At 62.2% G+C, this 112,774-nt stretch carries 107 protein-coding genes, 1 tRNA gene and 3 pseudogenes (1 of these 111 cut by a window edge); 74 read left to right on the top strand and 37 right to left on the bottom strand.

Going from position 1 to position 112,774, the window contains the following annotated elements; genetic code table 11:
* Window positions 1–58: 58 nt before the first annotated feature.
* From FFS13_RS13325 to yjeH, 4 genes and pseudogenes are all read right to left on the bottom strand, one after another.
* On the bottom strand, window positions 59–1,597 hold the full coding sequence (locus FFS13_RS13325; RefSeq protein ID WP_137819570.1) for a sensor domain-containing diguanylate cyclase: 1,539 nt from the start codon (window positions 1,595–1,597) through the stop codon (window positions 59–61).
* Window positions 1,598–1,619: 22 nt separating this feature from the next.
* Window positions 1,620–2,627, bottom strand: coding sequence for a nucleoid-associated protein YejK (gene yejK / locus FFS13_RS13320; protein ID WP_137819569.1), 1,008 nt, complete (start codon window positions 2,625–2,627; stop codon window positions 1,620–1,622).
* Between the two features lie 41 nt (window positions 2,628–2,668).
* Window positions 2,669–2,919 (bottom strand): annotated as a pseudogene (locus FFS13_RS13315) (C4-dicarboxylate ABC transporter substrate-binding protein); the annotation flags it as partial.
* 16 nt (window positions 2,920–2,935) lie between these two features.
* A complete protein-coding gene (gene yjeH, locus FFS13_RS13310) occupies window positions 2,936–4,213 on the bottom strand; it encodes an L-methionine/branched-chain amino acid transporter (RefSeq protein ID WP_137819568.1) in 1,278 nt (425 codons plus the stop codon).
* A gap of 131 nt (window positions 4,214–4,344) precedes the next feature.
* Here yjeH and FFS13_RS13305 point away from each other — a divergent pair, with 131 nt between their 5' ends.
* From FFS13_RS13305 to FFS13_RS13295, 3 genes are read left to right on the top strand one after another with little or no spacing between them, the layout of a single operon-like run.
* A complete protein-coding gene (locus FFS13_RS13305; protein WP_137819567.1) occupies window positions 4,345–4,764 on the top strand; it encodes an Lrp/AsnC family transcriptional regulator in 420 nt (139 codons plus the stop codon).
* Window positions 4,765–4,772: 8 nt separating this feature from the next.
* Window positions 4,773–5,993 (top strand): exonuclease subunit SbcD, encoded by a 1,221-nt coding sequence (gene sbcD, locus FFS13_RS13300; RefSeq protein ID WP_137819585.1) that lies wholly within the window; start codon window positions 4,773–4,775, stop codon window positions 5,991–5,993.
* Window positions 5,990–9,430, top strand: a complete 3,441-nt coding sequence (locus tag FFS13_RS13295; protein ID WP_137819566.1) for an SbcC/MukB-like Walker B domain-containing protein — start codon at window positions 5,990–5,992, stop codon at window positions 9,428–9,430. The genes sbcD and FFS13_RS13295 overlap by 4 nt, the downstream gene beginning before the upstream one ends.
* An 82-nt stretch (window positions 9,431–9,512) precedes the next feature.
* Here the strand turns inward: FFS13_RS13295 and FFS13_RS13290 are convergent, their stop codons facing one another.
* A complete protein-coding gene (locus FFS13_RS13290; protein ID WP_137819565.1) occupies window positions 9,513–10,409 on the bottom strand; it encodes a LysR family transcriptional regulator in 897 nt (298 codons plus the stop codon).
* Between the two features lie 89 nt (window positions 10,410–10,498).
* Between FFS13_RS13290 and FFS13_RS13285 the strand changes: the two genes are divergently transcribed.
* From FFS13_RS13285 to FFS13_RS13275, 3 genes are all read left to right on the top strand, one after another.
* A complete protein-coding gene (locus FFS13_RS13285) occupies window positions 10,499–10,954 on the top strand; it encodes a PACE efflux transporter (protein WP_137819564.1) in 456 nt (151 codons plus the stop codon).
* 192 nt (window positions 10,955–11,146) lie between these two features.
* Entirely contained in the window at window positions 11,147–11,791 is a 645-nt protein-coding gene (locus FFS13_RS13280) for a glutathione S-transferase (protein WP_137819563.1), read from the top strand.
* A 407-nt stretch (window positions 11,792–12,198) separates the two neighbouring features.
* Window positions 12,199–12,702, top strand: coding sequence for a hypothetical protein (locus tag FFS13_RS13275; protein ID WP_137819562.1), 504 nt, complete (start codon window positions 12,199–12,201; stop codon window positions 12,700–12,702).
* A 129-nt stretch (window positions 12,703–12,831) separates the two neighbouring features.
* Here FFS13_RS13275 and rlmF read toward each other — a convergent pair whose 3' ends face one another.
* The 7 genes from rlmF to FFS13_RS13240 all read right to left on the bottom strand — a co-directional run bounded on the left by rlmF (window position 12,832) and on the right by FFS13_RS13240 (window position 20,371).
* Entirely contained in the window at window positions 12,832–13,845 is a 1,014-nt protein-coding gene (gene rlmF, locus FFS13_RS13270) for a 23S rRNA (adenine(1618)-N(6))-methyltransferase RlmF (RefSeq protein WP_137819561.1), read from the bottom strand.
* Window positions 13,846–13,879: 34 nt separating this feature from the next.
* A complete protein-coding gene (locus FFS13_RS13265) occupies window positions 13,880–14,440 on the bottom strand; it encodes a VTT domain-containing protein (protein ID WP_218568618.1) in 561 nt (186 codons plus the stop codon).
* A gap of 101 nt (window positions 14,441–14,541) precedes the next feature.
* Window positions 14,542–14,835 (bottom strand): helix-turn-helix domain-containing protein, encoded by a 294-nt coding sequence (locus FFS13_RS13260; RefSeq protein ID WP_137819560.1) that lies wholly within the window; start codon window positions 14,833–14,835, stop codon window positions 14,542–14,544.
* 182 nt (window positions 14,836–15,017) lie between these two features.
* A complete protein-coding gene (locus FFS13_RS13255) occupies window positions 15,018–17,867 on the bottom strand; it encodes a valine--tRNA ligase (protein WP_137819559.1) in 2,850 nt (949 codons plus the stop codon).
* Window positions 17,868–18,003: 136 nt separating this feature from the next.
* On the bottom strand, window positions 18,004–18,399 hold the full coding sequence (locus FFS13_RS13250; RefSeq protein ID WP_137819558.1) for a DNA polymerase III subunit chi: 396 nt from the start codon (window positions 18,397–18,399) through the stop codon (window positions 18,004–18,006).
* Window positions 18,400–18,408: 9 nt separating this feature from the next.
* Window positions 18,409–18,828, bottom strand: coding sequence for a DNA polymerase III subunit chi (locus FFS13_RS13245; RefSeq protein ID WP_137819557.1), 420 nt, complete (start codon window positions 18,826–18,828; stop codon window positions 18,409–18,411).
* Between the two features lie 55 nt (window positions 18,829–18,883).
* Entirely contained in the window at window positions 18,884–20,371 is a 1,488-nt protein-coding gene (locus tag FFS13_RS13240; protein ID WP_137819556.1) for a leucyl aminopeptidase, read from the bottom strand.
* Between the two features lie 140 nt (window positions 20,372–20,511).
* On the opposite strand from FFS13_RS13240, the gene lptF reads away from it, so the two are divergent.
* The 3 genes and pseudogenes from lptF to FFS13_RS13225 all read left to right on the top strand — a co-directional run.
* Window positions 20,512–21,633 carry an LPS export ABC transporter permease LptF gene (gene lptF / locus FFS13_RS13235; RefSeq protein ID WP_137819555.1) on the top strand — a complete coding sequence of 374 codons (1,122 nt, stop codon included), beginning with the start codon at window positions 20,512–20,514 and terminating at the stop codon, window positions 21,631–21,633.
* Entirely contained in the window at window positions 21,626–22,687 is a 1,062-nt protein-coding gene (lptG, locus tag FFS13_RS13230) for an LPS export ABC transporter permease LptG (RefSeq protein ID WP_137819554.1), read from the top strand. Before lptF ends, lptG begins: the two co-directional genes overlap by 8 nt.
* Window positions 22,688–22,901: 214 nt before the next feature.
* Window positions 22,902–23,090 (top strand): annotated as a pseudogene (locus FFS13_RS13225) (Arm DNA-binding domain-containing protein); the annotation flags it as partial.
* Here FFS13_RS13225 and FFS13_RS13220 read toward each other — a convergent pair.
* From FFS13_RS13220 to FFS13_RS13200, 5 genes are all read right to left on the bottom strand, one after another.
* The gene (locus FFS13_RS13220) at window positions 23,021–23,491 is read right to left on the bottom strand and encodes a hypothetical protein (protein WP_256657891.1); all 471 of its coding nucleotides are present in this window, start codon (window positions 23,489–23,491) and stop codon (window positions 23,021–23,023) included. The pseudogene FFS13_RS13225 and the gene FFS13_RS13220 sit on opposite strands and share 70 nt — an antisense overlap.
* Window positions 23,492–23,533: 42 nt before the next feature.
* Window positions 23,534–23,683 (bottom strand): DUF4391 domain-containing protein, encoded by a 150-nt coding sequence (locus tag FFS13_RS13215; RefSeq protein ID WP_137819553.1) that lies wholly within the window; start codon window positions 23,681–23,683, stop codon window positions 23,534–23,536.
* A 408-nt stretch (window positions 23,684–24,091) separates the two neighbouring features.
* Window positions 24,092–24,589 (bottom strand): RDD family protein, encoded by a 498-nt coding sequence (locus FFS13_RS13210; protein ID WP_137819552.1) that lies wholly within the window; start codon window positions 24,587–24,589, stop codon window positions 24,092–24,094.
* A gap of 116 nt (window positions 24,590–24,705) precedes the next feature.
* Entirely contained in the window at window positions 24,706–24,918 is a 213-nt protein-coding gene (locus FFS13_RS13205) for a cold-shock protein (RefSeq protein ID WP_119955978.1), read from the bottom strand.
* 328 nt (window positions 24,919–25,246) lie between these two features.
* A tRNA-Leu gene (locus FFS13_RS13200) sits at window positions 25,247–25,331 on the bottom strand.
* A 109-nt stretch (window positions 25,332–25,440) separates the two neighbouring features.
* On the opposite strand from FFS13_RS13200, the gene queA reads away from it, so the two are divergent.
* The 6 genes from queA to FFS13_RS13170 all read left to right on the top strand — a co-directional run bounded on the left by queA (window position 25,441) and on the right by FFS13_RS13170 (window position 31,527).
* Window positions 25,441–26,490, top strand: coding sequence for a tRNA preQ1(34) S-adenosylmethionine ribosyltransferase-isomerase QueA (gene queA / locus FFS13_RS13195; protein ID WP_137819551.1), 1,050 nt, complete (start codon window positions 25,441–25,443; stop codon window positions 26,488–26,490).
* Between the two features lie 14 nt (window positions 26,491–26,504).
* Entirely contained in the window at window positions 26,505–27,620 is a 1,116-nt protein-coding gene (gene tgt, locus FFS13_RS13190; RefSeq protein WP_171006482.1) for a tRNA guanosine(34) transglycosylase Tgt, read from the top strand.
* A gap of 39 nt (window positions 27,621–27,659) precedes the next feature.
* The gene (gene yajC, locus FFS13_RS13185; protein WP_137819549.1) at window positions 27,660–28,004 is read left to right on the top strand and encodes a preprotein translocase subunit YajC; all 345 of its coding nucleotides are present in this window, start codon (window positions 27,660–27,662) and stop codon (window positions 28,002–28,004) included.
* Window positions 28,005–28,066: 62 nt separating this feature from the next.
* The gene (gene secD, locus FFS13_RS13180; protein ID WP_137819548.1) at window positions 28,067–29,935 is read left to right on the top strand and encodes a protein translocase subunit SecD; all 1,869 of its coding nucleotides are present in this window, start codon (window positions 28,067–28,069) and stop codon (window positions 29,933–29,935) included.
* 9 nt (window positions 29,936–29,944) lie between these two features.
* Complete coding sequence (gene secF, locus FFS13_RS13175; protein ID WP_137819547.1) at window positions 29,945–30,856, top strand: protein translocase subunit SecF; 912 nt, start codon at window positions 29,945–29,947, stop codon at window positions 30,854–30,856.
* A 128-nt stretch (window positions 30,857–30,984) separates the two neighbouring features.
* The gene (locus FFS13_RS13170) at window positions 30,985–31,527 is read left to right on the top strand and encodes a glycine zipper 2TM domain-containing protein (RefSeq protein WP_137819546.1); all 543 of its coding nucleotides are present in this window, start codon (window positions 30,985–30,987) and stop codon (window positions 31,525–31,527) included.
* 92 nt (window positions 31,528–31,619) lie between these two features.
* On the opposite strand, the gene suhB is transcribed toward FFS13_RS13170, so the two are convergent.
* The gene (gene suhB / locus FFS13_RS13165) at window positions 31,620–32,435 is read right to left on the bottom strand and encodes an inositol-phosphate phosphatase (protein ID WP_137819545.1); all 816 of its coding nucleotides are present in this window, start codon (window positions 32,433–32,435) and stop codon (window positions 31,620–31,622) included.
* A gap of 145 nt (window positions 32,436–32,580) precedes the next feature.
* Here suhB and trmJ point away from each other — a divergent pair, with 145 nt between their 5' ends.
* The 21 genes from trmJ to FFS13_RS13060 all read left to right on the top strand — a co-directional run bounded on the left by trmJ (window position 32,581) and on the right by FFS13_RS13060 (window position 51,182).
* Window positions 32,581–33,360: a tRNA (cytosine(32)/uridine(32)-2'-O)-methyltransferase TrmJ gene (gene trmJ / locus FFS13_RS13160; RefSeq protein WP_137819544.1), complete on the top strand. Its 780-nt coding sequence runs from the start codon at window positions 32,581–32,583 to the stop codon at window positions 33,358–33,360.
* Window positions 33,353–34,129, top strand: coding sequence for a serine O-acetyltransferase (cysE, locus tag FFS13_RS13155; RefSeq protein ID WP_137819543.1), 777 nt, complete (start codon window positions 33,353–33,355; stop codon window positions 34,127–34,129). The genes trmJ and cysE overlap by 8 nt, the downstream gene beginning before the upstream one ends.
* Before the next feature lie 137 nt (window positions 34,130–34,266).
* The gene (gene iscR, locus FFS13_RS13150) at window positions 34,267–34,758 is read left to right on the top strand and encodes a Fe-S cluster assembly transcriptional regulator IscR (RefSeq protein ID WP_137819542.1); all 492 of its coding nucleotides are present in this window, start codon (window positions 34,267–34,269) and stop codon (window positions 34,756–34,758) included.
* Between the two features lie 45 nt (window positions 34,759–34,803).
* Window positions 34,804–36,018, top strand: coding sequence for an IscS subfamily cysteine desulfurase (locus FFS13_RS13145; RefSeq protein ID WP_137819541.1), 1,215 nt, complete (start codon window positions 34,804–34,806; stop codon window positions 36,016–36,018).
* A 41-nt stretch (window positions 36,019–36,059) separates the two neighbouring features.
* Entirely contained in the window at window positions 36,060–36,446 is a 387-nt protein-coding gene (gene iscU, locus FFS13_RS13140) for a Fe-S cluster assembly scaffold IscU (protein WP_137819540.1), read from the top strand.
* A gap of 44 nt (window positions 36,447–36,490) precedes the next feature.
* Window positions 36,491–36,814 carry an iron-sulfur cluster assembly protein IscA gene (gene iscA, locus FFS13_RS13135; protein WP_119955965.1) on the top strand — a complete coding sequence of 108 codons (324 nt, stop codon included), beginning with the start codon at window positions 36,491–36,493 and terminating at the stop codon, window positions 36,812–36,814.
* Window positions 36,815–36,821: 7 nt separating this feature from the next.
* On the top strand, window positions 36,822–37,343 hold the full coding sequence (hscB, locus tag FFS13_RS13130) for a co-chaperone HscB (protein ID WP_137819539.1): 522 nt from the start codon (window positions 36,822–36,824) through the stop codon (window positions 37,341–37,343).
* A gap of 42 nt (window positions 37,344–37,385) precedes the next feature.
* Entirely contained in the window at window positions 37,386–39,251 is a 1,866-nt protein-coding gene (gene hscA, locus FFS13_RS13125) for a Fe-S protein assembly chaperone HscA (RefSeq protein ID WP_137819538.1), read from the top strand.
* A gap of 3 nt (window positions 39,252–39,254) precedes the next feature.
* On the top strand, window positions 39,255–39,593 hold the full coding sequence (gene fdx, locus FFS13_RS13120) for an ISC system 2Fe-2S type ferredoxin (RefSeq protein ID WP_137819537.1): 339 nt from the start codon (window positions 39,255–39,257) through the stop codon (window positions 39,591–39,593).
* A gap of 10 nt (window positions 39,594–39,603) precedes the next feature.
* Window positions 39,604–39,804 carry a Fe-S cluster assembly protein IscX gene (iscX, locus tag FFS13_RS13115; protein WP_137819536.1) on the top strand — a complete coding sequence of 67 codons (201 nt, stop codon included), beginning with the start codon at window positions 39,604–39,606 and terminating at the stop codon, window positions 39,802–39,804.
* Window positions 39,805–39,906: 102 nt separating this feature from the next.
* Window positions 39,907–40,338 (top strand): nucleoside-diphosphate kinase, encoded by a 432-nt coding sequence (ndk, locus tag FFS13_RS13110; RefSeq protein ID WP_137819535.1) that lies wholly within the window; start codon window positions 39,907–39,909, stop codon window positions 40,336–40,338.
* Between the two features lie 23 nt (window positions 40,339–40,361).
* On the top strand, window positions 40,362–41,510 hold the full coding sequence (gene rlmN, locus FFS13_RS13105) for a 23S rRNA (adenine(2503)-C(2))-methyltransferase RlmN (RefSeq protein ID WP_137819534.1): 1,149 nt from the start codon (window positions 40,362–40,364) through the stop codon (window positions 41,508–41,510).
* A 13-nt stretch (window positions 41,511–41,523) separates the two neighbouring features.
* A complete protein-coding gene (pilW, locus tag FFS13_RS13100; protein ID WP_137819533.1) occupies window positions 41,524–42,282 on the top strand; it encodes a type IV pilus biogenesis/stability protein PilW in 759 nt (252 codons plus the stop codon).
* The gene (locus FFS13_RS13095) at window positions 42,282–43,280 is read left to right on the top strand and encodes a RodZ domain-containing protein (protein ID WP_137819532.1); all 999 of its coding nucleotides are present in this window, start codon (window positions 42,282–42,284) and stop codon (window positions 43,278–43,280) included. Before pilW ends, FFS13_RS13095 begins: the two co-directional genes overlap by 1 nt.
* Before the next feature lie 3 nt (window positions 43,281–43,283).
* Complete coding sequence (ispG, locus tag FFS13_RS13090; protein WP_137819531.1) at window positions 43,284–44,396, top strand: flavodoxin-dependent (E)-4-hydroxy-3-methylbut-2-enyl-diphosphate synthase; 1,113 nt, start codon at window positions 43,284–43,286, stop codon at window positions 44,394–44,396.
* 24 nt (window positions 44,397–44,420) lie between these two features.
* The gene (hisS, locus tag FFS13_RS13085; protein ID WP_137819530.1) at window positions 44,421–45,710 is read left to right on the top strand and encodes a histidine--tRNA ligase; all 1,290 of its coding nucleotides are present in this window, start codon (window positions 44,421–44,423) and stop codon (window positions 45,708–45,710) included.
* A gap of 27 nt (window positions 45,711–45,737) precedes the next feature.
* Window positions 45,738–46,382: a tetratricopeptide repeat protein gene (locus FFS13_RS13080; protein WP_137819529.1), complete on the top strand. Its 645-nt coding sequence runs from the start codon at window positions 45,738–45,740 to the stop codon at window positions 46,380–46,382.
* A complete protein-coding gene (gene bamB / locus FFS13_RS13075; protein ID WP_137819528.1) occupies window positions 46,375–47,526 on the top strand; it encodes an outer membrane protein assembly factor BamB in 1,152 nt (383 codons plus the stop codon). Before FFS13_RS13080 ends, bamB begins: the two co-directional genes overlap by 8 nt.
* A 77-nt stretch (window positions 47,527–47,603) precedes the next feature.
* Window positions 47,604–49,073, top strand: a complete 1,470-nt coding sequence (gene der, locus FFS13_RS13070) for a ribosome biogenesis GTPase Der (RefSeq protein ID WP_137819527.1) — start codon at window positions 47,604–47,606, stop codon at window positions 49,071–49,073.
* A gap of 178 nt (window positions 49,074–49,251) precedes the next feature.
* Complete coding sequence (locus tag FFS13_RS13065) at window positions 49,252–50,418, top strand: pyridoxal phosphate-dependent aminotransferase (protein ID WP_137819526.1); 1,167 nt, start codon at window positions 49,252–49,254, stop codon at window positions 50,416–50,418.
* Window positions 50,388–51,182: an amidohydrolase gene (locus FFS13_RS13060; RefSeq protein WP_137819525.1), complete on the top strand. Its 795-nt coding sequence runs from the start codon at window positions 50,388–50,390 to the stop codon at window positions 51,180–51,182. The genes FFS13_RS13065 and FFS13_RS13060 overlap by 31 nt, the downstream gene beginning before the upstream one ends.
* Before the next feature lie 62 nt (window positions 51,183–51,244).
* On the opposite strand, the gene leuA is transcribed toward FFS13_RS13060, so the two are convergent.
* From leuA to xseA, 3 genes are all read right to left on the bottom strand, one after another.
* Complete coding sequence (leuA, locus tag FFS13_RS13055; protein WP_137819524.1) at window positions 51,245–52,915, bottom strand: 2-isopropylmalate synthase; 1,671 nt, start codon at window positions 52,913–52,915, stop codon at window positions 51,245–51,247.
* A gap of 272 nt (window positions 52,916–53,187) precedes the next feature.
* Window positions 53,188–54,018 carry a peptidoglycan DD-metalloendopeptidase family protein gene (locus FFS13_RS13050; RefSeq protein ID WP_137819523.1) on the bottom strand — a complete coding sequence of 277 codons (831 nt, stop codon included), beginning with the start codon at window positions 54,016–54,018 and terminating at the stop codon, window positions 53,188–53,190.
* A gap of 65 nt (window positions 54,019–54,083) precedes the next feature.
* Complete coding sequence (gene xseA, locus FFS13_RS13045; protein ID WP_171006481.1) at window positions 54,084–55,463, bottom strand: exodeoxyribonuclease VII large subunit; 1,380 nt, start codon at window positions 55,461–55,463, stop codon at window positions 54,084–54,086.
* 125 nt (window positions 55,464–55,588) lie between these two features.
* Here xseA and FFS13_RS13040 point away from each other — a divergent pair, with 125 nt between their 5' ends.
* The 5 genes from FFS13_RS13040 to tadA all read left to right on the top strand — a co-directional run bounded on the left by FFS13_RS13040 (window position 55,589) and on the right by tadA (window position 61,473).
* The gene (locus FFS13_RS13040; protein ID WP_137819583.1) at window positions 55,589–56,158 is read left to right on the top strand and encodes a sugar ABC transporter ATPase; all 570 of its coding nucleotides are present in this window, start codon (window positions 55,589–55,591) and stop codon (window positions 56,156–56,158) included.
* Between the two features lie 137 nt (window positions 56,159–56,295).
* The gene (gene guaB / locus FFS13_RS13035; RefSeq protein ID WP_137819521.1) at window positions 56,296–57,765 is read left to right on the top strand and encodes an IMP dehydrogenase; all 1,470 of its coding nucleotides are present in this window, start codon (window positions 56,296–56,298) and stop codon (window positions 57,763–57,765) included.
* 90 nt (window positions 57,766–57,855) lie between these two features.
* Window positions 57,856–59,433 carry a glutamine-hydrolyzing GMP synthase gene (gene guaA / locus FFS13_RS13030; RefSeq protein ID WP_137819520.1) on the top strand — a complete coding sequence of 526 codons (1,578 nt, stop codon included), beginning with the start codon at window positions 57,856–57,858 and terminating at the stop codon, window positions 59,431–59,433.
* 146 nt (window positions 59,434–59,579) lie between these two features.
* On the top strand, window positions 59,580–60,953 hold the full coding sequence (locus FFS13_RS13025; RefSeq protein WP_137819519.1) for a multicopper oxidase family protein: 1,374 nt from the start codon (window positions 59,580–59,582) through the stop codon (window positions 60,951–60,953).
* Window positions 60,954–60,996: 43 nt separating this feature from the next.
* Window positions 60,997–61,473 (top strand): tRNA adenosine(34) deaminase TadA, encoded by a 477-nt coding sequence (gene tadA, locus FFS13_RS13020; protein ID WP_137819518.1) that lies wholly within the window; start codon window positions 60,997–60,999, stop codon window positions 61,471–61,473.
* 142 nt (window positions 61,474–61,615) lie between these two features.
* On the opposite strand, the gene mltF is transcribed toward tadA, so the two are convergent.
* On the bottom strand, window positions 61,616–63,079 hold the full coding sequence (gene mltF / locus FFS13_RS13015; RefSeq protein ID WP_137819517.1) for a membrane-bound lytic murein transglycosylase MltF: 1,464 nt from the start codon (window positions 63,077–63,079) through the stop codon (window positions 61,616–61,618).
* Window positions 63,080–63,245: 166 nt separating this feature from the next.
* Here mltF and purL point away from each other — a divergent pair, with 166 nt between their 5' ends.
* The 3 genes from purL (at window position 63,246) to FFS13_RS13000 (ending at window position 67,903) form a co-directional block, all read left to right on the top strand.
* Window positions 63,246–67,142: a phosphoribosylformylglycinamidine synthase gene (gene purL / locus FFS13_RS13010; protein ID WP_137819516.1), complete on the top strand. Its 3,897-nt coding sequence runs from the start codon at window positions 63,246–63,248 to the stop codon at window positions 67,140–67,142.
* A gap of 69 nt (window positions 67,143–67,211) precedes the next feature.
* Window positions 67,212–67,412, top strand: coding sequence for a CDGSH iron-sulfur domain-containing protein (locus FFS13_RS20365; RefSeq protein WP_371922957.1), 201 nt, complete (start codon window positions 67,212–67,214; stop codon window positions 67,410–67,412).
* A 173-nt stretch (window positions 67,413–67,585) separates the two neighbouring features.
* The gene (locus FFS13_RS13000; RefSeq protein WP_137819515.1) at window positions 67,586–67,903 is read left to right on the top strand and encodes a YqfO family protein; all 318 of its coding nucleotides are present in this window, start codon (window positions 67,586–67,588) and stop codon (window positions 67,901–67,903) included.
* Between the two features lie 100 nt (window positions 67,904–68,003).
* Here FFS13_RS13000 and FFS13_RS12995 read toward each other — a convergent pair whose 3' ends face one another.
* Both FFS13_RS12995 and FFS13_RS12990 read right to left on the bottom strand, forming a co-directional pair.
* The gene (locus FFS13_RS12995; protein ID WP_137819514.1) at window positions 68,004–68,507 is read right to left on the bottom strand and encodes a murein L,D-transpeptidase family protein; all 504 of its coding nucleotides are present in this window, start codon (window positions 68,505–68,507) and stop codon (window positions 68,004–68,006) included.
* Between the two features lie 38 nt (window positions 68,508–68,545).
* Window positions 68,546–69,100 (bottom strand): NUDIX hydrolase, encoded by a 555-nt coding sequence (locus FFS13_RS12990; protein ID WP_137819513.1) that lies wholly within the window; start codon window positions 69,098–69,100, stop codon window positions 68,546–68,548.
* A gap of 170 nt (window positions 69,101–69,270) precedes the next feature.
* Between FFS13_RS12990 and FFS13_RS12985 the strand changes: the two genes are divergently transcribed.
* Genes FFS13_RS12985 through purT form a run of 4 tightly spaced genes read left to right on the top strand, consistent with a single transcriptional unit; the run spans window position 69,271 to window position 71,848 of the window.
* Window positions 69,271–69,873: a CoA pyrophosphatase gene (locus FFS13_RS12985; protein WP_137819581.1), complete on the top strand. Its 603-nt coding sequence runs from the start codon at window positions 69,271–69,273 to the stop codon at window positions 69,871–69,873.
* Between the two features lie 26 nt (window positions 69,874–69,899).
* Window positions 69,900–70,424, top strand: coding sequence for a gamma carbonic anhydrase family protein (locus tag FFS13_RS12980; protein ID WP_137819512.1), 525 nt, complete (start codon window positions 69,900–69,902; stop codon window positions 70,422–70,424).
* Entirely contained in the window at window positions 70,421–70,633 is a 213-nt protein-coding gene (locus tag FFS13_RS12975) for a DUF1289 domain-containing protein (RefSeq protein ID WP_137819511.1), read from the top strand. The genes FFS13_RS12980 and FFS13_RS12975 overlap by 4 nt, the downstream gene beginning before the upstream one ends.
* Window positions 70,634–70,666: 33 nt before the next feature.
* Window positions 70,667–71,848, top strand: coding sequence for a formate-dependent phosphoribosylglycinamide formyltransferase (purT, locus tag FFS13_RS12970; protein ID WP_137819510.1), 1,182 nt, complete (start codon window positions 70,667–70,669; stop codon window positions 71,846–71,848).
* A gap of 211 nt (window positions 71,849–72,059) precedes the next feature.
* On the opposite strand, the gene FFS13_RS12965 is transcribed toward purT, so the two are convergent.
* A complete protein-coding gene (locus FFS13_RS12965; protein ID WP_137819509.1) occupies window positions 72,060–73,352 on the bottom strand; it encodes an HlyC/CorC family transporter in 1,293 nt (430 codons plus the stop codon).
* Window positions 73,353–73,362: 10 nt separating this feature from the next.
* Window positions 73,363–74,163: an inner membrane protein YpjD gene (locus FFS13_RS12960; RefSeq protein WP_137819508.1), complete on the bottom strand. Its 801-nt coding sequence runs from the start codon at window positions 74,161–74,163 to the stop codon at window positions 73,363–73,365.
* 157 nt (window positions 74,164–74,320) lie between these two features.
* Here FFS13_RS12960 and ffh point away from each other — a divergent pair, with 157 nt between their 5' ends.
* The 7 genes and pseudogenes from ffh to FFS13_RS12925 all read left to right on the top strand — a co-directional run.
* A complete protein-coding gene (gene ffh, locus FFS13_RS12955) occupies window positions 74,321–75,694 on the top strand; it encodes a signal recognition particle protein (RefSeq protein ID WP_137819507.1) in 1,374 nt (457 codons plus the stop codon).
* A gap of 133 nt (window positions 75,695–75,827) precedes the next feature.
* Window positions 75,828–76,079, top strand: a complete 252-nt coding sequence (rpsP, locus tag FFS13_RS12950) for a 30S ribosomal protein S16 (RefSeq protein WP_119955922.1) — start codon at window positions 75,828–75,830, stop codon at window positions 76,077–76,079.
* A 5-nt stretch (window positions 76,080–76,084) separates the two neighbouring features.
* Window positions 76,085–76,621: a ribosome maturation factor RimM gene (rimM, locus tag FFS13_RS12945; protein WP_137819506.1), complete on the top strand. Its 537-nt coding sequence runs from the start codon at window positions 76,085–76,087 to the stop codon at window positions 76,619–76,621.
* Between the two features lie 20 nt (window positions 76,622–76,641).
* Complete coding sequence (gene trmD / locus FFS13_RS12940; RefSeq protein ID WP_137819505.1) at window positions 76,642–77,394, top strand: tRNA (guanosine(37)-N1)-methyltransferase TrmD; 753 nt, start codon at window positions 76,642–76,644, stop codon at window positions 77,392–77,394.
* Window positions 77,395–77,436: 42 nt separating this feature from the next.
* Window positions 77,437–77,787, top strand: coding sequence for a 50S ribosomal protein L19 (gene rplS, locus FFS13_RS12935; RefSeq protein ID WP_137819504.1), 351 nt, complete (start codon window positions 77,437–77,439; stop codon window positions 77,785–77,787).
* A gap of 207 nt (window positions 77,788–77,994) precedes the next feature.
* Window positions 77,995–78,432 carry a hypothetical protein gene (locus FFS13_RS12930; RefSeq protein WP_137819503.1) on the top strand — a complete coding sequence of 146 codons (438 nt, stop codon included), beginning with the start codon at window positions 77,995–77,997 and terminating at the stop codon, window positions 78,430–78,432.
* Window positions 78,433–78,461: 29 nt separating this feature from the next.
* Window positions 78,462–78,719, top strand: a pseudogene (locus tag FFS13_RS12925) (acyl-CoA thioesterase); the annotation flags it as partial.
* Between the two features lie 43 nt (window positions 78,720–78,762).
* Here the strand turns inward: FFS13_RS12925 and FFS13_RS12920 are convergent.
* On the bottom strand, window positions 78,763–79,440 hold the full coding sequence (locus FFS13_RS12920; protein WP_137819501.1) for a hypothetical protein: 678 nt from the start codon (window positions 79,438–79,440) through the stop codon (window positions 78,763–78,765).
* Between the two features lie 200 nt (window positions 79,441–79,640).
* On the opposite strand from FFS13_RS12920, the gene xerD reads away from it, so the two are divergent.
* The 4 genes from xerD (at window position 79,641) to thrC (ending at window position 84,206) form a co-directional block, all read left to right on the top strand.
* Complete coding sequence (xerD, locus tag FFS13_RS12915) at window positions 79,641–80,537, top strand: site-specific tyrosine recombinase XerD (RefSeq protein WP_137819500.1); 897 nt, start codon at window positions 79,641–79,643, stop codon at window positions 80,535–80,537.
* Between the two features lie 93 nt (window positions 80,538–80,630).
* Window positions 80,631–81,356 (top strand): DsbC family protein, encoded by a 726-nt coding sequence (locus tag FFS13_RS12910; RefSeq protein WP_137819499.1) that lies wholly within the window; start codon window positions 80,631–80,633, stop codon window positions 81,354–81,356.
* Between the two features lie 112 nt (window positions 81,357–81,468).
* Window positions 81,469–82,773: a homoserine dehydrogenase gene (locus tag FFS13_RS12905; RefSeq protein WP_137819498.1), complete on the top strand. Its 1,305-nt coding sequence runs from the start codon at window positions 81,469–81,471 to the stop codon at window positions 82,771–82,773.
* Window positions 82,774–82,784: 11 nt separating this feature from the next.
* Window positions 82,785–84,206 (top strand): threonine synthase, encoded by a 1,422-nt coding sequence (gene thrC, locus FFS13_RS12900; RefSeq protein ID WP_137819497.1) that lies wholly within the window; start codon window positions 82,785–82,787, stop codon window positions 84,204–84,206.
* A 112-nt stretch (window positions 84,207–84,318) separates the two neighbouring features.
* Here thrC and FFS13_RS12895 read toward each other — a convergent pair whose 3' ends face one another.
* Complete coding sequence (locus FFS13_RS12895) at window positions 84,319–85,518, bottom strand: CaiB/BaiF CoA-transferase family protein (protein WP_137819496.1); 1,200 nt, start codon at window positions 85,516–85,518, stop codon at window positions 84,319–84,321.
* Window positions 85,519–85,614: 96 nt separating this feature from the next.
* On the opposite strand from FFS13_RS12895, the gene FFS13_RS12890 reads away from it, so the two are divergent.
* A complete protein-coding gene (locus FFS13_RS12890; protein ID WP_137819495.1) occupies window positions 85,615–86,157 on the top strand; it encodes a YaeQ family protein in 543 nt (180 codons plus the stop codon).
* Between the two features lie 126 nt (window positions 86,158–86,283).
* The gene (recJ, locus tag FFS13_RS12885) at window positions 86,284–87,999 is read left to right on the top strand and encodes a single-stranded-DNA-specific exonuclease RecJ (RefSeq protein ID WP_137819494.1); all 1,716 of its coding nucleotides are present in this window, start codon (window positions 86,284–86,286) and stop codon (window positions 87,997–87,999) included.
* A 54-nt stretch (window positions 88,000–88,053) separates the two neighbouring features.
* Here recJ and FFS13_RS12880 read toward each other — a convergent pair whose 3' ends face one another.
* The 9 genes from FFS13_RS12880 to FFS13_RS12840 form a co-directional block, all read right to left on the bottom strand.
* On the bottom strand, window positions 88,054–88,761 hold the full coding sequence (locus FFS13_RS12880; RefSeq protein ID WP_137819493.1) for a transglutaminase-like cysteine peptidase: 708 nt from the start codon (window positions 88,759–88,761) through the stop codon (window positions 88,054–88,056).
* Window positions 88,762–88,970: 209 nt separating this feature from the next.
* Entirely contained in the window at window positions 88,971–89,447 is a 477-nt protein-coding gene (locus FFS13_RS12875) for an ester cyclase (protein WP_137819492.1), read from the bottom strand.
* 167 nt (window positions 89,448–89,614) lie between these two features.
* On the bottom strand, window positions 89,615–91,039 hold the full coding sequence (locus FFS13_RS12870) for a gamma-aminobutyraldehyde dehydrogenase (RefSeq protein WP_137819491.1): 1,425 nt from the start codon (window positions 91,037–91,039) through the stop codon (window positions 89,615–89,617).
* Window positions 91,040–91,115: 76 nt separating this feature from the next.
* The gene (locus FFS13_RS12865) at window positions 91,116–91,925 is read right to left on the bottom strand and encodes an ABC transporter permease (RefSeq protein WP_137819490.1); all 810 of its coding nucleotides are present in this window, start codon (window positions 91,923–91,925) and stop codon (window positions 91,116–91,118) included.
* Entirely contained in the window at window positions 91,915–92,865 is a 951-nt protein-coding gene (locus FFS13_RS12860) for an ABC transporter permease (protein WP_137819489.1), read from the bottom strand. Before FFS13_RS12860 ends, FFS13_RS12865 begins: the two co-directional genes overlap by 11 nt.
* 1 nt (window position 92,866) lies before the next feature.
* A complete protein-coding gene (locus FFS13_RS12855; RefSeq protein ID WP_137819488.1) occupies window positions 92,867–93,910 on the bottom strand; it encodes an ABC transporter ATP-binding protein in 1,044 nt (347 codons plus the stop codon).
* 210 nt (window positions 93,911–94,120) lie between these two features.
* Window positions 94,121–95,281, bottom strand: coding sequence for a putative ABC transporter substrate-binding protein YdcS (ydcS, locus tag FFS13_RS12850; RefSeq protein ID WP_137819487.1), 1,161 nt, complete (start codon window positions 95,279–95,281; stop codon window positions 94,121–94,123).
* 82 nt (window positions 95,282–95,363) lie between these two features.
* Window positions 95,364–96,860 carry a gamma-aminobutyraldehyde dehydrogenase gene (locus tag FFS13_RS12845; RefSeq protein WP_137819486.1) on the bottom strand — a complete coding sequence of 499 codons (1,497 nt, stop codon included), beginning with the start codon at window positions 96,858–96,860 and terminating at the stop codon, window positions 95,364–95,366.
* Between the two features lie 110 nt (window positions 96,861–96,970).
* Window positions 96,971–97,882 (bottom strand): LysR family transcriptional regulator, encoded by a 912-nt coding sequence (locus FFS13_RS12840; RefSeq protein WP_137819485.1) that lies wholly within the window; start codon window positions 97,880–97,882, stop codon window positions 96,971–96,973.
* A 326-nt stretch (window positions 97,883–98,208) separates the two neighbouring features.
* Between FFS13_RS12840 and FFS13_RS12835 the strand changes: the two genes are divergently transcribed.
* The 13 genes from FFS13_RS12835 to FFS13_RS12775 all read left to right on the top strand — a co-directional run.
* Window positions 98,209–99,831: a methyl-accepting chemotaxis protein gene (locus FFS13_RS12835; protein WP_137819484.1), complete on the top strand. Its 1,623-nt coding sequence runs from the start codon at window positions 98,209–98,211 to the stop codon at window positions 99,829–99,831.
* A 16-nt stretch (window positions 99,832–99,847) separates the two neighbouring features.
* The gene (locus FFS13_RS12830; RefSeq protein WP_256657890.1) at window positions 99,848–100,375 is read left to right on the top strand and encodes a chemotaxis protein CheW; all 528 of its coding nucleotides are present in this window, start codon (window positions 99,848–99,850) and stop codon (window positions 100,373–100,375) included.
* Window positions 100,372–101,592 (top strand): protein-glutamate O-methyltransferase CheR, encoded by a 1,221-nt coding sequence (locus tag FFS13_RS12825; RefSeq protein ID WP_137819482.1) that lies wholly within the window; start codon window positions 100,372–100,374, stop codon window positions 101,590–101,592. Before FFS13_RS12830 ends, FFS13_RS12825 begins: the two co-directional genes overlap by 4 nt.
* A complete protein-coding gene (locus FFS13_RS12820; protein ID WP_137819580.1) occupies window positions 101,585–102,268 on the top strand; it encodes a chemotaxis protein CheW in 684 nt (227 codons plus the stop codon). The genes FFS13_RS12825 and FFS13_RS12820 overlap by 8 nt, the downstream gene beginning before the upstream one ends.
* Window positions 102,265–104,511: a hybrid sensor histidine kinase/response regulator gene (locus tag FFS13_RS12815; RefSeq protein WP_137819481.1), complete on the top strand. Its 2,247-nt coding sequence runs from the start codon at window positions 102,265–102,267 to the stop codon at window positions 104,509–104,511. The genes FFS13_RS12820 and FFS13_RS12815 overlap by 4 nt, the downstream gene beginning before the upstream one ends.
* A complete protein-coding gene (locus FFS13_RS12810) occupies window positions 104,508–105,515 on the top strand; it encodes a chemotaxis response regulator protein-glutamate methylesterase (protein ID WP_137819480.1) in 1,008 nt (335 codons plus the stop codon). Before FFS13_RS12815 ends, FFS13_RS12810 begins: the two co-directional genes overlap by 4 nt.
* Window positions 105,516–105,572: 57 nt before the next feature.
* Window positions 105,573–106,580 (top strand): PleD family two-component system response regulator, encoded by a 1,008-nt coding sequence (locus FFS13_RS12805; RefSeq protein WP_171006480.1) that lies wholly within the window; start codon window positions 105,573–105,575, stop codon window positions 106,578–106,580.
* Between the two features lie 192 nt (window positions 106,581–106,772).
* A protein-coding gene (prfB, locus tag FFS13_RS12800; protein WP_137819478.1) for a peptide chain release factor 2 occupies window positions 106,773–107,868 on the top strand; the annotation gives its coding sequence in 2 pieces (ribosomal slippage) (window positions 106,773–106,844 and window positions 106,846–107,868; 1,095 coding nt in all).
* A 71-nt stretch (window positions 107,869–107,939) separates the two neighbouring features.
* On the top strand, window positions 107,940–109,442 hold the full coding sequence (gene lysS, locus FFS13_RS12795; RefSeq protein ID WP_137819477.1) for a lysine--tRNA ligase: 1,503 nt from the start codon (window positions 107,940–107,942) through the stop codon (window positions 109,440–109,442).
* Window positions 109,443–109,560: 118 nt separating this feature from the next.
* Entirely contained in the window at window positions 109,561–110,271 is a 711-nt protein-coding gene (locus FFS13_RS12790) for a TetR/AcrR family transcriptional regulator (protein ID WP_137819476.1), read from the top strand.
* Between the two features lie 202 nt (window positions 110,272–110,473).
* A complete protein-coding gene (locus FFS13_RS12785; RefSeq protein WP_137819475.1) occupies window positions 110,474–111,025 on the top strand; it encodes a hypothetical protein in 552 nt (183 codons plus the stop codon).
* A gap of 195 nt (window positions 111,026–111,220) precedes the next feature.
* On the top strand, window positions 111,221–112,516 hold the full coding sequence (locus tag FFS13_RS12780; protein WP_137819474.1) for a flavohemoglobin expression-modulating QEGLA motif protein: 1,296 nt from the start codon (window positions 111,221–111,223) through the stop codon (window positions 112,514–112,516).
* A gap of 203 nt (window positions 112,517–112,719) precedes the next feature.
* A protein-coding gene (locus FFS13_RS12775; RefSeq protein ID WP_137819473.1) for an alpha/beta hydrolase crosses the window boundary here: on the top strand, window positions 112,720–112,774 show its 5' portion. Its footprint extends 824 nt past the window's final position; 55 of the gene's 879 nt are visible here — the first part of the coding sequence; its start codon is at window positions 112,720–112,722; its stop codon lies off the right edge, out of view.

Here is a 112,774-nt window from a genome sequence, read left to right as displayed (position 1 = left end):
AGGGTTCGTAGTGATTAATGTTTGATCTTGAGCCTTGCTCAGCCCGAGCGTGGCTTCCTCACGGCAGCATTTCCACCCGGTTGCGGCCGTTCTGCTTGGCGCGGTACAGCGCGCTGTCGGCGGCTTCCTGCAGCAGGTGCAGGGTGCTGTCTTCCTGGTACTGCGCCAGGCCGATGCTGACGCTGATCTGCAGGCTGCCCTGGGGCGTTTTCAGGGGCAGGTTCTGCAGGGCCTCGCGCAGCCGTTCGAGGAACTGGCGAGCGGCCTGCAGTTCGGTATCCGGCAGCAGGAAGATGAATTCCTCGCCACCGAAGCGGGCGAACAGGTCGGTGCTGCGGGCCATCTTCCGGCACAGCTGGCTGAACTGGCGTAGCACCTGATCGCCCATGGCATGCCCGTGCTGGTCGTTGACCTGCTTGAAGTGGTCGAGGTCGAGCAGGGCCAGGCACAGCGGATGGGTGTGCCGTTTGGCACGTTTCAACTCGTGTTCGGCGCGCGCATAGAAGGCGCGGCGGTTGAGCGCGTCGGTCAGCGGATCGGTGGTGGCTAGGTGTAGCAGCTTGTCTTCCAGCACCTTGCGGTGGGTGACATTGCGGATTTCCGCCACTTGTTGCCGGGTGCTGTCCAGAGCCGCCACCGAAAGCTCGGCAGGAAAGCCGCGGCCATTGGCCCGCAGCGCTTCGACGTCGTGTGGCCGGCCGTCGGCCTGCAGCAGCAAGTCAGCAATATTGGCCTGGCTGGCGGGGCTGAACAGGCTGCCCAGCGGCTGGTCGATCAGCTCGGCACGGCGTCGGCCGAACATCTGTTCCAGCCGCGGATTGGTGTCGACGATGCGGCCCTGTTGCAGCACCAGCATGCCGGCATTGGCTACCTGCATCAGCCGTTCGAAGCGCTCGGCGCTGCTTTGCGCCTGCTCGGCATGCCGCTGGCTGTCGGCCAGTATGCGGCGCATGGTCATCAGGGCCAGGCCGACCAGGGCGATGACCCATAGTGGAATGCCGAAGTTGTAAGGCAGCAGGTAGCTGAAGGAGCGGGTGACATCGCTGTGCACGATTCCCTGCAGGCCGTCCTGCAGGCCGATGCCGGCGCGCAGCAGGGTGACGCAGGCGTAGCCGAGCAACGCCAGCGCGACAAAGTTGCGGACGCCGCGCAACTCCCGTTCGGCCGGCGCCTGCCAGAGCGCCCAGCAGGCCTGGAAGGGCAGCAGGCCACCGATCACGGCATAGATGGCGACCAGCCATTCCGAGTTGATCGGGGCCACCCACCAATGCCAACTGCAGACCAGGGCCATCGAGCTGGCGCTGAGCGGAACCGTCCAGTAGGGCGGTGGCAGGCCGAGGAAGCGGAAGATGCCCAGCAGCAGAATGGCTTCGCCGGCCAACTGGGTGGCATTGCCCAGCACGTTGAGCAGCGCGTTGCCGCTGGCCATGAAGCCCATAAATAGCAGGATGCCGAGGATCAGGGTCCAGGCGCCGAGCATCCACAAGCCCGGGCCCCGGTAGGGGCGGGAGAAGTACCAGAGCGCGCTGCAGGCCACGGCGCTGGCCAGCAGCAGGTTGAGCCCGAGCAGCATGGGGGAGAAATACAGGCTATCCAAACAGAGCGCCTCCGCGCCGGCATCAGTCCTTGCGGCGCTTGAGCTGATCGGTCAGCTGTGTCGGTAGGCCCTTGATGATCAGGGTGCCGGCCTCTTCGTCGTATTCGATCTTCGAGCCCAGCAGGTGCGCCTCGAAGCTGATCGACAGGCCCTCGGCGCGCCCGGTGAAGCGGCGGAACTGGCTCAGCGTGCGCTTATCCGCCGGAATCTCCGGCGACAGGCCGTAGTCCTTGTTGCGGATATGCTCGTAGAAGGCCCGTGGGCGTTCCTCATCGAGCAGCCCGGAAAGTTCCTGCAGGGTCATGGGTTCGCCGATCTTGGCCTGGCTGGTGGCGTAGTCGACCAGGGTGTCGGTTTTCGCCCGGGCCTGCTCTTCCGGCAGGTCTTCGCTTTCGACGAAGTCGCTGAAGGCTTTCAGCAGGGTGCGGGTCTCGCTTGGCGAGTCGACGCCTTCCTGGCAGCCGATGAAGTCGCGGAAGTATTCCGAGACCTTCTTGCCGTTCTTGCCCTTGATAAAGGAGATGTACTGCTTGGACTGCTGGTTGTTCTGCCACTCGGAGATATTGATCCGCGCCGCCAGGTGCAACTGGCCGAGGTCCAGGTGTTTGGCCGGAGTCACGTCCAGCGCGGCGTTCACCGCCACCCCTTCGCTGTGGTGCAACAGGGCGATCGCCAGGTAGTCGGTCATGCCTTGCTGATAGTGAGCAAACAGCACGTGGCCGCCGGTGGAGAGGTTGGACTCCTCCATCAGCTTTTGCAGGTGCTCCACCGCCAAACGACTGAAGGCGGTGAAGTCCTGGCCACCCTCGTGGTAGTCCTTCAGCCAGCCGCTGAACGGGTAGGCGCCGGACTCCGCCTGGAAGAAGCCCCAGGCCTTGCCCTGCTTGGCGTTGTAGCTCTCATTGAGATCGGCCAGCATGTTCTCGATGGCCTGCGATTCGGCCAGCTCGGTGCTGCGGGCGTGCAGCACGGCGGGCGTGCCGTCGGGTTTTTTCTCGATCAGGTGGACGATGCAGTGGCGGATCGGCATGGCGTTCTCGTAGCGGGGCGGACGGGGCGAGGCGCGCCAGTTTACCCGACCTGCTCGCCCTTGGTCGCCCGTCTGCGCTGCAAGGCCTGCAAACGGTCGATCACATAGCGCAGGTGCACATGCAGTTCGTACCGCTCGTTGGAGTAGGGGAGCGGCACCTCGACCTTGGCCAGCTTGTCCTCCAACTGTTCCAGCGTTCTATTTCGGCATCCAGCTGTTCTGGTAGCGTGCCGGCGTCGATCTGCCGGTCGACTTCGCGCAGGTACTTGTATCAGCGATAGATCCGCGCGCGGGCTTGGGCCTCAGCTTCAGCTCAGGGCTGGCGGCTCGCTCGCCAGCCGCCGCGAGCGCAGCGTGCGTCCGTAGTCGAGCAGGGCGAGAACGCCCAGCAAGCCCAGGGCATACCAGGCATCGGTACCCAGCAGGATCAACACCAGTCCGCAGAGCAGGGCGCTGAAGCCGGCCAGCCAGCGCCACAGCCCTTTGAGCAGTACCCAGCCGGCGGCCATGCTGAACAGATAGATGAGCACGAAGTTGCCATTGGCATAGCGGATCAGCTGGTCGACCGACAGCGACAAGCCCGCGGCCAGGCTGGCGCACAGGGCGCAGCAGAGCACCACCAGCAACAGCGCGCGAGCCGGCACGCCGTGCCGATTGCGCCGGGCTAGGGCGGTCGGCAGTTTGCCTTCGTCGGCCAGGCTCCAGATCAGCCGGGCGAAGCCCTGGATATAGACATTCATCGAGGCGAAGCAGGCCAGGTAGCCGATCAGCGCGCTCAGCCAGCGGGCCTTGGCCCCGAGCAATTGGTCGAGCATGCGCGGCAGCGACGCGGCATCGGTGTGCACATCGCCATAGGCATGGAAACTCAGTACGGCGACCGAACAGGCCCAATACACCAGGCCGGCGAGCAACACGCCGAGCAGCAGGGCCAGGGGAAAGTCGCGCTCGGGGCGTTTGAACTCTTCGCCCAGGTGGGTGAAGGCTTCGATGCCGACGAAACACCAGAACATCACCCCCAGCGCGGCGGGCAGCAGGTGCCAGGAACCCTGCAAGGGCGGCAGCAACGGCTGGTTGGCATGGGGCAGATCACCGAGCCACCAGATCAGGCCGACGGTGCCGATAATGGCCAGGGCGATGGCGCCCTGCACCAGACCCGAAGCCTTCGCCGGGCGTTGCCCGAGCAGCAGCATGGCGGCCAAGGTGGCGAGCTGGATGGCCAGCGCCTGGCCACGGCCGAGATCGAATAGCGCCTGCCAGAAGCCGGTGGCGATGTTCAGCGCAGCCGGTAGGCCGACCGGCAACACGGCGAGGAACAACAAGGCGCTGACCCGCTCCATGCGTGGGCCGAAGGCGCGGCCGATCAGGTGTGGCGCCCCGCCGGCATGGGGAAAATGCCGGCCAAGCTGGGCGAACGTGAAGGCCACCGGCAGCACCAGCAAAATCAGCCACAACCAGGCCCACAGCGAAGCGCCGCCAGCGACCGTGGCGGCGAGGGCGGGTACGACGAAAATGCCGGTGCCGAGCAGCGACGTGCTCAGCAGGCCGATGCCCTGCAGCAGGCTCAGTTCTTGGTTCAGGCGACTCATGATGTATGCTCGTGCGATCCTTCGTAGCCCATGTTAAGCCGCCCGCCGGCCGAGCGTTCCCGGCGAATTGCCGGCATTACCCGGCAAAGCGGCGGAATTACCCGTCAATCTGTTTTGCGTGAGATCCCCGAGTGGACAAGTTCGATCAACAGATCATCGCCCTGTTGCGCGCCGACGCCCGAGTGGCCGTCAGCCAGATCGCCCGTGAAGTGAATCTGTCGCGTTCCGCGGTCAGCGAGCGCATCCGCCAACTGGAGCAGAGCGGCATCATCCAGGGCTACCATGCCTGCGTCGTCGAGCCCGCCGGCAGTGCGGTCAAGGCCTACCTGGAGTTGTTCTATCAAGGTGGGCGGTGCGAGAACTACGTCGAGCGCATGCGCGCTTTCGTCGAGGTCCGCCGGTGCAGCGGCATCAGCGGCGAGACCGACATGCTGGTGTATATCGAGGCGCCCTCCATGGCCCGCCTCAGCGAGGTTCGCGGGGCGATCGAAAACTTCCCCGGCATGCAGAAGGTCAAGACCCACATGCTGGTCAAAGATTGGTTGATGTGAGCCAGAGCATGCGCATTCTGCACACCTCCGACTGGCACCTGGGCCAGCACTTCATGGGCAAAACCCGCCAGGCCGAGCACCAGGCGTTTAGCGCCTGGCTGATCGAACAATGTGCAGTTCATTGCGTGGATGCCTTGATCATCGCCGGCGATATCTTCGATACCGGCGCGCCGCCCAGCTATGCCCGCGAGTTGTACAACGAGTTCATCGTCGCCCTGCGCGCCAGCGGCACCGAGCTGGTGGTGCTCGGCGGCAACCATGACTCGGTGGCCATGCTCGGCGAGAGCAAAAGCCTCTTGGCCCACCTCAATACCCGGGTGATCCCCGGCGTCAGTGCGCAGCTGGAGGAGCAACTGCTGGTGCTGCACAGGCGTGATGGCCGGCCCGGCGCGATCCTCTGCGGCATCCCCTTCATCCGCCCGCGCGACGTGCTGCACAGCCAGGCCGGGCAGAGCGCGCAGGACAAGCAGCTGTCGCTGCAGCAGGCGATCCAGCAGCATTACCTCGATCTCTATGCCCTGGCCGAGGCCAAGCGTGACGAGCTGGGCGGCGACTTGCCCATCATCGCCAGCGGCCATCTGACCACGGTCGGCGCCAGTGCCAACGAGTCGGTGCGGGAGATCTACGTCGGTGCGCTGGAAGCCTTCCCCACCAGTGCCTTTCCACCGGCGGCCTATATCGCCCTCGGGCATATCCACCGGCCGCAAAAGGTCGGCGGCCTGGAACACATCCGTTACTGCGGCTCGCCGATTCCGCTGAGCTTCGATGAGGCCAAGCAGAGCAAGGAAGTGCTGTTGGTGGCGTTCACCGGCCGCGAGCTAGAGAGCATCGAGGCCTTAACGGTGCCACGCTTTCAGCCGCTGGTGTCGCTGCGCGGCTCCTTGAGCGAACTGCCAAGTGCCATCGCCGAAGCGGCGCAACAGGGCAGCACGGAGCAACCGGCCTGGCTGGAAGTGCTGGTCAGTGCCGACGATTACCTGAGTGACTTGCAGGCACGCATTCAGACGCTTACCGAAGGTCTGCCGGTCGAAGTGCTGCGTATCCGCCGCGAGCGTGGCAATGCCCAGGCCAGTTTGCAGACCAGCGCCAAAGAAACCCTGGATGAACTGAGCACCGATGACGTGTTCGCTCAGCGCTTGCTCAGCGAGGAATTGGACGAGGCCTTGCAAACCCGCTTGCGGGGTTTGTACCGCCAGGTGGTCGGCGAGTTGCAGGAGGGCAAGGCATGAAAATCCTCAGCCTGCGCTTGAAGAACCTCAACTCCCTGAAGGGCGAATGGAGGATCGACTTCAACGCCGAACCCTTCAAGGACAACGGCCTGTTCGCGATCACCGGGCCGACCGGTGCCGGCAAAACCACGCTGCTCGATGCCATCTGCCTGGCGCTGTACCACCGCACGCCGCGAATGAGCACGCTGTCGGCCAGCAGCAACGAGCTGATGACCCGACACTGCGCCGATTGCCTGGCGGAGGTCGAATTCGAGGTTAAGGGCCAGCGCTACCGCGCGTTCTGGAGCCAGCGCCGGGCCCGCGACAAGAGTGATGGCGCCCTGCAAGCGCCGAAGGTCGAACTGGCCCGCATCGATGCTGCGAACGGCGAGGGCCGCATCCTCACCGACAAGATCAACGAAAAATACCGCCTGACCGAAAGCCTCACCGGGCTGGATTTCGAGCGTTTCACCAAATCCATGTTGCTGGCCCAGGGCGGTTTCGCCGCCTTCCTCGAAGCCAACGCCAACCAGCGCGCCGAGCTGCTGGAGGAGCTGACCGGCACCGACATCTACGGGCAGATTTCCCAGCGGGTGTTCGAGCAAACCCGTGAGGTCAAGGCCGGGCTGGATCAACTACGCGCCAAGGCCGAAGGCGTGGAACTGCTGAGCGACGAACAACGTGCCAGCCTGGAAGCCGAAGCGTCGACACTGACCGGCGAGGAAGCGGCGCTCAACAGCCAGCAAGCGGCCGTGCAGGCGCAGCGCCAATGGCGCGCCGAGCTCGGCAAGGCGCAAAGCCGGCAGCAGGCGGCCGTGCAGCAGGAGCAGCAGGCCCGGCAGGCGCTGGCCGAGGCCGGGCCGCAGCTGGAGCGGCTGGCCGCCAGCGAGCCGGCCGGCAAATTGCAGCCCGTCCATCAGGCTTGGCAGCAGGCGCAACAGGCGCTCAGCCACACTGAACGCAGCCTGGCGCAGGCGCAAGGCGAGCAGCGGCAGGCCGGGCAACGGGTCAGCCACTGCCTGTGGCAGGCCAGTCAGCTTAGCCAACAGATCGCCGAGGCCCAGCAGGCGCAGCTGGAACAACTCGATCGGCAGCGCCGGCAACTCGACGCGCAACTGGCCGAACACCCGCAGCGCAGTCAGCTGGGCGGGCAAATCGAGGTCTGGCGCAGCCAGCTCGACGCGCGCCAACGGCTCGGCCAGGAGATCGCCGTGCTGATCGCCAAGCAGCAACAGGACGACCAGGCCGCCCACGGCCTCGCCGCCCAACTGGCCGAGCAAGAAGCCAAGCTCAACGCTGAGCGAGCCCGCTTGAGCAACGCGCAGCAGCAGGAAGGCGCGCAGCAGGCGCAACTGGAGGCGCTGCTGGGCGGCCAGGCCGAAGCCGAGCTACGCGCCCACTGGCAGCGCCTGCACGGCCAGGGCAGCGAATTGGCGCAACTGCAGCAGCTCGCCCAGTCACGCCAGCAGCTCGGCCAGCAGTTGGCTCAGATCGACACCCAGCTGGCCGATAAACGCCGCCAGCACGCCGGCAAAGAGCTCGAGCTGAGCGCCCTGCGCGTGCAGTACAAGGACCTGCAACAGCAGATCCGCGACAAGGACAAATTGCTGGAGCAGGAGCGGCGCATTCAGGCGCTGGAGGCCTATCGCGCGGCCTTGCAGCCCGGCGAAGCCTGCCCGCTGTGCGGCTCCCCCGAGCATCCGGCGATCAGCGCCTATCAGGTGTTGGATAGTTCAGCCACGCAACAAGCGCTCGACGGCAAAAAGGTCGAGCTGGAGGCGCTGGCCGGCCAGGGGCAAAAACTCGGCGCCGAGCTCGCCGCCCTGGCCGCGCAAATCGAGCAGCACCAGCAACAGTGGGAACAAGACCAGCGCGAGCAAGGCCTACAGGCCGAGCAGTGGCAGCAGCGCTGCCGCAGCCTCGGCCTCAACCTGGCCGACGACAGCGCCCTGGCCGCCCAGCAACAGCTGCACGGCGCCCAGCTCGCCGCCAGCGAGCGATGCCTGAGCGCGCTGGATACGTTCAAAGCCGCCCTGGAAGAAGCCCGCGCGGCGCGGCAGACAATCGAAAAAACCAGCATTGAGGCCGCCCAGCAGCTCGAGCTGATGCAGCAGAATCTGCTCAACCGCCAGCAGCAACAGGTCGATAGCGGCCAGCGTCTGAACGAGCTGCAGGCGCAACAGCATCGGCGCGACAGCGAGCTGGCCGCCGCGCTCGCGGCCCTGGACTACAGCCTGCCGGCGGACGGGCCGAGCTGGCTGCGCGAGCGCGAAGCGGAATGGCACAACTGGCAACAGGCGCAGCTGCAACGCCAGCAACTGGAGCGCGCGCAATTGCAACTGCAGCCCGCATTGACCGCCGCGCAGAAAGAGGCGGCCTCGTGGCAACAACGCTGGGCGGCCCTGGAGCAGAGCGCTCCGTCTGTCCTAGGCCCGGAGGCCGACCCGGAAGGCGCCTTGCAGCAGGCGCAAAGCCAACTGGCCGCCGCGCAAAAACGCGCGGACGAACTGACCGGCACCCAACACAACCTCAGCCAGCGTCTACAGCAGGAACAGGCCCATCTCGGCGACAAAGCCAGCGCCTGGGCCGACGCCCTGGCGCAGAGCCCCTTCGCCGACGAGGCCGCCTTCCACGCGGCCTTGCTCGGCGACGAACAGCGCAGCGCCCTGCACCACCATAAAACCCAGCTGGAGCAAGCCCTCACCGCCGCCCAGGCGCTGAAGGCCGCCGCCGAACAGGCATTGACCGCCCTCCAGGCCGCGCCGCAAAGCGATCTCGGCCTGGAGCAACTGGATGAACAGCTGGAAGAGCTGAGAACCCAGCTGCGCCAACTCGGCCAGCGCCAGGGCGAACTGCGCGCCCAACTGCAAGGCGATCAGGCGCGCCGGCAGAACCAGCAAGCGCTGTTCGCCGAGATCGCCGCCAAGGAGGGGGAATACGACCTCTGGCAGCACCTCAATAGCCTGATCGGCTCAGCCGACGGCGCCAAGTACCGCAAATTCGCCCAGGGCCTGACCCTCGATCACCTGGTCTACCTGGCCAACCAACAGCTCGAGCGCCTGCACGGGCGCTACCAGCTGGGCCGGCGCAGCTCCGGCGAGCTGGAGCTGGAGGTCATCGACACCTGGCAGGGCGACGTCGCCCGCGACTGCAAGACCCTCTCCGGCGGCGAGAGCTTCCTGGTCAGCCTGGCCCTGGCCTTGGCCCTGTCCGATCTGGTCAGCCATAAAACCTCCATCGACTCGCTGTTTCTCGACGAAGGCTTCGGCACCCTCGACGGCGAAACCCTGGAAGTCGCCCTCGACGCCCTGGATGCCTTGAACGCCAGCGGCAAGATGATCGGCGTGATCAGCCATGTCGAGGCGCTGAAAGAGCGCATTCCGGTGCAACTCAAGGTGCACAAGGCAGTGGGAATGGGCTATAGCTCGCTGGACCGACGGTTTGCGGTCGCCGGCTAGTGCCGGCGATTGTTGGGTATCGCTGGCGCTGAACGAAATGATGCCCAAGGTAACGGCCTAGAGGCGAGTGCATTTGCCCCGACTAAGCGTTTTCTACCTTCTGTTTCTCACGAATCAGCTTGATAAAGTGCTGCGCTCCCTGGCCGAGTGGTTTGCTGTTGGACCAGACCACGTCGACCCAGAGCACGGAAAAGTTGGAGATGTTGTCTAGCGTCATCTCCACCAGTGTTCCGGCATTCAATTGCGGCTTGACTAGCGATTCCGGGAGGAAGCCCCAGCCGAGGCCGGCTTGCATCATGCTCAGTGCTGCAGTGTGGTTATCTGTGCGCCAATGGTGGTGGGCCTGCAGAAAGCGTGGTTTATATGCTTCGAGGTCGCGGCTGGCGACCACGATTTGTCGATGTTCAGCCAGCTCTTCAGTGCGGAGCCTACGCCCGCCAGCGATAGCCGGGTGAGTTGGAGCGATCACAGCCAGCAATGTCTCTTTGGTCATCTCCTGGCAGCATTCGCGGCTATCGAAGTGCGGGTTTTCGAAGACCAGGGCCAGTTGCACCCGCCCCTCATGCAGCAGGCGAATGGCGTCGGCCTCGGGAGCGGCGAGCACTTCCACTTCCAGGGAAGGGAAGCGTTGCGCCAATTTGGCCAGCGGGCTTGCCCAGTCCGAAGCCAGCAGCTCCGGGGCGATGGCCAAGCTCAGACGACTTTCCAGGCCTTTGGAAAGCGCCAGGGCCTGCGCCTCCCAGAGTTCGAACTGTTGCAACATGAAGCGCGCCTTGGCTTCCAGTGCCGAGGCTGCTGGCGTAGGCAGTGGCTCACGACCGCTGCGATCGAACAGCTCCAGGTTCAGGTCGGCTTCGAGGTTGGCAATGGTCATGCTCACTGCCGAGGGCACCCGGCCGATGCTGCGGGCGGCGGCGGAGAAGGAGCCCCTGTCGAGCACCGCCAGGAATACCTGTATGGCGTCTTTGGTTAAGCTCATCTATCAGAATTCCTGAAATAAGCTGACTAATTATTTCAGCATATTAGAAATACAGTGCCCTCACATTGGCAATATGTGAGGTGTGCAGCATGCAAGGCAAGAAGCGCAAGGTGGTGCAAGCCATAAGTTATGAATTGGTGGCGCTGCTGTTTATCACTCCGGTTGTCGCTTGGGTGTTCGAACGTGGTTTGGCCGGCTCGGGGCTGGTCACCCTGGCCCTTTCATTACTGGCGATGGGCTGGAATATGCTCTTCAACACTCTGTTCGAAGCCTGGGAAGCGCGTCAGGCCAACCCACAGCGAACTTTTAGGCGCAGGGTGCTGCACGCCATGGGCTTCGAGCTGGGGCTGATGTCGCTCTCGGTTCCGCTGATTGCTTTCGGGCTGGGCATTCACTGGTGGGAGGCGCTACTGGCTGACTTTTCGCTGGTAATCTTCTTTCTGTTCTACGCGCTGTTTTTTCAGTGGTGTTTTGACCTGATTTTTGGCCTGCCAGCGTCGACACTAAGGGCCGCGCACGATTCTTTAGCAAAGAGCGTGGCGTAAACTGCACCGCTGCAAACTGCCATGGCCAGTGCCGGCGATTGTTGGGCTTGGCGGGTGCTCAACGAAGCGATGCCCGGCATTGAGGCCTACAGGCCCCCCGGAACTACAGCCATCTTGACCAGAGACGGTCACTCGCACTGACCTGGCTCAGCACTTTCGATTTTGCAACTTGCACACCGAGCGAAGCGAAACATGCCACTGCCGATTCTCTACTCATTTCGCCGCTGCCCCTATGCCATGCGCGCCAGGATGGCCTTGCTCCATACCGGCTGCCGGGTCGAGTTGCGTGAGGTCAGTTTAAAAAGCAAGCCGGCAGAGATGCTGGCCTGCTCAGCCAAAGGCACGGTGCCGGTGTTGATCACCAGCGCGGGCGCGGTGCTCGAAGAGAGTCTGGAGATCATGCTCTGGGCGCTGGCCAACAATGACCCGGATAACTGGCTGCTATCGGATGTGCCTGCGGGCTATGAACAGGCTGTTGAGCTGATTCGGGAAAATGATCAGGTCTTCAAAAAGCATCTGGATCGCTACAAGTACGCGGTACGCCATCCAGAGCAGTCGCTCGAGCATTACCGTGCGCAGGGCGAAGAGTTTCTCGCGCAATTGGAGGGCCGGCTAACCGCTCAACCTTACTTGTTGGGCAAGCAGCTGAGCGTGGCGGATATCGCCATCGCGCCCTTTATCCGGCAGTTCTCCCAAGTGGATAGTGCCTGGTTCGAGCAAAGCCCCTATCCGCAGCTGCGGCGCTGGCTGGATGTGTTTCTGCAGTCGGCTCTATTGGCCTCGGCCATGCGCAAGTACCGGCTTTGGCAGCCCGGTGAGGCGCCTACCCTGATGTGAGTGGCTCTGGCCAGAGGCTATGGCTGGGATTCCTGATTGTTCCCACGTCGAGGCGTCGAACCGTCCGCGTGGGAATGCAGCCAAAGATGCTCCGCATCTGCTTTAACACCGCAATTGGCGGATGGAACCATCGATGCGGCGCAATGCGCTGCGCTTATTGGCGCCCTACGACACGCTGCAGCCCTGCATAGCCATGTGGGACGAGTGAAAATCCCGCGCGGCAGGTTTCTGATGGCCTTGGGGCTCGCGGTCAGCTTCCAGGCGTACGCGAACCAATTTCTTCAGCCGGCAGGTTGTCGTGATGTCGTGTTGATATTGAATCTATGGCGCGCGCCTCTTATTATCGGCGCGCCCCGCCTGAAGTGGGGCTTGGAAGAATTCAGAATTGAGACAAGGAAGCGTTATCCATGCGTACTCTTAAACTCGGCAAAACCCTCTTGGCCAGCATCGCGGCCTTCACTCTGGGTGGTTGTGCCACCATCGTCAGTGACTCGGAATACCCGGTCAACTTCAGCAGTGCCCCGGAAGGCGCCAGCTTCACGGTGCAAAACCGTGCCGGCCAGACCATCCATTCCGGCACTACTCCCTCTACCGTGACGCTGAAGTCGGGCGCGGGCTATTTCAAAGGGGAAACCTACTCTGTCGTCTTTCACAAAGATGGCTTCGCCGACCAAAAAGTGGAACTCAACACCAGTCTGAACGGCTGGTACTGGGGCAACATCATCTTTGGTGGTTTGATCGGCATGCTGGCTGTCGACCCGGCCACGGGGGCGATGTACCGACTGCCGGAGAACGCCCAGGCGACCCTGCCGCCGGTCGCCGCCGCTGCCGGTACGGCATCTGGTCTGCAAATAGTCGCGTTCGACCAAGTGCCAGAGGCTATTCGTAAACAGCTGGTGCGCATTAACTAAGCGACCGAGTTGCGAGAAGAAAGACCCGCGCCGAAACGCGCGGGTTTTCTTTATCTGATGCTTGTGCGGCGCAATGCGCTGCGCTTATTGGCGCCCCACGACAAGCTTCAACCCTGCGTAGCGCCTGCCCTACTGACTAACCGCAGTCCAACGTGCTTTGCGCCAGGCGCGGCGCTGATTCTTGTCGAGGAAGGTCCAGGCGATGAAGCGGCTCTGCTTCTGTCCCTGAGCCATGTCGACTACGCGAATATCGCTGGCGCCCAGGGTCTTCAAGGCGGCCTGCATGGCTGGCAGGTTGCTGGCCTTGGAGACCAAGGTGCTGAACCAGAACACCTGTTGGGCGAAACCTGCGCTTTCTTCGGCCATCCGCGCGATAAAGGCCGCTTCGCCCCCTGCGCAATGCAGTTCAGCACCCTGACCGCCGAAGTTCAGCTCTGGCAGCTTGCGGCTCGGGTCGAGCTTGCCGAGGTTCTTCCATTTGCGTTGGCTGCCGCGCCGGGCTTCGTCCAGCGAGGCATGGAAGGGTGGGTTGCAGAGGGTGACATCGAAGCGTTCATCGGCCCCGATCAGACCCTGGAAGATATGCCCCGCGTCGGTCTGGCGGCGCAGTTCGATGGCGTCTGTCAGCGGCGGATTGGCTTTCAGGATGGCCGCGGCCGAGGCCAGCGAGACGGCGTCGATATCCGCGCCGACGAAGCGCCAGCCGTAATCGTGATGGCCGATCAGCGGGTAGATGCAGTTGGCGCCCACGCCGATATCCAGCGCGAGCAGGGCTGGGCCGCGAGGTATCACGCCATCATGGCTGATACCCAGCAGGTCGGCTAGGTAGTGCAGGTAATCGGCGCGGCCGGGGATAGGCGGGCACAGGTAGGCATCGGGAATATCCCAGCCACGAATGCCGTAGAACTGTTGCAGCAAGGCGCGGTTGAAGACCTTCACCGCGGCCGGGTTGGCGAAGTCGATGCTCTCCTTGCCGTACGGGTTGATGATCACGAAGGCGGCCAGCTCCGGGCTGCTCTTGATCAGTTGCGGGAAGTCGTAACGGCCCTGGTGCCGATTGCGCGGGTGCAGGCTGGTTTTTTCGGCCGGCGCAACGGCGGCGGTGTTCTTCGCGGGGTGTTTCCCTTGGTGCTTGGTTCGCATAACAACCTGAGGCGTTCGTTGAGCTTGAGTTTGGCTAAAGCAGATGCAGTGCCTTGGCCAGATAATCGAAAAACAGGCAGTACAGGAAGATCGGTAAGGGTAACCCGAGCAGGGTGCCGAGCAGGTACTGGTGAAATTTTACCCCGGAGAGGGCGAGGGCGTAATTCAGCGCTGGCACCGTCTGAAACAGCACGCGCAGCAAGGCGATGCTGGTGATCGGGTGAGCGTCGAGCTGGCTGAGGATTCTATTCGCGAAGCGGTTGTTCAGCTCGCGCAACGCATCGCCGCCCATCCAGCGGATGGTGAAGAAGGTCACGGTGCAGGAGAACGTAGCCGCCACGTAGGTCGCCAACCCGCCCCAGGTGCGGCCGAAGGCCAGCACTGCCGCGGCGAGGAAGATCCAGCCGGGCAGCTGGATCAGATTACCCAGGGCGAACAGCAGGATGAAGATGAGTAGCCCGCTGAGTTTATTTTCCAGCAACTGCTCGCGCAGGAACTGCAGGCTGAAATGTTCGCGCAGGCCGGAAAGCTGGAACACGGCGAGCAGCACCACGAGAAACAGCAGCACCATGAGCAGTCGCTTGTATTTGTGCACGGTCTCGCTCTCGCCAGTGGGTTCTCGGAGGTGAACTAAGGGCTGAACAAGCCACCTGCATGATCCCTTCCAGCGCGGGGGACGCAGTGCTTTGATGCTCGTCAGGGGTATTCGAGGACCGCTTTGATCTGTTTCAGGTTAGCTTCGATCCAGCGCTTATCGATGGCGCCCCAGTCGCGGATCACATAGCGCCCGGCATGATTGCGCGCGCCGTCCTGCTGTTCGAACACGCAGTCGATATCCAGCTCGGCCAGTGCGCCGATGGTGTCCTGGGCGGTGCGCCGGGGCATGCCGGTGGCGTCCATCAGCGCGGGTACGCTGGCCACGTCGGTGTCGATCAGATAGGCCACGTAGAGGCGGCGATAGAAGCTGGTTTTGGTTTTGCTGACGTCCATCTAGGCTCCTCAAGTGCGCCTGGCCAGCCGGGTAGGGTGGATGACGCTTCATCCATCCACCAAGCTGCGCGATCGGTGAGCGGATGATGACCCGGAATCGGTGGACAGGTGAAGCGTTGTCCAACCTACATGTCGTGCAGTCAATAAAGCACGAGGCCCACATATGCGGGCCTCGTGGCGGGTTACAGGCTGGCGATACGTTCGCGTTGCTCGTTGAACTTGCCGACGGCTTGTTCGGCTTCGGCGAGTTTGGCGCGCTCCTTGGCGATCACTTCCGGCGGCGCCTTGTCGACGAAGCTGGCGTTGCCCAGCTTGCCACCGATGCGCTGGACTTCCTGGCTCAGACGCTGGATTTCCTTGTCCAGTCGAGCCAGCTCGGCGTCTTTGTCGATCAGCCCGGCCATCGGCACCAGTACGTGCATCTCGCCAACCAGGGCGGTGGCGGACATGGGGGCTTCGTCGCCTTGGGCCAGTACGCTGACGGATTCCAGCTTGGCCAGCTTGTTCAGCAGTGGCTCGTTTTCGCTCAGGCGGCGCTGGTCGGAGGCCGAGACATTGCTCAACACCACGTCGATGCGCTTGGCCATGGAGATATTCATCTCGCCACGGATCTGCCGCAGGCCGAGCATCAGCGCCTTCACCCACTCGATATCGCCTTCGGCGGCGGCATCGATGCGGCTTTCGTTCGCCACCGGCCAGGCTTGCAGCATGATGGTTTCGCCGCTGACGCCAGCTTGCGCCTTGATGCGCTGCCAGATTTCTTCCGTAATAAACGGCATAAACGGGTGGGCCAGGCGCAGTATGACTTCCAGCACGCGGATCAGCGTGCGGCGGGTGCCGCGCTGGCGCTCGATAGGCGCGCTTTCGTCCCATAGCACCGGCTTGACCAGCTCCAGATACCAGGCGCAGTACTCGTTCCAGATGAACTCATAGAGTGCCTGGGCGGCCAGGTCGAAGCGGAACTGGTCGAGTTGGCGGGTCACTTCGGCTTCGGTGCGTTGCAGCTGGGAGATGATCCAACGGTCGACCGAGGACAGTTCGACGGCTTCGCCATTCACCCCGCAGTCCTGATTGTCGGTGTTCTCCAGCACGAAGTTGGCGGCGTTCCACAACTTGTTGCAGAAGTTGCGGTAGCCCTCGACGCGGCCCATGTCGAACTTGATGTCGCGGCCGGTGGAGGCCAGCGAGCAGAACGTGAAGCGCAGGGCGTCGGTGCCGTAGCTGGCGATGCCTTCCGGGAATTCCTGGCGAGTCTGCTTGGCGATTTTCTCGGCCAGCTTGGGCTGCATCATGCCGCTGGTGCGTTTCTGCACCAGGGTTTCCAGCTCGATGCCGTCGACGAGGTCCAGCGGGTCGAGGACGTTGCCCTTTGACTTGGACATCTTCTGGCCCTGGCCGTCGCGCACCAGACCGTGCACATAGACGGTCTTGAACGGCACCTGCGGGGTGCCGTCGTCGTTCTTCACCAGGTGCATCGTCAGCATGATCATCCGGGCGACCCAGAAGAAGATGATGTCGAAGCCGGTGACCAGCACGTCGGTCGGGTGGAAGGTCTTGAGGAGTTCGGTCTGTTCCGGCCAGCCGAGGGTGGAGAAGGTCCACAGGCCCGAGCTGAACCAGGTGTCCAGTACGTCATCGTCCTGGCGCAGCGGGATGTCGCCGAGGTTGTGCTTGGCACGCACCTCCGCTTCATCGCGGCCGACGTAGACATTGCCGGCTTCGTCGTACCAGGCCGGAATGCGGTGGCCCCACCAGAGCTGGCGGCTGATGCACCAGTCCTGGATGTCGCGCATCCAGGAGAAGTACATGTTCTCGTACTGCTTGGGCACGAACTGGATGCGGCCATCTTCCACGGCGGCAATCGCCGGCTCGGCCAGCGGCTTGGTGGAGACGTACCACTGGTCGGTCAGCCACGGCTCGATCACGGTGCCGGAGCGGTCGCCTTTCGGCACTTTCAATGCGTGGTCGTCGACCTTTTCCAGCAGGCCGAGGGCGTCGAGCGCCGCAACGATCTGCTTACGCGCGACAAAGCGATCCAGCCCGGCGTATTCCGCCGGCAAGCGGGCATCGAAGGCGCCATTGACGCTGCCATCCAGGTGGAACACCTGGGCGGTGGCGAGAAGGGCGGCGTCTTTATCCAGCACGTTGATCAACGGCAGGTTGTGCCGTTTGCCGACTTCATAGTCGTTGAAGTCGTGGGCCGGGGTGATCTTCACGCAGCCGGTGCCGAACTCGGGGTCGCAATAGTCGTCGGCGATGATCGGGATGCGCCGGCCCACCAGGGGGAGCTCGATGAACTTGCCGATCAGCGCCTGGTAGCGCTCGTCCTCCGGATGCACGGCGACGGCGGCATCGCCGAGCATGGTTTCCGGACGGGTGGTGGCGACGATCAGGTAATCCTGGCCATCGGCGGTCGTGGCGCCATCGGCCAGCGGGTAACGCAGGTTCCACAGGTGGCCCGCCACGTCGTGGTTTTCCACTTCGAGATCGGAAATCGCCGTGTGCAGCTGGGTGTCCCAGTTGACCAGGCGCTTGCCGCGGTAGATCAGACCGTCTTCGTGCAGCCGGACGAAGGCTTCCTTGACCGCCTCGGAGAGGCCGTCGTCCATGGTGAAGCGCTCGCGCGACCAGTCGACGGAGGAACCGAGGCGACGAATCTGCCGGGTGATGGTGCCGCCGGATTCTTCCTTCCATTCCCAGACCTTGTCGAGGAACTTCTCGCGGCCGAGGTCGTGACGGCTGATGCCTTCGGCGCCCAGTTGGCGCTCCACCACCATCTGCGTGGCGATACCGGCGTGGTCGGTGCCCGGCTGCCACAGGGTGTTGCGACCCTGCATGCGGCGGAAGCGGATCAGCGCGTCCATGATGGCGTTGTTGAAGCCATGGCCCATGTGCAGGCTGCCGGTGACGTTCGGCGGCGGAATCATGATGGTGTAAGAGTCGCCGGCGCCTTGCGGGGCGAAATAGTTCTTCGCCTCCCAGGTTTCATACCAGGAGGTTTCAATGGCGTGCGGCTGGTAGGTCTTGTCCATGCGGGGCGGGACCCTATTGGCGGCTAATCGGAAAGCCGACAAGTATAACGGGGATGGTGTTCGGGGCGTAAGACGGATAACGCCTGGCGTTATCCGTCGCGACGGCTGGCCTGGCAGGCAAGCCTGGGGGCGTGGTTCAGGACTTGCGCGGGGGCAGCAGACGCTCCAGGCGGCGCTGGAGTTCGGCCTCGATCTGCGGCACGAAATCGTCGATCACATCCTGCAGGATCAACTGCGCCGCGGCGCGCAGTTCGTTATCTAGGCGCGACAGTTCGCTGGAGCTGTCGCTAAGCACCGCCTGTTGCACGCTCGAAGCGAGCGTTGCCGGCAGAGGTGTGGGGATGGCTGCTGCGCTGGGCGGTGGCGTTTCACCTGGCGAGACGATATCGGACAACAGGGGGATTTCGCCTAGCTCGATGGCGTCGGTGAGCAGCGGTGGTTCCAGGCTTTCGTCGCCGGCCAGAAACTCGCGGATCGACTCGAGGTCATCCAGCAAGTGGGTGGGCTTGTGCGGTGGTTTTGGCGTGTCCATGGGGTAAGGCTACAGTTCGACTCGCTGCGGGTCATAGCCCCGCTGACGATAGGTACGAAAATTCTCGCGCGAGCTGTGCAGTTGCTCGGGCTCTTGATTGACGATCTCGATCACCCGGCTGAAACGCTCGATGAACGGCGAAAGGCTCGGGTCGAGGTTGATCAGCAGGCCCTGCTGCGCCGCCGGCTCATCGTTAAGCCCCAGCACGACGGGCGCCAGTGGGTCATCCCGATACAGGCCATGCGGCACAAAGGTCTCGGCCTTGAAGCGCCAGAGCAGTTCGTCGACCTCGGCGCATTGAGCCTGGTCGGCGCAACGCAGGAAGACCGGCAGGCCATGGCGCCAGGCCTTGCTCGCCAGCTGGCAGGCCGCGCGCAGGCGATCCACCGGGTTGGCCGAGGAGAGGACGTAGAACTCGACGCGGGTCATTTTGGGCCCTCAAAGCTACTGCGCTTGCTTATGCTGCGTTGAAGGCCAAAAAGCATTATTTGATCCGGTCCAGCAGGTACTGGGTCAGTAGCGGAACCGGGCGGCCAGTCGCGCCTTTTTCCTTGCCGCCACTGACCCAGGCGGTGCCGGCGATATCCAGATGCGCCCAGTGGTACTTCTTGGCGAAGCGCGAGAGGAAGCAGCCGGCGGTGATGGTGCCGGCTTTCGGCCCGCCGATGTTGGCGATGTCGGCGAAGGGGCTGTCCAGTTGCTCCTGATAGTCGTCGAACAACGGCAGTTGCCAGGCGCGGTCGTCGGCGCTCTGGCCAGCCTTGAGCAGCTGCTGGATCAAGGCATCGTCATTGCCCATCAGGCCCGAGGTGTTGCTGCCCAAGGCGACTATGCAGGCACCGGTGAGGGTGGCGATGTCGATCACCGCTTGGGGCTTGAAGCGCTCGGCGTAGGTCAGGGTGTCGCACAGCACCAGGCGGCCTTCGGCGTCGGTGTTGAGGATTTCCACGGTCTGCCCGCTCATGGTGGTGACTATGTCGCCGGGGCGGGTGGCGCCGCCGCTCGGCATGTTCTCGGCACAGGCCAGCAGGCCGACGACGTTGATCGGCAACTGCAGTTCGAGCACGGCCTTGAAGGTGCCGAGTACGCTGGCGGCGCCGCACATGTCGTACTTCATCTCGTCCATGCTGGCAGCCGGCTTGATGCTGATGCCGCCGGTGTCGAAGGTGATGCCTTTGCCGACCAGGGCGAAGGGCTTGTCGTCCTTCTTGCCGCCCTGGTAGTTGAGCACGATCAGCCGTGGCGGCTGTTCGCTGCCCTGGGCCACCGCGAGAAATGCCCCCATGCCCAGCTCTTTGAGCTTCTTCTCGTCGAGCACTTCGACCTTGAGGTTCTTGTGCGCCTTGGCCAGAGCCTTGGCTTCATCGGCGATGAAGCTCGGGTGGCAGAGGTTGGGCGGCAGGTTGCCGAGGTCGCGGGTGAAGGCCATGCCGGCGGCGATCGCCTGGGCCTGGGCTGCGCCGCGCTCGACGTCAGCCTGAGTGACTTTTTCGGTCAGCAGGGTCAGCTTCTTCAGGGCGCAGGCTTCGCTTTTCTGGCTCTTAAAGCGTTCGAAGGCGTATTCGCCGTCGGCCAGGGTTTCCACCAGCAAGCGGGTTTTCGCGTAAGCGTCGCGGCCTTTGACTTGCAGTTCATCGAGGGCGAGTACCGCGTCATTACCGCCTAAGCTTTTCAGCACGCCTTGTACGGCGGTGATCAATTTGCGCAATTGGCGGTCAGAGAGTTCGCTCTCCTTGCCGGTGCCAACCAGCAGTACGCGCTCCGCCTTGAGATTGGGCAGGCTGTGCAGGAGTAACGTTTGGCCAAGCTTGCCGGCCAGGTCGCCGCGCTTGAGCAGGGTCGTGAGGGCGCCGCCGCTGGCGCTGTCCACGGCCTTGGCGGCGTCACCGAGTTTACGGCCCTCGCCGATGGCGACAACCAGGGTGGCGGTTTTCAGAGATTCTGGGCGGGCGCTTTTGACAACAAATTCCATGGCGAGGTGTCCCCAAGACAACAGGTCGGTATTGCAGGATAATGCCGCGTATTTTTTCGGTGGCCCGCCTCAGGCGGGCCGGCAACAGGCGGCTAGTTTGAGCTTAGCCGCCTGAGCCTGACAACCCTGGAGTGTCTGGTTTGATCGTCTTCCGTTATCTGTCTCGCGAGGTGCTGGTGACCTTGAGCGCGGTGAGTGCCGTGCTCTTAGTGATCATCATGAGCGGGCGCTTCATTAAATATCTGGCCCAGGCCGCGCAAGGGGCTCTCGATCCGGGCGTGTTGTTCCTGATCATGGGCTTCCGACTGCCAGGCTTCCTGCAGTTGATCCTGCCGCTGGGCTTGTTTCTCGGTATTTTGTTGGCTTACGGCCGGCTCTATCTCGACAGCGAAATGACCGTGCTGTCGGCAACCGGCATGAGCCGGCAGCGCCTGCTGGCCTACAGCTTGGTGCCGGCGACGCTGGTTGCGCTGTTGGTGGCCTGGTTGAGCCTGGGCTTGGCGCCGCAAGGGGTGACTCAGGTGGCGCGGATCCTCAATGAGCAGGATGCCCTGACCGAGTTCGACACGCTGGTGCCTGGGCGCTTCCAGGCCATGAAGAGTGGTTCGCGGGTCACCTATACCCAGGACATGTCGAACGATCGCAGTGAGTTGGGCGGTATCTTTATCTCGGAAAAGCGCCTTTCCAAGGCCGGTGACAAGGAGCGCGGCATCACGGTGTTGGTCGCGCAGAAGGGCCGTCAGGAGATCCAGGCGGATGGCAGTCGTTACCTGATTCTGGAAAACGGCTACCGCTACGATGGCAATCCTGGTCAGGCCGACTACCGGGCGATTCAGTACGACACCTACGGCGTCTTGTTGCTCAAGCCGGAGGTCAGTAGCGAGATCAGTGAGCGCGAGGCGATTCCGACGGCTGAGCTGATCGGCAGCGATAACCCGAAGTACCAGGCAGAGTTGCAGTGGCGTCTCTCACTTCCGTTGCTGGTCTTTGTCGTCACCTTGCTGGCGGTGCCGTTGTCCCGGGTCAATCCGCGTCAAGGGCGCTTCCTCAAGCTGCTGCCGGCGATTCTTCTTTATATGGCTTACCTGTCTCTGTTGATCGCCGCGCGCGGGGCGCTGGATAAGGGCAAGATTCCTTTGGATCTAGGGCTCTGGTGGGTGCATGGGGTGTTCTTGTTGATTGGTCTTACGCTGCTGTATTGGGAGCCATTGCGTCTGAAGTGGGCGGGTCGTCGCGCTGCGCGGGAGCTGGCTCATGGTTAGGTTGGATCGCTACATCGGCACCAGTGTGTTCTTCGCGATTCTCACGGTGCTGGGCATCATCGTCGGCTTGGCCATGCTGTTTGCCTTTATCGATGAGTTGGGTGATGTCGAGGGTGGTTATGGCTTGTCAGATGCGGCCTGGTATGTGCTGCTGACGGCGCCGCGTAAGGTCTACGACATGCTGCCGATGGCGGCCTTGATCGGCTGCTTGATTGGTCTTGGCAATCTGGCGAGCAGTAGCGAGCTGACCATCATGCGGGCGGCGGGTGTCTCGGTCGGGCGAATCGTCTGGGCGGTGATGAAGCCGATGCTGGTGTTGATGCTGGTGGGCATCCTGATCGGCGAATACTTGGCGCCCTGGAGTGAGAATCTGGGTCAGGCCAGTCGCTCCATGGCGCAGGGCGGCGGGGCGGCGCAGACGGCTAAACGCGGCCTTTGGCATCGCCAAGGTGATGAGTTCGTGCATATCAACGCGGTGCAGCCCAATGGCGTGCTCTACGGGGTGACCCGCTACCGGTTTGATGATCAGCGGCATTTGCTCTCTTCCAGCTTCTCGAAGCGCGCGCTGTATCAGGGTGATCATTGGCAGTTGGAGGATGTGGCGACCACGCATTTCCATGAGCGCACTACCGAGGTGGTCGAGTCGCCTAGTGAGCGCTGGGATGTCGAGTTGAGCCCGCAACTGCTCGGCACCGTGGTGCTGGAGCCAGAGGCGTTATCGGTGACTGGGCTGTGGCGTTACATCCAATATCTGGCCGAGCAAGGGCTGAATAATGGCCGTTACTGGTTGGCCTTCTGGACCAAGGTGCTGCAACCCGTGGTGACCGCGGCGCTGGTGTTGATGGCGATTTCCTTCATCTTTGGCCCGCTGCGCTCGGTAACCCTCGGGCAGCGGGTGTTCACCGGTGTGCTGGTCGGCTTCGTGTTTCGGATCGCCCAGGATCTGTTGGGGCCTTCGAGCTTGGTATTTGGCTTCCCGCCGTTGCTGGCGGTGCTGATCCCGAGTGCGATCTGCGGCTTGGCGGGGATTTGGATGCTGCGCCGCGCGGGTTGATTGGTGCTGATATGAGAAAGCCGGCATTGCGCCGGCTTTTTTATTGCCCAATATAATCTCCACCCTTCCGACACGCCTCCTGATAACCTAGACAAATCAAGGGTTACAGCCAATCATCGATCCAGCCAAGTCCAAGACTGTTTGACCTCATCCGAAGTGCGAGTGGGGGGACAAGTGGGGGGACAAGTGAATATGGCAATGCAGCGAGGACTATATGGGCAAGCTAAATCCTAAGCAGGTCGAGAACCTCACCGAGCCCGGCACCTATGAAGACGGCGATGGACTGCGCCTGATCGTCAAGCCCACTGGCCGCAAGTCCTGGCTGCTACGTTTTCAGCTTGCAGGTCGACGCAGGGAGATGGGATTAGGCGCCTTCCCGGAGGTCAGCCTTAAGAGCGCACGATTACCTGTGTTGTAAGGCGGGTCGATATAGATCATCTTGACCTTCCCGAGATATGCTTCCTGCAGCAGCTTGAGCGCATCGAGGTTATCTCCCTCGATGAAAAGATTCTTAGTGATATCGAAGTTCGTACTTTCTTCGCGACAAGGTCGCAACGTCTTGGCAATTGGCGCATTCGCCGTCAACAGCGACTCGCGCTTTCCCGGCCAGTTCAACTGATAGCGCTCTTGCGTTCCCTCAACGATCTGCTCAGAGAGCTCCTGACGCAGCATATCGAAATCGATGGCTTGTTTTAGCTCGCCGTTGGCACCGAGCGCTTCGGAAACGCAATTGGGGAACAGCTCAGCCAGCTTGGCAATATTGGCATCGGTCAGGTTGGGGGAGTGCATTTTCAGCTTGTCCATTGGACTTCCTGTATCTCTTAAGTGCTAAGCACGAACTGAGGTTTAGGCACTCAGTTCGGCAATTTCATTCTGGATTACCCGCAGCTGGGCGTTGAGCACCACCTTGCGGTTGAACTGTTTTTCTTTGTGCAGGCGCGCATCCAGCTTGAGGTTTTCACCAAGCAGGGTGTTGATGTTGTCGATCAGTTCCATGTAACGGCTTCCCTATATGCGAGCTGTGCCGATTATTGCGGAGCTTGCGACGAATATCACGGTTTACTGGCGACGACATCGTCCATGCGTGCATGGGTTCTGCATTCACGGACTAAACCCTCATTGAACCCTGACGCTGACAAAGCCAAAATATGAGTTTGGGCTCCACCATTCGTGACGCATTCCTAGGCTTCACTGCCCAGCTTGCATCGATAACTACGCTGCTACCATTTTGGAAGAGCTCGCTCAAATGAATGCGAGCGGTTAGACCGGCTAATCTCACGCAATCTCATCATGGGGGGACAAATGGGGGGACAAAAAAATAAAAAAAATACTACATCTATACAAATCAGATAGTTACGCCATCAAAAAGCCGGCATTGCGCCGGCTTTCTCATGGGTGCTGTGTTTATTTCTTCTGCGAGTTCTTCGGTAGCTGTACGAGGCGCGAGTCGGAATAAATGTCGTGCCAGCTACGGTTTTGCTTGTCCCAGAGCATCCAGAAGAAGCCCAGGCCCAGGCACAGCCAGGAGGCGATGGCAACGATGAAGCGTAGTAGCGCCTGCCACAGGGATATCGCAGTGCCGTCGGCGTTTTGCACGCGAACCCCCCAGACCTGCATGCCTAGTGTCTGGCCGGAGTGAGTCCAGAACTTGCTGAAAAAGCCGAACAGGCTGAAAACCAGCAGGGTGGAAAGAATCGGGTCGCCGTTCAAGGCGCCGCTGTCGGCCATTTCTCTTAGGCGTTCTGCGCCGAGGAGCATTCTCAAGACAATCTGCTGGTAGGCCAGGGTCACGACCATTAACAGCGCCACGCAGAGCAGCGAGTCGTAAAACATTGCCGCCAGGCGGCGAGGTAGGCCGGCAATGGGGAAGTCGCCTTGTGGGCGTAGCTGATGGTTCGGCATGGCGGGCTCGCTGCGCAAGGAGGTGCGCGATTCTACTGGCTCAGATGGACAAAAAGCCGAGGCACAAAAAAGCCCCTGATGTTGCCATCAGAGGCTCTTTCGTTCAGGCGCAGGCGTTAGGCCAGGACTTGAACCTGGTCAGCCTGCAGGCCTTTTTGACCTTGTACGGCAACGAAGCTAACGCGCTGGCCTTCTTTCAGGCTCTTGAAGCCGTTACCTTCGATAGCGCGGAAGTGTACGAACAGATCCGGACCGCTTTCTGGAGTGATAAAACCAAAACCTTTCTCGTCGTTAAACCACTTGACGGTACCGTTTTGACGATTCGACATATCTTATTTCCTTGGAACTAGAGTTGATGACAGCCTCTAACAATAGAGGGCTGGACTGGCTGCAGAGAGTAAGAGAAGTCGGGCGGGATGTAGCAAATCTAAGGATCTACTGCACCAGGTCACGATTCAAGGCGACCCATGCAAACACAGTGGGCGAACTCTACGCTAACTTCAGGATGAAAAACAACCCCCGAAAACGGCGAGTTGTGAGCGTGATTTTGCGCCTGTTTCCGCTGCTTTCGAGCCGATTCAGCGAGGGCAAAATTGCATTTTTGAGAGGGGTGTTGCGGGTCTGGCGAGCGGCTGTAAAAAGTCGCTGGGAGATTGATGGTGCCCCGGGGGAGACTCGAACTCCCACTCTGTGAAGAAACGGATTTTGAATCCGCCGCGTCTACCGATTCCGCCACCGGGGCACAATGGGCGCGCAGTATAGGGAGAGGTTTGCCCTTGGTCAATCGTGTTGCGTGGTCAATTTTAGGTATTTCCGTTAAACTTCGCGGCCCTGCAAAATGACCTCCCATCATGCGTGTTGCCGATTTTAACTTCGAGCTGCCTGAATCCCTGATCGCGCGTCACCCGCTGGCCGAGCGCCATGCCAGCCGGCTGCTGACCCTCGATGGTGCGACTGGAGCGCTGGCTCATCGCCAGTTCACTGATCTGCTGGAACATCTGCGTCCTGGCGACTTGATGGTGTTCAACAATACCCGGGTGATTCCCGCGCGGCTCTTTGGTCAGAAGGCCTCTGGCGGCAAGCTGGAGGTGCTGATTGAGCGGGTGCTCGATACGCGTCGGGTGTTGGCGCATGTGCGCTCGAGCAAATCCCCCAAGCCTGGCTCGCTGATTCTGCTCGAGGGCGGTGCCGAGGCTGAGATGCTGGCGCGGCACGATGCGTTGTTCGAGCTGCGCTTCAGTGAGGATGTATTGCCGCTGCTGGAGCGCGTCGGCCATATGCCTTTGCCTCCTTATATAGACCGTCCGGACGACGCGGCGGATCGTGAGCGCTATCAGACCGTGTATGCCGAGCGCGCCGGCGCCGTCGCCGCGCCCACGGCCGGGCTGCATTTCGATCAGGCGTTGCTGGCGGCGATTCGCGCTAAGGGTATAGAGACCGCCTTCGTTACCCTGCATGTGGGCGCGGGCACCTTTCAGCCGGTGCGGGTCGAGCGTATCGAAGACCATCACATGCATAACGAATGGCTCGAGGTCGGCCAGGATGTGGTGGATGCGGTCGCTGCCTGCCGTCGGCGCGGTGGGCGGGTGATTGCCGTGGGTACGACCAGTGTGCGTTCGCTGGAAAGCGCGGCGCGGGATGGCCAGCTCAAGCCTTTCAGTGGCGACACGGATATTTTTATCTACCCCGGGCGACCCTTTCATGTGGTCGATGCCCTGGTCACCAACTTCCATCTGCCCGAGTCCACCTTGTTGATGTTGGTCTCGGCGTTTGCGGGTTACCCGGAAACCATGGCCGCCTATGCGGCGGCCATAGCTCAGGGCTACCGCTTCTTCAGTTACGGTGATGCGATGTTCATTACCCGCAATCCCGCGCCACGCGGACCCGAGGATCAAGCATGACTCGCACCAGCCGTATGTCCTTCGAGTTGTTGGCCACCGATGGCAAGGCGCGCCGTGGCCGCCTGAGCTTTCCGCGCGGTGTCGTCGAGACTCCGGCCTTCATGCCGGTCGGTACCTACGGCACCGTCAAAGGCATGCTGCCGCGCGATATCGAAGCGATCGGTGCGCAGATCATCCTCGGCAACACCTTCCACCTGTGGCTGCGGCCCGGTACCGAGGTGATCAAGCGCCATGGCGATCTGCATGACTTCATGCAGTGGCAGGGGCCGATCCTCACCGACTCCGGTGGTTTTCAAGTGTTCAGCCTGGGGGCCATGCGCAAAATCAAGGAGGAGGGCGTGACCTTTGCCTCGCCGGTGAATGGCAGCAAGGTGTTCATGGGGCCGGAGGAGTCGATGCAGGTGCAGCGCGAGCTGGGCTCGGACATCGTGATGATTTTCGATGAGTGCACCCCCTACCCCGCCGATGTGGAGGTCGCGCGAGTCTCCATGGAGCTGTCGCTGCGCTGGGCCAAGCGCTCGAAAATGGCCCATGGCGATAACACGGCTGCACTGTTCGGGATAGTTCAAGGCGGCATGCATCAGGATCTGCGCATGCGCTCCCTCGACGGGCTCAATGAGATCGGCTTCGATGGCCTGGCGATCGGCGGCCTGTCGGTGGGGGAGCCGAAGGAGGAGATGATTCGCGTGCTGGACTATCTACCAGGACAGATGCCGGCCGATAAGCCGCGCTACCTGATGGGGGTCGGCAAGCCGGAGGATCTGGTCGAGGGCGTGCGTCGTGGGGTCGACATGTTCGACTGCGTGATGCCGACCCGGAATGCCCGTAACGGTCACCTGTTCGTCGATACCGGGGTGTTGAAGATTCGTAATTCGGCGCATAAGCACGACGACTCGACGCTCGATCCGACCTGTGATTGTTACACCTGTAAACACTTCTCCCGCGCCTATCTGCATCATCTGGATAAATGCGATGAAATGCTCGGTAGCATGTTGAATACCATCCACAATTTGCGCCATTACCAGCGCCTGATGGCTGGTTTGCGTGAGGCTATTCAACAGGGTACATTGGCCGCCTTCGTCGATTCCTTCTATGCCCGACGCGGCCTTAGCACACCGCCGCTGGACTGATAAATCAACCTTTCCAAGACCTTTTAACAGGAGTGTTACATGAGCTTTCTGATTCCCGCCGCTTATGCGGAAGTTGCTGCGCCGGCTGCCGCTGCCGCTGCCGCCGCTCCCGATTACATGTCGTTTGTTTTCCTGGCCGGCTTCCTGGTGATCTTCTATCTGATGATCTGGCGTCCGCAGGCCAAGCGCGCCAAAGAGCACAAGAGTCTGATGGGCAACCTGCAAAAGGGCGACGAAGTGGTCACCTCCGGTGGCATCGCCGGCAAGATCAACAAGGTTACCGATGACTTTGTGGTGATTGAGGTGTCCGACACCGTCGAGCTGAAGATTCAGAAAGCGGCGATTGCCGCAACGCTGCCCAAAGGCACGCTGAAAGCCATCTAACTTCACATTTTTACCATTCGACGGGGCGCTAAAGGCGCCCCGCGTCATAAGCGGGCGGCGTCATGCTGAACAAATACCCTCTGTGGAAATACCTGCTGATCCTGGCAGTGCTGGCGATCGGCTTTATTTATTCTGCGCCCAACCTGTACCCGGACGATCCGGCCATTCAGATCACAGGGGCGAGCACGGCGTTGCAGGTCGAGCAGGCTGACTTGGACCGCGTGGGCAAGGCGCTGAATGACGCCGGCATCGCGGTCAAGGTCGCGACCCTGGCCAAAGAAGGTAAGGGCGGGCTGGTGCGGCTGCTCAAGAAAGAGGATCAGCTGCCGGCCAAGGATGTCGTGCGTAAGGCTTTGGGCGACGACTATGTGGTGGCCCTGAACCTGGCGCAAACCACGCCGAACTGGCTGCGTAGTCTGGGTGCGAGCCCGATGAAGCTGGGCTTGGACTTGTCCGGTGGTGTGCATTTCCTCTTGGAAGTGGACATGGACAAGGCGCTCGATGCGCGCCGTAAGGTTTACGAGGGTGATGTAAAGAGCTTGCTGCGTAAGGAGCGTCTGCGTTATCGCAGCCTGCCGGAGCAGGGCGGTGCGATTCAGTTGGGCTTTACCGATGAGGCGACGCTGGAAAAGGCGCAGAGCTTGATCCGTAAGGACTTCACCGACTTTCAGCTGACGTCGAGCGAGCGTAACGGCCTGCAGGTGCTGCGCCTGGAGATGACTCCGGCCAAGCTGGCGGAGATTCGTGAGTACTCGATCAAGCAAAACCTGACCACCGTACGCAATCGCGTCAACGAACTGGGCGTCGCCGAGCCTCTGGTGCAGCGCCAAGGCGCCAATCGCATCGTGGTCGAGCTGCCGGGCGTGCAGGATACGGCCGAGGCCAAGCGGATTCTCGGTAAGACCGCCAACCTGGAGTTCCGTCTGGCGGCTGGCCAGGATGCGACCAAGGCGACCACCGAGTCCTTCGAATTTCGTGAGCCTGGCCGGCCGGCCGTGCCGCTGGAGCGTGGTTTGATCATCACCGGGGATCAGGTCACCGATGCCCAGGCGAGCTTCGATGAGAATGGTCGTCCGCAAGTGAACATCCGTCTGGATGGTCATGGTGGCGAGCTGATGAATCGCGCGACCCGCAATAATGTCGGGCGCAGCATGGCGGTGATCTTTATCGAGCAGAAACCGCTGACCCGTTACGTTAAGCAGGTGGTCGACGGCGTCGAGAAGGAGGTTGCGGTACAGACCTTCAAGGAAGAGAAGAAGATCATCAGCCTGGCCACTATTCAGTCGCCATTGGGCAGCCAATTCCGCATCACTGGCCTGGAGGGAAAGGGCGAGTCCTCTGAGCTGGCTCTGCTGCTGCGTGCCGGCGGTCTGGCGGCGCCGATGTACTTCGCCGAAGAGCGCACCATTGGCCCGAGCCTGGGCGCGGACAACATCACCAAGGGGGTCGATGCGTCGCTCTGGGGCATGCTGTTGGTTTCCCTGTTCATCATCGCCATTTACCGCTTCTTCGGTGTGCTGGCGACCCTGGCGCTGGCCTTCAACATGGTCCTGCTGCTGGCGCTGATGTCGGCGCTGAACGCCACCCTGACCCTGCCGGGGATCGCCGGTATAGTGCTGACCATGGGCATGGCGGTGGACGCCAACGTGCTGATCTTCTCGCGGATCCGCGAGGAGATCGCCAACGGCATGTCGGTGCAGCGCGCTATCCATGAGGGTTTCGATCGAGCCTACTCGGCGATTCTCGACTCCAACCTGACCACCCTGCTGGTCGGCGGCATCCTCTTCGCCATGGGCACCGGCCCGGTGAAAGGCTTCGCGGTGACCATGTCGCTCGGCATCCTCACCTCGATGTTCACCGCCATCATGGTGACCCGCGGCATGATCAACCTGATTTTCGGTGGTCGTGACTTCAAGAAGCTGTGGATTTAAGGGGCCAACATGAAACGTACGATCAACTTTATGGGCGTGCGCAATCTTGCGTTCGCCGTGACCCTGTTCCTGACCCTGCTGGCGCTGTTCAGCTGGTTCACCAAGGGGCTGAACTACGGCCTGGATTTCACCGGCGGCACGCTGATCGAGCTGACCTATGAGCGGCCGGCGGACCTCGGCCAGGTGCGCGAGCAGCTGGTCGCGGCCGGTTTCGAGGAGGCCGTGGTGCAGAGCTTCGGCGCGACTACCGACGTGCTGGTGCGGATGCCGGGCGACGACCCGCAGCTGGGTAGTCAGGTGGCCGAGGCGTTGCAGCGGGTGGATGGCGACAACCCGGCGCAGGTCAAGCGCGCCGAGTTCGTCGGCCCGCAGGTGGGCGAGGAGCTGCGCGATCAGGGTGGTCTGGGCATGCTGCTGGCCCTGGGCGGCGTCATGCTCTACCTGGCGTTCCGCTTCCAGTGGAAGTTCGCCGTCGGCGCCATCGTCTCGCTGGTACACGACGTGGTGATCACCCTCGGTATCCTCTCGTTCTTCCAGATCACCTTCGACCTGACGGTGCTGGCGGCGGTGCTGGCGATCATCGGTTACTCGCTGAACGACACCATCGTGGTATTCGATCGGGTGCGCGAGAACTTCCGCGTGCTGCGCAAGGCCAGCCTGATCGAGAACATCAATATCTCGACCACCCAGACGTTGTTGCGGACCATGGCGACCTCGATCTCCACCCTGCTGGCGATCGCGGCTTTGTTGGTGTGGGGTGGCGATAACTTGTTCGGTTTCTCCATCGCGCTGTTCGTGGGGGTGATGGCGGGTACCTACTCGTCGATCTATATCGCCAACGTGGTGCTGATCTGGCTGAGTCTGGGTGTTGAGGATCTGATTCCGCCGGTTGCCGCCGAGGAAGTCGATGAGCGCCCCTAGGATTGTGATCTTTAACTCGCTGATGGCGTAGCGGCGGGCAGGGGTAGGGAACTTGGTGAGTGTTATTGCGCTCAAACCCTGGGACTAAGGTGTGTAAATACCTGTTTGAGTGCAGTCAGGAGGTTCAAGTGAACAAGTCGATGCTCGTTGGTGCGGTGCTGGGTGCGGTAGGTGTTACCGCCGGTGGTGCTGTGGCTACTTACAGTTTGGTTAGTGGCGGCCCCGAGTACGCTGAAGTGCTCGCGGTAGAGCCGATCAAGGAAACCATCAAGACTCCGCGTCAGGTTTGCAAAGATGTCACCGTGACTCGGCAAAAACCGGTCAAGGATCAGCATCAGGTCGTTGGTAGCGTGCTGGGTGCGGTAGCTGGTGGCTTGCTCGGGAACCAGGTGGGTGGTGGCAGTGGCAAGAAGATTGCCACCGTTGCTGGTGCCGTGGGTGGCGGTTATGCCGGCAACAAAGTCCAGGAAAACATGCAGGCCAACGACACTTACACCTCCACCGAAACGCGCTGCAACACCGTGACCGATACCAGTGACAAGCTGGTTGGTTACAACGTTAAGTATCAGTTGGACGGTAAGGTCGGGCAGGTCCGTATGGATCACGACCCGGGTGCCCAGATTCCGGTCACCAAAGAAGGTCAGTTGGTGCTGGGGCAGGTTGCTCAGTAGCTTGGATGCAAATAAAAAGCGCCCTTCGGGGCGCTTTTTATTTGGGCAGTAAAAACCCGGCGCCAGGCCGGGTTTCTTATGGGGTGTCGAATTTAGCGTTTCAGTGAGGGTGACAGGTGCGGCTGGATGGCAGTCAGCACGGCCTTGAAGCACTTGGTGTTGCCGGCGACGATATGGCCTTTCTCGAGGAAATCGTGGCCGCCGCTGAAGTCGCTGACCAGGCCGCCCGCTTCCTGGATCAGCAGTGCGCCGGCGGCCATGTCCCATTCGGACAGACCGAATTCCCAGAAGGCGTCGAAACGGCCGGCGGCGACGTAGGCCAGGTCCAGGCTGGCGGCGCCGGCGCGGCGGATGCCGGCGGTCTGGCCGACCAGGCTGCGGAACATGTTCAGGTAATTGTCCAGGTTGTCGATCTGGCTGTCGCGGAACGGGAAGCCGGTGCCGATCAGGGCGCCTTCCAGGCTGGTGCGACCGCTGACGCGCAGGCGGCGACCGTTGAGCTGGGCGCCACGGCCGCGGCTGGCGGTGAATTCTTCCTGGCGAACCGGGTCGAGCACTACGGCGTGTTCCAGGCGGCCGCGGTATTTGCAGGCGATGCTGACGGCAAAGTGCGGCACGCCGCGCACGAAGTTGGTGGTGCCGTCGAGTGGGTCGATGATCCACAGGTAGTCGGCGCCATCGCCGCTGCCTTCGATCAGGCCGCCTTCTTCGCCGAGGAAGCCATGGGTGGGGTAGGCTTTGCGCAGGGCGGCGATGATGCTTTGTTCGGCGGCGCGATCGACCTCGGTCACATAGTCCTTGGCATCTTTCTCGTCGACCGAGATGACGTCCAGGCGCTCGATGGAGCGGAAAATCAGTTCTGCGGCGCTGCGGGCTGCGCGCAGCGCGATATTCAGCATGGGCTGCATGGAGGTTTCACCTGGGTCGTTAAAGAAAGCCGAATATTCTAGCAGAAAACCCCCAAGTAAGAAGGCCTGCCTGTACCTTGCATGGCGTTTGCTGGGGGGGTTCTGTAAGATTTGCTCCCCTTTGCCGTCTGTGTGAGCGCCTGCGTTGCTGCAAAATATTCGCGTGATCTTGGTCAATACCAGCCATCCCGGCAATATCGGTGGGGCTGCGCGCGCCATGAAGAACATGGGCTTGACGCGTTTGGTGCTGGTGGATCCGGAAGATTTTCCCAGTGCCGAGGCTGTCGCTCGGGCTTCCGGTGCCAACGATATTCTGGATGGCGCTCAGGTGGTCGCCACGCTGGAGGAGGCTTTGGTCGGCTGTAGTCTGGTGTTGGGTACCAGTGCGCGGGATCGGCGTATTCCCTGGCCGCTACTGGATCCGCGCGAATGTGGGGCGGCTGCCTGTGAGCATGCTCGGCAGGGCGCCGAGGTGGCGCTGGTGTTCGGCCGTGAGTATGCCGGGTTGACCAATGACGAGCTGCAGCGCTGTCATTTCCATGTGCACATTCCTTCTGACCCTGAGTTCAGCTCGCTCAATCTTGCTGCTGCGGTGCAGGTGTTGGGCTATGAGGTGCGCATGGCCTGGTTGGCTGCGCAGGGGCGGCCGACGAAGGTGGAGAAGTTCGAGGTGACCTCGGTGCGCAGTGGGCAGCTGGCTACCATGGATGAGATGGAGCTGTTCTACGGGCACCTCGAGAGTACCCTGGTGGATATTGGCTTTCTGGATCCGGAGAAGCCGCGGCATTTGATGTCTCGCCTGCGTCGCTTGTTTGGTCGCAGTGCGGTTAATAAGTCGGAAATGAACATCCTGCGCGGCATTTTGACTGAAGCCCAGAAGGCTGCCCGCGGTGAGCCCCATAAGCGGAGAGATGATGATGTTTGAGCGCGTACGAGAAGATATTCAGAGCGTATTCCATCGCGATCCGGCTGCGCGTAATGCTTTCGAGGTGCTGACTTGCTATCCCGGTTTGCATGCGATCTGGTTTCATCGCCTGTCCGGCTGGCTTTGGCTGGCGGGTTGGAAATGGCTGGCGCGGCTGGTCTCTAACTTTGGGCGTTGGCTGACCGGGATTGAGATTCATCCGGGGGCGAAGATCGGCCGGCGGTTTTTCATCGATCACGGTATGGGTATTGTGATCGGCGAGACTGCGGAAATCGGTGATGACGTCACGCTCTATCAGGGCGTGACGCTTGGCGGTACCAGTTGGAATAAAGGCAAGCGCCACCCCACGCTGGAGGACGGCGTAGTGGTGGGGGCGGGTGCCAAGGTGCTGGGGCCGTTCACTGTCGGTGCGGGGGCTAAGGTCGGCTCCAATGCGGTGGTGACCAAGGCGGTGCCGGCCGGCGCTACCGTGGTCGGGATTCCGGGGCGAATCATCGTTAAGGTCGATGATGAGCTGGAGGCCAAGCGCCAGGCTATCGCCGAAAAACTAGGTTTCGATGCCTATGGCGTCAGTCAGGACATGCCGGATCCTATAGCTAAGGCCATTGGTCAGTTGCTTGATCATCTGCAAGCCGTAGATGGTCGTCTGGAGGGTATGTGCGCTGCCCTCAAGGCGTTGGGCAGTGACTACTGCGCAAAAGAGTTGCCGGCCTTGCGTGACGAGGATTTCGCGGACGTTAAGGAGTCGGGCGACAAGCCGGCGGCTTAATGCGGCGCTATGCCCGTTTTGCTATGCTGCGCGACCCCGTTGTGGCTAATCCCGAGTGTCTTGATGGGTCTTATAGTTGACCTAAATACTCGGAAATAGCATACTCGCGCCCAACCAGTGACCTCGCGGTACAAGCCATGCGACTGACTACCAAAGGCCGTTACGCCGTTACCGCCATGCTCGATTTGGCGCTGCACGCGCAGCATGGACCGGTGTCCTTGGCTGATATTTCCGAACGCCAAGGCATTTCCCTGTCCTATCTGGAACAGTTGTTCGCCAAGCTGCGCCGCGGCAATTTGGTCTCTAGCGTGCGCGGGCCTGGTGGCGGTTATCAGCTGTCGCGAGGCATGCAGAGTATCCAGGTTGCGCAGGTCATTGATGCTGTCAATGAGTCGGTCGATGCCACGCGTTGCCAGGGGTTGGGCGATTGCCATGCCGGTGACACCTGCTTGACTCACCACCTGTGGTTCGACCTCAGCCAGCAGATTCATGAGTTTCTGAGTGGCATTAGCTTGGCTGACCTTGTTACCCGTCATGAGGTGCAAGAAGTCGCCCAGCGCCAGGATCAGCGGCACTGCCATGGCAGGGCGCCGCGCCTAGATAAGATTGAAGCGTCCGCCGTTGACTGAGTAGGGCGCCTGGCTGATAGGCCTATACCTGATAGGAGAGCATCAATGAAATTGCCGATTTATCTCGATTATTCCGCGACGACACCGGTCGATCCGCGTGTTGCGCAGAAGATGAGCGAGTGCCTGTTGGTCGATGGCAACTTCGGTAATCCGGCGTCGCGCTCCCACGTGTTTGGCTGGAAGGCTGAAGAGGCGGTGGAGAATGCGCGTCGTCAGGTGGCTGAACTGGTCAACGCCGATCCGCGCGAGATCGTCTGGACCTCCGGTGCTACCGAGTCCGACAACCTGGCGATCAAGGGGGTTGCGCACTTCTACTCGACTAAGGGCAAGCACCTGATCACCTCGAAGATCGAGCACAAGGCCGTGTTGGACACTACCCGGCAGCTCGAGCGCGAAGGTTTCGAGGTTACCTACCTCGAGCCGGGCGAAGATGGTTTGATCACGCCGGCGATGGTCGGGGCGGCCCTGCGGGAAGACACCATTCTGGTGTCGGTTATGCACGTCAACAACGAAATCGGCACCATCAACGACATCGCGGCCATTGGTGAGCTGACGCGCTCCCGTGGCGTGCTGTTCCATGTCGATGCGGCTCAATCCACTGGCAAAGTGGAGATCGACCTGGCAAAGCTCAAGGTCGATCTGATGTCCTTCTCCGCCCATAAAACCTACGGCCCGAAAGGCATTGGCGCACTTTATGTGAGTCGCAAGCCGCGTGTGCGCCTGGAAGCCCAGACTCACGGTGGTGGTCATGAGCGTGGTATGCGCTCCGGCACCCTGGCGACTCACCAGATTGTCGGCATGGGTGAAGCTTTCCGGATTGCCAAGGAAGACATGGTGCAGGAAAACGAGCGGATTCGTGCTCTGAGTGATCGTTTCTTCAAGCAGGTTGATGGCCTTGAAGAGTTGTATGTGAACGGCAGTACCACTGCCCGTGTGCCGCACAACCTCAACCTGAGCTTCAACTACGTCGAAGGCGAGTCGCTGATCATGGCGCTCAAGGATCTGGCGGTATCGTCCGGTTCGGCCTGCACCTCGGCCTCGCTGGAGCCGTCTTACGTGCTGCGCGCCTTGGGCCGCAACGATGAGCTGGCGCACAGCTCGATCCGTTTCTCTTTCGGCCGCTTCACCACTGAGGAAGAGGTCGATTACGCCGCGCAGAAGGTTCGCGAGGCGGTTACCAAGTTGCGCGAATTGTCGCCGTTGTGGGACATGTTCAAAGAGGGTGTCGATCTGTCCAAGGTCGAATGGGCGGCACACTAACGCTGCCGATGAGCGGCACCTGATGAGAGAGGAATAGCACCATGGCATACAGTGAAAAGGTCATTGACCACTACGAAAACCCGCGCAACGTCGGCAAGATGGATGCGGAAGACCCCAATGTCGGCACCGGCATGGTCGGTGCGCCGGCCTGCGGCGACGTGATGCGTCTGCAGATCAAGGTCAACGAGCACGGCGTGATCGAAGATGCCAAGTTCAAGACCTACGGCTGCGGTTCGGCGATCGCTTCCAGCTCCCTCGCCACCGAGTGGATGAAGGGTAAGACGCTGGATGAGGCTGAGACCATCAAAAACACCCAGCTGGCCGAAGAACTGGCGCTGCCGCCGGTGAAGATCCACTGCTCTGTACTCGCCGAGGACGCCATCAAGGCGGCCGTGCATGACTACAAGCAGAAGAAAGGTTTGCTCTAAGTAAAGGGTTCTATGCATAACCGCTCTACGAATAAGGAGTTCCGATGGCTATCAGCATGACCGAAGCAGCTGCTCAGCACGTGCGTCGTTCCCTTGACGGGCGGGGCAAGGGCGAGGGCATTCGTTTGGGTGTTCGTACCACGGGCTGCTCTGGCCTGGCCTACGTGCTGGAGTTCGTTGATGAGGCTCAGAGTGAAGATCAGGTGTTCGAGAGTCACGGTGTCAAGGTGATCATCGACCCGAAGAGCCTGGTCTACCTCGACGGTACTGAGCTCGACTTCGTCAAGGAAGGTTTGAACGAAGGCTTCAAGTTCAATAACCCCAACGTGCGCGGCGAATGTGGCTGCGGCGAGAGCTTCAACATCTGAGGCTGCTGTGGGTACCCCTTGTCATTTCGCCTTATTTGATTTGCAGCCGAGCTTCCGTTTGGATCTTGAGCAGCTGGCCGCGCGTTATCGCGAGCTGGCGCGCAGTGTTCATCCGGATCGCTTTGCGGATGCTTCCGAGCGCGAGCAACGGCTTGCGCTGGAGCACTCCGCCAGCCTCAATGAAGCCTATCAAACGCTGAAAAATGCTCCGCAGCGCGCGCGCTATTTATTGGCGTTGCGCGGTCGTGAGCTGCCGCTAGAAGTGACGGTGCAAGACCCTGAGTTTCTCTTGCAGCAGATGCACTGGCGTGAAGAGTTGGAAGACCTGCAGGACAGCGCGGATCTGACTGGCGTGGCGACCTTCAAGCGCCGCCTGAAGATTGCTCAGGATGAGCTCAACGAAAGCTTTGCAGCCTGTTGGGATGACGCTGCGCGCCGTGAAGAGGCCGAACGCCTGATGCGACGCATGCAGTTCCTCGACAAGCTCGGCTACGAAGTGCGCCAGTTGGAAGAGCGCCTCGACGATTAACCTCCGCGCTGCTTCGGCGGCGCGCCTGATACGCAGACAAGCATGGCCCTACTGCAGATCGCTGAACCCGGACAGAGCCCGCAGCCGCACCAGCGTCGTTTGGCGGTGGGGATTGACCTGGGGACTACCAATTCGCTGGTCGCTGCATTGCGCAGCGGCTTGTCCGAGCCTTTGCCTGACGCCGAGGGTCGGGTCATCCTGCCGTCCGCGGTGCGCTACCACGCGGATCGCGTGGAGGTGGGGCAGGCCGCCAAGGCGGCAGCTGCCAGTGACCCATTCAACACCGTGTTGTCGGTCAAGCGCCTGATGGGGCGTGGCCTGGCTGACGTCAAGCAACTGGGCGAGCAATTGCCTTACCGCTTCGTCGGTGGTGAGTCGCATATGCCGTTTATCGACACCGTGCAGGGGCCGAAAAGCCCGGTAGAGGTGTCGGCCGATATTTTGAAGGTGTTGCGTCAGCGCGCCGAAGCCACGCTGGGTGGCGAGTTGGTCGGTGCGGTGATCACGGTTCCCGCCTATTTCGACGATGCCCAGCGCCAGGCCACCAAAGATGCGGCGAAACTGGCCGGGCTCAACGTGCTGCGCCTGCTCAATGAGCCGACGGCGGCGGCGGTGGCTTATGGCCTCGATCAGCAGGCCGAGGGCGTCGTGGCGATTTATGACCTGGGTGGCGGCACCTTCGATATTTCGATTTTGCGTCTGACCGGCGGGGTCTTCGAGGTGTTGGCGACTGGTGGCGATAGTGCGCTGGGTGGCGATGACTTCGATCACGCGATCGCCGGCTGGATAGTGCAGGAGGCGGGGCTCTCCGCGGATATCGAGCCGGGTGCCCAGCGCAGCTTGTTGCTCGGTGCTTGTGCCGCCAAAGAGGCGTTGACCAGCGCCGCGGCGGTTGAGGTGGCGCACGGAGCGTGGCGCGGCGTGCTCACCCGTGAACATTTCGAGGCGTTGATCGAGCCGATGCTGGCGCGCAGCCTCAAGGCCTGCCGCAGGGCGGTGCGCGATGCAGGTATCGAGATTGAACAAGTCGAAGCGGTGGTGATGGTCGGTGGTTCCACCCGCGTGCCGCGTGTGCGCTCGGCTGTGGCTGAGTTGTTTGCGCGTGAGCCATTGACCGATATCGACCCGGATCAAGTGGTGGCCATTGGGGCTGCGATCCAGGCGGACACCCTGGCGGGTAATAAGCGTGGTGAGGGCGAAGAGCTGTTGCTGCTCGATGTGATTCCGCTGTCGCTCGGCCTGGAGACCATGGGCGGGTTGATGGAGAAGGTGATTCCGCGCAACACCACTATCCCGGTGGCGCGGGCGCAAGACTTCACCACCTATAAAGATGGCCAGACGGCCATGAAGATCCATGTGCTGCAGGGCGAGCGCGAGCTGATCAGTGATTGCCGCTCCCTGGCGCATTTTGAATTGCGCGGTATCCCGCCAATGGTGGCGGGCGCGGCGAAGATTCGCGTGACCTTCCAGGTGGATGCCGACGGACTGCTGAGTGTCGCTGCGCGCGAGCTCGGTTCGGGTGTGGAGGCGAGCATTCAGGTGAAGCCGTCCTATGGCCTGACCGATGGCGAAATCGCTCGCATGCTGCAGGACTCTTTCCGTAACGCGAGTGATGACAAGCTTGCGCGCGCTCTGCGTGAGCAGCAGGTGGATGCCGAGCGTCTGCTCGAAGCCGTGCAGGCGGCGTTGGAAGTCGATGGTCAGCGTCTGCTGAGTGAGGAAGAGCGCGTTGTGATCGACCTGCACATGCAGCAGTTGCGCGAGTTGATGGTGGGGGCCGATGGTCCGGCCATCGAGCAGCAAACCAAGCGCCTGTCCCAGGTTACCGATGCTTTTGCCGCGCGCCGTATGGATGCCACGGTGAAGGCTGCGCTGGCTGGACGCCGTCTGAATGAAATTGAGGAATAATTGATGCCGCAGATCGTTTTTCTGCCCAATGCCGATCATTGCCCTGAAGGGGCGGTGATTGACGCGCAACCAGGCGAGACCATCCTCGATGCCGCGCTGCGCAACGGTATTGATATTGTGCATGCCTGTGAGAAGTCTTGTGCCTGTACTACCTGTCATGTCGTGGTGCGTGAGGGTTTCCGCTCGCTGGCCGAAGGCGATGAGCTTGAAGAAGACATGCTGGATAAGGCTTGGGGGTTGGAACCTGAGTCGCGTCTCTCCTGTCAGGCTGTAGTGGCGGAAGACGATCTGGTGGTCGAGATTCCCAAGTACAACATCAACCAGGTTTCGGAAAGGCACTGAGGGTTCCGGTATGACATTGAAATGGATTGATGTGCTGGAAATCGCTATCCAGCTGGCGGAAAGCAAGCCGGAGGTCGATCCGCGTTACGTCAATTTTGTCGATCTGCACAGTTGGGTGCTGGCACTGCCGGAATTCAATGATGACCCGCAGCACGGCGGCGAGAAGGTGCTCGAGGCGATTCAGGCGGCCTGGATCGAAGAGGCCGACTGAGCCCGTTCAACCCTCGGGCGTCAGCCCTACGCATTTAACCTGAACCCGCGTATAATTCGCGGGTTTAATTTTTGGCTTTAATCCTTGTTTCTGGAGTTTCACATGGCTGTTCAACGCACTTTCTCCATCATCAAGCCTGATGCCGTTGCTAAAAACGTCATTGGCGAAATCACTACCCGTTTCGAAAAAGCCGGCCTGCGCGTCGTTGCTTCGAAGATGAAGCAGCTGTCCAAGGCTGAAGCTGAAGGTTTCTACGCTGAGCACAGCGCCCGTGGCTTCTTCGGCGATCTGGTTGCTTTCATGATTTCCGGCCCGGTTGTCGTCCAGGTACTGGAAGGCGAAGACGCAATCGCCAAGAACCGTGAACTGATGGGCGCTACCAACCCTAAAGAAGCCGCTGCCGGCACCATTCGTGCCGACTTCGCCGAATCCATTGACGCCAACGCTGTCCACGGTTCGGATTCCGAAGCTGCTGCTGCTCGTGAAATCGCTTACTTCTTCTCCGCTACCGAAGTGTGCGCGCGCATTCGCTAAGGCGAACGTGCGAGGGTGAGGCCATGACTGAAGCTGCCGGCAAAATCAATCTACTGGGTCTGACCCAGCCTGAAATGGAACAGTTCTTCGACTCTATCGGGGAGAAGCGTTTCCGTGCCGGTCAGGTGATGAAGTGGATTCACCACTTTGGCGTCGATGACTTCGACGCCATGAGCAATGTCGGCAAGGCCTTGCGCGAGAAGCTCAAGGCCTGCGCCGAGATTCGCGGTCCCGAAGTGGTCAGCGAAGACATTTCCACCGACGGTACCCGCAAGTGGGTGGTCCGCGTGGCGTCTGGCAGCTGTGTCGAGACCGTGTATATCCCGCAAGGCAATCGCGGCACCCTCTGCGTCTCCTCGCAGGCCGGTTGCGCGCTGGATTGCAGTTTCTGCTCCACCGGTAAACAAGGTTTCAATAGCGATCTCACCGCCGCCGAGGTGATCGGTCAGGTGTGGATTGCCAACAAATCGTTCGGCAGTGTGCCGGCGAAGATCGATCGCGCCATCACCAACGTGGTGATGATGGGCATGGGCGAACCGCTGCTGAACTTCGATAACGTGGTCGCCGCCATGCACCTGATGATGGACGACCTCGGTTATGGCATCTCCAAACGCAAGGTGACCCTGTCCACCTCGGGCGTGGTGCCGATGATCGACAAGCTGGGCGAAGTCATTGACGTATCTCTGGCGCTGTCTTTGCACGCGCCTAACGATGAGCTGCGCAATAAGCTGGTGCCAATCAACAAGAAGTACCCGTTGGCGATCTTGCTGGCGGCCTGCAAGCGTTACGTCGCGCGGCTTGGCGAGAAGCGTGTGCTGACGATCGAATACACCTTGCTTAAGGATGTGAACGATAAGCCTGAGCATGCCGAGGAGATGATCGCACTTCTCAAGGATGTGCCTTGCAAGATCAATCTAATCCCGTTCAATCCCTTCCCCTTCTCCGGTTATGAGCGGCCGAGCAACAACGCCATTCGCCGTTTCCAAGACCTGCTGTATAAAGCCGGGCACAATGTCACCGTGCGCACTACGCGCGGCGAAGACATTGACGCTGCCTGTGGGCAGTTGGTCGGTCAGGTAATGGACCGTACCCGGCGTAGCGAGCGCTACATTGCCGTGCGCGAGCTGAGCAACGAGGCTGACGCGCCCCGTACCGCTGTAAACCGAACCTGAAGGTAGTATCTCTATGACCTTGCGCGCCGCGCTGCTTCTGTTTTTCACCAGCTTACTGCTAGGTTGCGTGTCCACGGGCAACGTCGATCCGATGAAAACCGATAAAGGCCGCGACGAAGCGCGTGATGCCTATATCCAGCTTGGAATTGGCTACCTGCAGCAGGGTTCTACCGAGAAGGCCAAGGTTCCGCTGAAGAAGGCTCTGGAGCTTGATCCCGCAAATGCCGATGCGCACGCGGCACTCGCGCTGCTGTTCCAGATCGAGATGGAGCCTGAGTTCGCTGACGAGCATTTCCGCAAAGCGCTTTCGCAGCGCAGCAACGATCCGCGGTTTTTGAATAATTACGGTAGCTTCCTGTTTGAGCAGGGGCGCTACCAAGAGGCTTTCGAGCGTTACCAGCAGGCGGCCCAAGATAACCTGTACCCCGAGCGTTCGCGGGTGTTTGAAAATCTGGGCATGACGGCGCTCAAGCTGAATAAGCGCGCTGAGGCGAAGAAGTATTTTGAGCGCTCTCTGCGGTTGAACAAGCGCCAGCCGCGGGCCCTGCTAGAGATGGCCGAGTTGTCCTTTGCGGACAAAGAGTATGTGCCCGCGCGGGATTATTACGAGAGTTACAGTGCCTTGAGCGAGCAGAGTTCGCGCAGCTTGCTGCTCGGCTCGCGTCTCGCCAACATCTTCGAAGATCGGGATAAAGCCGCCAGCCTAGGCCTGCAACTCAAACGCCTTTATCCCGGTACCCCGGAATATCAGCAATACCTGTCGGAGCAATGATGAAAGCGGTGCATCCCGAAGCTCTAGCTGTGACTCGCAGCAATCCAGGCGAGACTCTGCGTAAGGCCCGCGAAACTAAGGACTGGTCGTTAGCCGAAGTGGCTGCGCAGCTCAATTTGACGACTCAGCGTCTGAGCCAGCTCGAGACGGGTGCGTTCGATCAGTTGCCGGGGCATACCTTTGCCCGTGGTTACGTGCGCGCTTATGCCAAATTGCTTGGAATGGATCAGAGCCTGGCGGTGCAGGAGTTCGACCACTACACCGGGACCGATGCCACTGGCAGTAGCGTGCATGGTCTGGGGCGCATCGAAGAACCCGTGCGTTTGTCGCAGAGCGTGTTGCGCTTAGTCAGCTTTGTCCTACTGCTAGTGCTGGCCGGTATCGGTTTTCTCTGGTGGCAGGATCAGTCGGCAGGCCGCGCTGGCGAGCCGGCCGGGGGCAGCCTGGAGCACGTTGAAGTAGAGAGTGCCGACGGCACTACGCAGATTCACCCGCTGGACGAGCCGGAAGATCAGGCGGTAGCCGCTGCTCAGAGCGCGGGCGAACCTGGCCTGGCTGAGGTGTCTCCCGAGTTGGCTGCGCAGCCCGAGGCGGCCCTACCGGACACTGCCGCTACACCTCAGGCAGCTAGCAGCCCTGTGCTTGCGCCTAATGCACCGGTCGCCGTGGCCCCGGTAGCTCCCTCCGTGATTCCCGTCGCACCTTCAGCGCCTGTTGCCGCAGCTCAAGCTCCCGCTCCCGCAGTTGCGGCAGTAGGTGACGGTATGGTGGGTCTTGAGTTCAGCGCCAACTGCTGGATCCAGCTGACGGATGCCAGTGGCAAAGTGCTGGCCAGCGGCCTGAAGCGCAAGGGCGAGAGGCTGGAGTTGAGCGGTAAAGCGCCTCTGGAGTTGCGTCTGGGTTATGCGCGCGGCGCACAGGTCCGTTACAACGGTCAGGTGGTGGATGTCGCGCCCTTTACCAGTGGCGAAACGGCACGCTTGAAGTTGGGGCAATAAACCATGCACGGCGAATCTCCAATCATCCGTCGCCAATCGCGCAAGATTTGGGTTGGCTCCGTTCCTGTGGGCGGCGATGCGCCTATCGCTGTGCAGAGCATGACCAACACCGACACCTGCGATGTCGCCGCCACTGTGGCGCAGATCCGTCGATTGGAAGAGGCCGGCGCCGATATCGTGCGTGTGTCTGTGCCGGATATGGATGCTGCTGAAGCGTTTGGCAAGATCAAGCTACTGGTCCAGGTACCGCTGGTTGCCGACATCCACTTCGACTACAAGATTGCCTTGCGCGTCGCCGAGTTGGGAGTCGATTGCCTGCGGATCAATCCGGGCAATATTGGCCGCGAAGATCGCGTCCGGGCGGTGGTCGATGCGGCGCGTGACCGGGGTATTTCCATCCGCATCGGCGTCAATGCCGGTTCCCTGGAAAAAGACCTGCAGAAGAAATACGGCGAGCCGACTCCGGAAGCCTTGGTCGAGTCGGCACTGCGCCACGTCGAGCATCTGGATCGGCTGAATTTCCCGGACTTCAAGGTCAGCGTCAAAGCCTCCGATGTATTTATGGCGGTTGCGGCTTATCGGCTGCTGGCCAAGCAGATCGAGCAGCCGTTGCACCTGGGTATCACCGAAGCGGGTGGCCTGCGTTCGGGTACCGTCAAGTCGGCTGTTGGTTTGGGCATGCTGCTCGCCGATGGGATTGGCGATACCATCCGCATCTCCCTGGCCGCCGATCCGGTCGAAGAGGTCAAGGTCGGTTACGACATCCTCAAGTCGCTGCGCTTGCGTTCTCGTGGCATCAACTTCATCGCCTGCCCGAGTTGCTCGCGGCAGAACTTCGATGTGGTCAAAACCATGAATGAGCTCGAAGGCCGCCTGGAAGACCTCTTGGTGCCGCTCGATGTGGCTGTGATCGGCTGTATCGTCAATGGCCCCGGGGAAGCCAAGGAGGCGCATATCGGCCTCACCGGTGGTACGCCGAATAACCTGATTTACATCGACGGCAAGCCGGCGCAGAAACTGACCAATGACAACCTGGTGGATGAGCTGGAAAAGCTGATTCGCCAGAAGGCGGCCGAAAAGGTCGAAGCCGACGCGGCGCTGATCGCCCGTGGCTAGAGCCAAGAATACTAAGGATTGCGTGTGAGTAAGTCTCTACAAGCCATTCGTGGCATGAACGACATTCTGCCCGAGCAGACGCCGCTCTGGCGCTACTTCGAGGGTGCTGTGGCAAACCTGCTGGATGGCTACGGCTACCGGCAGATCCGCATGCCGATCGTCGAGGTCACCGAGCTGTTCAAGCGCTCTATCGGCGAAGTCACGGATATCGTCGAGAAGGAGATGTACACCTTCGCCGACCGTAATGGCGACTCCTTGACCCTGCGTCCGGAAGGCACTGCCAGCTGCGTCCGCGCGGTACTGGAGCATGGTATTGCCGGTGGCGGTCAGGTGCAGAAACTCTGGTACATCGGCCCGATGTTCCGCTATGAGCGGCCGCAGAAAGGTCGTTATCGCCAGTTTCACCAAATCGGCGTGGAGGTCTTTAACCTCGACGGGCCGGACATCGATGCCGAGCTGATCCTGCTGACCTGGCGCCTCTGGGGTCTGCTGGGCATTCGCGATGCGGTGAAGCTGGAGTTGAACAGCCTCGGCACCAGTGCGGCGCGGGCGAATTACCGTGCAGCCCTGGTGCAGTATTTGTCGGCCCGTCTCGAGCTGCTGGATGAAGACAGCAAGCGGCGCCTGGCCAGCAACCCGCTGCGGATTCTCGACAGCAAGGTGCCGGAGACCCAGGCCCTGTTGGCCGATGCGCCGAAGATGGCGGATTACCTCGACGAAGAGTCGCGGATTCACTTCGACGGCCTCAAGGCGCGTCTGGATGCCGCCGGCATTCCCTATGTGCTCAACCCCAAGTTGGTGCGCGGCCTCGATTACTACAGCAAGACCGTGTTCGAGTGGGTCACCGATCAGCTCGGCGCCCAGGGCACGGTGTGCGCCGGTGGTCGTTACGATGGTCTAGTCGAGCAGATGGGCGGCAAGCCGACCGCCGGTGTTGGTTTCGCCATGGGTATCGAGCGGCTGATCTTGCTGCTGGAAACCCTGGGGCAGGTCCCCGCCGAAATTGCCCGCCAGGTCGATCTGTACCTCTGTGCCTTCGGTGAGCCGGCCGAGTTGGCGGGGCTGGCGCTGGCCGAGCGTTTGCGCGATCAGTTGCCGGGTCTGCGTTTGCAGGTGAATGCCGGGGCCGGCAGCTTCAAGAGTCAGTTGAAAAAGGCCGATAAGAGCGGTGCATTGTTCGCCCTGGTACTGGGCGAGGACGAACTGGCTCAGCAAGTGATAGGTTTCAAGCCCCTTCGTGGTCAGGGCGAACAACAAAATATTGCCTGGGATGCTCTGCCTGAGCATCTGGTAGCCTGCCTGAAGCAGGTTTGAGCATTCAGCGAATTAAGGAGTATTGGGGTGACGTCGCGTACTGAAGATGAAGAGCTGGCGCTGATCAAGGACTGGTGGGAGCGCAATGGCAAACCCCTGCTGACCGGGGGTGCCTTGGCGCTGGTGGTGGTCTTTGGCTGGCAGGCTTGGCAGAAGTACCAGAGCAACCAGGCTCAAGGTGCTTCGCTGGTCTACCAGCAACTGCTGGAAACCGCGTTTAACCCGAGTGGCCAGCCGGATGCGGGCCAAGTGGCTGAGCTGGCGAACAAGCTGAAGAAAGACTTCGGTGGTACCCATTACGCCCAGTACGGCAGCCTGTTCGTCGCTAAAGTCGCGGTAGACACGGGCAAGCTGGACGATGCGGCGGCTGAGCTGCAAGCGGTTGTCGCCAAGCCGGCCGATGACACCCTGGGCGAGTTGGCTCGCCAACGCTTGGCCCGTGTGTTGGCCGCGCAAAACAAGGCCGAAGATGCGCTCAAGCTGCTGGAAGGCGATGCGGAGCAGGCCTTCCTGGCCAGTCGCGAAGAGCTGAAAGGTGATCTGCTGGTCAAGCTGGGCCGTCGCGATGAGGCGCATACCGCCTACGAGAAGGCCAAGGCAGCGCTGTCGGACGAAGCTGCGGTGGGTGGTTTACAAATGAAGCTCGACGACCTGGCGAAAGGGGATGCGTGACGTGATGCGCTGGAAATATGCCGCACTGCTGGCCCTGGCCGTTCTGGCCGCGGGTTGCAGCAGCAATAGCAAGAAGGAACTGCCACCGGCCGAGCTGCCCGACTTCACCGAAGAAGTCGAGCTGAAAAAAGAGTGGAGCCGCTCGGTGGGCGATGGCCAGGGCGACTCCTTCAATATGCTGGTGCCCGCGGTGGATGGCGATCATATCTTCGCCTCTGACGTAAACGGCGAAGTGCTGGCACTCAACCGCTTCAGCGGCGACAAGCTCTGGGAGCAAGACCTCGACTTGCCGGTCTCGGGTGCCGTGGGTGCGGGCTATGGCCTGGTACTGCTGGGCACGCTGAAGGGCGAAGTGATTGCCCTGGATGCTGCCAACGGTGAGGAAAAGTGGCGTGCGCGGGTTACCAGTGAGGTACTGGCTGCGCCGGCTACCAACGGTGACGTGGTCGTAGTGCAGACCCAGGACGACCGCTTGATCGCGTTGGATGCGGCAACCGGCAAGCAGCGCTGGATCTACGAAAACACCCCGGCAGTCTTGACCCTGCGTGGCACCGGTGCGCCGATTGTCACCAACCGCTTGGCGTTTGCAGGTCTGTCCAGCGGCAAGGTGATCGCGCTGGATACTCAGCGTGGTCTGCCGGTGTGGGAGCAGCGTGTGGCTGTACCGCAAGGCCGTTCCGAGCTGGATCGCGTGGTCGATATCGACGGCGGTCTGGTGCTTTCCGACACTACGCTCTATGTCGTGAGTTATCAGGGCCGCGTTGCCGGGCTGGACATGGAAAGCGGGCGCATTCTCTGGCAGCGCGAAGCCTCCAGTAACGTCGGTCTGGCCCAGGGTCTCGGCAACGTTTACGTGAGCCTGGCCAACGGTAGCATTGAAAGTGTCGACGAGCGCTCCGCCTCGGCGCTGTGGAGTAACGAAGCTCTGGCTCGTCGCCAGCTGTCGGCTCCGGAAGTGTTCTCCAGTTACGTAGCCTTCGGCGATTTTGAAGGTTATCTGCACCTGGTCAGCCAGGTGGATGGTCGTTTCGTTGGCCGCACACGTATCGACAGCGACGGGTTGCGTGCACGTCCGCTGGTAGTCGGTGATTGGCTGTATGCCTTCGGCAATAGCGGAGATCTGGTCGCGCTGACCATCCGCTAAGCTGTGATCTAGTGTCCGGCCGCTGCCGTTTGACGGCAGCGGCCTTTGTGTTTTCTGAAATTGAGTGGAGGGGCCGCATGGTTCCCGTAATCGCCCTGGTGGGCCGCCCGAACGTCGGCAAGTCCACCCTGTTTAACCGCCTGACTAGGAGTCGCGACGCTATCGTCGGCGATCTGTCTGGTCTGACCCGTGATCGCCAGTACGGTGAGGCTAAGTGGCAAGGGCGAACCTACATCTTGATCGATACCGGCGGTATTTCCGGTGACGAAGATGGCATGGACTCGAAAATGGCCGAGCAGTCGCTGCTGGCCATCGAAGAGGCCGATGCCGTGCTGTTCCTGGTGGATGCCAAGGCCGGCATGTCGGCCGCCGACCAGATGATTGGCGAGCACTTGCGCAAGCGCAACAAGCGTTGCTTCCTGGTGGCGAACAAGGTCGACAGCATCGACCCGGACCTGGCCCGTGCCGAGTTCAGCCCCCTGGGCCTGGGCGACGCCTTGCCGATCGCCGGGGCCCATGGTCGTGGTATCAGCCAGATGCTCGAAGCGGCCTTGTCCGAATTCCCCAAGGATGCGCTCGAGGACGAACCGCTCGAGGGTGAGGTGGTTGCCGAAGGCGAAGAAGCCAAGCGCATCCCCGGCCCGAGCGAGAAGGATGGCATCAAGATCGCCATCATCGGTCGGCCCAACGTCGGCAAGTCGACCCTGGTCAACCGCATGCTCGGTGAAGACCGGGTGATCGTTTATGACCAGCCCGGCACCACGCGCGACAGTATTTATATTCCCTTCGAGCGCAACGGCGAGAAGTACACGCTGATCGACACCGCCGGGGTGCGCAAACGCGGCAAGATCTCGGAAGAGGTCGAGAAGTTCTCGGTGGTGAAAACCCTGCAGGCGATCAAAGACGCCAACGTGGTGATTTTCGTCATGGACGCCCGTGAAGGCGTGGTCGACCACGACCTCAACCTGCTGGGATTCGCGCTGGAAACCGGCCGTGCGCTGGTCATCGCGTTGAACAAGTGGGACGGCATGGAGCCGGGTGAGCGTGACTACGTGAAGACCGAGCTGCAACGCCGCTTGTTCTTCGTCGACTTCGCCGACATTCACTTCATCTCCGCGCTGCACGGTACCGGTGTCGGCAATCTGTACCAGTCGGTGCAGGCCTCGTTCAAGTCGGCGATCACCCGTTGGCCGACCAGCCGCCTGACCCAGATCCTCGAGGATGCGGTCGGTGAGCACGCGCCGCCGATGGTCAATAACCGCCGGATCAAGCTGCGTTATGCCCACTTGGGCGGGGCCAACCCGCCACTGATCGTGATCCACGGCAACCAGGTGGAGAAGGTGCCGAAGTCCTACGTCCGCTACCTGGAGAACACCTATCGGCGCGTATTGAAACTGGTCGGTACGCCGATCCGTATCGAGTTCAAGGGTGGTGAAAACCCGTACGAAGGCAACAAGAACACCCTGACCGATCGCCAGGTCAACAAGAAGCGCCGGTTGATGTCGCACCATAAGAAAGCCGACAAGAAGCGCAAAGACAAGCGCTGACAGTCGGTGGAGACCGCGAGCCGGGCTCGTGAGCAGTTGAACAGGGCGCCGCTGGCGCCCTTTTTCATGGGCGAACGATCCGCTATCCTGCCGGACCCGCGTCGTTGACTGGCGCGGTGTCCAAGCGCTGCGGTCGCGGGTCGAAGCGCTGCGGCGATGGGTCAATAAGGAAGGCGCGATGATCATCAGCAAACTGCCAAATGTCGGCACCACCATCTTTACTCGCATGTCCCAGCTCGCCGCAGAAGTCGGCGCGCTGAATCTCTCTCAAGGCTTTCCCGATTTCGATGGCCCGCAGGCCCTGCGTGAGGCGGTCTGTCGGCATGTTGCGGCCGGCCATAATCAATACGCGCCAATGACCGGCCTGCCGGCGCTGCGCGAGCAGGTGGCGGCGAAGATTGCCCGCTGCTATGGCCGCAGCGTCAGCGCCGAGCATGAGGTCACCATCACGCCGGGAGCGACCCAGGCGATCTTCTGCGCCATCCAGGCGCTGATTCGGCCGGGCGATGAGGTGATCGTCTTCGACCCCAGTTACGACAGCTACGAGCCCTCGGTGGAGTTGGCGGGCGGGCGCTGCGTGCATGTGCCGCTGAGCCAGCCGGCGTTCGCGCTCGACTGGCAGCGCCTCAGCGATGCCTTGAGCCCGCGCACGCGCCTGATCATTCTCAACAGTCCGCACAATCCCAGTGGGGCGCTGATCAGCCGGGCGGATCTGGATCGCCTGGCCGAGTTGATCCGTGGGCGCGATATCTACCTGCTCAGCGATGAGGTCTATGAGCATCTGGTGTTCGACGGTGCCCAGCACGACAGCGTGCTCAGTCATGAAGAGCTGTATCGGCGCGCCTTCGTGGTCAGCTCGTTTGGCAAGAGTTACCACGTCACGGGTTGGAAGACCGGTTACGTGGTGGCGCCGCCGGCCTTGAGTGCCGAGTTGCGCAAGGTGCACCAGTACGTCAGCTTTTGTGGCGTGACCCCGCTGCAGTGGGCGCTGGCGGACTTTATGGCCGAGCACCCGGAACATGTCAGCGAGTTACCGGCGTTCTATCAGGCCAAGCGCGACCTGTTCTGCGACCTGTTGGCCGGCTCGAAATTTCGCTTTACCCGGGCGGCGGGAACCTTCTTCCAGCTGGTCGACTATTCATTGATTCGTCCAGACTTGGATGATGTGGCGATGGCCGAGTGGCTGACCCGCGAACACGGGGTCGCGGCTATTCCGGTCTCGGTGTTCTATCAACAAGCGCCCAAGGATCTGCGCCTGGTGCGGTTCTGTTTTGCCAAGCGCGAAGAGACTCTGGGTCAGGCGGCAGAAAAACTATGCGCGATCCGAGTGCGTTGCCCGATCTGAAACTGGCGCTGATCCAGACCACGCTGGCCTGGCATGACCCGGCCGCCAATTATGCGCATTTCCAGCGCTTGCTCGAGCAGGCGCATGGCGCGGATCTGATCATCCTGCCGGAGATGTTTACCACCGGCTTCTCCATGGACTCGGCCGCTCTGGCCGAGCCGGAAGAGGGCGCCGCCTACGCCTGGCTGCGTGAGCAGGCGCAGCGCTTGAACGCCGTGCTGACCGGCAGCGTGATCATTCGGGCGGCGGACGGCAGCCATCGCAACCGCCTGCTGTGGGCGCGCCCGGATGGCGAGGTGCTGCACTACGACAAGCGCCATCTGTTTCGCATGGCCGGCGAGCACAAGCATTACAGCCCGGGCGAACGGCAGGTGCAGTTGGAGCTGAAAGGCTGGCGGATTCGCCCGCTGATTTGCTACGACCTGCGCTTCCCGGTGTGGAGCCGTGATCCGCAGGACACCGACTTGTTGCTCTACACCGCCAACTGGCCGGCCGCGCGCCGCCAGCATTGGAACCGGCTGTTGCCGGCGCGGGCGATCGAGAATCTCTGTTATGTGGCCGCGGTCAATCGGGTCGGCACCGACGGCAAGGGTTTCGCCTATAGCGGCGACAGCCAGGTGCTGGATTTCCAGGGCGAGACGCTGCTGGATGTGGCGCAGGGCGATGGGGTCTTCCGGGTCAACCTGTCGGCTGCCGAGCTGGCGGCTTACCGTCAGCGTTTCCCGGCCAATCTGGATGCCGATGGCTTCGATCTGAGGCCTTGACGCGCGCTATAAAGCAAAACGCCGGGCATTGCCCGGCGTTTTGCTTTATAGCGCGGCCTGCTTCAGGCGGCTTGCGCTTCGGCCTGGCTCAAGGCTCGGTTCAGTGCGCTGAACAGCGCGCGGAAGCTCGCGGTGGTGAGGTTCTCGTCGATACCGACGCCATGCAGGGCGCGGCCGCCGTTGACGCGCAGTTCGAGGTAGGCCGCGGCCTTGGCGTTGGTGCCGGCGCCGATGGCGTGCTCGGAGTAGTCCATGATCTCCACGCTAACCGGCAGGCCGGCCACCATGGCTTCCAGCGGGCCTTTGCCGATACCGCGCCAGTGCTGGGTTTCGCCATGGGCGCTGACTTCCAGATCCACCGCACTGGTGCCGTTCTCTTCCTGCAGGCGATGGCTCTTCAGCGCGTAAGGCGCCGTGGCTTGCAGGTATTCGCGGTCGAGCAGGTGGTAGATCTGCTGGGCGCTCATCTCCAGGCCCAGGCGATCGGTTTCCCGCTGCACCACCTGGCTGAACTCGATCTGCATGCGCCGCGGCAGGTTGATGCCGTATTCCTGCTCCAGCAGATAGGCGATGCCACCTTTGCCGGACTGGCTGTTGACGCGGATCACCGCCTCGTAGCTGCGGCCGATATCCGCCGGGTCGATCGGCAAGTAGGGCACTTCCCACACCGCATCGGCCTGCTGCTGACTGAAGCCCTTGCGGATCGCATCCTGGTGCGAGCCGGAGAACGCGGTATGCACCAGGTCGCCCACATAGGGGTGGCGCGGGTGCACCGGAATCTGGTTGCACTCTTCGACCACCTTGCGCACGGCGTCGATGTCGGAGAAATCCAGTTGTGGATCGAGGCCCTGGGTGTACAGGTTCAGCGCCACGGTGACCAGGTCGACGTTGCCGGTGCGTTCGCCGTTGCCGAACAGGCAGCCTTCCACGCGATCCGCACCGGCCATCAGCCCCAGCTCGGTGGCGGCCACACCGGTGCCACGGTCGTTGTGGGTGTGCAGGCTGATCAGCACGCTGTCGCGGCGGCTGATGTTGCGGCCGAACCACTCGATCTGGTCGGCATAGATATTCGGCGTGGCGACTTCCACCGTGGCCGGCAGGTTGAGAATCACCTTGCGCTCAGGCGTCGGCTGCCAGACGTCGAGCACCGCGTTGCAGACTTCCACGGCGAACGGCAGCTCGGTGGCGCTGAAGGTTTCCGGTGAGTACTGGAAGGTCCACTGGGTTTCCGGCTGCTGTGCGGCCAGTTGGTTGAACAACTTGGCGGCGTTCACGGCGATGTCGATCACACCCTGCTTGTCTTGATTGAAGACGATCTTGCGGAAGGACGGCGAGGTGGCGTTGTACAGATGGACTATGGCCTTTTTCGCGCCGCGCAAGGACTCGAAGGTGCGCTGGATCAAGTCCTCGCGGGCCTGGGTGAGGACCTGGATGCTGGTGTCGTCCGGGATATGGCCGTCTTCGATCAGGCTGCGCACGAAGTCGAAATCGGTCTGCGACGCGGACGGGAAAGACGCTTCGATTTCCTTCACGCCGACTTTGACCAGGGTCTTCCAGAAGCGCAGTTTTTTCACCGCATCCATAGGTTCGATCAGCGACTGGTTGCCGTCGCGCAGGTCGGAGCTGCACCAGATCGGCACCGCGCTGATGGTCTTCGCCGGCCAGGTGCGGTCGGGCAAGTCGATGGCCGGGAAGGCGCGGTATTTCTTCGACGGGTCTTTGAGCATGCTCATGGGGCAATCCTTTTAGTCGTGGCCGGATAAGGGCGGCCAGCCGATAAAGCGAGAGAGAGGGGCGAGCCGTGCTGTTAAGCACTTTGGTTGCGGGCCATGTTCATGCTGCCAACCCTAGCGATAGAGGTGAAAGCTGGCAAGCATTGCTGTAAAAATGGAATAAGTGTTCGTTTATGTGAGTTTATTGAGATTTTATTCTGTTGTAGTAAGCAAAAGGCCGTGCAAATTGCGCGGCCTTTTAGCACTCGGTAGCGGGTTTGCCCATGCGGCCTTCAGGGCTGGAAGGCGCCGATAAAGATGGCCGGGTCGACGCGGGCGTCGTTCAGGCTGATGTTCCAGTGCATATGCGGGCCGGTCGCCCGGCCGGTGGCGCCGACGCGTCCGATCACGCCGCCACGGCTCAGTTGCTGGCCGAGCTTCACGTCGATTTTCGACAGGTGGCAGAACATGCTGATAAAGCCTTGGCCGTGGTCGACGAACACCGTGTTGCCATTGAAGAAGTAATTGCCGATCAGGGTCACTTTGCCCGCCGCCGGGGACTTGATTGGGGTGCCGGCGGCTACGGCGAAATCCAGGCCTGCGTGGGGGTTACGCTCTTCGCCGTTGAAGAAGCGGCGTAGGCCGAAGCGGCTGGAGAGCGGGCCGTTGACCGGTTTGTCCAGCAGCAGGTTGCTCGGCGTGCCGGGGCTGAAACTCTGGTAGGCGCGGGTCTGCTCGCTCAGTTCGCGTTCGATGCGCTTCAGGTCGGCGGGGTTCGGGTTGACCTGGCGTTGGTTCTTCAGGGTGATGCGCTGTTCGGCGTAATGCTTGCTGCCGACTTTGAAACTCAGGTTGCGTGTGCCGCTGGCGTCTTGGGCGCTGAGTTGCTGGCTACCGGGTTTGACCGTCAGCGGCAGGCCGACTATGGCAATCCAGCGCCTGGCTTCCTCGTGCACCACCAGCACCGGCTTGCCTTGATAGGTGGCGGTGGGTGCGCTGCCGCCGGTGCCGAGGTCGACCACGGCGACGCCGCCGGGCACCGGCTTGTTCAGCAGGCGGCTGATAAAGCCTTCGGCATGCACGGGCAGGGCAAGGCAGAGCAGCAGGGCGATGAGTAAGCGCATGGATTTCTTCTTGAATTCAGGCCTGGGTCGGGCGGATGAGGCTTTTCTCATCCGCCGACGGCGTATCAATCGAGTAGGGAAAGGGTGACCGGCGTCAGATGATTGTCCTCGACGCGCACGTCCAGTTCACCTTCGCCTAGGCGGGCTTTCAGGCGCTGGCCGGGGCGGGTTTGTCCGGCGCTGCGGATCGCCTGGCCGCGGTCGTCGAGGAGGATGCTGTAGCCGCGGCCAAGGGTGGCCAGCGGGCTGATCGCGTGCAGCGTTTGCACCTGGCTTTGCAACTGCAGGCGGCGCTCTTTCAGGCCTTCACGAATCGCCCGCGGTAGGCGCTCGGCCAGGCTGTCCAGGCGTTGGCGCAGCAGGGTCAGGACGCGTCCTGGATGCTGCGCCGCCAGGCGTGTATCGAGGCGGGCCAGGCGTTCGCGGCGGTTGTTCAGTTGCCGTTCGAGGGCTCGGCGCAGGCGCATGTCCAGATCATCGAGGCGCTGCGCGTGTTGGCGCAGGCGCTCGCCGGGATGGCGCAGGCGTCGGGCGATGCCTTCCAGGCGCAGGCGCTCGCGACCGAGGCGATCCTGAATGCGCAAGATCAAGCGGCGGTGCAGGCTGTTCAGGCGTTGCTGCAAGTCGCTGGAGTCCGGCGCCAGCAACTCGGCGGCGGCGGAAGGCGTGGGCGCGCGGACATCGGCGACGAAATCGCTGATCGACACATCCGTCTCGTGGCCGACGGCGCTGACGATTGGCGTCCGGCAGGCGGCTACCGCACGGGCGACGGCTTCTTCGTTGAAGCACCAGAGGTCTTCCAGCGAGCCGCCGCCACGGGCCAGGATCAGCGCATCGAAGCCGCGGGCATCGGCCAGTTCGAGGGCGCGGACAATCTGCGCGATGGCTTCGCGGCCCTGCACGGCGGAGGGGATCAGGGTCAGCTGGACCTGCGGTGCGCGACGGCGGAACACGCTGATGATGTCGCGAATCACCGCGCCCGTCGGCGAGCTGATGATGCCGATCCTTTGCGGGTGCGCAGGCAGTGGAATCTTCTGTGCGGCGGCGAACAGGCCTTCGGCGCTGAGTTTCTCCTTCAGCGCCTCGAACGCCAGGCGCAAGGCACCATCGCCGGCGGGTTCGACGCTGTCGAGAATCAGCTGATAGTCGCCACGGCCTTCGAACAACGAGACCTTGCCGTGCACCTTGACCGCCAGCCCGTCGCGTAAGGCCTGGCGCACGCGCGCGGCGTTCTGCCGAAACAGGGCGCAGCGTACCTGCGCCTGGCTGTCTTTCAGGGTGAAGTAGAGGTGGCCGGACGCGGGTTTGGCCAGATTGGAAATTTCGCCCTCGACCCAGATATTGGCGAACACGTCCTCCAGCAACACGCGGGCGCGGCCGTTGAGTTGGCTGACGGTAAGGACTTCGCGATCGAGGCCGAGACGCTGGAAGGGGTCTTTAATCATGGCAGGCATGATAAAGGCTTTGTGCGTCAGGCCAAAGGTGGTGTTTGCGCAGTTGGCTCGTGCGGGGGCTGGCCCGTGGCCTGTTAAACTGCGCGCTACTCCCGCTTTGTAGTGCGCCCATGCCCATGAATCAGCAGCAGTCCATCATCGTTCCGCAGATTTCTACCTTCCCCGGCCATGAGGCCAAGGCCCGCTCGATCCTGCGTTGGCTGGTGCAGCGCAATATCGTTGCGGCGCAGCCGAGCACCTGTGCGCGTGGCGGCAATCGTATGGGTTATGCCATCGCCGAGGGCGCGCGCGCGGTGATGAATATCCCCGTCGGAGCCGAACTGAGCGACTATCTGCCGTTTGGTCAGGCCTGTAATGGCCTGGAGATCGTCACCAAGCGCTGCATCTTCACTCCTTATAAGGGCTTTCTGGAGGAAGCTGGCTGCCCCGAGTGCCGCCGGGAAATCGGCGAGGCGCTTTTCGACAGCCTGGAAGAGTGGATGCCCGGCCACACCGATAACTTCACCTGCCCTGAGTGCGGTCATGAGGATGATCTCAACGGGTTTATGTTCCTCCAGCCCTGCGCCTTCTCCAACCTGGGCTTTATTTTCAATAACTGGGTGGGCAGCCATTTCAAGGCCAGTTTTCTCGATGAGTTCGCCGAGCGGCTGGGACGGCTGGTAACGCTGGTGCAGGTGCGCTTGTAACGCGGGGCCCTGCCGACTGGCTGCGTACTGCGGGCTAAGGGAAACGGTTGCAGGGTAAATCGACGGTTTACATTGAGCAGTAAGGGCTGCGTGGGTATAATGGCGCGCTTCCATTTTCCCGCCCGGGAGCCCCCGCCATGCTGCGTATCAGTCAAGAAGCCCTAACCTTCGACGACGTCCTTCTTATTCCAGGTTATTCCGAAGTTCTGCCTAAAGACGTCAGCCTTAAAACTCGACTGACCCGCGGCATCGAGCTGAACATCCCGCTGCTTTCCGCGGCGATGGATACCGTGACCGAAGCCCGCCTGGCCATTGCCATGGCCCAGGAGGGCGGCATCGGCATCATCCACAAGAACATGACCATCGAGCAGCAGGCCACCGAAGTGCGCAAGGTCAAGAAGTTCGAGGCGGGTGTGGTCAAAGACCCGATCACCATCGAAGCCGACGCCACGGTGCGTGACCTGTTCGAGCTGACCCGGCAGAACAACATCTCCGGTGTGCCGGTGCTGTCCGATGGCGACCTGGTCGGCATCGTCACCTCCCGTGACGTCCGTTTCGAAAACCGCCTGGATGCCAAGGTGCGCGAAGTGATGACGCCGAAAGAGCGTCTGGTCACAGTGCGCGAAGGTGCCGATAAGAATGTAGTGCGCGACCTGTTGCACAAGCACCGCATCGAGAAAGTCCTGATCGTCGATGAAGCGTTCGCGCTGAAAGGCATGATGACCGTCAAGGACATCGAAAAGGCCAAGGCTTACCCCTTCGCCAGCAAGGATGATCAGGGTCGTCTGCGCGTCGGCGCGGCAGTCGGCACCGGTGCGGATACCGGTGATCGGGTCGCGGCGTTGGTTGCTGCTGGCGTGGATGTGGTGGTGGTCGACACCGCCCACGGTCACTCCAAGGGCGTGATCGAGCGCGTGCGCTGGGTCAAGCAGAACTTCCCGGACGTGCAGGTCATTGGTGGCAACATCGCCACTGGCGCCGCCGCCAAGGCTCTTGCCGAAGCCGGCGCGGATGCGGTGAAAGTCGGGATAGGTCCGGGCTCGATCTGCACCACGCGCATCGTCGCCGGGGTTGGCGTACCGCAAATTTCCGCGATCGCCAACGTTGCTGCCGCGCTGCAAGGCACTGGTGTGCCGCTGATCGCCGATGGCGGCATCCGCTTCTCCGGTGACCTGTCCAAGGCCGTGGTCGCCGGTGCGTCCTGTGTGATGATCGGCTCCATGCTGGCCGGTACCGAAGAGGCACCGGGCGAGGTCGAACTGTTCCAGGGCCGTTCCTACAAGGCTTACCGTGGCATGGGCTCGCTGGGCGCCATGGCGCAGGCGCAAGGCTCCTCCGACCGCTACTTCCAGGACTCCTCGGCCGGTGCCGAGAAGCTGGTGCCGGAAGGCATCGAAGGTCGCGTGCCGTACAAGGGCGCGATGAGTGCCATCGTCCACCAACTGATGGGCGGCCTGCGCGCCTCCATGGGTTACACCGGTTGCGCCACTATTGAAGCAATGCGCACGACTCCCGAGTTCGTCCGCATCACTGGCGCCGGCATGGCCGAGTCGCACGTCCATGACGTGCAAATTACTAAAGAATCACCGAACTACCGGGTGGGTTAATCCCCACCGCTGAAATTCGATCCGGGGCTGTGGCTGTTATTTGACAGGGCAGCCCCGCGTTGTTTGTGAATTCCGCTACGAGAGACGGCCATGGTCCACGATATCCACGCCCACCGCATCCTGATCCTCGATTTCGGTTCCCAGTACACCCAGCTGATCGCCCGTCGCGTGCGCGAAATCGGCGTGTATTGCGAGCTGCACCCGTTCGATATGAGCGATGACGACATCCGCGCCTTCGCTCCGCGCGGCATCATTCTCGCCGGCGGTCCTGAGTCGGTACACGAGGCGAACAGCCCGCGTGCCCCCAAGGCGGTGTTCGACCTCGGCGTACCGGTCTTCGGCATCTGCTACGGCATGCAGACCATGGCCGAGCAGCTGGGCGGCAAGGTCGAAGGTTCCCAGCTGCGTGAGTTCGGCTATGCCCGCGTCGATGTGGTCGGCAAGGCCCGCCTGCTGAATGGCATCGAAGATCATGTGGACGACGATGGCGTGTTCGGTCTCGACGTGTGGATGAGCCACGGCGACAAGGTCACAGTGCTGCCGGAAGGTTTCCATATCCTCGCCAGCACGCCGAGCTGCCCGATCGCCGCCATGGCCGACGATCACCGCGGTTATTACGGCGTGCAGTTCCACCCGGAAGTGACCCACACCAAGCAGGGCGGGCGCATTCTGTCGCGCTTCATCCTCGAGATCTGTGGCTGCGAAGCCCTGTGGACGGCGTCGAATATAGTCGATGACGCCATCGCCAGCGTGCGTGCCCAAGTCGGCAGCGCCAATGTGTTGCTCGGCCTGTCCGGCGGGGTGGATTCCTCGGTGGTGGCGGCCTTGTTGCACAAGGCGATTGGCGATCAGCTGACCTGCGTGTTCGTCGACAATGGCCTGCTGCGCCTGCACGAAGGCGAGCAGGTGATGGCCATGTTCGCCGAGAACATGGGCGTCAAGGTGATTCGCGCCAATGCCGAAGAGCAGTTCCTCGGCAACCTGGCCGGCGAAGCCGACCCGGAGAAGAAGCGCAAGATCATCGGCCGCACCTTTATCGATGTGTTCGATGCCGAGTCCTGCAAGCTGGACAACATCAAGTTCCTCGCCCAGGGCACCATCTACCCGGATGTGATCGAATCGGCCGGCGCCAAGAGCGGCAAGGCCCACGTGATCAAGTCGCACCACAACGTCGGTGGCCTGCCGGAGGAGATGAATCTCAAGCTGGTCGAGCCGCTGCGTGAGCTGTTCAAGGACGAAGTCCGTCGTCTCGGCCTCGAGCTCGGCCTGCCTTACGACATGGTCTACCGCCACCCGTTCCCGGGCCCGGGCCTGGGCGTGCGCATCCTCGGTGAAGTGAAGAAGGAATACGCCGACCTACTGCGGCGTGCCGACCACATCTTTATCGAAGAGCTGCGCAAGGCCGACTGGTACCACAAGGTCAGCCAGGCCTTCGTGGTGTTCCAGCCGGTCAAGTCGGTGGGTGTGGTCGGTGATGGCCGTCGCTATGCCTGGGTCGTGGCCCTGCGAGCGGTGGAAACCATCGACTTCATGACCGCCCGTTGGGCGCATCTGCCCTACGAGCTGCTGGAAACGGTGAGCGGTCGGATCATCAACGAAATCGAAGGTATCTCCCGCGTGACTTACGATGTGTCGAGCAAGCCGCCGGCCACCATCGAGTGGGAATGATGTAGCCAGTGAGGGCGGCCCAGGTCGCCCTTATCGTTGTCTGCGGCCGGGTGTAGCTTGTCCGCCCCGTGCGAGCCGCCCGTTAGAGGTTGGCGCTATTACCTGATGGGCCAGCGAAGTCCTTTTTCTTTGAGGTGCCTGAACCCATGTCTTTCTCGCGTCGACAGATCCTTGCTGGCTTGGCCGGGCTGGCCGTGGTCGGGCTCGGTGCCGGTGGTGCGCGCTATTGGTTGGGCCGCCTGCAGGATGGCCAAAGCCATGACTACGAACTGATCGCCGCGCCCATGGATCTCGAGCTGGTACCCGGTCATCTCACCCCGGCCTGGGCCTATGGCGGCCAGGCGCCGGGCGTGGAGTTGCGCGCCAAGCAGGGCGAGTGGTTGCGGGTGCGCTTTATCAACAAGCTCGATCACCCGACCACCATTCACTGGCACGGCATCCGTCTGCCGCTGGAAATGGATGGCGTGCCCTATGTCTCGCAACTGCCGGTGCTGCCGGGCGAGTACTTCGACTATCGGTTCAAGACCCCGGATGCCGGCAGCTACTGGTATCACCCGCATGTGTCCAGTAGCCAGCAGCTGGGTCGCGGCCTGGTCGGGCCGCTGATTGTCGAAGAGCGTGAGCCGAGCGGTTTCCTGCATGAACGCACCCTCAGCCTGAAGACCTGGCATATTGACGAGCAGGGCGCCTTCACCCCATTCAGCCTCCCGCGGGAGGCGGCGCGCGGTGGTACGGCGGGGAGTTTCTCCAGCGTCAGTGGCCAGCATCTGCCGACGCTGGATCTGCCGGCCGGCCAGGTCGTGCGCCTGCGCCTGCTCAATCTTGATAACACCTTGACCTATAGGCTCAACCTGCCGGACGCCGAGGCGCGGATCTATGCGCTCGACGGTAACCCGGTCGCGCCGCGCCCGCTGGGCAAGGAGTATTGGCTGGGGCCGGGAATGCGTATGGATCTGGCCTTGCGAGTGCCGGCTGCGGGGCAGGAGCTGTCGCTGCGTAATGGTCCGGTGCGTCTGGCGACGCTGCGCTCGCAGGCTTGCGCGGACGCGGCGGGCGATTGGCCGCCGGCGTTGCCGGCCAACCCGGTGTCCGAGCCGGATCTGGCCAATGCCGAAACCCTCCGCTTCAACTTCGAGTGGGTCGGGGCGGTCTCGGTGAATGCGGCCAATGGCGTGGCGTCGAGCTTCTGGCAGATCAATGGCAAGGCCTGGGACATCAACGACAAGAGCTGCGCCGATCGGCCGATCGCCAAGCTGGAGCTGGGTAAGAGCTACATCTTCGAGCTGCGCAACATGGCTCAGTACCAGCATCCGATCCATCTGCATGGCATGAGCTTCAAGGTGCTGAGTTCGGACCGCAAGAAGATCATTCCGTACTTCACCGACACCTATCTGCTCGGCAAAAACGAGCGTGCCCGGGTCGCCTTGGTGGCGGATAACCCGGGGGTGTGGATGTTCCACTGCCATGTGATCGACCATATGGAAACCGGCCTGATGGCCAGCATCGAGGTGAGCTCGTGAATAACTCTGCTGCACAACTCGATAGCTGCGTTGGGCTTGGCTGATGCGTCAGCCGCAGATCATCGACCGTAGCCAGGATCAGCACTTTATGCGCGAGGCCCTGGCGTTGGCTGCCGAGGGCGCGAGCCTGGGCGAGGTGCCGGTTGGCGCGCTGCTGGTGCAGGATGGTGAAATCATTGGGCGTGGCTTCAATTGCCCGATTTCCCGGCATGACCCCAGCGCCCATGCCGAGATGGTGGCGATCCGTGCTGCGGCGCAGAGCCTGGAGAATTACCGCCTGCTTGGCAGCACGCTGTATGTGACGCTGGAGCCGTGCAGCATGTGCGCCGGCTTGATCGTGCATGCCCGGATCAAGCGGGTGGTTTACGGCGCGACCGAGCCAAAGGCTGGCGTGGTGCAAAGCCGCGGCCAATTCTTCACCCAGGACTTCCTCAATCACCGGGTGTTGGTCGAGGGTGGGGTGCTGGCGCAGGAGTGCAGCACGATGTTGAGTGAGTTTTTTAAGGCGCGCCGCGGCTAGGCTGGCGTAGCGCGAAGTGACAAAACGGCAGGAAAGCCGTTTTGCACAGCTTTAGCTGCCCGTAGGGCGAGGTGCATGGATGCACCTCGTGAAGCCTAGCTCTGTCCTCGTTGGGTTTCGGCAAGCAACGCCGCTACCCGGCCTACAGCGCTGGAGTGGTTTCGTCGGGCTTGCGCTTGTCGATGCCTGGAACATGCAGGTTGCTTTCGGCCACTTGGCTGCCTTCCAGCTGTGGCTGAGTGACCCAGGTGAGAATGTCGTAGTAGCGGCGGATGTTCTGTACGAAGTGCACGGTCTCGCCGCCACGGGCATAGCCATAGCGGGTTTTGCGGTACCACTGCTTTTGCGCCAGGCGCGGCAGCATTTTCTTCACGTCCAGCCACTTGTTCGGATTCAGGCCTTCGGCCTCGGCCAGCTTGCGCGCGTCACCCAGATGGGCGATGCCGATGTTGTAGGCGGCGAGGGCAAACCAGGTGCGATCCGGCTCTTCCAGTTCGGGGGCCAAGTCCTGCTTGATCATGCTGAAGTACTTACTGCCGCCGCTGATGCTTTGTTTGGCATCCAGACGGTTGGCCACGCCCATCGCCTGGGCGGTGCGCTGGGTCAGCATCATCAGTCCGCGTACGCCGGTCTTGGAGGTGGCGTTGGGTTGCCAGAGCGATTCCTGGTAGCCGATCGCGGCGAGCAGGCGCCAGTCGACTTCATTGCTCTGGGCCGTCTGGCGGAAGTGCTGCTCATAGCGCGGCAGGCGTTGCTGCAGATGCTTGGCGAAGGTGTAGGCGCCGACATAGCCCAGTACGTCGACGTGGCCATAATAGCGATCCTTCAGGCGTTGCAAGGTGCCGTTCTGTTTGACCCGCTCGAGGAAGGCGTTGACCTCCGCCAGCAGGCTGTCGTCTGCGCCGGGCGCCACCGCCCAGCTCAGGCTGCTGGTGTCGCCGAGGTCGAAGGCCACGCGTACGTTGGGGAAGTACACCTGGTTCATCGCCAGTTCATTGGAGTCGACCAGGGTCAGGTCGATTTCGCCTTCATCGACCATGCGCAACAGGTCGACGATCTCTACCGCATCGGATTGCTCGTAATTCAGTTTGGGAAACTGCACCTTGAGCGCGGCCAGTTGCTCGGCGTGACTGCTGCCTTTGAGTACCAGGATGCGTTTGCCGAACAGGTCTTCCGGGCGGGTCGGGCGGCTCTGGCCGTTGCGGTAGATGACTTGTGGGGTCACTTCCAGATACGGCTGGGAAAAGCGCGCCTGGGTCCGGCGGCCGCTGCTGCTGACCAGGCCCGCGGCGGCTAAGACGGGGCCGTTCTCTTGGTTTAGCCCGGCAAACAGCTCGTCGAGGTTGTCGGCGGTTTCGATTTGCAACTCGACGCCGAGATCGTCGGCGAAGCGTTTGACCAGTTCGTACTCGAAACCGGTCTCGCCATTGCGATCCTGAAAATAGGTGGCGGGGCTGTTGCGGGTAACCATGCGCAGCACGCCATCCTTCTGGATGCGCTCTAGGGCCGAGGGCTGTGGCTCGCTACAGCCCCAGAGCAGCAGAAGGATTCCGGTCGCCAGCAGCCATTTCGGGCCGCGCCTGCGGAGCTTAGTTTGTGCAAACATCGGCGCAGTATACGCAAAGGATCGAGGTCGCCATATCTCGACAGCCGGGGTGCTTCTCTGTTAGCGCTGCAATGCCAGCAGAGTGCCCGTCGCGAGTGCCTTGGCGGGCGGTTTGCGCTAGAATGCACGGCCTCAAAGCATCCCCCTTCCCGAGGCTGTCCCGAAGATGTTGATCCTGCGCGGCGCTCCTGCCCTTTCTGCCTTCCGCCACGGCAAGTTACTCGAGCAACTGACCCAGAAGGTCCCCGCTGTAAGCGGTGTGTATGCCGAGTTTGCCCACTTTGCCGAGGTCACCGGCGTACTCATCGGTGAAGAAGAGAAAGTGCTCGCCCGCCTGCTCAAGTACGGCCCCAGCGTGCCGGTACAAGAGCCGAGCGGCCGACTGTTTTTGGTGCTGCCGCGTTTCGGCACCATCTCGCCCTGGTCGAGCAAGGCCAGCGACATCGCCCGTAACTGTGGTCTGGCGAAGATTCAGCGGCTTGAACGCGGGATCGCCTACTACGTCGCCGGTGAATTCAGCGAGGCTGAGGCCGAGCTGATCGCCGCCAGCCTGCATGACCGCATGACCCAGCTGGTGCTGGGTGATCTGGAGCAGGCGGCTGGCCTGTTCAGCCATGCCCAGCCCAAGCCGTTGACCCTGGTCGACGTGCTCGGCGGCGGCCGCGCGGCGCTGGAGCAAGCCAACGTCGAGCTGGGCCTGGCCCTGGCGGAAGACGAGATCGACTATCTGGTGACCAGCTTCACCGGCCTGGGGCGCAACCCCCACGACATCGAACTGATGATGTTTGCCCAGGCCAACTCCGAGCATTGCCGGCACAAGATCTTCAATGCCAGCTGGGATATCGACGGCGAGAATCAGGAAAAAAGCCTGTTCGGCATGATCAAGAACACCTTCCAGATGCACGGTGAAGGGGTCTTGTCGGCTTATAAGGACAACGCTGCGGTAATCGAAGGCTCGGTCGCCGGACGTTTCTTCCCGAATCCAGAGACTCGCCAGTACGGCGCGGTCGAGGAGCCGGTACATATTCTGATGAAGGTGGAAACCCACAACCACCCGACCGCCATCGCGCCGTTCCCCGGTGCCTCGACCGGCTCCGGTGGTGAGATTCGCGACGAGGGCGCCACCGGGCGCGGGGCCAAGCCGAAAGCCGGCCTGACCGGGTTCACCGTCTCCAACCTGCAGATTCCGGGTTTCGAACAGCCGTGGGAAACTCCGTACGGCAAGCCCGAGCGCATCGTCACGGCGCTGGACATCATGCTCGAAGGCCCGCTCGGCGGCGCGGCGTTCAACAACGAATTCGGTCGCCCGGCACTGACCGGCTACTTCCGTACCTTCGAACAGGCGATCACCACCCCGCGCGGCGAAGAAGTCCGTGGTTACCACAAGCCGATCATGCTGGCCGGCGGCATGGGCAACATCCGGGCCGAACACGTGCAGAAAGCCGAGATCACCGTGGGCTCCAAGCTGATCGTGCTCGGCGGCCCGGCGATGTTGATCGGCCTGGGTGGCGGTGCGGCCTCCTCGATGGCCACCGGCACCAGCTCGGCCGACCTGGATTTCGCCTCGGTACAGCGCGAGAACCCGGAGATGGAGCGCCGCTGCCAGGAGGTGATCGACCGTTGCTGGCAGCTCGGCGAGCACAACCCCATCAGCTTTATCCATGACGTCGGCGCCGGTGGTCTGTCCAACGCCTTCCCGGAGCTGGTCAACGATGCCGGCCGTGGCGGTCGCTTCGAGCTGCGTGCGGTGCCCAACGACGAGCCGGGCATGGCCCCGCTGGAAATCTGGTGCAACGAATCCCAGGAACGCTACGTGTTGGCGGTCGATGCGGCGGACTTCGAGCGCTTCAAGGCGATCTGCGAGCGCGAGCGTTGCCCGTTTGCCGTAGTCGGCGAGGCCCTCGCAGAGCCGCAGCTGACCGTGGCCGACAGCCATTTCGGCAACAACGCCGTGGACATGCCGCTCGAAGTGCTGCTCGGCAAGGCGCCGCGCATGCACCGTTCGGCGAGTCGCGAAGCCGAGCTGGGCGATGACTTCGATGCCGCGACCCTGGACCTCGACGTGGCCGTGGAGCGCGTGCTGCGCCACCCAGCGGTGGCCAGCAAGAGCTTCCTGATCACCATCGGCGACCGCACCATCACCGGCCTGGTCGCCCGCGATCAGATGGTCGGCCCCTGGCAGGTGCCGGTGGCCGACTGCGCCGTGACCGCCGCCAGCTTCGACGTGTATTGCGGCGAAGCCATGGCCATGGGCGAACGCACGCCGCTGGCGCTGCTGGATGCTCCGGCGTCTGGACGCATGGCGATAGGCGAGACGCTGACCAATATCGCGGCCGCGCGAATCGGCAAGATTTCCGACATCAAACTGTCCGCCAACTGGATGTCCGCCGCCGGTCACCCCGGTGAAGACGCGCGCCTGTATGACACCGTCAAAGCGGTCGGCATGCAGCTGTGCCCGGAGCTGGGCATCACCATCCCGGTCGGCAAGGACTCGATGTCGATGAAGACCCGTTGGACGGATGCCGGCACGGAGAAGAGCGTGACCTCGCCGTTGTCGCTGATCGTGTCCGGCTTCGCCCCGGTGCTCGACGTGCGCCAGACCCTGACCCCGCAACTGCGCATGGACAAGGGCGTGACGGATCTGATCCTGATCGACCTGGGCCGTGGGCAGAACCGCATGGGCGCTTCGATCCTCGCTCAGGTGCATGGTCAACTGGGCCGCCAGGCGCCGGACGTCGACGATGCCGAAGACCTCAAGGCCTTCTTCGCCGTGATCCAGGGCTTGAATGCCGATGGCCACCTGCTGTCCTACCATGACCGTTCCGACGGTGGCTTGCTGGTCAGCGTGCTGGAAATGGCCTTCGCCGGCCATTGCGGTCTGAACATCTATCTCGATGCGTTGGCTGACAACCGCGAAGCGCTGGCTGCCGTGTTGTTCAACGAAGAGCTCGGCGCGGTGATCCAGGTGCGTCAGGACTCGACCCCGGAAGTGCTGGCGCAATTCAGCGCGGCGGGTCTGGGTGATTGCGTTGCGGTGATCGGTCAGCCGGTGAATAACGCTGAGGTTGCTATCAGCTTCAACGGCCAGCCGGTATTCGCCGGTCAGCGTCGTCTGTTGCAGCGTCAGTGGGCCGAGACCAGCTACCAGATCCAGCGCCTGCGCGATAACGTCGAGTGTGCCGAGCAGGAGTTCGAGGGGCTGCTGGACGAAGACAATCCTGGCCTGAGCATCAAACTTGGCTTCGACGTTAACCAGGACATCGCGGCGCCCTTTATCAAGAAGAACCTCCGTCCACAGATTGCGGTCTTGCGTGAGCAAGGTGTTAACGGCCAGGTGGAAATGGCGGCGGCTTTCGACCGCGCCGGCTTCAACGCGATCGATGTGCATATGAGCGATATTCTCGCCGGGCGTGTCGATCTCGAAGCATTCAAGGGCCTGGTCGCCTGTGGGGGGTTCTCCTACGGTGACGTGCTCGGTGCCGGTGAAGGCTGGGCCAAGTCGATCCTGTTCAACAGCCGCGCCCGCGATGCGTTCAGCGCGTTTTTTGAGCGCAAGGACAGCTTCACCCTCGGGGTGTGCAACGGCTGCCAGATGCTCTCCAATCTGCACGAACTGATCCCGGGCAGCGAGTTCTGGCCGCACTTCGTGCGTAACCGTTCCGAGCAGTTCGAGGCGCGGGTGGCGATGGTGCAGGTGCAGGAGTCGGCCTCGATCTTCCTGCGCGATATGGCCGGTTCGCGGATGCCGATCGCCATCGCTCACGGCGAGGGGCATGCCGAGTTCGAAAGCGAGGAGGCCTTGCTCGAGGCCGATCTGTCCGGCTGCGTGTCCCTGCGCTTCATCGATAACCATGGCAAGGTTACCGAGACCTACCCGGCCAACCCGAACGGCTCGCCGCGCGGGATTACCGGCCTGACCAGTCGCGACGGCCGCGTCACCATCATGATGCCGCACCCGGAGCGGGTGTTCCGCGCCGCACAGAACTCCTGGCGCCCGGAAGAGTGGCAGGAAGATGGCGGCTGGCTGCGGATGTTCCGCAACGCTCGCGTCTGGGTTAACTAAGGGCAAGCGACGCCGGCAGGCGCAAGCCGCCGGTCTGTAGCGCCCGCCGTTCTCCCTATCCTTCCTGAGGTGCGCCTGGTTCAGCCGGGCGCGACCTTACGGCTCTGTACCCGCGGCCGCTCGCCGCAATGGCCTGACTGCTCTGCCGATTGCCCGCAGGGGGTGAGCCTGCCGAGCGTGCGTGAGCAGCATCTATGGCCCTGTCGCTGCGGCCACTCCAAGCGTCTGCCGTACTGCGATGGCAGTCACAACCCGCTGGCCCCTGGCTAAAAGGGTATTAGGTCGTGGCGGCTTATGGCTAAGCGCTCTATGCGTGGCTGAACGCTGCGGTTGTCGGTGAGTCTGATTGCAGACTTGTGAACTGCGCCGCTTGGTAGGATTAAGGCAAAGCAGCATTATTTGTCGGTTGCCGTTCACCCTGCCATTACCCTGCGGAGACCCTGATGTACAAACTGTGTTTTTATGTTCCGGAAACCCATCTGGACGTTGTTAAGAATGCTGTTTTTGCCGCTGGCGCGGGGCATATCGGCGCCTATGACAGTTGCTGTTGGCAGACCCTCGGGCAAGGGCAGTTCCGGCCGCTGGCGGGCAGTCAGCCGTTCCTCGGTCAGGCCGGTCTGGTCGAGCACGTGGCGGAGTGGAAAGTCGAGTTGGTGGTGGCTGACGAGCTGATCCACGGCGCGGTGAAGGCGTTGCGCATGGCGCATCCCTACGAGACGCCGGCATTCGAGGTGTGGCGCTTGTCGGACTTGGTTTTCTGAACTAGGTGCAGGCAAAAAAAAGGCGCTCGAGGGCGCCTTTTTTGCTGTTCGATGTAGGGGGGAACCCACCAATGGTGCTGGATGGTGGGTTTCACCCACCCTAGGGGCGGATCTCGATCAGGGTGCCATCTTTGACCAGACTCCAGATTTCCCGCATGTCGCTGTTCTTCATGGCGATACAGCCTTCGGTCCAATCCAGGGTATGGAAATACCACTCCGGGTATTCTTCATCCAATGGTGTGCCGTGGATCATGATCATGCCACCAGGCGGAACCCCTTCTTTGCGCGCGTTAGCCTGGTCGCGGATATTGGGGTAGGAGATGTGCATGGCCAGGTTGTATTTGTCACTGTTCTTGCGCCAGTCGATCCAATAGAAGCCTTCCGGAGTGCGGCGATCGCCCTCGCGCCGTTTGGCGCCTTCGGGTTGTTTGCCGAGAGACACGCGATAGGCCTTCAGTACTTCGCCGCGGCCCAGCAGCAGCAGTTTGCGCTCGGACTTCACCACTAAAACCTTGTCCACGGCTTTGCCATCGAGGGTCGGCGCGGCATTGGCGTGAGATAAAGCAGCAAAAGATAAACAGAGAACCGCTAAAAACCAGCGCATCGGAGCTATATCCCAGGTCTTCGGAGCCGCCATGGCGGTCAGGTTTTCTTGTAGTGCGCGCGCAAGGCCTCAATAGGCTCATTGCGCACGGGGTAGGTCTGCGCTACCCGGTCGGCAAAGAAGCATTCTAAGGTACGGCCCACCGTCGGGAAAGCCAGCTCTGACCAAGGGATGTCGCGTTCGTGGAACAATTTCACCTCCAAACTTTCAGCGCCGACGGCAAAGTCCAGGTCGACCAGCTCGGCGCGGAAAAATACATACACCTGGCTGATATGCGGCAGATCGAACAGGGTGTAGAGGCTCAGTCCTTGCACGCGGGCGCAGGCCTCTTCCAGCGTTTCCCGGGCGGCAGCTTGCTGCATGGTTTCGCCGTTCTCCATAAACCCGGCGGGGAGAGTCCAGTAGCCCCGGCGCGGCTCAATCGCGCGGCGGCAGAGGAGTACTTGCTCGCCCCACACCGGCACGCAGCCGGCGACGATTCGCGGATTCTGGTAATGGATGGTCTGGCACTCTGCACAGACGAAGCGCGGGCGGTCATCGCCCTCCGGAATGCGCTGCGTCACGGGGCTGCCGCACTGGCTACAAAATTTCATGCCGGATCCTCTGTGTTCATCGCTTATCTTGGCGCGCGCGTGGCCTTGGCGGCAAGCTGTCGAGGGGGCAAAGTCAAGCGCTTGAATGCTGCGACCGGGTGGCGCAGGGCTTGGGCGTGCCGGTTCTTTCATGCCATGATGCCGGGCAGAACAAGAGACCGAGAATGCCCATGCTCGATGAGCTACTCCAACGGGTGCGCAGCTATACGCCGCGCGTTCTGGAGACCGACCATAGCTTCCCAGAGGCGGCGGTGCTGGTGCCCATCACCCGCAGCGATGCGCCGGAACTGGTGCTGACTCTGCGCGCCAGTGGTCTGTCGACCCACGGTGGCGAAGTCGCCTTTCCGGGTGGGCGGCGTGACCCGGAAGATCGCGATCTGATCCACACCGCGCTGCGTGAGGCGCAGGAGGAGATCGGTCTGCCGGCGGGGTTGGTCGAAGTGATTGGTCCGCTCAGTAGCCTGGTGTCGCGGCACGGCATTCGGGTCACGCCTTATGTCGGCGTCGTCCCCGATTACGTCGAGTACCAGGCCAACGATGGCGAGATCGCCTCGGTCTTCACTGTGCCGCTGGCGTTCTTTCGCGACGATCCGCGGGAGATGACCCACCGCATCGACTACCTCGGACACAGCTGGTATGTGCCGAGTTATCGTTACGGTGAATATAAAATCTGGGGGCTGACCGCGATCATGGTGGTGGAGCTGGTCAATCTGCTTTACGACGCCGGGATCGCCCTGCATCAGCCTTCCGAATCCTTTATCAAGTTGGGCTGAAGGGTCGCAGTTTTGAGGACGACAGCATGAAATATCGCCTGGGGCAGTCGAGTGTCGAGGTGCATCCGGACAGCTGGGTTGCGCCGAATGCCACCCTGGTTGGCAAGGTCAGGCTCGAGCCGGGAGCCAGCGTCTGGTTCAACGCGGTGTTGCGGGGCGATAACGAGCTGATCCATATCGGCGAGAACAGCAACGTGCAGGACGGGGCGGTGATGCACACCGACATGGGCTACCCTCTGTCCATCGGCAAGGGCGTGACCATCGGCCATAACGCCATGCTGCATGGCTGCTCGGTCGGCGATTACAGCCTGATCGGGATCAACGCCGTGGTGCTCAACGGCGCCAAGATCGGCAAGTACTGCATCATCGGTGCTAACGCCTTGATTGGCGAAGGCAAGGAGATCCCGGACGGCTCTCTGGTGATGGGCTCGCCGGGTAAGGTGGTACGCGAGCTGACCGAGGCGCAGAAGAAAATGCTCGAAGCCAGCGCCACGCACTACGTACATAACGCCCAGCGCTACGCCCGTGATCTGGTCGAGCAGGACGCTTGATGGCCGTTGAACGGCCGGTGGCCTCGCCTTGTGTGAGTGTCTGTGCGCTGGACGATGCGGATATCTGTATCGGCTGCCAGCGCAACGTGGATGAAATCACCCGCTGGAGCCGCATGGATAACCGCGAGCGGCGCCAGGTGCTGAGCCTCTGCCTGGAGCGTGCCCGCGCCAATGGCCAGTTGTTGCTCGAGCCGACAAAACCTCTTTGATTGCCGACCCCCTTCATGTCTAAGGATGCTCCCATGCCCAGTATCGGAACCCCTTTGTCGCCGAGTGCGACGCGCGTCTTGCTCTGCGGCTCTGGCGAGCTGGGCAAGGAAGTGGTGATCGAGCTGCAGCGCCTGGGCGTTGAAGTGATTGCCGTCGACCGTTATGCCAATGCGCCGGCCATGCAGGTGGCACACCGCAGCCATGTCGTCGACATGCTCGACGGGGCGGCGCTGCGCGCGGTGATCGAGTTGGAGCAGCCGCACTACATAGTCCCGGAAATCGAAGCCATTGCCACCGCCACCTTGGCCGAGCTGGAGGCCGAAGGCTTCACCGTGATCCCCACGGCGCGTGCGGCGCAGTTGACCATGAATCGTGAAGGTATTCGCCGGCTGGCGGCGGAAGAGCTGGGCCTGCCGACTTCGCCTTACCGCTTTGCCGACTCGTTCCAAGAGTGTCAGGCGGCGGTTGAGGCGCTGGGCTTTCCGTGCCTGATCAAGCCGATCATGAGCTCCTCGGGCAAGGGCCAGTCGCTGCTGAAAAGCCTGGATGATCTGCAAACCGCTTGGGATTACGCCCAGGCCGGTGGCCGGGCGGGCAAGGGGCGGGTGATAGTCGAGGGTTTTATCGACTTCGACTACGAGATTGCCTTGCTCACCGTGCGGCATGTCGGCGGTACCACCTTCTGTCAGCCGGTCGGCCATCGCCAGGCCAAGGGCGATTATCAGGAGTCCTGGCAGCCGCAGGCGATGAGCCCGAAGGCGCGGGTCGAGGCCGAGCGGATTGCCCTGGCCGTCACCGGCTCCTTGGGAGGGCGCGGCTTGTTCGGCGTCGAACTGTTCGTCAAGGGTGACCAGGTGTGGTTCTGCGAAATTTCGCCCCGCCCGCACGATACCGGGCTGGTGACGCTGATTTCCCAGGACCTCTCCGAGTTTGCCCTGCATGCGCGGGCCATTCTGGGCCTGCCGATTCCGGCGATTCGTCAGCTCGGGCCCTCGGCTTCTGCTGTGGTGCTAGTCGAAGGCCAATCGAGGCAAACCAGTTTCGCCAACCTGGGCGCCGCCCTGAGCGAGCCGGATACCGCGCTGCGTCTGTTCGGTAAGCCCGAGGTCGACGGCCAGCGCCGCATGGGCGTGGCCCTAGCGCGTGATGAGTCGATCGAGGCCGCCCGAGCCAAGGCGACTCGCGCGGCGCAGGCGGTGACTGTCGCGTTTTGAGGTCTTGGCACGGCTGGGCCTGGTGGGCGGTCGCGTTTCCAGCTGCGCCGTTGCGTCTGTTGCTGTTCGGCGAGTCGACGGTAGCGGGGGGGGTGGCGCTTCTTGTCTGGGCTTTGCCTTGGCGGGGCAGCTGGCGAGCGCTCTGGCTGAGCGGCGGGGTAAGCGCGACACGACTATGAGGCTGTGAACGTCAGGCTCGGCAAGCCCGATTTCAGCCTGATTCGCTGTGCGGTCTGGACTGGGCGATTGGCGTGGGCCGCCAGACCCGCACGCTCTTCACCCGATTCTCCGTGGATTGCAGAATTTCCAGGCGATAAGGGCCGATCTTCAGACACACGGCGCTGTCTGGAATGCTTTCCAGGGCCTCGGTGATCAGGCCGTTGAGGGTCTTGGGGCCGTCACAGGGCAGGCTCCAGCCCAGCGCCTTGTTCACTTCGCGGATATAGGCGGCGCCGTCGATGACCTGGGTGCCGTCGTCTTGCGGGTGAATGTCCGGGCTGCGCAGGGCGTCCTGATTGCTGAAGTCGCCGACTATCTCTTCGAGGATATCTTCCAGGGTGACGATGCCGAGCACGTCACCGTACTCGTCGACGACTATGCCGATGCGCCGCTTGTGCTTCTGGAAGTTGACCAGTTGAGTCGACAGCGGCGTGCTTTCCGGGACGAAATAGGGCTCGTGGCTGGCTTGGCTGAGGGCTGCTTTAGTCAACTGATCGTGGGTCAGGAGGCGGGCGATCTGGCGCATATGGACCACGCCTTCGATCTGGTTGATGTCGTTGCGAAACACCGGCAAGCGCGTGTGGGGCGTGGTGCGCAGCTGGGTAATGATGTCTTCCAGAGGGTCTTCCAGGTTGATCCCGGCGACTTCGTTGCGCGGGATCATGATGTCGTTCACCGTGACGGTTTCCAGGTCGAGGATACCGAGCAGCATGCTCTGGCGGCTCTGCGGCAAGTCCTGGTTCGATTCGCGCACCACGATGCGCAGCTCTTCGGTGGTCAGGCCGTCATTGCGTTTGCTGGTCGTGTCGACACCCAATAGCTTGAGCAGGCCAATACTCACGCCATTGAGTAGCCACACCAGCGGCGAAAGGATCTTCAAGAGCAGCATCAGCGGCAGGCTGGTGGGGTAGGCGACCGCCTCAGGACGCAGGATGGCCAGCGTTTTCGGGGCGATCTCACCGAAGATCAGCAGGATGATGGTGAGGGCCACGATGGCAATCGCGATGCCGGCTTCACCCCACAACTGCATGGCCAGTGCGGTGGCGATCGCGGCGGCGAAAATGTTGACGAAGGTGTTGCCGACCAAAATGATCCCGAGCAGGCGATCCGGGCGATTGAGCAAGCTGCTGGCACGCTTGGCGCCACGATGCCCTTGCTTGGCCAAACTCCGCAGGCGGTAGCGGTTGAGGCTGAGCATGCCGGTTTCGGCGCTGGAGAAAAACGCCGAACAGGCAATCAGGAAGACCAGCAAGCCAATCAGGAACGCAGGATTTAAATCGTACACAGGCGACGACCTAGATGTGCAGAATGAATTCGCGTACTAGCTTGCTGCCGAAATACGCCAGCATCAGCAGGCAGAAGCCGGCCAGCGTCCAGCGAATGGCCTGGTGCCCGCGCCAACCGCGCTGATGCCGGCCCCACAGCAGCACGGCAAAAATCACCCAGGCCACGCCGGCGAGCAAGGTTTTGTGTGCCAGATGCTGGGCGAACAGATCTTCGAGGAACAGCCAGCCGGACAGCAGTGACAGCGACAGCAGTCCCCAGCCGGCCCAGAGGAAGCCGAACAGCAAGCTTTCCATGGTTTGTAGCGGCGGGAAGTTTTTGCTCAGGCCGGACGGGTGTTTATTCTTCAGCTGGTGATCCTGCAGCAGCAACAGCAACGACTGGAGTGCGGCGATGGTGAGCATGCCGTAAGCCAGGATCGACAGGAGGATATGCGCGAGGATGCCGGGCTCCTCGTCGATCACTTGCACGGTGCCGGCTGGAACGAAGAGCGCTAGCAAAACGGTTAAACAGCCCAGCGGGAACAGCAGCAGGAGCAGGTTTTCCACTGGAATCCGCGCGCACGCCAGCAGCGTCAAGAGGATCACCGCGGCGGTGATCAGGCTAGCGGCACTGAAGAAATCGAGGTTGAGACCGGCCGGGGTGATCAGCTGGATAAACAGGCTGAAGCCATGGGCGAACAGGGCGAGGACGCCGAGTAGGGTCAGCAGGCGTTTGTCCGGCGCTACGCGCTGGGACAGGCGAAGACCTTGGTAGGCCGTGGCGCCGGCATATAGGCAGGCGGCAGCGAGGCTGGGCAGCAGAGGGTGCATAAATCCTTGTAAGGCGAGCCCGAAAGGGCGTGAGTGTGGCATAAAACCGCCAATTCACGAAAGACCGCTGGCGGTGTCGGCGTTGCTGAGTCTTGGTTATAATCTGCCGCTTGCCGCAAGCTCAACCTCGGCTCTAGAGAGCCTGAAAGGAACGCGCATGTTCGAAAATCTTACCGACCGCCTCTCCCAGACCCTGCGTAATGTCACCGGCAAGGCCAAGCTGACCGAGGACAATATCAAGGACACCTTGCGTGAAGTGCGCATGGCCTTGCTCGAAGCCGACGTCGCGTTGCCGGTGGTCAAAGACTTCGTCAATAAGGTCAAAGACCGCGCAGTCGGCACAGAAGTATCTAAAAGCCTGACGCCGGGGCAGGCCTTCGTGAAGATCGTCCGCGCCGAGCTCGAAGAGCTGATGGGCGCGGCCAACGAAGATCTGGCGCTGAACACAACGCCACCTGCGGTCGTGTTGATGGCGGGCCTGCAAGGTGCGGGTAAGACCACCACGGTCGGCAAGCTGGCGCGCTTTCTGAAAGAGCGCAAGAAGAAGACGGTGATGGTGGTCTCGGCGGACGTTTACCGCCCGGCGGCGATCAAGCAGCTGGAAACCCTGGCCGCCGATATCGGCGTGACCTTCTTCCCCTCGGACCTCAGTCAGAAGCCGGTGGCTATCGCCGAGGCGGCGATCAAGGAAGCCAAGCTCAAGTTCATCGATGTCGTGCTCGTCGATACCGCCGGTCGCCTGCATATCGATGCCGAAATGATGGCCGAAATTCAGGCGGTGCACGCCGCGATCAAGCCGATCGAGACCCTGTTCGTGGTGGATGCCATGACCGGTCAGGACGCGGCCAACACCGCCAAGGCCTTCGGCGAGGCGCTGCCGCTGACCGGCGTAGTGCTGACCAAGGTCGACGGCGATGCTCGTGGCGGCGCAGCGCTGTCGGTGCGGGCGATTACCGGCAAGCCGATCAAATTCATCGGTATGGGCGAGAAGAGCGACGCGCTTGAGCCCTTCCATCCGGATCGTATCGCCTCGCGCATCCTCGGCATGGGCGATGTGCTCAGCCTGATCGAGCAGGCCGAGCAGAGCCTCGATCGTGAAAAAGCCGACAAGCTGGCGAAGAAGCTGAAGAAGGGCAAAGGCTTCGATCTGGAAGACTTCCGCGATCAGCTGCAACAGATGAAAAGCATGGGCGGCCTCGGTGGGCTGATGGACAAACTACCGAATATCGGTGGGGTCAACCTGGCGCAAATGGGTAACGCCCAGGGCGCGGCGGAGAAGCAGTTCAAGCAGATGGAAGCCATCATCAACTCGATGACTCCTGGCGAGCGGCGTGACCCGGATGTGATCAGCGGCTCGCGTAAGCGCCGCATCGCCATGGGATCCGGCACGCAAGTGCAGGACATTGGGCGGCTGATCAAGCAGCACAAACAGATGCAGAAAATGATGAAGAGGGTCACCGCCAAGGGCGGTATGGCCAAGATGATGCGCGGCATGGGCGGGATGTTTCCTGGCGGCATGCCGAAGATGTAAGGGGGCTGTCGATAGGCGGCTGAAAAAGAGATTTGCAAAAAGCTTGATAATCCTTAGAATATGCGGCCTTTCGGGCCTAGTGCCCAGCATGCATTTTTAGTTTTGCAGCACCGACTACAGGAACGATGTTCACATGGTAACCATCCGTCTTGCCCGTGGCGGCTCCAAGAAGCGCCCGTTTTACCACCTGACCGTGACCGACAGCCGCAATGCGCGCGACGGTCGTTTTGTTGAGCGTATTGGCTTCTTCAACCCGGTTGCCGCTGGTGGTGAAGTGCGTCTGTCCGTTGATCAAGAGCGCGCTACCTACTGGCTCGGCCAGGGCGCACAGCCGTCTGAGCGCGTTGCTCAGCTGCTCAAGGATGCCGCTAAGGCAGCAGCCTAAGCCGCATGAACGCGACGCCAGCTCCCGCCGATGATTTGATCGTCATCGGTAAGATTGTTTCGGTGCACGGTGTTCGCGGCGAGGTGAAGGTCTTTTCCTTTACCGATCCGATTGACAACCTGCTGGATTACCAACGCTGGACGCTTAGGCGTGACGGCGAGGTTCGACAGGTTGAGCTGGCCAGTGGACGCTTGCAGAACAAGGTCCTCGTGGCAAAGCTGAAGGGGCTCGATGACCGTGAAGAGGCACGCCTTCTCGCGGGTTTCGAAATTTGTGTGCTCCGCAGCTTGCTCCCAGATCTGACCGACGGCGAGTACTACTGGTACCAGCTGAAAGGTTTGAAGGTCATCGACCAGACCGGGCAATTGCTCGGGCGCATCGATCACCTGCTGGAAACTGGCGCTAATGATGTGATGGTGGTCAAGCCCTGCGCAGACAGCCTGGATGATCGTGAACGCTTGCTGCCCTACACGGCGCACTGTGTGTTGACGGTTGATCTGGCGGCCGGCGAGATACGGGTTGACTGGGATGCGGACTTTTAAGCAACTGGTTAGTAGGAATCATGGCTAGCCTGCGCGTCGAAGTCATCAGTCTGTTCCCGGAAATGTTTGCTGCCATCAGCGAATACGGCATTACCAGCCGCGCGGTGAAACAGGGGCTATTACAGCTGACCTGCTGGAATCCACGGAGCTACACCGAAGATCGCCACCAAACGGTGGATGATCGGCCTTTCGGTGGCGGTCCGGGCATGGTGATGAAGATCAAGCCTCTGGAAGGCGCCTTGGCGGATGCCAAGCAGGCCGCCGGAGAGAAGGCGAAGGTGATTTACCTGTCGCCGCAAGGCCGTCAACTGAAGCAGTCGGCGGTCCGCGAACTGGCGAAAGAGGAGGCTCTGATCCTCATCGCCGGGCGTTATGAAGGCATCGATGAGCGTTTCATTGAAGCGCATGTCGATGAAGAGTGGTCGATTGGTGACTATGTACTCTCCGGTGGCGAGCTGCCGGCGATGGTTCTGATCGATGCGGTGACGCGTCTGCTGCCCGGTGCACTGGGTCATGCGGATTCGGCCGAGGAAGACTCCTTTACGGATGGCTTGCTCGACTGCCCGCACTACACCCGACCGGAGGTGTATGCGGATAAGCGCGTTCCCGACGTGTTGCTCAGTGGCAATCACGCACATATCCGGCGTTGGCGTTTGCAGCAGTCCCTTGGTCGGACTAGTGAACGGCGCGCCGATCTTCTGGAAAGCCGCTCGCTTTCTGGAGAAGAGAAAAAGCTGTTGGCGGAATATCTCCGGCAACGGGACGATAGTTAACGTATCGATGGCAAACCAGTTGGTTTGTCTTAGGAGCACAGCATGACTAATAAAATTATTCTGGCACTCGAAGCAGAGCAGATGAGCAAAGTGATTCCTCCTTTTGCTCCGGGCGACACCGTAGTCGTTCAGGTTAAAGTGAAAGAAGGCGATCGTTCGCGTCTGCAAGCGTTCGAAGGCGTAGTAATCGCCAAGCGTAACCGTGGTGTGAACAGTGCTTTCACCGTTCGTAAAATCTCCAACGGTGTTGGCGTTGAGCGTACCTTCCAGACTTACAGCCCGCTGGTTGACAGCCTGGCTGTGAAGCGTCGCGGTGACGTACGTAAAGCCAAGCTTTACTACCTGCGCGACCTGTCCGGCAAGGCAGCACGCATCAAGGAAAAACTGGCTTAATCCCAGTTTTCTTTGCGAAAAAAGCAGCCCAAGGGCTGCTTTTTTCGTTTTTGGCGCCCGCTAACCGGCGGGTTCTATCTGCCGATCTGGCAGCGCGATAAAAACGATAAAGCCCGCAGCGCGGCGCCGCCGCCTTTGCTTCGAGGTTGGTCAGGAAAAGAATTCCACTGATAGAATCAGATTAACAATCAAAACGGAGCTGTGAAGATGGACGGAGAAGCATTGGTAAAGCTGGGCCTGGCATTGGCTGTGGCTTACTTCTTGGTGTTAAGGCCGGTGCTTTCGTATCTGTCTAATCGGATGATCGTTGCCAGCGTTGCTGCCGAGCTGAAGGCCCAGTGTGGCGACCAGGAACTCGTGAAAGAGGTCTGTTTTAGCGAGTTCGGCATGGGCCATATCCTGGGCATGAAATCCAGCTTTCCGAAGAGCACCATGCGGTCGGCCATGATTACTGCATCACTCTTGGCCGAGGTCGCTCTAAGTGAACAATTCTCGAAAGAAACTAGGGGGCGCTGCCATGAGTTCCTACGAGATCGGCTTGGTCGCTTCTATGCAAATCCGCTGGCCGTTGGTTCGATCATTCGGCCTGGCGACGTCAACATCCTAAGGGAAAAGTACGACCAAGCTTCCCAGGCGCTCGCATAGCCTCAGAGGTCAAGGGCGTTGGTGATTGGCTCGTCAGCGTGTCCTCCGACCGCATCGATTTCAAGCATCCGATCCCCGCCGGCTCCATCGTCGAGCTGGTTGGCCGGGTGGTGAAGGTCGGCAATACCAGCCTCAAGGTTGAGGTCGAGGTGTTCGTCGAGAGTATGTCCAGTGACGGCCGCGAAAAGGCCATCGGTGGTCTGTTCAGCTTCGTTGCCATCGATGAAGAGAAGAAGCCGGTGCCGGTGCTGCCGGAGCCGGCGGCGCAGCCCAGCGTGGCGGCTTGAGGGGGTTTCCCTCTCCCTAAAGGGAGAGGGAGTAAAGCAGGCTTCAGGGCCGCAGGCTGATCTTCAGCGAGGCCTGTGACAAGTCGAAGTCCTGCAGGCTCAGGTTGCCGAAGCTCTGCCCCTGGGGGGCGCCGGCTATGCGGATATTGTCGAAGCGCAACTCACCGATGGAGCTGGGCAGGCGCACATTCAGCGAGCCATCCGCATTGATGATCGACGTGAGTTTGCTGGTGTCGTAGCGCACATCAGCCATCGAGGTTTCCGCTTCCAGGCTATTCAGCACCGGCATCACCAGCTTGGCCAATTGGCTGACGGTGCCAAGTCCGTCGCCGCTTTCGGCCTGCATAAACAAGCCCGGCAAGACAGCGTCCAAGCCTTGGGCGCTGACATCACTCATCTCCAGGTCGCTCAAGGGTTGCAAACCGCGCGGGATCTCCTGGCGGCTGATGCTGCTGGGTGGTTGGCGATGAATATCCGCGCTGGCCATTTGGAAAGGGCTGAGCAGGGCGGCGACTAGCGTGGCGGCGATGCGTAGATTGCTTTGTTTCTTCAGGGCTTTAGTCAGCTGCCGCTCGGTCAGCAGACCTTGTTCGAGCAGAATCTCACCGAGGCGCTTGTGGCTGGTGAGTTGCAGTTGAATGGCCCCCTCCAGTTGGGCGGGGCTGATCAATCCCTTGTTGAGCAGGATCTGGCCAAGGCGTGAGCGCTGTTGATTAGACATGGGATGGGTCCATCCAGTTGTAGTGGCGTGATGCAATCACGATCCCGCGGCAGATGGCTGTCACCCACCCAAGGTGGCGAGCCTTGCCGCGTTTGGGGTTGAGCGCTGTTACCCAGGCTGTTTCCGTTCCACTCGGCGCCCTGGCATAAGGCTAGCCGGGTATGAAAGACTAGCAAACCGAATGCCGCCGTCTGGTTCGCATGCCTGCTATCGACCATCCACTGATCGACCACTTTCTCGATGCCCTATGGCTGGAGAAGGGTCTGTCAGAACATACCCGTTCGGCCTATCGCAGCGACCTCGCGCACTTCAACGGCTGGTTGCAGGAGCGTGGCCTGCAATTGCCGGCAGCCGGCCGCGAGGTGATCCTCGATCACCTGGCCTGGCGTCTGCATGCCGGCTATGTGGCCCGCTCTACCGCGCGCTTTCTCTCCGGGTTGCGCGGCTTCTACCGTTTTCTCCTGCGGGAAAACCTGATCGCGACCGATCCGACCTTGCAGGTGGAAATGCCACAACTGGGGCGGCCGCTGCCTAAATCCTTATCCGAGGCCGATGTCGAAGCGCTGCTGGCGGCTCCGGATTTCGGCGAGCCGATCGGCCTGCGCGACCGTGCCATGCTCGAAGTGCTGTACGCCTGTGGTTTGCGGGTGACCGAACTGATCAGCCTGACCCTGGAGCAGGTCAACCTGCGCCAAGGTGTGCTGCGGGTCTTTGGTAAGGGCAACAAGGAGCGGCTGGTGCCGCTGGGTGAAGAGGCGATTGTCTGGGTCGAGCGCTATGTGCGCGAGGCGCGGCCCTTTCTGCTGGATGGCAAGCCGAGCGATGTGCTGTTCCCCAGCCAGCGAGGCGAGCAGATGACCCGACAGACCTTCTGGTATCGGATCAAGCATCAGGCCAAGGTCGCCGGGATCGCTAAATCGCTGTCGCCGCACACCTTACGGCATGCCTTTGCCACGCATCTGCTCAATCATGGCGCGGACCTGCGCGTGGTGCAGATGCTGCTCGGCCACAGCGATCTGTCGACCACGCAGATTTACACCCACGTCGCCCGGGCACGCCTGCAGGAGTTGCACGCGCAACACCACCCGCGCGGCTGAGACGCCCGTCCGACCTGCTGCGGTCGGCCTGCAAAGGCTTCTATGGTAGGCTTCGTCCACTGCTGTACCGTCCGCCGCTCGACAGGAGTACCCATGCGCGTGACCCGAATTTTCGCCGCCGTAGCCCTCGGCTTGGCCAGCACTCTGGCTCTGGCTGCCGATCCCGATCAGGCCATCCGCAAGACCCTGCAGTCGCTGCAACCTGACATGGCAATCGAGGCGATTGCGGAAAGCAGCATGCCCGGTCTCTTTCAGATTCAACTGAAGGGCGGGCGTTTGCTGTATGCCAGTGCCGATGGCCAGTTCATCATTCAAGGCTATCTGTTCCAGTTCAAGGACGGTGAGGCGGTCAACCTGACGGAAAAAGCCGAAAGCCGCTCCATCGCCAAGGAAGTCAATGCGATTCCGCTGAGCGAGATGGTGGTGTTTGCGCCGAAAGCTCCGAGAACCCATATCACCGTGTTCACCGATACCGACTGCGGCTACTGCCAGAAGCTGCATAGCGAAGTGCCGGAGCTGAACCGTCGGGGGGTCGAAGTGCGTTATGTCGCCTTCCCGCGGCAGGGCTTGGGTAGCCACGGTTACAACACCCTGGTCAGCGTCTGGTGCGCGAAGGACCGCCAAGCGGCGATGAACCTGGCCAAGAGTCGCGAAGAACTGCCAGCCGCGCAGTGTGAAAACCCGGTGGCCAAGCAGTTCCAACTGGGGCAGATGATTGGGGTGAATGGCACTCCGGCCATCGTCCTGGCTAACGGCCAACTGATTCCGGGCTATCAGCCAGCCCCGCAACTGGCCAAAATAGCGCTAGAGGCTAAGTGATCCGCGCCTGGCGCTGGATTGACTAATAGAGAGCCGCTTCGTAAGGTGCGGCTCTTTTCTACGGCCGGAGCTTGCTCCGGCCGTTTTACGCAGTGCAGATGGGGAGTTCAGTGTGAAACCGGTCAAAGTAGGCATCTGTGGGCTGGGTACCGTCGGTGGCGGTACCTTCAACGTGCTCAAGCGCAACGCCGAGGAAATCGCGCGGCGTGCTGGGCGTGGCATCGAAGTGGCGCAGATTGCCCTGCGCTCGCAGAACCCCCAGTGCGACATTACCGGTACACCCATTACCCAGGATGTCTTCGAGGTTGCCAGCAACCCCGAGATCGAGGTGGTCATCGAGCTGATCGGTGGCTATACCATCGCCCGCGAGCTGGTGCTCAAGGCCATCGAGAATGGCAAGCACGTGGTCACCGCGAACAAGGCGCTGATCGCCGTGCATGGCAACGAAATCTTCGCCAAGGCCCGCGAGAAGGGCGTCATAGTCGCCTTCGAAGCCGCGGTGGCCGGCGGCATCCCGGTGATCAAGGCGATTCGTGAGGGCCTGGCCGGCAACCGCATCAACTGGGTGGCTGGGATCATCAACGGCACCGGCAACTTCATCCTCACCGAAATGCGCGAGAAGGGCCGCGCCTTTGAAGATGTGCTGAAAGAAGCTCAGGAACTGGGCTATGCCGAAGCCGACCCGACCTTCGATGTCGAAGGTATCGACGCCGCGCATAAGCTGACCATCCTCGCGTCCATTGCCTTCGGTATCCCGCTGCAGTTCGACAAGGCCTACACCGAAGGCATCACCCAGCTGACCACCGCCGACGTCAACTACGCCGAAGCCCTGGGCTACCGCATCAAGCACCTGGGCGTGGCGCGTAGCACCGCGGCCGGCATCGAGCTGCGCGTGCACCCGACCCTGATCCCGGCCGACCGCCTGATCGCCAACGTCAACGGCGTGATGAACGCGGTGATGGTCAATGGTGACGCCGCCGGCAGCACCCTATTCTACGGCGCCGGCGCCGGCATGGAGCCGACCGCTTCGTCGGTGGTGGCCGACCTGGTCGACGTGGTGCGGGCGCTGACCACCGACCCGGAAAACCGCGTACCGCACCTGGCCTTCCAGCCGGATTCGCTGTCCGCCCACCCGATCCTGCCGATCGAGGCCTGCGAGAGCGCCTACTACCTGCGCATCCAGGCCAAGGATCACCCGGGTGTGTTGGCCCAGGTGGCGACCATCCTCTCCGAGCGCGGGATCAACATCGAATCGATCATGCAGAAGGAAGTCGAAGAACATGACGGCCTGGTGCCGATGATCCTGGTCACGCATCGCGTGCAAGAGCAACGCATGAACGACGCCATCGCCGCCCTGGAAGCCCTCAGCGATGTGGTCGGCAGTGTGGTACGGATTCGTGTCGAGCAACTGAGCTGAGGTAGAAGAATATGCGTTATATCAGTACCCGCGGCCAGGCTCCGGCCCTGAATTTCGAAGATGTGCTGCTGGCTGGCCTGGCCAGCGACGGCGGCCTGTATGTACCGGAAAACCTGCCGCGCTTCAGCGTCGAAGAGATCGCCTCCTGGGCCGGTCTGCCGTACCACGAACTGGCGTTCCGGGTGATGCGCCCGTTCGTCACCGGCAGCATCCCGGATGCCGACTTCAAGAAGATCCTGGAAGAAACCTATTCTTCAGGCGGGGGCGTGTTCGCCCACAACGCCGTGGCGCCGCTGCGCCAGTTGAATGGCAACGAATGGGTGCTGGAGCTGTTCCACGGCCCGACCCTGGCGTTCAAGGACTTCGCCCTGCAACTGCTCGGCCGCCTGCTCGATTACGTGCTGGAGAAGCGCGGCGAGCGCGTGGTGATCCTCGGTGCCACCTCCGGTGATACCGGCTCGGCGGCCATCGAGGGTTGCCGTCGTTGCGACAACGTCGACATCTTCATCCTCCACCCGCACAACCGGGTCTCGGACGTGCAGCGCCGGCAGATGACCACCATCCTCGGCGAGAACATCCACAACATCGCCGTCGAAGGCAACTTCGACGACTGCCAGGAGATGGTCAAGGACAGCTTCGCCGACCAAGGCTTCCTCAAAGGCACGCGGCTGGTGGCGGTGAATTCGATCAACTGGGCGCGGATCATGGCCCAGATCGTCTACTACTTCCATGCCGCCTTGCAGCTCGGCGGCCCGGCGCGCTCCATCGCATTCTCGGTGCCGACCGGCAACTTCGGCGACATCTTCGCTGGCTACCTGGCACGCAACATGGGCCTGCCGATCAGCCAGCTGATAGTCGCGACCAACCGCAACGACATCCTGCACCGCTTCATGAGCGGCAATCAGTACGTGAAGGACACCCTGCACCCGACCCTGTCGCCGTCGATGGACATCATGGTCTCCTCGAACTTCGAGCGCCTGCTGTTCGACCTGCACGGCCGCAATGGCGCCGCTATCGCTGAGCTGATGGCCACGTTCAAACAGGGCGGCGGTTTCAGCGTCGAAGAAGATCGCTGGGTCGAGGCGCGCAAGCTGTTCGACTCCCTCGCGGTTAACGACGCAGAAACCTGCGAAACCATCGCCCAGGTGTTCGAGGAGTGCGGCGAGCTGCTCGACCCGCACACCGCCATCGGCGTCAAAGCCGCACGCGATTGCCGCCGCAGCCTGGCCACCCCGATGGTGGTGCTCGGCACCGCGCACCCGGTGAAATTCCCCGAGGCGGTGGTCAAGGCCGGTGTCGGCCAGGCCCCGGTACTGCCGGCGCACCTGACCGACCTGTTCGAGCGGGAAGAGCGTTGCACCGTATTGGCCAATGACTTGAAGGCGATTCAGGGCTTTGTCAGCCAGCATGGCAACCGCGGCAAGCCGCTGTAAGTACGTTTACCTGATGCGGTAAAAGAAAAGGCCAGCTACCGGAAGGAGCTGGCCTTTTTAAATAGGAAACCCAGCTGGGTTATTCGCTTCCCAAGAAAACGCGGATCGGCTGTTAGATGGCGCCTTCGCTGCGCAGGGCAGCGATTCGTTCTGTGTTGTAACCCAGTGCCTCCAGCACCTGGGCATTGTGCTCACCCAATTCCGGCCCCACCCAGTCGGCCGAGCCCGGTGTCTCCGACAGTTTGGGCACTATCCCTGGCATCTTGAAGGGCTTGCCATCCGGCAGCTTGGCGGACAGAAACATCTCGCGGGCGAGAAACTGCGGGTCGGCGAACATATCTTCTGCGGAGTAGATGCGACTGGCCGGCACCTCAGCGCTGCTCAGCGTGCTCAATACCAGGTCCAACGGCAGCGAGCCGACCCAGCGGTCGATCACCCCGTACAGCTCATCACGGCGCGCATCGCGGCCGTCATTGCTGGCGAGGCTCGGGTCATCCGCCAGGTCCGGGCGGCCGATGGCGAGCATAAAGCGTTTGAAGATCGCGTCACCGTTGGCGCCAATCTGCACATGCTTGCCATCCAAGCTGGTGTGGATCGAGGAGGGGGTGATGCCGGGCATGATATTGCCCGTCCTCTCCCGCACGAAGCCGAATACGTCGAACTCCGGCACCAGGCTTTCCATCATGGCGAAGATCGCCTCGTACAGCGCGACATCGACCACCTGGCCCTGGCCGCCATTCACTTCGCGGTGCCGTAGCGCCATCAAGGCACCTATCACGCCCCAGAGGGCGGCAATCGAGTCGCCGATGGAGATGCCGGTGCGCACCGGCGGCCTATCCTCGAAACCGGTGATATAGCGCAGCCCGCCCATGGCTTCGCCGACCGCACCGAAGCCGGGTTGGTCCTTCATCGGGCCGGTTTGGCCGAAGCCGGAGAGGCGCACCATCACCAGTTTCGGGTTCAGGGCGTGGAGCACGTCCCAGCCGAGGCCGAGTTTTTCCAGCACGCCGGGGCGGAAGTTCTCGATCAGGATGTCCGCTTCGGCGATTAGTTTCTTGAGGATCGCTTGCCCTTCCGGGTGCTTGAGATTGAGCGTCAGCGATTTCTTGTTGCGCGCCTGCACGAACCACCACAGCGAGGTGCCCTCGTAGAGCTTGCGCCATTTGCGCAGCGGATCGCCGCCATCCGGCGATTCGACTTTGATCACCTCGGCGCCGAACTCGGCGCAGATGCGCGAGGCGAACGGGCCGGCGATCAGGGTGCCGAGCTCGATGACTTTCAGGCCGGCGAGGGGTTTGGTGGCAAGGTTCATGGGTGTACCCGTGCATCAGACAGTGGCCGCGACTCTAACCTGCACGGGACGCTTGGGGTAGACTTGCCGCCTTTCCCCGTACCTAGAAGCCCGTTCATGGCCCAGCCTTCCACGACCTATAAAGTCGACCTCAATCTCACCGATCTGGACCGCGGGGTGTATGCGACGTCGCGTCTGACCATCGCTCGCCACCCGTCCGAAACCGAAGAGCGTATGACCGTGCGCCTGCTGGCCTATGCCCTCTGGTACAACGAGCAACTGGCGTTCGGCCGCGGCCTGTCCGACGTGGATGAGCCGGCGCTGTGGGAAAAGAGCCTGGATGGGCGCGTGCTGCACTGGATCGAAGTCGGCCTGCCGGACGTCGATCGCCTGACCTGGTGCTCGCGCCGCACCGAGCGCACCAGCCTGCTGGCCTATGGCAGCGTGCGCGTGTGGCAGAGCAAGGTGGTCGATGCGGTCAAGACGCTGAAAAACGTCAATATCGCCACCGTGCCGCAGGAAGCCCTGGAGGCGCTGGCCAAAGACATGCCGCGCAGCATCAGTTGGGCGGTGATGATCAGCGAAGGCACGATTTTCGTCACCGACGATCGTGGCCAGCATGAGGTGCAGTTGGAATGGTTGATGGGTGATCGCGGCTGAGGTGATCCATCCCCTCTCCCTTCAGGGAGAGGGTTAGGGAGAGGGCTTGCGCAGAGCGTTGCCCTCTCCACCAGCCCCTCCCCCTGAAGGGGGAGGGGAGTAAAAGCACCGAAATCGAGTGAGTCCATGCGTATCGAACCCCGCCCGCTGCCCCCGTCCCTGCCCAACCTGGGCGATCTGCCGCCGCTTTTGACCCGCCTCTACGCCGCCCGGGGCGTGCAGTCGGCCGCTGAGCTGGATAAAGGCCTGGCGCGGCTGATTCCCTATCGGCAGCTCAAAGGCATCGACGCTGCCATCGACTTGCTGGTGCTGGCGCTGGAGCAGGGTCAGCGCATCTTGATCGTCGGCGACTTCGATGCCGATGGTGCCACCGCCAGCACGGTCGGCCTGCTCGGCCTGCGCCAGCTCGGTGCGGCGCATGTCGATTACCTGGTGCCGAATCGATTTGAATATGGCTATGGCCTGACCCCGGAAATCGTCGCAGTCGCGCTGGAGCGCCAGCCACAGCTGTTAGTGACCGTGGACAACGGTATTTCCAGTGTCGAAGGTGTCGCGGCGGCGAAAGCCGCTGGCCTGAGCGTGCTGGTTACCGATCACCACTTGCCCGGCCATGAGCTGCCAGCGGCGGACGCCATCGTCAATCCCAACCAGCATGGCTGCGACTTCCCGAGTAAGGCGCTGGCCGGTGTCGGGGTGATCTTCTATGTGCTGCTGGCGCTGCGCGCACGGCTGCGTGAGCTGGACTGGTTCAACCGGACTCAGCTGCAAGAGCCGAACCTGGCCGAGCTACTCGATCTGGTCGCGCTCGGCAGCGTTGCCGACGTGGTGCCGCTGGATGCCAACAACCGCATCCTGGTGCATCAGGGCTTGGCGCGTATTCGTGCTGGTCGCGCGCGGCCGGGCTTGCGGGCGATCCTGGAAGTGGCGGGGCGCCAGCCCGAGCGCATCACCGCCACCGACCTTGGCTTCATCCTCGGCCCGCGTTTGAACGCGGCCGGGCGGCTGGACGACATGAGTCTCGGCATCGAGTGCCTGCTCTGTGACGACGAAGTGCTGGCACGCGAGATGGCGGTACAGCTCGATCAGCTGAATCAGGACCGCAAGGCCATCGAGCAAGGCATGCAGCGCGAAGCGCTGGCCCAGCTCAAGGATCTGCCGGTCGAGGCCATGCCGTTCGGCCTCTGCCTGTTCGAGCCGGATTGGCACCAAGGCGTGATCGGCATCCTCGCCTCGCGGTTGAAGGAGCGCTACCACCGCCCGACCATCGCCTTCGCCGATGCCGGTGACGGCGTGCTGAAAGGCTCGGCCCGTTCGGTGCCGGGCTTCCATGTGCGCGATGCGCTGGACGCGGTGGCGGCCAAGCATCCGGGGTTGATCAGCAAGTTCGGCGGGCATGCGATGGCGGCTGGCCTGTCGCTGCCGCAGGAGCACTTCGGGGCCTTTGCCGCGGCCTTCGATGCCGAGGTGCGGCGTCAGCTCGATGAGGACGATCTGACCGGCCGGCTGCTCTCCGATGGCGCCCTGGCGGTGGAGGAGTTTCACCTGGAGCTGGCCCGCGCCCTGCGCAATGCCGGCCCCTGGGGCCAGCACTTTCCGGAGCCGCTGTTCCACGGGGTGTTCCAGTTGGTGCAGCAGCGCATAGTCGGCGAGCGGCACCTGAAAGTCGTGCTGAAAAGCGAATGCGGGGCGCTGCAGCTGGACGGTATCGCCTTCGGTATCGACCGCGAGCTGTGGCCGAACCCGACGGTGCGCTGGGTCGAGCTGGCTTACAAACTCGACGTCAACGAATACCGCGGCAATGAAAGCGTGCAACTGCTGATCGCGCATATCGCCCCGCGCTGAGCCCGCGGGTTTTTAACGCAGCATGAGCAAGCGCAGCAGATATTGAACAGGTTCTTAGTTGGTCAGAGCGGCCAAGGGTACTTGTGAACCATCGGCCAGGGCGCGTTCGCTGACATCGCGCCAGCGGCTCAGCCGCTGTGCGGGCTGGCTGACCCTCTGGGGCGCCTTGGCGAGGAAGACCCCCCGATTGTTGAAGGCGTAGACCGGGAGCAGGTCCCGGCGTTCGCTGGCCGGTTTTATCTGCGCCTGCCGGTTGTCGAGGATCAATGGCTGGGCTGTCGGGCTCGGGTAGTAGGCCAGCACCATATGCGCCTGAGCTTCCTGAAACCGTTCGAGCGCTTTGACGGAGGTCAGGCGCAGTTTTTCGCTGGGGACACCCATGCGCACCAGGGTGAAGTATTTGGCGATGGCGAAGTCCTCGCAGTCGCCCATGCCGCGGCTCAGGGTTTGCGCCGGCGTCGCCCAGTAGTCGTACTCGCCCCAGATGGCCCGATCGCTGGCATAAACGACCGAGCGATTGATAAAACCGTTCACTTCCACCAGCTTGGCACGCTCGTCGAGCGCCGTGCCGTGCTCGATCAGCGCGTTCCAACTGGTGAGCGTCGCTTCGCCGACCGCGAGGCTCAGGGCTGACGGCTGCTGGGCCGGGCTATCGGCGTGGCTCAGGCTGCCAGCCAGACAGAGCAAGGCGAGCGTCGTCTGCAGCCCGCGCAGGGCAAACAAAGGGGTGCCGGTTTTTTTCGGGAGGCGTGGCGGGGTCATGGTCTTTACAGGGAAAGGGATCGAACGGCCGGCGGCCTTTATAACCTTAACTCCGCTTCCTGTGGGGCGTGCAAGGCGACAAATCGCCAATGCCGGGGCAGGTTTGTGATGCTGAACACTGAATGGCGCCCCTTAGCCGACGAACAGTCGGGTTGGGCGGGAACCGGCCAGCCTTCGCCAGTCACTGGCGAAGGCTGGTGCTGCAGGCTTTACCAGCCCAGCTGCTTGTTGAAGCCGAGGGCGTCGTAGTAGTCGCCCTGGTAGGCGATCTTGCCGTCCTTGATGCGGATGAAACTGACCCCTTCGAACTTCAGCGGTTTGTTGGTGGCCGGTGACTCGGCACTCCAGGCGCCGCTGTTGGTGCCGCTGAACACCCATTGGAAGGCGATGCCATCGGCGCTGACGATCGGCGCGCCGGTCATCTTCCAGGTCAGGTCCGGCACGGCAGTCACGAACACCTTGATCACGTTGTCGCGGGCGGCGGCTTTGCCTTTCTGTGGCGTACCGACGGTGATGTCGAGGTACTCGGCATCCTCTGCGAGGAAGGTCGCCGCCTTGTCCACATCGTGGGCATTCCAGGCGGCCATGTAGCCGTCGACTATGGCCTTGGCATCGTCCGCGGCCTGGGCCAGGCCGGCCATGGTGCAAAGCATGAGGAAGCCGATACTGCGGAGGGTGGTTTTCATTGTTATTGCTCCAGCTGATTTTTGGGGGTGAACGCATCGGAGCGATCTGAGCGTTGCGCGCGCCGGGCGGGCTAGGCGAAAACCAGCGAGAACGCGGAGCGTACTGCAGTACGTGAGCAGTTCGAGCTGGTTTTCAACAACGCCCGCACAAGTGCGCAGCGTTCAGATCAGTGTTTGAACATCACATGGCGAATGCTGGTGTAGTCCTCCAGGCCGTACATCGACATGTCCTTGCCGTAGCCGGAGAGCTTCTGCCCGCCGTGGGGCATTTCGCTGACCAGCATGAAGTGCGTGTTGACCCAGGTGCAGCCGTACTGCAGGCGCGCAGCCAGGCGGTGGGCGCGGCCGACATCGCCGGTCCACACCGAGGAGGCCAGGCCGTAGTCGGAGTCGTTGGCCCAGGCCAGTGCCTGCGCCTCATCGTCGAACGGGGTGACCGAGACCACCGGGCCGAACACTTCGCGCTGGACGATTTCGTCGTCCTGGCGCGCACCGGCCAACACGGTGGGCTCGAAGAAGAAACCGGCACCAGGGACTGCCTTACCGCCGGTGACTACCTCGATATGCGCTTGCGCGCCGGCGCGCTCGACGAAGCCGCTGGCGCGCTCACGGTGTTGCGCGGTGATCAGCGGGCCGAGCTCGGTGCTCGGGTCGTTCTGCAGGCCGTATTTGATGCTGCCGACCGCGGCGCCCAGTTCGGCGACGAATTTCTCGTAGATGCCTTTCTGCGCATAGATCCGGCAGGCCGCGGTGCAGTCCTGGCCGGCGTTGTAGAAGCCGAAGGTGCGGATGCCTTGCACCGCTGCGGCGATGTCGGCGTCGTTGAAGATCAGCACCGGCGCCTTGCCGCCCAGCTCCATGTGCATGCGTTTCACCGAGCTGGCGGTGCTGGAGATGATGTTCGAGCCGGTGGCCACCGAGCCGGTCAGCGACACCATGCGCACTTTCGGGTGGGTCACCAGCGGGCTGCCAACGCTCGGGCCGCGGCCGAAGACCACGTTGACCACGCCAGCGGGGAAGATTTCGGCGATGAATTCGGCCAGTTTCAGGGCGGTCAGCGGCGTCTGTTCGGACGGCTTGAGCACCACGGTATTGCCCGCGGCCAGAGCCGGGCCGAGCTTCCAGGCGGCCATCATCAGCGGGTAGTTCCACGGCGCAATGGACGCCACGACACCAATAGGATCGCGGCGGATCATCGAGGTGTGGCCGGGCAGGTATTCACCGGCCGCGGAGCCGCTCATGCAGCGGCTGGCCCCGGCGAAGAAGCGGAACACATCGGCAATGGCCGGGATCTCGTCGTTCAGCGCCGCGGCGTAGGGCTTGCCGCAGTTGTCCGATTCCAGCTTGGCCAGTTCTTCGGCATGGGCTTCGATCTTGTCGGCCAGGCGCAGCAGCAGCAAGGCGCGGTCTTTCGGGGAGGTCTGCGACCAGCTGTCGAAGGCGGCGTCGGCGGCGCGCACTGCGGCATCGACCTGCTCGCTGCTGGCTTCATTGATGTGCAGCAGCGGGGCGCCGAGGGCGGGGTTGAGTACCGGCTGGCTGGCGCCTGCACCGTCGACCAGTTGGCCATTGATCAGCAGTTTGCTTTGCATTGCGAAATCCTCTGGTTAGGGTTTCTACGAATTCTGTTGTTTAAGCCCCTCTCCCCTTGGGAGAGGGGGTACTTGGTTATTTGCCGCCGCTGCCGGCGACACTTTCACCGCCCTTGGTCAGGTAATAGGCGCCGAGGATCGGCAGCATGGTCACCAGCATCACCAGCATCGCGACCACGTTGGTCACCGGCACATCACGCGGCCGGCTCAACTGGTTCAGCAGCCACAGCGGCAGGGTGCGCTCGTGGCCGGCGGTGAAGGTGGTGACGATGATTTCGTCGAACGACAGGGCGAACGCCAGCATGCCGCCGGCCAGCAAGGCCGAGCCGAGGTTCGGCAGGATAATGTAGCGGAAGGTCTGCCAGCCGTCGGCGCCGAGGTCCATCGAGGCTTCGATCAGGCTGTACGAGGTGCGGCGAAAGCGCGCGATCACGTTGTTGTAGACGATCACCACGCAGAAGGTCGCGTGGCCGAGGATGATGGTGAACACCCCCGGCTCGATCCCCAGGGTCTTGAAGGCCGAGAGCAGGGCGATGCCGGTGACGATGCCGGGCAGGGCAATCGGCAGGATCAGCATCAGCGAGATGCTTTCCTTGCCGAAGAAGTCGCGGCGGTATAGCGCGGCGGCGGCCAAGGTACCCAGCAGCATGGCAATCAGGGTGGCGAGGCAGGCGATCTGCAGCGACAGCTTGATCGACTCGAGCACATCCGCGCGGGCGAAGGCCACGCTGAACCAGTGCAGGGTGAAGCCCTGCGGCGGGAAGCTGAAGGCGGCATCTTCGGTATTGAAGGCGTAGATGAAGATGATCAGGATCGGGAAGTGCAGGAATAGCAACCCACCCCAGGCGGCCAGTTTTAGGCCTAGAGAAGCTTTTTCAGAGTGCATCGAAGGCCCCCAGACGTTTGACGATGGCGAGGTAGATGGCGATCAGCACGATCGGCACCAGGGTGAACGCGGCGGCCATCGGCATGTTGCCGACCGCGCCCTGCTGGACGTAGACCATGCTGCCGATGAAGAAACCGGGCGGACCGACCAGTTGCGGCACGATGAAGTCGCCCAGGGTGAGGGAAAACGTGAAGATCGAGCCGGCGGCGATGCCCGGGATCGACAGCGGCAGAATCACCTGCACGAAGGTCTGCCAGGGGCGTGCGCCGAGGTCGGCGGAGGCCTGCAGCAGGGACGGTGGCAGACGTTCCAGCGCGGCCTGGATCGGCAGAATCATGAACGGCAGCCAGATGTAGACGAACACCAGGAAGCGCCCCAGGTGCGAGGTCGACAAGGTGCTGCCGCCGACGCCGGGAATGCCGAGGATAAATTCGAGTAGCGGTTGCAGCCCCAGGCTCTGGACGAACCACTGCGCCACGCCACCCTTGGCCAGCAGCAGGGTCCAGGCGTAGGCCTTGACGATGTAGCTGGCCCACATCGGCATCATCACCGCGATGTAGAAGAACGCCTTGGTCTTGCCCGTGGTGTAGCGCGCCATGTAGTAGGCGATGGGGAAGGCCAGCATCGCGCTGGCCAGCGACACGGCAACCGCCATGCCCAGGGTGCGCAGGATGATGTCGTAGTTGGCCGGGTTGAACAGGGCCACCAGATTGGCCAGGGTCAGCTCCGGCGTCACCGTCATGGTGAAGTCGTCGAAGGTGTAGAGGCCTTGCCAGAGCAGGGTCAGCAGTGAACCGAAATAGATCGCGCCAAACCACAACAGCGGCGGTACCAGCAGCAGCGCCAGGTACAGGTTCGGCTTGCGATACAGCAGGTTGGACAGGCGGTGCAGCGGGCCATGGCGGGGCCGCGGTGCCTGGGCATTCAGCGATAGCTCCATCTCACTGGCCCTCGCCAGCCGTTTCTTGCAGCGGGATCATGGCTTCGCGCGCCCAGCGTGCGGTGACGCGCTGGCCGGGCTGGTGCACCAGCGTGCTTTCCTGCCACTGGTTGTTGGCATGGCTGATGCTGAGGTTCTGGCCGTTTTCCAGCTGGATCTCATAGCGGGTGGCCGAGCCCTGGTACTGGATGTCGTGCAGCAGACCGCTGATTTGCACCTCGTCGCTGGGGGCCTGACTGGGGCTGCTCATCAAGCGGATATGTTCCGGGCGAATGGAGAACGGCCGGGCACTGCCGGTCAGCTGCTGGGCCAACTCGCCACGCAGCACGTTGGAGGTGCCGACAAACTCGGCCACGAACGCGGTCGCCGGTTTCATATAGAGGTTGCGCGGGGTGTCGACCTGCTCGATGCGGCCTTTGTTGAACACCGCCACGCGGTCGGACATCGACAGCGCCTCAGTCTGGTCGTGGGTGACGAAGATGAAGGTGATGCCGAGCTGGCGTTGCAGCTTCTTCAATTCGCCTTGCATCTGCTCGCGCAGCTTCAGGTCCAGCGCGCCGAGCGGCTCATCCAGCAGTAACACCCGTGGTCTATTGACCAGCGCGCGGGCCAGGGCCACGCGCTGACGCTGGCCACCGGAGAGTTGTGCCGGTTTACGTTCGCCGTAGCCGCCGAGGGCGACCATGTTCAGTGCCTCTTCGGCACGCTCGAGGCGTTCGGTCTTGCCGATGCCTTTGACTTTCAGGCCGTAGGCGACGTTGTCGCGCACGTTCATGTGCGGGAACAGCGCATAGTCCTGAAAGACGGTGTTGACGTCGCGCTGGTAGGGCGCCAGGCCCACGGCCTCGGCGCCATGAATACGAATGGAGCCGGCACTGGGCTGCTCGAAGCCGGCGATCAGGCGCAGACAGGTGGTTTTGCCCGAGCCCGATGGGCCGAGCATGGAAAAGAACTCGCCGTCCTCGATATCGATGGAAACCCGGTCTACGGCCTTTACTTCGCCGAATTGACGGGAAACTTGGGTAAATTGGACTGCAAGAGTCATGGTGCATTGCTCCAAAAAGGCGAAAGCCGTCGCAGCGGCCCTGCCTGGACTTCTGAAAACGGGTGAAACGGTTCGTGTTGGGTACTGCATCGATCGTTCCCACGCGCGGCAAAGGAATGCAGCCTGCGACGCTCTGCGTCAGCCCGCGCGAATGGACGCTGGAGCGTCCGGGGGAGACGTTCCCACGCCGGAGCGCGGGAACGATCATCCTTACCTGCCGCCCATGACCGCGATGAAGTCCTGGGTCCAGCGGCTGTACGGCACGCACTGGTCCTGGGTCTTGCACTTGGCCTCTGGCGTCTTCCAGAAGGCGATCTTGTCGAACTGGTCGTAGCCGTTCACCGAACAGCCTTGTGCGCCGAGCAGTTCGCTGGCTTTGCAGCCGGCCGGTACCGCGGGCACCGAGCCGAACCAGCCGGCCAGGTCGCCCTGAACCTTGGGTTCCAGCGACCAGTTCATCCACTTGTAGGCGCAGTTCGGGTTTTTGGCTTCGGCATGCAGCATGGTGGTGTCGGCCCAGCCGGTGACCCCCTCTTTGGGGAACACGGTGGCAATCGGCTGGCCTTCGGCTTTCAGGGCGTTGGCCTGGTACGGCCAGGTGCTGGAGGCGACCACACCTTCGTTCTTGAAGTCGCTCATCTGCACTGTGGTGTCGTGCCAGTAACGGTGAATCAGGCTGTGTTGTTTACGCAGCAGATCGAGCACGGCGGCATACTGTTTTTCGTTCAGCTCGTAGGGGTCGTTGATTTTCAGCTCGGGCCGGGTCGCTTTCAGGTACAGCGCGGCATCGGCGATGTAGATCGGGCCATCGTAGGCCTGCACGCGGCCTTTGTTGGGCTTGCCATCCGGCAGGTTTTGCGCCTCGAACACGGCGCTCCAGCTGTCGGGCGCGGTTTTGAACACCGTGGTGTTGTACATCAGCAGGTTCGGGCCCCACTGATAAGGTGTGCCATAGGTTTGCTGGTTGACCACATACCAGGGGCCGTCTTTCAGGCGCGGATCGAGGTTTTTCCAGTTAGGGATCAGGGCCGGGTTGATCGGCTGTACGCGTTTGCCGTAGATCAGGCGCAGCGAGGCGTCGCCGGAGGCGGTGACCAGGTCGTAGCCGCCCTTGGCCATCAGGCTGACCATCTCGTCCGAGGTCGCAGCGGTCTTCACGTTGACCTTGCAGCCGGTGTCTTTCTCGAACTGAGTCACCCAGTCGTAGTTCTTGTCGGTCTCGCCGCGCTCGATGTAGCCCGGCCAGGCGACGATATCGAGGCGACCTTCGCCGGCGCCGACGGCCTTCAGCGTTTCGGCGGCTTGCAGGCTGGCGCTGGCCAGCAGTGCGGTGGCCAACGCACTCAATAAAGCGGTTTTTTGCACGAACATTGGGTTTCCCTCTTCTCTGTTTTTGGGGTCGGGGCAGTTAAACGTCGTGTTGCGGGCTTCTTCCTTTGCGGTACTCGGTGACTTAACTCAGTTGCTGGCCGTGCCGCGCCATGATGTGGCGTACCACGCTGTAATCCTGGAGCGAGTCGCTGGACAGGTCCTTACCATAACCGGAGCGCTTGAGGCCGCCGTGCGGCATCTCGCTGACCAGCAGGAAGTGGCTGTTGATCCAGGTGCAGCCGTACTGTAAGCGGGCGGCGACCTGCAGCGCCTTGTCGAGGTTTTGGGTCCACACCGAGGACGCCAGGCCGTATTCGGAGTCGTTGGCCCAGTCCACCGCCTGCTCCAGTTCATCGAAACGGGTGACGGTGACCACCGGCCCGAAGACCTCGCGCTGGACGATTTCGTCGCCCTGCTTGCAACCGGCGAGCAGGGTCGGCTGGTAATAGAAGCCGGGGCCGGAATGCACGGCGGCGCCGGTGATCCGTTCGATATGCGGCTGGCCAAGGGCGCGCTCGACGAAGCTGGCCACCCGATCACGCTGACGGGCGCTGATCAGTGGGCCGATCTCGTTGTCCGCATCGCGCTTGCGGGCAAAGCGCAGGCTGCTCACGGCATCACCTAACTCCGCGACTAAACGGTCATGGATACCTCTTTGAGCATAGATGCGGCAGGCGGCAGTGCAATCCTGGCCGGCGTTGTAGTAGCCGTAGGCGCGCACGCCTTCGACCACCGCCTGCAGGTCGGCATCGTTACAGACGATCACCGGCGCTTTGCCGCCGAGTTCCAGATGGGTGCGTTTGAGGGTCTTGGCCGCGGCCTGGAGGATTTTCTGGCCGGTGACGATATCGCCGGTCAGCGAGACCATGCGCACCTTCGGGTGGCCGACCAGAAGGCTGCCGACGCCTTCACCGCCACCGCAGACGATATTGATCACCCCGCGCGGCAGCAACTCGGCGAGCACCGGGGCGAGGGCGAGGATCGACAGCGGCGTGTGTTCGGACGGTTTGAACACCAGGGTGTTGCCGGCCGCCAGCGCGGGGGCGATCTTCCACGCGGCCATCATCAGCGGGTAGTTCCACGGCGCGATGGCGGCGACCACGCCGAGCGGGTCGCGGCGCACCATGCTGGTGTAACCCGGTAGGTATTCACCGGACAGCTGGCCGGTCTGACAGCGCACCGCACCCGCGAAGAAACGGAACACATCCACCGTGGCGCTCAGATCATCCTGGCGGGCCAGATGCAGCGGTTTGCCGCAGTTCAGGGCTTCCAGGCGGGCGAGCTGATCGGCGCGCTGTTCGATGGCGTCGGCGATGCCGAGCAGCATCAGCGAGCGTTGTTGCGGGGTGGTGCGCGACCAACTGCTGAAGGCTTGGTGCGCGGCGAGGATGGCGGCCTCGACCTGCTCGCTGGAGGCCTCGGCGATCTGCGCGAGGATCTCGCCGGTGGCCGGATTGAGGATCGGTTCGACCAAGCCTGCACCCGCGAGCAGTTGGCCATCGATCAACAGTTCGCTGAACAGGGGCGTGGAAGTCGCGGCGCCGGCCATCTCGTGTGCTCTCTTTTGTTGTTGGGGCATCGAGTTTCTCTAGGCAGGGCTAAAGCCCGACGCCGTCCGCTTATATGCGCAGAGAGATTAGAGGGCAGGCGTGGGGCCTACAAATTCTTAATACTGAACGCAGCGTTCGATTAAATAGATGGCCTGCGCCCGGCGGGTTGCTCACGGGCGACGGTGAGGAACGGGTCGACCAGGGCCGGGCGTGCGCTGCCGCGCCGCCAGGCCAGGCCGACGTCGAGGGTCTGGGTCAGGTCGACCAGCGCGCGGGCCTCGATGATGTCGCCTTCCAGCGACCAGGGGCGGTAGGTCATGTCCGGTTGAATCGACAGCCCCAGGCCGGCGGCGACCAGGCTGCGCACCGCTTCGGTGGAGCCGGTGCGCAGGCTGATGTGTGGCTGCAGGCCGGCGTGCGACCAGATGCGCTGGGCATTCAGGCCCATCTCATCGACGTTCAGCTGAATCAGCGGCTCGCCGGCGACATCCGCCAGGCTGATGCTGTCGTGCTCCAGCAGCGGATGCTGCGGTGGCAGCCAGAGGCGCAGCGGCGAGTGGGTCAGCACCTCGGTTTGCAGGGCGTGGCGGTCTTCCAGGTTGGAGAGGATCAGCACGCCGACATCGATCTCGCCGCTCACCAGCAGGTGTTCGATATAGGGGCGCTCATCCTCCATCACGCGGATTGCCACGTTGGGGTAGGCGCGCTGGAAACGGGTCAGCAAATCCGCCAGGTAATAGCCGGCGACCAGGCTGGTTACGCCAATGGTCAGCTGGCCGGCGACCTGGTCGGTGCTCTGCTGCAGGCTGCGTTTGGCGTTATCCACAGTGGCCAGGATCAGGTGCGCCTGGCGCAGGAACTGGTGACCCTGGTGGGTCAGGGTCATGCCCTTGGCGTGGCGATTGAACAGGCTGACGCCGATCTCCTGCTCCAGTTGCTGGATCGCCAGGGTCAGGGTCGATTGCGAGATAAACACCGCCTGGGCGGCCGCGGAAATCGAGCCGGTTTCGGCCACGGCGATGAAATGGCGGATCTGGCGCAGGGTCATCATGGTTTGATCTTCATGCTCTGGTGCGAAAGCCGCTGGCAATGCCGCGTGAGGAGGTGATTTTAATGAGTTTTATAGATTGTTGATGGTTTGTATCTTTTATTTAGATGGTCAGGCCGGCCCGACTCTGGGTTGCAGTTGTATGGCCGGAGTGCTGGTAGGGAGCGTCAGCAGACTTTGCCCGCGGGTAGCGATAATCCGTCGCAATAAATCCCCGCTGCTAAGCTGGAGTGGAGCTTGGCGGTTGGCCTTTACCGTCGCCGGGTTCGGTACTGCGCTGCTGGCGCCGAATAAGACCATCTGGACGGTTAGTCCCTGGGGGGATGATTTTGAACAACTGGACTCTGCGCCAACGCATCCTGGCGAGCTTTGCGGTGATCATCGCCATCATGTTGCTGATGGTCGTTACCTCCTACTCGCATCTGTTGATGATCGAGAAAGATGGGCGGGAGGTGCAGTCCGACTCGCTGCCAGGGCTGTTTTACAGCGCCATGATCCAAGGCGCCTGGGTGAACCGCCTCGCACTGACCCAGCAGGTGGTAGGTCAGCACGGCGACCAGGGGCTCGGTCAGGCGGACCTGGATAAATTGCGCGTCAATGATGAGCAGCTCAACGCGCAGATAGCCAACTACGAGCAGACCATCCATCTGGAGGAGGATCGCAAGGCTTTTGCCGTATTCCAGCGGTATCACCTGGAATACAGCCAGCTGCAGGCCGCAGTGCTCGATCTGTATGAGCAAAAGCAAGCGGAGCAGGCGCACCACCAACTGACCGAGAAATTGCTGCCGGCCTGGCTGCATGGGCAGGAACTTTTGGCCCAGTTGATCGAGTGGAACAGGAATTACGTGGAAGACGCCACCGAAGAAATTATCTCGTCCGTGGCGGCGGCAAAGCTCGGCATGTTGGTTTCCTTGACCCTCGCCCTGCTCGCCGCTGCGATCTGCGGCTATCTGCTGATGCACGCGATCATGAAACCCATGGGGCGCATCGTCGACCTCCTCGAGGCCATGCGCCGCGGCGACCTCAGCGCGCGGCTGGCACAGGCGCGGCAGGATGAATTCGGCGTGATCGAAACCGGCTTCAATGCCATGGTGACTGAGCTGGCCGGGCTGGTTTCTCAGTCGCAGCGCTCGGCGATCCAGGTCACCACCTCGGTCACCGAGATCGCCGCCACCTCCAAGCAACAGCAGGCGAGCGCCAGCGAAACGGCCGCCACCACCACGGAAATTGGCGCGACCTCGCGCGAGATCGCGGCCACCTCACGCGACCTGGTGCGGACCATGACCGAGGTTTACTACTCGGCGGAACAGGCGTCCGCCCTGGCCGGCTCCGGCCAGCTCGGGCTGGCCCGGATGGAAGACACCATGCGGCAGGTGATGGGCGCCGCCGAGCTGGTCAACGCCAAGCTGGCGATCCTCAACGAGAAGGCCGGCAACATCAACCAGGTGGTGACCACCATCGTCAAGGTGGCGGATCAGACCAACCTGCTCTCGCTCAACGCCGCCATCGAGGCGGAAAAGGCCGGGGAATATGGTCGTGGCTTCGCCGTGGTGGCCACCGAGGTGCGCCGCCTGGCCGACCAGACCGCGGTGGCGACCTACGACATCGAGCAGATGGTGCGCGAGATCCAGTCGGCGGTATCGGCCGGGGTCATGGGGATGGACAAGTTCTCCGAAGAGGTGCGCCGCGGCATGGCCGAGGTGCAGCAGGTCGGCGAGCAGCTGTCGCAGATCATTCAGCAGACCCAGGCCCTGGCGCCGCGGGTGTCGATGGTCAACGAGGGTATGCAGGCGCAAGCCAGCGGGGCCGAGCAGATCAGCCAGGCGCTGGTGCAACTGGGTGAGGCGACCGGGCAGACAGTGGAATCGCTGCGCCAGGCCAGCTTCGCCATCGACGAACTCAATCTGGTGGCCAATGGACTGCGCAGTGGCGTCTCCCGCTTCAAGGTCTGAGAGAGGGCCCCGTAACGTGACTGACGTAGAGGCTGGCCGCGGCGGCGCCTTGGCGCAAGTGAACAAGCTGTTCCTGCTGTTCAGGCTCGGTGCCGATCGCTATGCGCTGGACGCCTGCGAGGTGATCGAGGTGCTGCCGCTGCTGCGCTTGAAGCCGATTGCGCAGGCGCCGCACTGGGTGGCTGGAGTCTTCGCCCATCGCGACAGGCTGGTGCCGGTGCTCGACCTCGGCGCGCTGACCTTCGCACAGCCGGCTGCGGCTCGCACCAGCACGCGGATGGTCCTGGTTCACTACCGCGCCGGCGAAGACGGCCAGGCTCATCCACTCGGGTTGATCCTGGAACAGGCGACCGACACCTTGCGCTGCAACCCAGCCGACTTTCGTGACTATGGCCTGGACAACCAGGGCGCGCCTTACCTCGGCCCGGTGTTCGAGGGCGCGCAAGGTCTGGTGCAATGGATTCGCGTGCAACAGTTGCTGCCCGCTGCCGTGCGGGCGATTCTGTTTCCGCCCGCGACGCCGTGCGGCGAGGCCGGGCCATGAGTGGTGACCAGCGCTTCGAGCGCGTCCTTAAAGAAAAGATCGGGCTCGATGCCGGCTGCGTCGGCCCTGCGCTCATCGCCCGCGCCGTCAGTCGGCGCAGCGCCCTGCTGGCTGCGCGCAACGCCGACGAATATTGGGCGCGGCTGCACGGCTCGGCCGAGGAGCTGCAGGCGCTGATCGAGTTGGTGATAGTCCCCGAGACCTGGTTTTTCCGCTATCCGGAGTCCTTTGCGACCCTCGGCAAGCTGGCCTCTCAGCGCCTCGCGGCGCTCAACGGCGCCCGCCCGCTGCGCATTCTCAGCCTGCCGTGCGCAACCGGCGAGGAGCCTTATTCGATTGCCATGGCGCTGCTGGAGGCGGCCATCCCGGCGCAGCTGTTTCAGATCGATGGGCTGGATATCAGCCTGCTCTCGCTCGAGCGGGCTAAGTGCGCCATCTACGGCAAGAACTCCTTCCGCGGCGCCGGACTCGAGTTTCGTGCCCGGCATTTCTCGCTGATGGCGGACGGTTATGCCCTCGCCGAACAGGTCAGTCGGCAGGTGCGCCTGCAGTGCGGCAATTTGCTCGATCCTGGTGTGCTCGCCGGCGAGCCAGCCTATGACGTTGTGTTCTGCCGTAACCTGCTGATCTATTTCGATCTGGCGACCCAGGAGGCGGCGCTGGCAGTGCTCAAGCGTCTGACTCGCAGCGATGGCGTGGTGTTTGTCGGCCCGGCGGAGGCCAGCCTGCTGTCGCGGCTGGGCATGCAGCCGCTCGGTGTGCCCCTGTCGTTCGCCTTCAGGCCCCCGCGCCTAACCCCGAGCGCGCCGGCGCCGAGCCAGAGTCCGCCGCCCGTTCGGCCAGCCCCGGCGCGCCGCCTGCAGCTGCCCGACAACGAAGGCCCGGCCGGCGCCGTGGCGGATCAGACCGCCGAGCAGCTGCAGGCGATCGCCAGCCTGGCCAACGCGGGGCGGATCGATCAAGCACGGCAGCGCTGCGTTGACTATCTCGCGCAGCATGGGCCGGCCGCCGAGGCCTTTTACTGGTTGGGTCTGCTCAGCGACGCAGAAGACCAGCCAGCCGATGCGCAGGACTTTTACCGCAAGGCGCTGTATTTACAGCCGCACCATCAGGAAGCCTTGGCCCATCTGGCGGCGCTGCTGGCCGCCCGGGGTGATACGGCGGGTGCTCGGTGCCTGCAGGATCGGGCCGGGCGTGGAGTGAGCAATGATGCTTGAGTATGCCTCGTCGCCGATGACACAAGAGGGTGAGCCGCCAGTCGACGACTGCTGGAACCGCATCGGCATTCGCGGCGACAAGTCCTGCCCGCAGTTGGTCGAGCACGTTCACTGTCGCAACTGTGCGCGGTATTCCGCGGCGGCGACCCGGCTACTCGATCGCTACGCGCTGCATCAGGATGACCGCCAGGTAGTTGAGCAAAGCCCGCCGGCATCCGCCGCCACCTGTTCGATGTTGATTTTCCGCCTCGGTGAGGAGTGGCTGGCTCTGGCGACCCGCACCCTGGTCGAGGTCTCGCCACTGGCGGCGATCCACTCCTTGCCGCACCAACGCTCACCGGCCTTACTGGGAGTCGCCAATGTGCGCGGCGCGCTGGTGGCGTGCCTGTCGCTGGTCGAACTGCTCGGGCTAGACAGCACGCCGGCGGCTGCGGCGCTGGGGCGGGCGCTGCCGCGCATGCTGATCATCGGTGGGCCGGGCGGACCCGTGGTGGCCCCGGTCGATGAGGTGGACGGGATTCATGCCCTGGAGCAGAAGAACCTGGCAGCAGCGGCGACAACCAGCGCCTTGGCGGCGGCCAGATATACCCGTGGCGTCATCCAGTGGCGTGGTCGCAGCCTCCGCTTGCTGGATGACGAACAACTCCTGCTGGCAGTGACGCGGAGCCTCACATGAGCCCGGAGCAGATGCGCGATGCCTCGTTGCAGGAACTGTTCCGTCTGGAGGCCGAGGCGCAAACCCAGGTGCTCAGCAGCGGGCTGCTGGCCCTGGAGCGCAACCCGACGCAGGCCGAGCACCTGGAGGCCTGCATGCGGGCGGCCCACTCGCTGAAAGGCGCCGCGCGGATTGTCGGGATCGACGCCGGGGTGCGCGTGGCGCATGTCATGGAGGATTGCCTGGTCGCCGCCCAGGAAGGGCGCCTGTACCTGTTGCCCGAACATATCGATGGCTTGTTGTCTGGCAGTGACTTGCTGCTGCGCATCGCCAGCGGGCAGGACGGCGAGGTCGGAGCGGTGGACATCGAGGCTTGCGTGCTGCGCTTGGCTGCGCTGCTGCAGCCCGCTGCGTCAGCCGCTGCGCCTGGGCCCGCCGTCCCCGCGCTGCCGGTGGCCCCAGAGCCGGAGATGCCCCTGCCGGAGCTTTCGCCCAGCGAGAACCGCCCGGCGCCGAGCGTCGAGCGGGTGCTGCGGGTCACGGCCGAGCGCCTCAACAGCCTGCTCGATCTGTCCAGCAAGTCGTTGGTCGGCTCGCAGCGGATCAAGCCGTTCCTCGGCTCGCTGCAGCGCATCAAACGTCGGCAGCGCGGCGTCGACAGGGCGCTCGAGACGGTTCAGCAAGCGCTGAAAGAGGCCGGTTTCGAGTTGCAGACGCAGGCGTTGCTGGCGGATGCGCGCCGGCTGCTCGGCGAGTCGCAGCAGCTGCTCAGCGAGCAGACTGCCGAGCTGGACGAGTTCGGCTGGCACGCCGCCCAGCGCGCCCGGCGGCTCTACGACACGGCACTGGCTTGCCGCATGCGGCCCTTTAGCGATGTGCTGGTCGGTCAGGCGCGGATGGTTCGTGACCTCGGGCGTTCGCTGGGCAAACAGGTGCGTCTGGAGCTTGAAGGGGAGACGACCCAGGTCGACCGCGAGATCCTGGAAAAGCTTGAAGCGCCGCTGCTGCACCTGCTGCGCAACGCCGTCGATCATGGGCTGGAACTGCCCGAGCAGCGCCTGCTGGCGGGCAAGCCGGTCGAGGGCGTGATTAGCCTCAAGGCCCGCCAGCAGGCGGGCTCGCTGGTGCTCGAGCTGGCCGATGATGGCGCCGGTGTCGATCTGCCGCGCCTGCGCGAGGCGATAGTGCAGCGCCAGCTCGCGCCGGTGCAAACCGCCGCGCAGTTGAGCGAGGCGGAGCTGCTGAGTTTTCTGTTTCTGCCGGGCTTCAGCCTGCGCGAGCGGGTGACCGAGGTCTCCGGGCGGGGGGTCGGCCTCGATGCGGTGCAGCATAGTGTCCGCCAGCTGCACGGTGGGATCGAGGTCCGACAGGTGCGCGGGCGGGGCAGCCACTTCCATCTGGAGGTGCCGCTGACGCTCTCGGTGGTGCGTAGCCTGGTGGTCGAGATCGGCGGCGAGGCCTATGCCTTTCCGTTGGCGCATATCGAGCGGATGCGCGAGCTGGACGCGCAGGACATAGTGCAGTTGGAAGGGCGCCAGCATTTCTGGCACGAAGGGCGGCATGCCGGTCTGGTCTCGGCCAGTCAGCTGTTGCAGGGCCCGGGCGGCACACTGGCGCAAGCAGCGCTCCCGGTAGTGGTGATCCGCGAGCGTGAGGCGGTGTATGGGCTGGCTGTCGAGCGCGTCATCGGCGAGCGCACGCTGGTGGTTCTGCCGCTCGATCCGCGCCTGGGCAAGGTGCAGGACATCGCCGCTGGCGCGGTGCTCGCCGATGGCTCGCCGGTGCTGATCGTGGATGTCGAAGACTTGCTGCGCTCGGTCGAGAAGCTGCTCGGCAGCGGCCGGCTCGAACGCATCGACCGCGGCGCTCGGCAGGCCGACGTGGTCGCGCGCAAGCGCATCCTGGTGGTCGATGACTCGCTGACGGTGCGTGAGCTGGAGCGCAAGCTGTTGCTCGGCCGGGGTTATGAGGTGGCGGTTGCGGTGGATGGCATGGATGGCTGGAACGCCTTGCGTGCGGAGCGCTTCGACCTGCTGATCACCGACATCGACATGCCGCGCATGGACGGCATCGAGCTGGTCGGCCTGATCCGTCGCGACAACCACCTGCAATCCCTGCCGGTGATGGTGGTGTCGTACAAGGATCGCGAGGAGGATCGCCGCCGGGGTCTGGATGCCGGCGCCGACTACTACTTGGCCAAGGCCAGCTTCCACGACGAAGCCTTGCTCGATGCGGTGCTGCTGTTGATTGGAGAGGCCCTATGAGAGTCGGCATCGTCAATGACCTACCCATGGCGGTCGAGGTTCTGCGGCGGGCGCTGGCCTTCGAGCCGGCGCATCAGATCGCCTGGGTGGCGAGCAATGGTGCCGAAGCGGTCGAGCTGTGCGCCGTGCAGCCTCCCGATGTGCTGCTGATGGATCTGATCATGCCGGTCATGGACGGTGTCGAGGCGACCCGGCGGATCATGGAGCAATCCCCCTGCGCGATCCTGCTGGTGACCGTCGACATCGACCGCAATCAGCATCGGGTGTTCGAGGCCATGGGCCACGGGGCGCTGGATGTGGTCGCTACCCCGGCACTCGGCTCTGGCAGTGCCCAGGAGGCCGCCGCGCCGCTGCTGCGCAAGATTTATAACATCGGCTGGCTGATCGGTTCGTGCGATAACCGCGCGGGCGCTGCCCCGGTGCCGCTGCGCCAGGCCGGGTCCAAGCCGCGGCTGGTGGTGATCGGGGCCTCGGCGGGTGGGCCGGCGGCCCTGGAACAGTTGCTCAAGGGCCTGCCGCTGGGCTTTTCTGCGGCCATAGTGTTGGTGCAGCACGTCGATGAGGTCTTCGCCGCGGGCATGGCCGAATGGCTGAGCACTGAGTCCGGCTTGCCGGTGCGCCTGGCCCGCGACGGTGAGCCGCCGCAAGCGGGTGTGGTGTTGCTGGCGGGTACCAACAACCATATCCGGCTGCTGGAAAACGGCAACCTGGCCTACACCGCGGAGCCGAGCGACCAGGTGTACCGCCCGTCCATCGATGTGTTCTTCGAGAGCGTGGCGAGCTTCTGGACCGGCGAAGCCGTCGGCGTGCTGCTGACCGGCATGGGCCGCGATGGCGCGCAAGGGCTCAAGCTGCTGCGCGAGCGCGGCTTTCTCACCATCGCCCAGGATCAGCAGAGTTGTGCCGTTTACGGCATGCCCAAGGCCGCGGCGGCTATCGAGGCGGCCGTCGAGATCCGGCCCCTCGGCGAGATCGCGTCGAGACTGACAGGGTTTTTTGCCTGAGCAATGGAATAACGCCGGCACAGCCGGGCGAGCGCCGGCGGATACCAGGGGGAGCAGATGAATCACCTTCAGAACCATAGGTCAGTGATGACAACAGACGAACATGCCGTGATGGTGCTCCTGGTCGATGACCAGGCCATGATTGGCGAGGCGATCCGCCGCGAGCTGGCGGGTGAAGCGAATATCGACTTTCACTTCTGCAGCGACCCGCAACAGGCCATCGCCATGGCGGTGCAGATCAGGCCCACGGTGATCCTGCAGGATCTGGTGATGCCGGGTATGGATGGCTTGGCGCTGGTGCGCGACTACCGTAACCATCCCGCGACACGCGATATCCCGATCATCGTCCTGTCGACCAAGGAGGAGCCTCAGGTGAAGGGGGCCGCGTTCGCCGCGGGCGCCAACGACTACCTGGTCAAACTGCCGGATGCCATCGAGCTGGTCGCGCGCATCCGCTACCACTCGCGTTCCTACCTGATGCTGCTGCAGCGCGATGAGGCCTATCGGGCGCTGCGGGAAAGCCAGCAGCAGTTGCTGGATACCAACCTGGTGCTGCAGCGCCTGATGAACTCGGATGGTCTGACCGGGCTGTCGAACCGTCGGCACTTCGACGAGTACCTGGAATTGGAGTGGCGTCGGGCACTGCGCGAGCAGAGTCAGCTGTCCTTGCTGATGATCGATGTCGATTACTTCAAGCACTACAACGACGGCTTCGGTCACCTGGCCGGTGACGAGGTGTTGCGTCAAGTGGCCATCGCCATTCGCGCCGGTGGTAGCCGCCCCACCGACCTGCCGGCGCGTTACGGTGGCGAGGAGTTCGCCATGGTGCTGCCGAGCACCTCGCCTGGCGGTGCGCGGCTGGTGGCGGAAAAAATCCGTCTCGCCGTGGTGGCCCTGCAGATCCCCCATATCTCACCGCTGCCCGACTCCTGTCTGACGGTGAGCGCCGGGGTTGCGACCCTGACGCCCAAGCAGGGTGGGTCCTCTCGGCTGCTGATCCAGGCGGCGGATCAGGGCCTGTACCTGGCCAAGCGCAGCGGGCGCAATCAGGTCGGCGCGATCTAGGCCGGCCTGTCGCTAGTGGCCTGTGTGGCTAGGCTGGCTGAAACTTGCCAGCGTTTTTGGAGCGCTGCCGAATATCCAACCCCGCTGGTCAGACACCATGCCCAGTCTGCGGGCCGGCGGGCTGCCAGGGGGCGCCGAGTGGGGTATACTCGCCGGCTTTTCAGAAAGTTCCGCCTGCGAGTGCTGCCTACCATGGAAATCAACCCGATCCTTAACAGCATCAAGGACCTGTCCGAGCGCTCCCAGACCATTCGGGGGTATCTTTGACTACGATCACAAGCGTGATCGTCTGACCGAAGTCGAGCGCGAGCTCGAAGACCCGAACGTCTGGAATAACCCCGAGTACGCGCAAAATCTCGGCCGCGAGCGTTCGCTGCTGGCGCAGATCGTCGAGACCCTGGATGAGATGTCCGGCGGCCTGAGCGATGCCCGCGACCTGCTGGAAATGGCCGCCGAGGAAGAAGACCAGGCCGCCGTCGACGACGTCGCCGCGGAAGTCGAGCGTCTGCGCGCCTCCCTCGAGAAGCTGGAATTCCGCCGCATGTTCAGTGGCGAGATGGACCCGAACCACGCCTACCTGGATATTCAGGCCGGTTCCGGCGGCACCGAGGCGCAGGACTGGGCCAACATCCTGCTGCGCATGTACCTGCGCTGGGCCGACAAGCGCGGCTTCGATGCGACCATCATGGAACTCTCCGCCGGCGAAGTCGCCGGGATCAAGGGCGCGACCGTGCACATCAAGGGCGAATACGCCTTCGGCTGGCTGCGCACCGAGATCGGCGTGCACCGCCTGGTGCGCAAGAGCCCGTTCGACTCCGGCAACCGTCGGCACACCTCGTTCTCGGCGGTGTTCGTCTCGCCGGAAATCGATGACAACATCGAAATCGACATCAACCCGGCCGATCTGCGTATCGACACCTACCGCTCCTCCGGTGCCGGTGGCCAGCACGTCAACACCACCGACTCGGCGGTCCGTATCACCCACGTGCCGACCAACACCGTGGTCAGTTGCCAGAACGAACGCTCCCAGCACGCCAACAAAGACACCGCGATGAAGATGCTGCGGGCGCGCTTGTACGAGCAGGAAGTGCAGAAGCGCAACGCCGCCTCGCAAGCCCTGGAAGACACCAAGTCGGACATCGGCTGGGGTCACCAGATTCGCTCCTATGTGCTCGACCAGTCGCGGATCAAGGATCTGCGTACCAGTATCGAGAGAAGCGACTGCGTTAACGTGCTCGACGGTGATATCGATGAGTACCTTGTGGCCAGCCTCAAGCAAGGGCTGTAACCGTCAGTCCCGACTTAAGTCCCTCGTCCTGTTGGTGAGGGCACCGAACCTGTGATGGAAAATTTAAAGACATGAGCGACCAACAACTCGATCTGCATGAGCTGCAACAGGAAGAGAACAGCCTGATCGCCCTGCGCAAGGAAAAACTTGCCGCGGTGCGCGAACAAGGCCAAGCCTTCCCCAACGACTTCCGCCGCGACAGCTATTGCGCCGATCTGCAGAAAGCCAACGAAGGCAAGAGCAAGGAAGAGCTGGAAGGCGCCAAGATTGCAGTCAAGGTCGCCGGTCGCCTGATGCTCAACCGTGGCTCGTTCCTGGTGCTGCAGGACATGAGCGGGCGGATTCAGCTGTACGTCAACCGTAAGACCCTGTCGGCCGAGTTGCTCGAAGCGATCAAACATTGGGACCTGGGCGACATCATCGCCGCCGAAGGCACCCTGGCGCGTTCCAACAAGGGCGACCTGTATGTGGAAATGAGCGACGTGCGCCTGCTGACCAAGTCGCTGCGCCCGCTGCCGGACAAGCACCACGGCCTGACCGATACCGAAACCCGCTATCGCCAGCGCTACGTCGACCTGATCGTCAACGAAGACGTGCGCCAGACCTTCCGCGTGCGTTCGCAGGTCATCGCGCATATCCGCAACTTCCTCATGCAGCGCGACTTCCTCGAAGTGGAAACGCCGATGCTGCAGAGCATTCCGGGCGGCGCCGCGGCCAAGCCGTTCGAGACGCACCACAATGCGTTGGGGATGGACATGTTCCTGCGCATCGCCCCGGAGCTGTACCTCAAGCGTCTGGTGGTCGGTGGCTTCGAGCGGGTGTTCGAGATCAACCGCAACTTCCGTAACGAAGGCGTTTCGACCCGGCACAACCCCGAGTTCACCATGCTCGAGTTCTACCAGGCCTACGCCGACTACGAAGACAACATGGACCTGACCGAGGAGCTGTTCCGCGAGCTGGCCCAGTTGGTGCTCGGCAGCACGGACGTGCCGTACCAGGGCAAGGTGTTCCACTTCGGTGAACCCTTCGTGCGCCTGTCGGTGTTCGACTCGATCCTCAAGTACAACCCGGAGCTCAGCGCCGACGACCTCAAGGACCTCGACAAGGCCCGCGCCATCGCCAAGCAAGCCGGTGCCGATGTGAAGGGCTTCGAAGGTCTGGGCAAGCTGCAAACGATGATTTTCGAAGAGCTGGTCGAGCACAAGCTGGAGCAGCCGCACTTCATCACCCAGTACCCCTTCGAGGTCTCGCCGCTGGCCCGGCGTAACGACGACGATCCGAGCGTGACCGATCGCTTCGAACTGTTTATCGGTGGTCGTGAAATCGCCAACGCCTATTCCGAACTGAACGACGCGCAAGACCAGGCCGAGCGCTTCCAGGCCCAGGTGGACGACAAGGACGCCGGCGACGACGAAGCCATGCACTACGACGCCGACTTCGTCCGCGCCTTGGAGTACGGTATGCCGCCGACCGCGGGTGAAGGTATCGGCATCGACCGTTTGGTGATGCTGCTGACCGACGCCCCGTCGATCCGCGACGTGATCCTGTTCCCGCACATGCGCCCGCAGGCTTAAACAGTCGTCAATCAGCCGCCTTCGGGCGGCTTTTTGTTGTCTGTGTAAGGATCTATTCTGCTAAGGAAAGCTCCAAAACCTGAGTTTTTGTTTTATCGCACGAGAGGTAAGTTCAGTCGTGACCCGTCCCCCCCAAGACAGCGCTGCCAATGTGGCCAGTGCCGTCGCTGAAAGTGTTCAGTATCAAGGTCGCAAGGCCAGTCGGCAGGGTAGCGAACAGCGCCGTCAGGCGATTCTCGATGCGGCCATGCGCATCATTGTGCGTGAGGGCGTGCGGGCGGTGCGCCACCGCGCGGTGGCGGCGGAGGCTCAGGTGCCGCTCTCGGCAACCACCTACTACTTCAAAGATATCAATGACTTGATCACCGACACCTTCGCCCTGTTCGTCGAGCGCAGCGCGGCCGATATGGCTGCGTTCTGGGACGGTACCGAGGGTTTGCTGCTGGCGAAGGTCGGCGCACTGAATGGCAGTGTCGAGTCGCGTCGGCGTCTGGCTGACGATATCGCCGCTCTGGCGGTGGAATATGTGCGGCAACAGTTGCTGACTCGCCCCGAGCATCTGTTGGCCGAACGGGCTTTTCAGCAAGAGGCGCTGCTCAATCCGCGCCTGCATGAGCTGGTGCGTTCGCATCGGCAGATCCTGCTGCAGGGCGTTACGCACTTCTTCCAGGTGCTGGGTTCGCAACAGCCGGAGCAGGATGCCAAGGTATTGACGGGCATCATTGAGCGGATGGAATATCAGGGCCTGATCGATGGGGTCGAGCATCTGGATTGCGCCGACATGCTGGCCATTCTCAAGCGCTACATGTATCTGGTGCTGGGGCTCTGATCGCAGTCGAGAATCGAACCCCGCCGCGGCGGGGTTTGTCATATATATGGAATAACCTGCGTGGTTTTAACCCAGGTTAACTCAGGAGAAAGCCGGTGGTGATGGGCTGTTTAGAGTGGATCAATGCGGGGCCAAGCCAGCTTTCAATTGCGCATAGGCACCTGCCGGCGCGGTCTAGAAGCGTCCCCACAAGGAGAGCGAAATGAACGCCTGGCGTATGCTGCTCGCCTTGTCCTTCCTGCTGTTGAGCGGTTGCCTGGTCACCTTCAGAGATCCCATTCCCGCCAACGAAGCGGCGCCGATCCCGCTGCTCGGTGAGTGGACGCGCAAAAACGAGTGGGGCGAGCAGCTCTATCTCCAAGTCAGTCGTGCCGGCTCTAACGTCTACCAGGCTAAAACCTATGTGAACAGCCCGGACAACCTGGAAAGTCTTGAAGAATACGGTTTCACCGTCGCCCACCACGGCAGCCGCTGGTATCTCTCGGCCGGTTTGCCGAAGAGCATGGGCGCCAATTTCGCCATCGCCGGTTTCGAGCTGAGCAAAGACAACGAGCTGGTGCTCTATAACCTCGATATTGATCGGGTGCTGCAAGCGCTGGAACTCGGTGGCCTTGAAGGCAAGGCCGTGGAGACTCCCGAGGGCGACGGGGTGCTGGTCACCAGCACGCTGGATAAGGTGTTCGCCTATCTGGACGATCAGGCCAATTCCGACGTGTTTATCGAGGTGGCGCGTTACCAGCGCTCCGGCGAGTAAGAGCCTGTTCAAGATCGTCGCGAGCGCAGGTCAGGCAAGGCGAACACAGGCGAGGACGCGGAGTTTACGAGTTGTAAATGAGCAGTCCGAGCCTGTTTTCAACGCAGCGTGGTCAAGCGCAGCAGATGTTGAACAAGTTCTAAGGTTACCTTGGGGTAACCAGCCAGTGGTAATGACCAGTCCAGTGAGGGACAGATGAACAGTCACATAGTGCTCGACGACTACCAACAGGTGATTCGTGCATTATCCGATCGCCTCGTCGAGGCGCAGACGCCGATTCGCGTACTGGATGCGGTCAAGTGGGATGAGAGCATCCGCAAGGGCTTCCTCGATAGCAAAGGCAAGGAGCCGCCAGCGGTCGACCGGGCCTATTACGACGCCCGCCCATTGGCCTTCGATTCCGGCGCGAAGAAGCTGGAATTCCAGAACATCGAGCGCGATATCACCCGCCAGCTCGGCCAGTTCAACCCGGTCGGGCAGATCATGCGGCGCATGTGCAAGGAATATCGCATGGTCATCCGCATGCTCGAGGCGCGCGGTACGCCGGACTTCGGCCTGATCTCCCAGGAACTCTATGGTTCGGCTTCCGATGCCTTCCACGCCGGCGACCCGACCTTGGCCGACCTGGGCCTGATGTTTTCCGACTTTCTGAACAATATCGATGATCGTGGTGACCTCAAGGACGAGCCGAAAACGCTGACCGCCAAGGATGCCGTCGACCTGCTGCAACACCGCTTGAACAAGGTGTTCGGGGAAGAGGAGGGCACCATTCGGGTGTTCGAGTCCGACGGTATCCTCGCCGATGCCGCCGCCGGCGCCGACTACATCAAGGTGCGCGCCGATGCGATGTTCAACGAACGCGATGTGCGTGCGCTGGAGGTCCATGAAGGGCTGGTGCATGTCGGTACTACGCTGAATGGGCTGAATCAGCCGATCTGTACCTTCCTCGCCAAGGGCCCGCCATCCTCCACCGTGACCCAGGAAGGCCTGGCGATCCTGATGGAGGTGATCGCCTTCGCGTCTTATCCGACTCGCCTGCGCAAGTTGACCAACCGCACTCGCGCCATCCATATGGCCGAGGAGGGCGCGGACTTTTTGCAGGTGTTCGAGTTCTTCCGCGAGCAGGGCTTCGGCATGGAGGAGAGCTACGCTAACGCCAGCCGGGGGTTCCGCGGCTCAACCCCGAATGGCCTGCCGTTCACCAAGGATCTGTCCTATCTGAAGGGCTTTATCCTGATCTACAACTACATCCAGTTGGCGGTGCGTAAGGGCAAGCTGGAGCAGATTCCGCTGCTGTTCTGCGGCAAAGCCACCCTGGAAGACATGCGCACCCTCCGTCAGCTGGTGGATGAAGGGCTGGTGGTGCCGCCCAAGTACCTGCCGCCGCAATTTCGCGACCTCAATGCGTTGTCGGCGTGGATGTGCTTCTCCAACTTCCTCAATCACCTGAGCCTGGATCGGATCGAAGCCGACTACGCGAATATTCTGTAGCCGCTAGCGAAGAGCGGGCACCTAGGCTGGGTTTCGGCAAAAACGGCTCTACCCAGCCTGCAGAGACAGATACCCCCTGGAGCGACCATGCCCAGCGACCAGCTCGACTATGAAATTCTCGCTATTTCGGCCCGGACCGTGGAGGTGATCCGCGATCCGGGCGAGGCGGGGCTGATGGCCGCGCGCGGCCGAGGCGACAACTGATGCGCGCAGCGCTGCTGCTGGCGTTGCTGGTGCTGGGCGGCTGTAGCGCGCTGC

The organism is Pseudomonas sp. 2FG, assembly GCF_005502935.1.
Taxonomy (GTDB): domain Bacteria; phylum Pseudomonadota; class Gammaproteobacteria; order Pseudomonadales; family Pseudomonadaceae; genus Aquipseudomonas.
This window is presented reverse-complemented; position numbering and strand designations above follow the sequence as displayed.

Bases quoted from the DNA above. Each gene is read 5' to 3' on its own strand.
- yejK (WP_137819569.1), bottom strand. From the start codon at position 2,627: ATGCCGATCCGCCACTGCATCGTCCACCTGATCGAGAAAAAACCCGAC.
- yjeH (WP_137819568.1), bottom strand. From the start codon at position 4,213: ATGAGTCGCCTGAACCAAGAACTGAGCCTGCTGCAGGGCATCGGCCTG.
- sbcD (WP_137819585.1), top strand. From the start codon at position 4,773: ATGCGCATTCTGCACACCTCCGACTGGCACCTGGGCCAGCACTTCATG.
- FFS13_RS13295 (WP_137819566.1), top strand. From the start codon at position 5,990: ATGAAAATCCTCAGCCTGCGCTTGAAGAACCTCAACTCCCTGAAGGGC.
- FFS13_RS13290 (WP_137819565.1), bottom strand. From the start codon at position 10,409: ATGAGCTTAACCAAAGACGCCATACAGGTATTCCTGGCGGTGCTCGAC.
- FFS13_RS13285 (WP_137819564.1), top strand. From the start codon at position 10,499: ATGCAAGGCAAGAAGCGCAAGGTGGTGCAAGCCATAAGTTATGAATTG.
- FFS13_RS13280 (WP_137819563.1), top strand. From the start codon at position 11,147: ATGCCACTGCCGATTCTCTACTCATTTCGCCGCTGCCCCTATGCCATG.
- FFS13_RS13275 (WP_137819562.1), top strand. From the start codon at position 12,199: ATGCGTACTCTTAAACTCGGCAAAACCCTCTTGGCCAGCATCGCGGCC.
- rlmF (WP_137819561.1), bottom strand. From the start codon at position 13,845: ATGCGAACCAAGCACCAAGGGAAACACCCCGCGAAGAACACCGCCGCC.
- FFS13_RS13260 (WP_137819560.1), bottom strand. From the start codon at position 14,835: ATGGACGTCAGCAAAACCAAAACCAGCTTCTATCGCCGCCTCTACGTG.
- FFS13_RS13255 (WP_137819559.1), bottom strand. From the start codon at position 17,867: ATGGACAAGACCTACCAGCCGCACGCCATTGAAACCTCCTGGTATGAA.
- FFS13_RS13250 (WP_137819558.1), bottom strand. From the start codon at position 18,399: ATGGACACGCCAAAACCACCGCACAAGCCCACCCACTTGCTGGATGAC.
- FFS13_RS13245 (WP_137819557.1), bottom strand. From the start codon at position 18,828: ATGACCCGCGTCGAGTTCTACGTCCTCTCCTCGGCCAACCCGGTGGAT.
- FFS13_RS13240 (WP_137819556.1), bottom strand. From the start codon at position 20,371: ATGGAATTTGTTGTCAAAAGCGCCCGCCCAGAATCTCTGAAAACCGCC.
- lptG (WP_137819554.1), top strand. From the start codon at position 21,626: ATGGTTAGGTTGGATCGCTACATCGGCACCAGTGTGTTCTTCGCGATT.
- FFS13_RS13220 (WP_256657891.1), bottom strand. From the start codon at position 23,491: ATGGACAAGCTGAAAATGCACTCCCCCAACCTGACCGATGCCAATATT.
- FFS13_RS13215 (WP_137819553.1), bottom strand. From the start codon at position 23,683: ATGGAACTGATCGACAACATCAACACCCTGCTTGGTGAAAACCTCAAG.
- FFS13_RS13210 (WP_137819552.1), bottom strand. From the start codon at position 24,589: ATGCCGAACCATCAGCTACGCCCACAAGGCGACTTCCCCATTGCCGGC.
- FFS13_RS13205 (WP_119955978.1), bottom strand. From the start codon at position 24,918: ATGTCGAATCGTCAAAACGGTACCGTCAAGTGGTTTAACGACGAGAAA.
- queA (WP_137819551.1), top strand. From the start codon at position 25,441: ATGCGTGTTGCCGATTTTAACTTCGAGCTGCCTGAATCCCTGATCGCG.
- tgt (WP_171006482.1), top strand. From the start codon at position 26,505: ATGTCCTTCGAGTTGTTGGCCACCGATGGCAAGGCGCGCCGTGGCCGC.
- yajC (WP_137819549.1), top strand. From the start codon at position 27,660: ATGAGCTTTCTGATTCCCGCCGCTTATGCGGAAGTTGCTGCGCCGGCT.
- secD (WP_137819548.1), top strand. From the start codon at position 28,067: ATGCTGAACAAATACCCTCTGTGGAAATACCTGCTGATCCTGGCAGTG.
- secF (WP_137819547.1), top strand. From the start codon at position 29,945: ATGAAACGTACGATCAACTTTATGGGCGTGCGCAATCTTGCGTTCGCC.
- suhB (WP_137819545.1), bottom strand. From the start codon at position 32,435: ATGCAGCCCATGCTGAATATCGCGCTGCGCGCAGCCCGCAGCGCCGCA.
- cysE (WP_137819543.1), top strand. From the start codon at position 33,353: ATGTTTGAGCGCGTACGAGAAGATATTCAGAGCGTATTCCATCGCGAT.
- iscR (WP_137819542.1), top strand. From the start codon at position 34,267: ATGCGACTGACTACCAAAGGCCGTTACGCCGTTACCGCCATGCTCGAT.
- FFS13_RS13145 (WP_137819541.1), top strand. From the start codon at position 34,804: ATGAAATTGCCGATTTATCTCGATTATTCCGCGACGACACCGGTCGAT.
- iscU (WP_137819540.1), top strand. From the start codon at position 36,060: ATGGCATACAGTGAAAAGGTCATTGACCACTACGAAAACCCGCGCAAC.
- iscA (WP_119955965.1), top strand. From the start codon at position 36,491: ATGGCTATCAGCATGACCGAAGCAGCTGCTCAGCACGTGCGTCGTTCC.
- hscA (WP_137819538.1), top strand. From the start codon at position 37,386: ATGGCCCTACTGCAGATCGCTGAACCCGGACAGAGCCCGCAGCCGCAC.
- fdx (WP_137819537.1), top strand. From the start codon at position 39,255: ATGCCGCAGATCGTTTTTCTGCCCAATGCCGATCATTGCCCTGAAGGG.
- iscX (WP_137819536.1), top strand. From the start codon at position 39,604: ATGACATTGAAATGGATTGATGTGCTGGAAATCGCTATCCAGCTGGCG.
- ndk (WP_137819535.1), top strand. From the start codon at position 39,907: ATGGCTGTTCAACGCACTTTCTCCATCATCAAGCCTGATGCCGTTGCT.
- rlmN (WP_137819534.1), top strand. From the start codon at position 40,362: ATGACTGAAGCTGCCGGCAAAATCAATCTACTGGGTCTGACCCAGCCT.
- pilW (WP_137819533.1), top strand. From the start codon at position 41,524: ATGACCTTGCGCGCCGCGCTGCTTCTGTTTTTCACCAGCTTACTGCTA.
- FFS13_RS13095 (WP_137819532.1), top strand. From the start codon at position 42,282: ATGAAAGCGGTGCATCCCGAAGCTCTAGCTGTGACTCGCAGCAATCCA.
- ispG (WP_137819531.1), top strand. From the start codon at position 43,284: ATGCACGGCGAATCTCCAATCATCCGTCGCCAATCGCGCAAGATTTGG.
- bamB (WP_137819528.1), top strand. From the start codon at position 46,375: ATGCGTGACGTGATGCGCTGGAAATATGCCGCACTGCTGGCCCTGGCC.
- der (WP_137819527.1), top strand. From the start codon at position 47,604: ATGGTTCCCGTAATCGCCCTGGTGGGCCGCCCGAACGTCGGCAAGTCC.
- FFS13_RS13065 (WP_137819526.1), top strand. From the start codon at position 49,252: ATGATCATCAGCAAACTGCCAAATGTCGGCACCACCATCTTTACTCGC.
- FFS13_RS13060 (WP_137819525.1), top strand. From the start codon at position 50,388: ATGCGCGATCCGAGTGCGTTGCCCGATCTGAAACTGGCGCTGATCCAG.
- leuA (WP_137819524.1), bottom strand. From the start codon at position 52,915: ATGAGCATGCTCAAAGACCCGTCGAAGAAATACCGCGCCTTCCCGGCC.
- FFS13_RS13050 (WP_137819523.1), bottom strand. From the start codon at position 54,018: ATGCGCTTACTCATCGCCCTGCTGCTCTGCCTTGCCCTGCCCGTGCAT.
- xseA (WP_171006481.1), bottom strand. From the start codon at position 55,463: ATGATTAAAGACCCCTTCCAGCGTCTCGGCCTCGATCGCGAAGTCCTT.
- FFS13_RS13040 (WP_137819583.1), top strand. From the start codon at position 55,589: ATGAATCAGCAGCAGTCCATCATCGTTCCGCAGATTTCTACCTTCCCC.
- guaB (WP_137819521.1), top strand. From the start codon at position 56,296: ATGCTGCGTATCAGTCAAGAAGCCCTAACCTTCGACGACGTCCTTCTT.
- guaA (WP_137819520.1), top strand. From the start codon at position 57,856: ATGGTCCACGATATCCACGCCCACCGCATCCTGATCCTCGATTTCGGT.
- FFS13_RS13025 (WP_137819519.1), top strand. From the start codon at position 59,580: ATGTCTTTCTCGCGTCGACAGATCCTTGCTGGCTTGGCCGGGCTGGCC.
- tadA (WP_137819518.1), top strand. From the start codon at position 60,997: ATGCGTCAGCCGCAGATCATCGACCGTAGCCAGGATCAGCACTTTATG.
- mltF (WP_137819517.1), bottom strand. From the start codon at position 63,079: ATGTTTGCACAAACTAAGCTCCGCAGGCGCGGCCCGAAATGGCTGCTG.
- purL (WP_137819516.1), top strand. From the start codon at position 63,246: ATGTTGATCCTGCGCGGCGCTCCTGCCCTTTCTGCCTTCCGCCACGGC.
- FFS13_RS13000 (WP_137819515.1), top strand. From the start codon at position 67,586: ATGTACAAACTGTGTTTTTATGTTCCGGAAACCCATCTGGACGTTGTT.
- FFS13_RS12995 (WP_137819514.1), bottom strand. From the start codon at position 68,507: ATGCGCTGGTTTTTAGCGGTTCTCTGTTTATCTTTTGCTGCTTTATCT.
- FFS13_RS12990 (WP_137819513.1), bottom strand. From the start codon at position 69,100: ATGAAATTTTGTAGCCAGTGCGGCAGCCCCGTGACGCAGCGCATTCCG.
- FFS13_RS12985 (WP_137819581.1), top strand. From the start codon at position 69,271: ATGCTCGATGAGCTACTCCAACGGGTGCGCAGCTATACGCCGCGCGTT.
- FFS13_RS12980 (WP_137819512.1), top strand. From the start codon at position 69,900: ATGAAATATCGCCTGGGGCAGTCGAGTGTCGAGGTGCATCCGGACAGC.
- purT (WP_137819510.1), top strand. From the start codon at position 70,667: ATGCCCAGTATCGGAACCCCTTTGTCGCCGAGTGCGACGCGCGTCTTG.
- FFS13_RS12960 (WP_137819508.1), bottom strand. From the start codon at position 74,163: ATGCACCCTCTGCTGCCCAGCCTCGCTGCCGCCTGCCTATATGCCGGC.
- ffh (WP_137819507.1), top strand. From the start codon at position 74,321: ATGTTCGAAAATCTTACCGACCGCCTCTCCCAGACCCTGCGTAATGTC.
- rpsP (WP_119955922.1), top strand. From the start codon at position 75,828: ATGGTAACCATCCGTCTTGCCCGTGGCGGCTCCAAGAAGCGCCCGTTT.
- rimM (WP_137819506.1), top strand. From the start codon at position 76,085: ATGAACGCGACGCCAGCTCCCGCCGATGATTTGATCGTCATCGGTAAG.
- trmD (WP_137819505.1), top strand. From the start codon at position 76,642: ATGGCTAGCCTGCGCGTCGAAGTCATCAGTCTGTTCCCGGAAATGTTT.
- rplS (WP_137819504.1), top strand. From the start codon at position 77,437: ATGACTAATAAAATTATTCTGGCACTCGAAGCAGAGCAGATGAGCAAA.
- FFS13_RS12930 (WP_137819503.1), top strand. From the start codon at position 77,995: ATGGACGGAGAAGCATTGGTAAAGCTGGGCCTGGCATTGGCTGTGGCT.
- FFS13_RS12920 (WP_137819501.1), bottom strand. From the start codon at position 79,440: ATGTCTAATCAACAGCGCTCACGCCTTGGCCAGATCCTGCTCAACAAG.
- xerD (WP_137819500.1), top strand. From the start codon at position 79,641: ATGCCTGCTATCGACCATCCACTGATCGACCACTTTCTCGATGCCCTA.
- FFS13_RS12910 (WP_137819499.1), top strand. From the start codon at position 80,631: ATGCGCGTGACCCGAATTTTCGCCGCCGTAGCCCTCGGCTTGGCCAGC.
- thrC (WP_137819497.1), top strand. From the start codon at position 82,785: ATGCGTTATATCAGTACCCGCGGCCAGGCTCCGGCCCTGAATTTCGAA.
- FFS13_RS12895 (WP_137819496.1), bottom strand. From the start codon at position 85,518: ATGAACCTTGCCACCAAACCCCTCGCCGGCCTGAAAGTCATCGAGCTC.
- FFS13_RS12890 (WP_137819495.1), top strand. From the start codon at position 85,615: ATGGCCCAGCCTTCCACGACCTATAAAGTCGACCTCAATCTCACCGAT.
- recJ (WP_137819494.1), top strand. From the start codon at position 86,284: ATGCGTATCGAACCCCGCCCGCTGCCCCCGTCCCTGCCCAACCTGGGC.
- FFS13_RS12880 (WP_137819493.1), bottom strand. From the start codon at position 88,761: ATGACCCCGCCACGCCTCCCGAAAAAAACCGGCACCCCTTTGTTTGCC.
- FFS13_RS12875 (WP_137819492.1), bottom strand. From the start codon at position 89,447: ATGAAAACCACCCTCCGCAGTATCGGCTTCCTCATGCTTTGCACCATG.
- FFS13_RS12870 (WP_137819491.1), bottom strand. From the start codon at position 91,039: ATGCAAAGCAAACTGCTGATCAATGGCCAACTGGTCGACGGTGCAGGC.
- FFS13_RS12865 (WP_137819490.1), bottom strand. From the start codon at position 91,925: ATGCACTCTGAAAAAGCTTCTCTAGGCCTAAAACTGGCCGCCTGGGGT.
- FFS13_RS12860 (WP_137819489.1), bottom strand. From the start codon at position 92,865: ATGGAGCTATCGCTGAATGCCCAGGCACCGCGGCCCCGCCATGGCCCG.
- FFS13_RS12855 (WP_137819488.1), bottom strand. From the start codon at position 93,910: ATGACTCTTGCAGTCCAATTTACCCAAGTTTCCCGTCAATTCGGCGAA.
- ydcS (WP_137819487.1), bottom strand. From the start codon at position 95,281: ATGTTCGTGCAAAAAACCGCTTTATTGAGTGCGTTGGCCACCGCACTG.
- FFS13_RS12845 (WP_137819486.1), bottom strand. From the start codon at position 96,860: ATGCCCCAACAACAAAAGAGAGCACACGAGATGGCCGGCGCCGCGACT.
- FFS13_RS12840 (WP_137819485.1), bottom strand. From the start codon at position 97,882: ATGATGACCCTGCGCCAGATCCGCCATTTCATCGCCGTGGCCGAAACC.
- FFS13_RS12825 (WP_137819482.1), top strand. From the start codon at position 100,372: ATGAGTGGTGACCAGCGCTTCGAGCGCGTCCTTAAAGAAAAGATCGGG.
- FFS13_RS12820 (WP_137819580.1), top strand. From the start codon at position 101,585: ATGCTTGAGTATGCCTCGTCGCCGATGACACAAGAGGGTGAGCCGCCA.
- FFS13_RS12815 (WP_137819481.1), top strand. From the start codon at position 102,265: ATGAGCCCGGAGCAGATGCGCGATGCCTCGTTGCAGGAACTGTTCCGT.
- FFS13_RS12810 (WP_137819480.1), top strand. From the start codon at position 104,508: ATGAGAGTCGGCATCGTCAATGACCTACCCATGGCGGTCGAGGTTCTG.
- FFS13_RS12805 (WP_171006480.1), top strand. From the start codon at position 105,573: ATGAATCACCTTCAGAACCATAGGTCAGTGATGACAACAGACGAACAT.
- lysS (WP_137819477.1), top strand. From the start codon at position 107,940: ATGAGCGACCAACAACTCGATCTGCATGAGCTGCAACAGGAAGAGAAC.
- FFS13_RS12785 (WP_137819475.1), top strand. From the start codon at position 110,474: ATGAACGCCTGGCGTATGCTGCTCGCCTTGTCCTTCCTGCTGTTGAGC.
- FFS13_RS12780 (WP_137819474.1), top strand. From the start codon at position 111,221: ATGAACAGTCACATAGTGCTCGACGACTACCAACAGGTGATTCGTGCA.